97 protein-coding genes, 1 tRNA gene and 1 pseudogene (2 of these 99 running past the window's edge) are annotated in these 115343 nt (G+C 49.6%); 47 read left to right on the top strand and 52 right to left on the bottom strand.

The features are described from left to right. A protein-coding gene (locus IPF95_07515) for a M23 family metallopeptidase (GenBank protein MBK6474545.1) crosses the window boundary here: on the bottom strand, positions 1–424 show its 5' portion. The gene continues 170 nt to the left of window position 1, outside the view; 424 of the gene's 594 nt are visible here — the first part of the coding sequence; it begins with the start codon at positions 422–424; the stop codon falls past the left edge of the window. Between the two features lie 192 nt (positions 425–616). Continuing rightward, positions 617–1138 (bottom strand): hypothetical protein, encoded by a 522-nt coding sequence (locus IPF95_07510; GenBank protein ID MBK6474544.1) that lies wholly within the window; start codon positions 1136–1138, stop codon positions 617–619. A gap of 165 nt (positions 1139–1303) precedes the next feature. On the opposite strand from IPF95_07510, the gene IPF95_07505 reads away from it, so the two are divergent. Beyond that, positions 1304–2620: an IS4 family transposase gene (locus IPF95_07505; GenBank protein MBK6474543.1), complete on the top strand. Its 1317-nt coding sequence runs from the start codon at positions 1304–1306 to the stop codon at positions 2618–2620. Between the two features lie 52 nt (positions 2621–2672). Here IPF95_07505 and IPF95_07500 read toward each other — a convergent pair whose 3' ends face one another. From IPF95_07500 to IPF95_07430, 15 genes are all read right to left on the bottom strand, one after another. Continuing rightward, positions 2673–3062: a type VI secretion system needle protein Hcp gene (locus IPF95_07500; GenBank protein ID MBK6474542.1), complete on the bottom strand. Its 390-nt coding sequence runs from the start codon at positions 3060–3062 to the stop codon at positions 2673–2675. A gap of 317 nt (positions 3063–3379) precedes the next feature. Continuing rightward, entirely contained in the window at positions 3380–4042 is a 663-nt protein-coding gene (locus IPF95_07495; GenBank protein ID MBK6474541.1) for a hypothetical protein, read from the bottom strand. Between the two features lie 206 nt (positions 4043–4248). Next, a complete protein-coding gene (locus tag IPF95_07490; protein MBK6474540.1) occupies positions 4249–4638 on the bottom strand; it encodes a type VI secretion system needle protein Hcp in 390 nt (129 codons plus the stop codon). 177 nt (positions 4639–4815) lie between these two features. Next, positions 4816–5025: a hypothetical protein gene (locus IPF95_07485; protein ID MBK6474539.1), complete on the bottom strand. Its 210-nt coding sequence runs from the start codon at positions 5023–5025 to the stop codon at positions 4816–4818. A gap of 72 nt (positions 5026–5097) precedes the next feature. Then, a complete protein-coding gene (locus IPF95_07480) occupies positions 5098–5514 on the bottom strand; it encodes a hypothetical protein (protein MBK6474538.1) in 417 nt (138 codons plus the stop codon). Positions 5515–5865: 351 nt separating this feature from the next. Further along, positions 5866–7029, bottom strand: a complete 1164-nt coding sequence (locus tag IPF95_07475) for a hypothetical protein (GenBank protein MBK6474537.1) — start codon at positions 7027–7029, stop codon at positions 5866–5868. After that, positions 7026–8012 carry a hypothetical protein gene (locus IPF95_07470; GenBank protein MBK6474536.1) on the bottom strand — a complete coding sequence of 329 codons (987 nt, stop codon included), beginning with the start codon at positions 8010–8012 and terminating at the stop codon, positions 7026–7028. Before IPF95_07470 ends, IPF95_07475 begins: the two co-directional genes overlap by 4 nt. A 7-nt stretch (positions 8013–8019) precedes the next feature. Then, positions 8020–8973, bottom strand: coding sequence for a type VI secretion system baseplate subunit TssG (locus IPF95_07465; protein MBK6474535.1), 954 nt, complete (start codon positions 8971–8973; stop codon positions 8020–8022). Beyond that, positions 8973–10775 carry a type VI secretion system baseplate subunit TssF gene (locus IPF95_07460; GenBank protein ID MBK6474534.1) on the bottom strand — a complete coding sequence of 601 codons (1803 nt, stop codon included), beginning with the start codon at positions 10773–10775 and terminating at the stop codon, positions 8973–8975. The genes IPF95_07465 and IPF95_07460 overlap by 1 nt, the downstream gene beginning before the upstream one ends. Before the next feature lie 4 nt (positions 10776–10779). Continuing rightward, positions 10780–11226, bottom strand: a complete 447-nt coding sequence (locus tag IPF95_07455; GenBank protein ID MBK6474533.1) for a GPW/gp25 family protein — start codon at positions 11224–11226, stop codon at positions 10780–10782. Further along, a complete protein-coding gene (locus IPF95_07450; GenBank protein ID MBK6474532.1) occupies positions 11226–13052 on the bottom strand; it encodes a hypothetical protein in 1827 nt (608 codons plus the stop codon). The genes IPF95_07455 and IPF95_07450 overlap by 1 nt, the downstream gene beginning before the upstream one ends. A 392-nt stretch (positions 13053–13444) precedes the next feature. Further along, positions 13445–14809, bottom strand: a complete 1365-nt coding sequence (locus tag IPF95_07445; GenBank protein ID MBK6474531.1) for a DUF5458 family protein — start codon at positions 14807–14809, stop codon at positions 13445–13447. 23 nt (positions 14810–14832) lie between these two features. Continuing rightward, positions 14833–15291: a hypothetical protein gene (locus IPF95_07440; protein ID MBK6474530.1), complete on the bottom strand. Its 459-nt coding sequence runs from the start codon at positions 15289–15291 to the stop codon at positions 14833–14835. 11 nt (positions 15292–15302) lie between these two features. After that, on the bottom strand, positions 15303–17774 hold the full coding sequence (locus IPF95_07435; GenBank protein ID MBK6474529.1) for an ATP-dependent Clp protease ATP-binding subunit: 2472 nt from the start codon (positions 17772–17774) through the stop codon (positions 15303–15305). A 358-nt stretch (positions 17775–18132) separates the two neighbouring features. Next, positions 18133–18849, bottom strand: coding sequence for a LytTR family transcriptional regulator DNA-binding domain-containing protein (locus IPF95_07430; GenBank protein ID MBK6474528.1), 717 nt, complete (start codon positions 18847–18849; stop codon positions 18133–18135). A gap of 760 nt (positions 18850–19609) precedes the next feature. On the opposite strand from IPF95_07430, the gene IPF95_07425 reads away from it, so the two are divergent. From IPF95_07425 to IPF95_07400, 6 genes are all read left to right on the top strand, one after another. Next, positions 19610–21274, top strand: coding sequence for a glycosyltransferase family 39 protein (locus IPF95_07425; protein ID MBK6474527.1), 1665 nt, complete (start codon positions 19610–19612; stop codon positions 21272–21274). Positions 21275–21332: 58 nt separating this feature from the next. After that, positions 21333–23159: a T9SS type A sorting domain-containing protein gene (locus IPF95_07420; GenBank protein ID MBK6474526.1), complete on the top strand. Its 1827-nt coding sequence runs from the start codon at positions 21333–21335 to the stop codon at positions 23157–23159. A gap of 104 nt (positions 23160–23263) precedes the next feature. Next, positions 23264–23947, top strand: a complete 684-nt coding sequence (locus tag IPF95_07415; protein ID MBK6474525.1) for a VOC family protein — start codon at positions 23264–23266, stop codon at positions 23945–23947. A gap of 82 nt (positions 23948–24029) precedes the next feature. Next, on the top strand, positions 24030–25193 hold the full coding sequence (locus IPF95_07410; protein MBK6474524.1) for an aminotransferase class I/II-fold pyridoxal phosphate-dependent enzyme: 1164 nt from the start codon (positions 24030–24032) through the stop codon (positions 25191–25193). 43 nt (positions 25194–25236) lie between these two features. After that, positions 25237–25491 carry a ribbon-helix-helix protein, CopG family gene (locus tag IPF95_07405; protein ID MBK6474523.1) on the top strand — a complete coding sequence of 85 codons (255 nt, stop codon included), beginning with the start codon at positions 25237–25239 and terminating at the stop codon, positions 25489–25491. Next, the gene (locus tag IPF95_07400; protein MBK6474522.1) at positions 25488–25931 is read left to right on the top strand and encodes a PIN domain-containing protein; all 444 of its coding nucleotides are present in this window, start codon (positions 25488–25490) and stop codon (positions 25929–25931) included. Before IPF95_07405 ends, IPF95_07400 begins: the two co-directional genes overlap by 4 nt. 3 nt (positions 25932–25934) lie before the next feature. Here IPF95_07400 and IPF95_07395 read toward each other — a convergent pair whose 3' ends face one another. The 4 genes from IPF95_07395 to IPF95_07380 all read right to left on the bottom strand — a co-directional run bounded on the left by IPF95_07395 (position 25935) and on the right by IPF95_07380 (position 32336). Further along, positions 25935–27368, bottom strand: a complete 1434-nt coding sequence (locus tag IPF95_07395; GenBank protein MBK6474521.1) for an efflux transporter outer membrane subunit — start codon at positions 27366–27368, stop codon at positions 25935–25937. Positions 27369–27414: 46 nt separating this feature from the next. Continuing rightward, entirely contained in the window at positions 27415–30660 is a 3246-nt protein-coding gene (locus tag IPF95_07390) for an efflux RND transporter permease subunit (protein ID MBK6474520.1), read from the bottom strand. A 21-nt stretch (positions 30661–30681) separates the two neighbouring features. After that, positions 30682–31764: an efflux RND transporter periplasmic adaptor subunit gene (locus tag IPF95_07385; GenBank protein MBK6474519.1), complete on the bottom strand. Its 1083-nt coding sequence runs from the start codon at positions 31762–31764 to the stop codon at positions 30682–30684. Positions 31765–31925: 161 nt separating this feature from the next. Next, on the bottom strand, positions 31926–32336 hold the full coding sequence (locus IPF95_07380) for a hypothetical protein (protein MBK6474518.1): 411 nt from the start codon (positions 32334–32336) through the stop codon (positions 31926–31928). A gap of 149 nt (positions 32337–32485) precedes the next feature. On the opposite strand from IPF95_07380, the gene IPF95_07375 reads away from it, so the two are divergent. After that, a complete protein-coding gene (locus IPF95_07375) occupies positions 32486–32944 on the top strand; it encodes a DUF1801 domain-containing protein (GenBank protein MBK6474517.1) in 459 nt (152 codons plus the stop codon). Between the two features lie 47 nt (positions 32945–32991). On the opposite strand, the gene IPF95_07370 is transcribed toward IPF95_07375, so the two are convergent. The 6 genes from IPF95_07370 to era all read right to left on the bottom strand — a co-directional run bounded on the left by IPF95_07370 (position 32992) and on the right by era (position 42539). Continuing rightward, positions 32992–35448 carry a TonB-dependent receptor gene (locus tag IPF95_07370; protein ID MBK6474516.1) on the bottom strand — a complete coding sequence of 819 codons (2457 nt, stop codon included), beginning with the start codon at positions 35446–35448 and terminating at the stop codon, positions 32992–32994. 180 nt (positions 35449–35628) lie between these two features. After that, positions 35629–38691: a choice-of-anchor L domain-containing protein gene (locus IPF95_07365; protein ID MBK6474515.1), complete on the bottom strand. Its 3063-nt coding sequence runs from the start codon at positions 38689–38691 to the stop codon at positions 35629–35631. A 333-nt stretch (positions 38692–39024) separates the two neighbouring features. Next, a complete protein-coding gene (locus IPF95_07360) occupies positions 39025–39531 on the bottom strand; it encodes a hypothetical protein (protein ID MBK6474514.1) in 507 nt (168 codons plus the stop codon). A gap of 29 nt (positions 39532–39560) precedes the next feature. After that, positions 39561–40118, bottom strand: a complete 558-nt coding sequence (locus tag IPF95_07355) for a hypothetical protein (GenBank protein ID MBK6474513.1) — start codon at positions 40116–40118, stop codon at positions 39561–39563. A gap of 207 nt (positions 40119–40325) precedes the next feature. Then, positions 40326–41630 (bottom strand): ribosome biogenesis GTPase Der, encoded by a 1305-nt coding sequence (gene der / locus IPF95_07350; protein ID MBK6474512.1) that lies wholly within the window; start codon positions 41628–41630, stop codon positions 40326–40328. A gap of 33 nt (positions 41631–41663) precedes the next feature. Continuing rightward, a complete protein-coding gene (era, locus tag IPF95_07345; protein ID MBK6474511.1) occupies positions 41664–42539 on the bottom strand; it encodes a GTPase Era in 876 nt (291 codons plus the stop codon). A gap of 288 nt (positions 42540–42827) precedes the next feature. On the opposite strand from era, the gene IPF95_07340 reads away from it, so the two are divergent. Together IPF95_07340 and IPF95_07335 are read left to right on the top strand one after the other, a co-directional pair. Further along, the gene (locus IPF95_07340; protein ID MBK6474510.1) at positions 42828–43568 is read left to right on the top strand and encodes a hypothetical protein; all 741 of its coding nucleotides are present in this window, start codon (positions 42828–42830) and stop codon (positions 43566–43568) included. Positions 43569–43642: 74 nt separating this feature from the next. After that, positions 43643–45274, top strand: a complete 1632-nt coding sequence (locus IPF95_07335) for an NAD-dependent malic enzyme (protein MBK6474509.1) — start codon at positions 43643–43645, stop codon at positions 45272–45274. A gap of 160 nt (positions 45275–45434) precedes the next feature. Here IPF95_07335 and IPF95_07330 read toward each other — a convergent pair whose 3' ends face one another. Next, positions 45435–46526 (bottom strand): T9SS type A sorting domain-containing protein, encoded by a 1092-nt coding sequence (locus IPF95_07330; protein MBK6474508.1) that lies wholly within the window; start codon positions 46524–46526, stop codon positions 45435–45437. A 199-nt stretch (positions 46527–46725) separates the two neighbouring features. Next, on the bottom strand, positions 46726–46989 hold the full coding sequence (locus IPF95_07325) for an efflux RND transporter permease subunit (GenBank protein MBK6474507.1): 264 nt from the start codon (positions 46987–46989) through the stop codon (positions 46726–46728). Between the two features lie 178 nt (positions 46990–47167). Here IPF95_07325 and IPF95_07320 point away from each other — a divergent pair, with 178 nt between their 5' ends. The 17 genes and pseudogenes from IPF95_07320 to IPF95_07240 all read left to right on the top strand — a co-directional run bounded on the left by IPF95_07320 (position 47168) and on the right by IPF95_07240 (position 56023). Then, complete coding sequence (locus tag IPF95_07320) at positions 47168–47545, top strand: winged helix-turn-helix transcriptional regulator (GenBank protein ID MBK6474506.1); 378 nt, start codon at positions 47168–47170, stop codon at positions 47543–47545. Continuing rightward, on the top strand, positions 47526–48017 hold the full coding sequence (locus IPF95_07315) for an SRPBCC family protein (protein MBK6474505.1): 492 nt from the start codon (positions 47526–47528) through the stop codon (positions 48015–48017). The genes IPF95_07320 and IPF95_07315 overlap by 20 nt, the downstream gene beginning before the upstream one ends. 467 nt (positions 48018–48484) lie before the next feature. After that, complete coding sequence (locus tag IPF95_07310; GenBank protein ID MBK6474504.1) at positions 48485–48988, top strand: SRPBCC domain-containing protein; 504 nt, start codon at positions 48485–48487, stop codon at positions 48986–48988. Between the two features lie 22 nt (positions 48989–49010). Then, positions 49011–49547 carry an SRPBCC domain-containing protein gene (locus IPF95_07305; protein MBK6474503.1) on the top strand — a complete coding sequence of 179 codons (537 nt, stop codon included), beginning with the start codon at positions 49011–49013 and terminating at the stop codon, positions 49545–49547. After that, entirely contained in the window at positions 49547–50026 is a 480-nt protein-coding gene (locus tag IPF95_07300) for an SRPBCC family protein (protein ID MBK6474502.1), read from the top strand. The genes IPF95_07305 and IPF95_07300 overlap by 1 nt, the downstream gene beginning before the upstream one ends. Before the next feature lie 3 nt (positions 50027–50029). After that, entirely contained in the window at positions 50030–50422 is a 393-nt protein-coding gene (locus tag IPF95_07295; protein MBK6474501.1) for a DUF1801 domain-containing protein, read from the top strand. Positions 50423–50430: 8 nt separating this feature from the next. Then, positions 50431–50892, top strand: a complete 462-nt coding sequence (locus IPF95_07290) for a GyrI-like domain-containing protein (GenBank protein ID MBK6474500.1) — start codon at positions 50431–50433, stop codon at positions 50890–50892. Between the two features lie 6 nt (positions 50893–50898). Next, positions 50899–51660 (top strand): DNA alkylation repair protein, encoded by a 762-nt coding sequence (locus tag IPF95_07285; protein MBK6474499.1) that lies wholly within the window; start codon positions 50899–50901, stop codon positions 51658–51660. Between the two features lie 22 nt (positions 51661–51682). After that, positions 51683–52276, top strand: coding sequence for a YdeI/OmpD-associated family protein (locus tag IPF95_07280; GenBank protein ID MBK6474498.1), 594 nt, complete (start codon positions 51683–51685; stop codon positions 52274–52276). Between the two features lie 62 nt (positions 52277–52338). Beyond that, positions 52339–52692, top strand: coding sequence for a VOC family protein (locus IPF95_07275; protein ID MBK6474497.1), 354 nt, complete (start codon positions 52339–52341; stop codon positions 52690–52692). Positions 52693–52745: 53 nt separating this feature from the next. Further along, positions 52746–53186 (top strand): annotated as a pseudogene (locus tag IPF95_07270) (VOC family protein). A gap of 45 nt (positions 53187–53231) precedes the next feature. Further along, on the top strand, positions 53232–53642 hold the full coding sequence (locus tag IPF95_07265; GenBank protein ID MBK6474496.1) for a VOC family protein: 411 nt from the start codon (positions 53232–53234) through the stop codon (positions 53640–53642). Between the two features lie 12 nt (positions 53643–53654). Then, a complete protein-coding gene (locus tag IPF95_07260; protein MBK6474495.1) occupies positions 53655–54119 on the top strand; it encodes an SRPBCC domain-containing protein in 465 nt (154 codons plus the stop codon). Then, positions 54116–54532 (top strand): DUF1801 domain-containing protein, encoded by a 417-nt coding sequence (locus tag IPF95_07255; protein MBK6474494.1) that lies wholly within the window; start codon positions 54116–54118, stop codon positions 54530–54532. The genes IPF95_07260 and IPF95_07255 overlap by 4 nt, the downstream gene beginning before the upstream one ends. Before the next feature lie 26 nt (positions 54533–54558). Beyond that, positions 54559–55086: an SRPBCC family protein gene (locus tag IPF95_07250; protein ID MBK6474493.1), complete on the top strand. Its 528-nt coding sequence runs from the start codon at positions 54559–54561 to the stop codon at positions 55084–55086. A gap of 19 nt (positions 55087–55105) precedes the next feature. Next, positions 55106–55489 carry a DoxX family protein gene (locus IPF95_07245; GenBank protein ID MBK6474492.1) on the top strand — a complete coding sequence of 128 codons (384 nt, stop codon included), beginning with the start codon at positions 55106–55108 and terminating at the stop codon, positions 55487–55489. A 27-nt stretch (positions 55490–55516) separates the two neighbouring features. Beyond that, a complete protein-coding gene (locus IPF95_07240; protein ID MBK6474491.1) occupies positions 55517–56023 on the top strand; it encodes an SRPBCC domain-containing protein in 507 nt (168 codons plus the stop codon). Positions 56024–56178: 155 nt separating this feature from the next. Here the strand turns inward: IPF95_07240 and IPF95_07235 are convergent, their stop codons facing one another. The 13 genes from IPF95_07235 to topA all read right to left on the bottom strand — a co-directional run bounded on the left by IPF95_07235 (position 56179) and on the right by topA (position 71936). Next, complete coding sequence (locus IPF95_07235) at positions 56179–56424, bottom strand: GIY-YIG nuclease family protein (protein ID MBK6474490.1); 246 nt, start codon at positions 56422–56424, stop codon at positions 56179–56181. A gap of 94 nt (positions 56425–56518) precedes the next feature. After that, positions 56519–56764, bottom strand: coding sequence for a GIY-YIG nuclease family protein (locus IPF95_07230; GenBank protein ID MBK6474489.1), 246 nt, complete (start codon positions 56762–56764; stop codon positions 56519–56521). Between the two features lie 38 nt (positions 56765–56802). Beyond that, a tRNA-Met gene (locus IPF95_07225) sits at positions 56803–56875 on the bottom strand. Positions 56876–56923: 48 nt separating this feature from the next. Further along, a complete protein-coding gene (gene gldM / locus IPF95_07220; protein MBK6474488.1) occupies positions 56924–58546 on the bottom strand; it encodes a gliding motility protein GldM in 1623 nt (540 codons plus the stop codon). A 382-nt stretch (positions 58547–58928) separates the two neighbouring features. Then, complete coding sequence (locus IPF95_07215; protein ID MBK6474487.1) at positions 58929–60851, bottom strand: ABC-F family ATP-binding cassette domain-containing protein; 1923 nt, start codon at positions 60849–60851, stop codon at positions 58929–58931. 186 nt (positions 60852–61037) lie between these two features. Then, positions 61038–61826, bottom strand: coding sequence for a gliding motility protein GldN (gldN, locus tag IPF95_07210; protein MBK6474486.1), 789 nt, complete (start codon positions 61824–61826; stop codon positions 61038–61040). 138 nt (positions 61827–61964) lie between these two features. Next, a complete protein-coding gene (gldN, locus tag IPF95_07205; GenBank protein ID MBK6474485.1) occupies positions 61965–62828 on the bottom strand; it encodes a gliding motility protein GldN in 864 nt (287 codons plus the stop codon). Positions 62829–62845: 17 nt separating this feature from the next. Next, complete coding sequence (gene gldM, locus IPF95_07200; protein ID MBK6474484.1) at positions 62846–64489, bottom strand: gliding motility protein GldM; 1644 nt, start codon at positions 64487–64489, stop codon at positions 62846–62848. Positions 64490–64538: 49 nt separating this feature from the next. Continuing rightward, complete coding sequence (gldL, locus tag IPF95_07195; protein ID MBK6474483.1) at positions 64539–65327, bottom strand: gliding motility protein GldL; 789 nt, start codon at positions 65325–65327, stop codon at positions 64539–64541. Between the two features lie 92 nt (positions 65328–65419). After that, positions 65420–66775 carry an SUMF1/EgtB/PvdO family nonheme iron enzyme gene (locus IPF95_07190; GenBank protein ID MBK6474482.1) on the bottom strand — a complete coding sequence of 452 codons (1356 nt, stop codon included), beginning with the start codon at positions 66773–66775 and terminating at the stop codon, positions 65420–65422. 123 nt (positions 66776–66898) lie between these two features. Beyond that, positions 66899–67828: a type IX secretion system membrane protein PorP/SprF gene (locus IPF95_07185; protein ID MBK6474481.1), complete on the bottom strand. Its 930-nt coding sequence runs from the start codon at positions 67826–67828 to the stop codon at positions 66899–66901. A 159-nt stretch (positions 67829–67987) separates the two neighbouring features. Beyond that, on the bottom strand, positions 67988–69247 hold the full coding sequence (locus tag IPF95_07180) for a formimidoylglutamase (protein ID MBK6474480.1): 1260 nt from the start codon (positions 69245–69247) through the stop codon (positions 67988–67990). Between the two features lie 79 nt (positions 69248–69326). Beyond that, complete coding sequence (topA, locus tag IPF95_07175; protein ID MBK6474479.1) at positions 69327–71936, bottom strand: type I DNA topoisomerase; 2610 nt, start codon at positions 71934–71936, stop codon at positions 69327–69329. A 283-nt stretch (positions 71937–72219) separates the two neighbouring features. Between topA and msrB the strand changes: the two genes are divergently transcribed. From msrB to IPF95_07100, 15 genes are all read left to right on the top strand, one after another. Continuing rightward, positions 72220–72765: a peptide-methionine (R)-S-oxide reductase MsrB gene (msrB, locus tag IPF95_07170; GenBank protein MBK6474478.1), complete on the top strand. Its 546-nt coding sequence runs from the start codon at positions 72220–72222 to the stop codon at positions 72763–72765. A gap of 194 nt (positions 72766–72959) precedes the next feature. Next, positions 72960–73529 (top strand): hypothetical protein, encoded by a 570-nt coding sequence (locus IPF95_07165; protein MBK6474477.1) that lies wholly within the window; start codon positions 72960–72962, stop codon positions 73527–73529. Positions 73530–73825: 296 nt separating this feature from the next. Beyond that, a complete protein-coding gene (gene miaB, locus IPF95_07160) occupies positions 73826–75256 on the top strand; it encodes a tRNA (N6-isopentenyl adenosine(37)-C2)-methylthiotransferase MiaB (GenBank protein MBK6474476.1) in 1431 nt (476 codons plus the stop codon). Next, on the top strand, positions 75253–76479 hold the full coding sequence (locus tag IPF95_07155; protein MBK6474475.1) for a sigma-54-dependent Fis family transcriptional regulator: 1227 nt from the start codon (positions 75253–75255) through the stop codon (positions 76477–76479). The genes miaB and IPF95_07155 overlap by 4 nt, the downstream gene beginning before the upstream one ends. Continuing rightward, entirely contained in the window at positions 76476–76970 is a 495-nt protein-coding gene (locus IPF95_07150) for an LptE family protein (GenBank protein ID MBK6474474.1), read from the top strand. The genes IPF95_07155 and IPF95_07150 overlap by 4 nt, the downstream gene beginning before the upstream one ends. A 2-nt stretch (positions 76971–76972) precedes the next feature. After that, complete coding sequence (locus tag IPF95_07145; protein MBK6474473.1) at positions 76973–78091, top strand: hypothetical protein; 1119 nt, start codon at positions 76973–76975, stop codon at positions 78089–78091. A gap of 3 nt (positions 78092–78094) precedes the next feature. Next, positions 78095–78424: a preprotein translocase subunit SecG gene (gene secG, locus IPF95_07140; GenBank protein ID MBK6474472.1), complete on the top strand. Its 330-nt coding sequence runs from the start codon at positions 78095–78097 to the stop codon at positions 78422–78424. A gap of 190 nt (positions 78425–78614) precedes the next feature. Continuing rightward, on the top strand, positions 78615–78908 hold the full coding sequence (gene groES, locus IPF95_07135) for a co-chaperone GroES (protein MBK6474471.1): 294 nt from the start codon (positions 78615–78617) through the stop codon (positions 78906–78908). A gap of 87 nt (positions 78909–78995) precedes the next feature. After that, the gene (groL, locus tag IPF95_07130; protein MBK6474470.1) at positions 78996–80633 is read left to right on the top strand and encodes a chaperonin GroEL; all 1638 of its coding nucleotides are present in this window, start codon (positions 78996–78998) and stop codon (positions 80631–80633) included. Between the two features lie 191 nt (positions 80634–80824). Then, positions 80825–83185: a gliding motility-associated C-terminal domain-containing protein gene (locus IPF95_07125; GenBank protein MBK6474469.1), complete on the top strand. Its 2361-nt coding sequence runs from the start codon at positions 80825–80827 to the stop codon at positions 83183–83185. A 138-nt stretch (positions 83186–83323) separates the two neighbouring features. Beyond that, positions 83324–86401 carry a hypothetical protein gene (locus IPF95_07120; GenBank protein MBK6474468.1) on the top strand — a complete coding sequence of 1026 codons (3078 nt, stop codon included), beginning with the start codon at positions 83324–83326 and terminating at the stop codon, positions 86399–86401. 37 nt (positions 86402–86438) lie between these two features. Then, positions 86439–87092 (top strand): response regulator transcription factor, encoded by a 654-nt coding sequence (locus IPF95_07115; protein MBK6474467.1) that lies wholly within the window; start codon positions 86439–86441, stop codon positions 87090–87092. A 184-nt stretch (positions 87093–87276) separates the two neighbouring features. Beyond that, the gene (locus tag IPF95_07110; GenBank protein MBK6474466.1) at positions 87277–90432 is read left to right on the top strand and encodes a T9SS type A sorting domain-containing protein; all 3156 of its coding nucleotides are present in this window, start codon (positions 87277–87279) and stop codon (positions 90430–90432) included. A 379-nt stretch (positions 90433–90811) separates the two neighbouring features. Then, the gene (locus tag IPF95_07105; GenBank protein MBK6474465.1) at positions 90812–92425 is read left to right on the top strand and encodes a DUF4139 domain-containing protein; all 1614 of its coding nucleotides are present in this window, start codon (positions 90812–90814) and stop codon (positions 92423–92425) included. A 135-nt stretch (positions 92426–92560) separates the two neighbouring features. Beyond that, entirely contained in the window at positions 92561–94024 is a 1464-nt protein-coding gene (locus IPF95_07100; protein MBK6474464.1) for a T9SS type A sorting domain-containing protein, read from the top strand. Between the two features lie 48 nt (positions 94025–94072). Here IPF95_07100 and IPF95_07095 read toward each other — a convergent pair whose 3' ends face one another. Then, complete coding sequence (locus tag IPF95_07095; protein ID MBK6474463.1) at positions 94073–95146, bottom strand: acyl-CoA desaturase; 1074 nt, start codon at positions 95144–95146, stop codon at positions 94073–94075. A 258-nt stretch (positions 95147–95404) separates the two neighbouring features. Here IPF95_07095 and IPF95_07090 point away from each other — a divergent pair, with 258 nt between their 5' ends. Next, positions 95405–95929, top strand: a complete 525-nt coding sequence (locus tag IPF95_07090; protein ID MBK6474462.1) for an RNA-binding protein — start codon at positions 95405–95407, stop codon at positions 95927–95929. Between the two features lie 218 nt (positions 95930–96147). Then, positions 96148–98652, top strand: coding sequence for a TonB-dependent receptor (locus tag IPF95_07085; GenBank protein ID MBK6474461.1), 2505 nt, complete (start codon positions 96148–96150; stop codon positions 98650–98652). Positions 98653–98670: 18 nt separating this feature from the next. Here the strand turns inward: IPF95_07085 and IPF95_07080 are convergent, their stop codons facing one another. From IPF95_07080 to IPF95_07060, 5 genes are all read right to left on the bottom strand, one after another. Next, complete coding sequence (locus IPF95_07080) at positions 98671–99648, bottom strand: hypothetical protein (protein MBK6474460.1); 978 nt, start codon at positions 99646–99648, stop codon at positions 98671–98673. Then, positions 99645–101882 carry a TonB-dependent receptor gene (locus tag IPF95_07075; protein ID MBK6474459.1) on the bottom strand — a complete coding sequence of 746 codons (2238 nt, stop codon included), beginning with the start codon at positions 101880–101882 and terminating at the stop codon, positions 99645–99647. The genes IPF95_07080 and IPF95_07075 overlap by 4 nt, the downstream gene beginning before the upstream one ends. 228 nt (positions 101883–102110) lie before the next feature. Further along, a complete protein-coding gene (locus IPF95_07070; protein MBK6474458.1) occupies positions 102111–103358 on the bottom strand; it encodes a T9SS type A sorting domain-containing protein in 1248 nt (415 codons plus the stop codon). A gap of 225 nt (positions 103359–103583) precedes the next feature. Then, positions 103584–107264, bottom strand: a complete 3681-nt coding sequence (locus IPF95_07065) for a T9SS type A sorting domain-containing protein (GenBank protein ID MBK6474457.1) — start codon at positions 107262–107264, stop codon at positions 103584–103586. A 255-nt stretch (positions 107265–107519) separates the two neighbouring features. Further along, positions 107520–109103: a glycosyltransferase family 39 protein gene (locus IPF95_07060; GenBank protein MBK6474456.1), complete on the bottom strand. Its 1584-nt coding sequence runs from the start codon at positions 109101–109103 to the stop codon at positions 107520–107522. 118 nt (positions 109104–109221) lie between these two features. On the opposite strand from IPF95_07060, the gene IPF95_07055 reads away from it, so the two are divergent. Genes IPF95_07055 through IPF95_07045 form a run of 3 tightly spaced genes read left to right on the top strand, consistent with a single transcriptional unit; the run spans position 109222 to position 111679 of the window. Beyond that, positions 109222–110574 (top strand): HAMP domain-containing histidine kinase, encoded by a 1353-nt coding sequence (locus IPF95_07055; GenBank protein MBK6474455.1) that lies wholly within the window; start codon positions 109222–109224, stop codon positions 110572–110574. A 2-nt stretch (positions 110575–110576) separates the two neighbouring features. Further along, a complete protein-coding gene (locus tag IPF95_07050) occupies positions 110577–111278 on the top strand; it encodes a response regulator transcription factor (protein ID MBK6474454.1) in 702 nt (233 codons plus the stop codon). A gap of 53 nt (positions 111279–111331) precedes the next feature. After that, positions 111332–111679 (top strand): hypothetical protein, encoded by a 348-nt coding sequence (locus tag IPF95_07045; protein MBK6474453.1) that lies wholly within the window; start codon positions 111332–111334, stop codon positions 111677–111679. A gap of 88 nt (positions 111680–111767) precedes the next feature. Here the strand turns inward: IPF95_07045 and IPF95_07040 are convergent, their stop codons facing one another. The 4 genes from IPF95_07040 to ftsZ form a co-directional block, all read right to left on the bottom strand. Then, the gene (locus tag IPF95_07040; GenBank protein ID MBK6474452.1) at positions 111768–113141 is read right to left on the bottom strand and encodes a hypothetical protein; all 1374 of its coding nucleotides are present in this window, start codon (positions 113139–113141) and stop codon (positions 111768–111770) included. Positions 113142–113148: 7 nt separating this feature from the next. Then, on the bottom strand, positions 113149–113478 hold the full coding sequence (locus IPF95_07035) for a hypothetical protein (protein ID MBK6474451.1): 330 nt from the start codon (positions 113476–113478) through the stop codon (positions 113149–113151). A gap of 355 nt (positions 113479–113833) precedes the next feature. Then, positions 113834–114289, bottom strand: coding sequence for a GatB/YqeY domain-containing protein (locus IPF95_07030; GenBank protein MBK6474450.1), 456 nt, complete (start codon positions 114287–114289; stop codon positions 113834–113836). 30 nt (positions 114290–114319) lie between these two features. Then, positions 114320–115343: the 3' portion of a cell division protein FtsZ gene (gene ftsZ, locus IPF95_07025; protein MBK6474449.1), read on the bottom strand. The gene runs 599 nt beyond the window's last position; the window shows 1024 of its 1623 coding nt (coding positions 600–1623); its start codon lies beyond the right edge, outside the window; the stop codon is at positions 114320–114322.

Here is a 115343-nt window from a genome sequence, read left to right as displayed (position 1 = left end):
CTACCTCTAAATTACCGGTGTTTCCGGACAAGGCAATTAGATCACCTGCTTTAATTACGTCACCTACTGCTACACTAATGGAACGCAGATGAGCGTACATAATATAAATAGGCTGGCCGTGGAACTTGGTAAGATAAACAAGGCAGTTACCGTAACCTGAGCGTTTACCAGCTTCCACAACGTAACCGTCGTACATTGCGAAAAGCGATGTCCCCATATCCATTTGCAGGTCAATTCCATCATGTTGTCGGGCTCCGCCATCACGCACCTTACCAAAACGAGCACCATTCATTCCAGAACCGTTCTGCATTGCAAGAGCTGGGTTGAAGCAGGGATCACCAGAGCAGGGTTTACGCTCCACCACTGTTTTTACCTCCTTGGGCTTTTGCTCGCAGCCGGCCGTCATGAAAAGAATGGACACCATTAACAACGTCTGTAGCAGTATGTGGAGTGACCTTGCCGATGTATGCGAGCACATTGGCGCAATTTAGTGCAAGGAAAGGAGTGTGTGGAACGCTTCCCGCATGTGTCTCATGCTTTTCGAGCCGACAAACCGTGTAACTTACTTTCTTGTACATCGGAACAGAGACCATACATAGCTTGTAATTCGATCGGATCACCAACCACCATTTCGAATGACCTCCTCCAAAGGTCTGTTATAGATCAACGTAGCGAGTTCGCTCAACGGACGATCACCTTGGTCGTTGGCCTTGGCGATCGATATATGTGGAATGTAGATCTGCTCTGCATCCCCGATGTAAGCCACCTTCTTTTGTGTGTTCGCTTTGTGTTGGTACCTAGCGCCGCCTTTCCAAACAAAAGCCAGACGTTGCATTCTGATCTTGCATAAGTGGCTCATCTTCGGGTTCCATACTTCATTCACAGCTAGTTTGGCTCTTGCGGCTTCCTCGAACGTACAGCCGTTGACCTGCATAAGGCTCCGAAGTTGGGTCAATGCTTTATGGGTAAACCAATACTTACCAAAAATATGGTTGCCATTCCCAAATTGATCAAGGGGCGTGATCACACGGTACAACTCAACGCCAGGTGAAACGACCATGCGTTGCGCCAGTCCATTTCTGAATGTGCTTCGTTCATTGTCAGGCAGCCTATGATTGCGGTAGTGATAGGAACTCATTGGGCGTTGGTTTTTACTAGGTTAATATAATGCTCAGTTCAAGAATGATCATTTAGAAATCACTGCCGTCCGGAACAATAGAACGGACCGGATAATTTTGCACTGCTAAAATAGGAAAGGGACCCCTGATTGCGTCGCGGATCCCTTTCCATAATTAATGGTACCATGGGCAAAATTAAGGCAAAGGCTGGAACTCCGGTTTACGGACAGCTGTTATCGCTTATCAACCGAAAAGACTTCCATAATGCGGTAGTTGAAACCGGTGCAGACTTCGCTGTAAAGAAGCTCAATACATGGACCTTGATGGGGTCTATGATTTTTGCCGTGTTGCAAAGAACTTCAGGGCTTCGCGAACTCACCAGTGGTTTAGCGGGTTATAGCGAAGGTCTGAAACACTTGGGGTTTACTCACCTGCCCAAACGCAGCACCGTAAGCGATGCGAATAAGAAGCGGCCACCAGAGTTGTTCGCTAGGGTTTTTGCGGACATATACCGCCGATATAGACACTATTTATCGGACAGCAGTTTGCCAAAGAACGAACGTTGGCTACGTAATTTGTTCTTGGTAGACTCAACCACAATTACACTTTTCAAAGAGATCATGAAGGCTTGTGGGCGCACTCCTGCCGACGGAAAACGCAAGGGCGGGGTGAAGGTCCACATGGGTATGCACCTTACTGAAGAAGTGCCATCTCTGATTCGGATTACCAAAGCGGCCACCAACGACAAGCAGTTCATGCCTGAGTTCAAGAACATGGCCAAGGGAACCATATTGGTGTTCGACAAGGCGTACATGAACTACCCTTTGTATAGGCACTGGGGTAAGACCGGGGTGCATTTTGTTACGCGCCTAAACCTGCGAAGCACGGTGCAAATACTTCGCGATCGCACGGTAAGCGCAAGCGCCAAGAAGGCTGGAGTACTCAAAGACCAATGGGTTCTGCTGGGCCACGAAGGCGAACTCAACCCTATACTGTTGCGCTTGATAACCTACTACGACCAGACCTTCAAACGCACCTTGCAATTCATTACCAACATGGGTAAAATGGGACCGGTGAACGTAGCCCAAGCCTATAAACAGCGGTGGCAAATTGAGATACTATTCAAGCGTCTCAAGCAGAACCTGAAGTTTACCGACTTCCTAGGTGACAATGAGAACGCGATCCGGATCCAGATCTGGTGCGCCTTGATCGCGGATCTATTGGTAACGATCAAGCGCAAATTATTCTCCTTCAAGATCCAGCCAGCATATTCAACGATGGTGGGCCTAGTGCGATTGCATTTAATGCGTTATGTGGATCTAAAGGAATTGTTGCTGAGCCCTGATGATCCTACACTTTTCGGATCGCCACCAACTCAACAACTTACGTTTTTAACTTCGGACCACCCTAACTTTAGTGTCCAGCAGACCAGTTCAACAAAACCAGGTCTTCCAGAACGTCAATCTGCCGAGCTAGGATTGTTCCGGACGGCAGTGATTTAGAAATGTGAAATGCAGGCCAGTTCCAACTAGCCTGCATTTCTATCTGATCCCACTATACCGGCCACTCATTCTCCAGCGTTTCACTGCCCAATGTGAGTTGCTGTGCACTAATAGTGCAATTCAATGTCATTGGGTTGCCACTTACAGAGTCAAATTTCTCACTAAGCTCTACCACGTACGCATTCTTGAATGAAAGTTCCTTCATCTTGGCATCTTCGTCGCGTTTCTTGAACACGATCTTTCCTTCAGAACTTTTGTGTTGTGCTATCATCAGATCCCACAAGGAGGTATCCTCAGTACTTTCTATCTCGAAGTTGATGGTTCCACCTTTCACTTCCGATGATACGCGGCCGGTGGGGTCCTTGCTACGTTGCAGGGCGTAACTGCAATGCATCAGTCGGTATTCTTTTCCGTCAATGGTAAGGTCTGCTCTGAATGCCATGGTGTTTCAAGGTTTAGTGAATGTTCTAGTTTGATGATACAAGTATATTGGGGTAGTGAGCGGTTGCGATGACCCAACACATGTAGGATGGGTTTGGATGGATGAACGACATGCTTGAATGCAGGTGGTGTTGGTAGAGAGTTCGGAGTTAAGGTTGAGGTTGAAAGCTGAAGCAGTTCCGAAGTCTCAGTTTTACGCACCAAGGTTAAAAACGCTGGCATTGGCCTTTACGATCGTGGTTGAAGCAATTGGGAAACTGCATATTAAAAAACCACCCGTAAGGATGGTCTTTACTATGGAACTGTTTTGTAACATTCTTAGAAATAACTCTTGAACATATTCTTCAGATCCACCTCATTGCTATCCAGAAGGTCAACGAAGTCGACTATACGCACAGGTGGTGCCGGATAGCACATAATGGCTTGATGACCGAATTTTTGGCGAGGCGCAATATCAAATTTGGCGTGCAAGCCATCGCTGGATACATTTCCACCATGTTGGGAGCGGTTGCTCAGCTGACCACTGGAAGCAAATCGGAAGATCTCCATCCGGTCTCCACTTATCATACGGTTGCCATTGCGTGCAATTACCATTTCTGTTTCTGCCCCCACGTATCCTGGCAATTCAGCTTCACGAATGAACTTACGGCATGTACGCTGCTTTTTGTTCCGCTCACTGTTACGCAAACTTTGGCCTTTATCTGCCAGTATGGTATACGGGTTCCAGTTCCATTTATCGCTGTGCATTTGGGAGCTATCTATTACTTCATGCCAAATTCGACCCAGCTCATCTTTGAATTTGGGAGTTGCAGGGTTATATGGTGGTAGTTGGATCAGTTTGTGCGTTTGGCGATCACTGAAACGGTTGCGCCATTTGTTGAAGTATTGAAATTCCCGATCGGCCAATATCTCGGCCACCGGTGCGCTCTGCAATCGCTTAAGGCAGGAACTTAGTTTGGTTTGTTCTTCAATGTAGCTCATGATCTGTGGGGGAGTGTCAATCAAGTCAATGTCAATTCTATCACTACTCATTAAAAGAGTGCAACCTCATTGCACCAATGGTAGGGTCTTTGTCCCATAGGACCCCTCACGTTGGGCTCTTGTGGGAACACGATCATTAGTACAAAGCATAAAGGACGTGGGAAGAGCGACCCATCTGGATCGCTCTTCCCACTAACCTTATTGCTTTACACAGGCCACTCGTTCACGTGTGTTTCGCTGCCTAATGTGAGCTTGTGCGCCGAAAGGGTGAATGAGAGGGTCATTGGGTTACCACCCACTGAGTCGAAATTCTCGGAGAGGTCAACAACGTAGGCGGTCTCGAATTTCAATTCCTTCATCTTAGCATCTTCATCCCGCTTTTTGAAGGTAATGGTGCCGTCCACACTTTTGAATTGTGCGATCATCAGATCCCACAAGGAAGTGTCTTCGGTGCTTTCGATCTCGAAGCTAATGGTACCGCCTTTAACTTCTGATGATGGTCGTCCGGTAGGATCCACGCTGCGCTGCAATGAATAACTGCAATGCAACAATCTGTATTGTTTGCCGTCGATCTCAAGGTCTGCTCTGAATGCCATGGTGTTGTTGTTTTAGGTTGTTTGTTTTGTTCTACGATACAAACATATTGCTGCTCAACACCGTGCAAGGCACCGATTTAGCCAAGCCATGGCTCAGGTGGCTGAAACGTTCGTTTCACTCCATGAACGACGATCTGGCAGAATTACTTTTGGACCAGTATGGAGCGAGTTTGTATACTAGCTTACCGCGAAACTGTCCTCCCACGAGGTACTCACCGCTGGACATTGGCGTTTGAGTCGCTGTAACTTCTGTTGTTCAATTTGTATGGCGCGTTTCTCCACACAAGTAGCAGCATGCAATTGAATGTTGCGCTCGTAGCGTCGTTTTAGTGCTGCAATGTTCTGGCGGATCTCAGTGATCTCTTGTTTGATGGCATTTGGTTCCATGGTAGCGAGGATTGCATTGTTAGTTGATCTGGGATAGCAGTATTGAGTTCCACCACATGTGGCCCCTTCTCTTTACGTTGACCACTCATTTGCGAATTCGCCAGATTCGCTTGTCCCCTCCATTATCAGCCTGCGAGCGGTCAATGAGAACTTGATGGTCATAGGCGTTTTGTCCGTAGCATTATAGGTTTCGGTATGCTCCGCTACCATAGCATCCTTGAATTTCAGTGTTCTCATACGCACATCCTCTTCGACTTTCCTAAAGACCACTTCACCGTCGAAAACTTGCTCCCCAGCCACCGCTAAATGAGCGATCTTCATCCACAAAAATATATCATCAGTGCTTTCGATCTCAATGGTTACGGTACCACCCCTGGTTCGACCAGTTGGTCTTCCTGAAGGAGGATCCACTGGCGTAAGTAGCGTATGTGTGCAAGAAAGCACACGGTAGGTGCGGTCATCAATGGTAAGGTCTGCTCTGAAAGACATGGTTGTGGGAGATTAAATGATTGTTTTTATCCGTAATGTTGTTCTGACCGATCGAGATCATTAATGACATCCGCATTTACTTGGATCTCCTAAAGAGCATGCTAATGAACTAAGATCGGGTTCCATCACGCAAACCGTTAAGACCGAAACAGAAATCGTCGACGTTAAGGTCACCAGGAAGTGAGTCGGTGAGGAAGAGTTTGGTATCGTTGCCATTGAGGATACTAAGTTATAAGCTAGTCGACCTGTTCCGTCATCCACCAATACGCAGGAGGCTTTCGCCGCAACCGAAGTCGCATCTATGGACCTGGGGTATCTGATGTATGCTGAAGATAACATTTGATCAAGGTTTCAAAAATCCCACTTTCTGCGTTTCTGGGGGGCAGAAGCGGTATCCTCTTTGGTTTTGTCGGTCACGAAAATGCCGATGTCCTTCTTCTTGCCGATGTAATCCAAGCGGCTCAGTTCATTGAATAATTTCGAGGTGTGTTTGCAGAATGAACTGATGCGCGTCAAACACGCATTGATATCGTAATGTTGGTACTCCATACCGAAAAGGCCGGACAGAACATTCATGTATTCCGCCGAATTAAGATCCATTACTTCGGTGCTGAAATAATTCAACAATTCATCCTTGCCTGTATTGGTAGTAAGCTCAATTGAGTTCTTAATGCACCGGGCCAAGCGCATTGTGTGTGCCACGAAATGTACCGGGTTCTCGAAGCGATAGAAAAGCACCACATCATCGATCTCCTTCTCGATAAGATCGAACACGCGACGGGCGATCAATTCCACATTTCTGACCAACGGGGTTTTGTGCTCTGCACTGTTTGTTTTTATGATGATGTGCAAAGCATTCTGCTCCAGGTCCTTCACGAATTGAAGATACTTGAAATAGAATTCCGTGAGTTCCGCAGCGCTTTCCATGCTCATGCACGGCGGAATATAATCTTTCAAATGCTTGATCACGCCTCCGCTTAATTGCACCCTGGTCAACACCACGTAGTTCCGGTTGTACTCGTTGTATTGGATCTCTTTGCTTGGCGCCAATTCCAACGTGTATTCTGGTTGTGCGAAGGGATGTCTGGGCGGCGACTCCTTTACATCCGGTTCACCGTAAGGTGTCATGTTGAAGGAATCAACCTTCACAATAATATCGAATATATCTTGGTCCTCGGCCTTCTCCAGATCAATGACAAAGTTGGCTTTCAGCGCATTGGTAAGGCTGTTCAGGTCGCTCACGATCTCCACCCGATCACCAGCAGGACTTAGCGCACGGCATTGATACACCTCCACATCGATCCGGTTGGGATGTCCTACGGTCATAATGTATTCCAATGAACCCCTACCCTTCAACTTGCCCGCAAGCAGGCCCATATCAAACTCGCCGCTAAGTATGCTCCGGGCATCGCGAACACGGTCTTCGGTAGCACGTTGCATATCGATGAAGTGATCTTTGCTGATCTTCATTCCATCGATCCAATTGATGTAGCCGTTCTTTATGGGATCGTTCATGACTTAGCAGGAATTCGGTGAATACGGCTAAAACGGATCTCGGTATTCTCCACGATCCGGTTTTCTTGCACGCTCAGTTCGGGGTCGAGGTAGCGCTGGCCTATTTTAATACTGCCTATTTTTTTCGGTACACTGAACAACCAGCCTAATGAATTATCATCTTGCCTCAATTCTTTGATCGGAGCATCTGGACTTCGATGTTCATTGTAGTCCTCAATAAATAAATACACCCCTTGCCCAAAATTCCACTGTAACGGCAATTTGGTTTCTATTAATTTACTACTGCCTTGTTTTCGGTCAGGTATGAAGCGCATGTGCAGATGAACAAAGGGCTCTATCCAAACCGGCTCTTTCTCTTTGTGGTTCTTTGGGAAATACCACAGCGGATATTGTTTGTCCTCCACCAACATGGCGCGTTGGTAAAGATGCCTTACCAGGAAAGGCACCACGAACCAGATGGCCGTGCTGGCAAATAGTAATGCGAAGGTACTGGCCATGGGTTCGAAATAGGCATTGGGTGGCGTGGTTTTCCAAAACAGCAATAAATGACCGAAACGGTGCATCAGGAACAACCCGAGAGCGGCTACGAAAGCAAAGCCTAAAGTGAGTCCAAACTCAGGACCCAAGCGGAAGCGATCGAACCAATCCACCTTTTTCTCCGCCTTGCTTAAATGCCATATACCGATCAACAAGAAAATGATGGACAGTGAAGTAAACACCACGCGAACCATGTTAAGCTTTGGCACAGTGCCATCCGGCGCCGGTGTGGCAAAAAATCCATCGAATTGGTAATACGGCAGGAATACGGTGAGACCCAATAATGAACCCAATAATAAAAACACCAACAAATGCTTTACGATGCCACTGTTGAATTTCGCCGCTTTGGCCTGCGCTCCTTTGGCCTGTTTCACTTTGGAACCAAGCCCTTTTTGCATGGCTTTGCCTTGCGATACCGTACTTCTTATGCCACCCAGTGGATCCATGTTATACTCAGGTCAAGTAAGTTGTAACGCCTAATCTAATATATTCTGGATCCTCGTGCATGACCAGATCCCGTTCCTCCGTTTTCAATTCCACCTGTAACTGTACCTCCATATCAGCGGGCAACAACAATTCACTGAGGTACATGAACTGCTGAAAACCACGTTGCATATAAGCGAAGCTTGCGGACTTTGACTTGCTGGTCGGGCCAATGCGCACCAAAGCAACTTCATCATCATCCTGATAAACACCTCCGGTTATCATGTCCACACCCAGTTGACCACTTCCCAAGGCCACTTGAGATCCGGAGTCGATCTTCAATGGTTCTGGCGTTATTAAAGTCACTTCCACGGGCACATCGAGTACTATTTGCATGGACTGCGCGATAAGGTCCAAGTCCTTGACCAACCGATGTACCAATGGCAACAGCAATATTAGCGTGCCTTGCTGCTTTTTGCTGAAGTATTCAGGTATGCTCCAAAATTTACGCAGACCACGTTCATTGTCAAGAGAAAGCAACTCCGTGGTCATGCTGCGCTCGTTCAGCTCTATAAGGCTTCTGGTTCGCAGCAATTCATGATCCAGTGGCGAGAAGAACTTACGGGCCTTGCGTTCAACTTCATTATGGTACTTCACTTCGTCCTTGATCTCGATAATGGAACGAAAGGACTTGGGTTTACGATTCTGATGGAAAAGCACCTCCGGTAATCCGTCGTACAACCCTTTGCGATTGACTTCCACCACCGCGCGTTCTGTCTTGTGCTCAGTTGTACCGGGATCATGCAGAGCGGCAATATCTTTTGAAATGATGCGGTGGAAACCTCCATTGGGCAGCATGAAGACATCGTCCAGATCAATGGAACCGTCCAACACCAGATCCGCGATAACGACCTCGGCCCGGATGTCCTCGGCTCGTGAGCGCAATTCCGCTTGCCATTGCTTCCATGCGTGTTTCTTCGCCATCAGTTCAGGATAACCTGCAGTGGTTTGGAGAAGTTGGAAGAGGCCTTTAGTTCGGAAATGATCCGCTGGCGCAGGTGCTCCTGCTGTTCCACATCCTGCATTTGATCGTTGAACTTCAACACCACATCAATGGTGCGCTGCAAGCCATTGTTGCGTGTGGCCGCGGTGCGGAATCCATTCGTTACCACCACATGCTCCAACACTGGCCCTGCAATGGAACGGCACAATTCGGCAATGTCGCGTTTGGTCACTACCATACCTCTTGAAAGCAAAGCCGCACGGAAAACCCGCACCATCTCTTTGTCACTTTTGGAATCACTACCACCAATGGTGGTGGTTACCATGGTGGCGTAGCCGTTGCGGGCCAATCCGGGGTTCTTTACCCGAAGTTTGCTGTTCGGTGTTATGCCATTGGCCAAGGTGCCATCGCAACTCCAAAAATGCATGTGGGCGTTCTCCGCATCGGTATGCGGTTTGATAACAACATAAGGTTGCTTGCCGCCAGCTATGGCACCGCTCTTCTTCTCGATCTTTTCCAGGATCTGCTTAATGGTATTAAGGTCTGCTACCGTGCTTGTTACGTCCAACGCAGAGAATGATCGCTTTTCATCGCGCAGCAGATCCAAAAGGTAGTTCAGGTGGTCATGACCATCGCGCTCATCCAGTCTGCCAGCACCGCCGATCCTAATATTGTAGCTGCCTGCGGTCATTTCTGTCAGCTCGAAGGAAGGGCACGCTTCATACACTCGGCCCTTGTTGCTCTCTGCCCGTTCCACACCTAGAAAGTAGTTGTCGAAATCGATGCGGCGGATGTTCAGATCCCGCAACAGGCGGAAGATGACCTTGTCCAGCTTGCGGTTCAGCACCGGCGTACAGTTGTCCAATACTAGGCAATCCCGAACTTCTTCTGAAGTATTGTCCGGTGGCATTAAAACCTTCAACCATATCGTATCATCTCCATCAATGCGCTCACCCAATTCCTGCAACTGCAAATTCAATTCCTCATTGCGAACGCTTTCATTCAGGTCCACTTGCTCAATGCTCAAAAAGCGCTCATCGTAGTAGTTCACCACCTGTTCTTCAAACTTGACCACAGGCCGCAGGGAGGAGCGCAGATCAAAGTGATCCACAGAACCATGCAGGCCAGGGCGCGTGGGGATGCGACTACCTTTCATGTTCAACACAGCAACTTTTGGCACTGTGTTGAACAAGCGTTTTTTCTGTTGCACTACCGGCCAATCAAAGTATAAACGCACAGATGAACTCTCCATGTCACGCGCTCCACGGAAACCCAAGAGGATCTCATGGTCGTGCTGCTGCAATTCCACCTCGCCCAGCTCTTCCGCTCTTATCCCTTGAACAGCTTGCGCCCGCCCGGCTTGAACACGGTAACATAAATGAAGGCGGCTCAAGGGTTGCTCTCCGGCACTGCTGAAATGGATATCGGCCGAGTTTATCTTGTTCAGGTTCTGTTTGTCCTTCCACTTTTTCTCGAAGTACATCTCATCATACGCGGTGATCTCACCCTCCTCACTGGGTTCCATGCGCACTATGCCGTGCGCTGGGGTAGCCACTTGCAATTCCTCTGGAAGTAGAAGTTCCGCTAATCGATCAAAGATGCGGGCATCGGAAGAGTATAGGTCGTTACCAACTCGTTCCAACTCTTTGGCTAAAGCACCCAACAGCATTTTGGCCACTGGATCAATGGACTCCAGGTCACTTTGGTGTACGTTCCATAACTCACCCGCATTCTTGAGCAGCCTGCGGTAAACAGCTTCTTTGGTGAACTTGTTGGCTCTCATGGGCTCAGTCAGTGGCGAACGGGCTCAGCAGTATATTGTCCTGCAACTCAAATTTCTCATTGGTTGCTCGCAGCTTTGCACTGACAACTAAGTTAAGTTTCTTTTTGAGCCGTTTGCTTACTTTGAATTCTTCCTTAAGTTCGAATTCCATTTGGCTCACTTTGGCCTGAACATGAATGTCTGTGAGCCTTGTTTCATACTTCTCTAGGACTTCCTGGATGTTGCATCCCAATTGCTCCACCCAAACCCTTGTGGTCTGTTGGTGCTCAAACTCAGCTTCCCAAACCTCACAACCAAAGTTTTGATCAAATTCAAACTCACCGTGGGAAGTGAGCAATAATAGATGCACGTAGAAAGAAATGCTCTCACTTACACTGCATTGCGGAAATATTCGAGTACCGAAGAAGTGGTCAAAATCCAACGGGATCCTATAGCCTGTGACCACTTCCATCAATTGATCTGGACGATTCCACCTTTTATCGTGGTCAATGCCCCCCCCTTCAATTCAACGGTTGCATTACCCATTACGGTTGTTTGCGCAGCACTCATGCTGGCTTTTGCGGTGCCATCCAGCGTTAAGTTCTTGCTTGCGCTAATAGCATTATCCATGCCTGCGGCCAATTCCATATTCTTGCTGGCGCTCGCCTTCATGTTACCCCCGCCACTCATGGTAAGATCAGCGGCAACATCCAGTGCGTAGTTCTTACCCACGCTCATGGTGAATTCCTCACCCACGGTTATGTTCATGTTCTTGCCTGCCTCGAAATTAATGTCACCCTTGCTCGCAATGGTCAGCACACCATCATCCTTGCAACTGAGCACCATGCTGTTCTTCCCATTGCGTATGGTGAGTACGCCGTTGTCGTTGAAGATGATCTCATTGCCGCCCAGCGTTTTTATCGCCTTGATCTTGTTATCGTCATCGTAATGCTTGTCCTGCTTGTTCTTTCCATTGTACAAGGTACCTATCACGTAGGGCACTTCGGCCATGCCCATTTCAAAGCCCACCATCACTTCATCATTGATCTCGGGAACAAAGTAGAACCCGCGGCCCTTGCCCGTATGTGGCTGTACCATACGTAACCAAGGTGATATGGCTGCGCCCCATGGGAATTGCACTTTTACCCGACCCATTTTTTCGGGATCCTTGTTATCTGTGACCACCGCAACGCAATCATTCATTTTGGGGGTAAGAATGGGCACTTCCGCCGGAATGCCAGAATTGACCGGTACTGCATGAAATTGGTTCGAATAGTTGTCTCTGCCGTTGCAAGAATGAGTTACGGACATTACAATGTAGTTACCGCCATATGCAAAGCCTTCCAAAGCAATGGTAGCGCCCACCTGCATTTCTGCTAGGTCTGACGAGCCTGTTATGCTGAACACGGCATTGCTCTTGCCTTGTTTCAAATTGTCCAGCCGTTGCTTCACAGCATCCTTCCCCAAAAACAATTCTTCACCTTCTGGAATGGAGGGATGAGGCATAAAGTTGGCATCTGAAGCAGGATACAAGTTCACCGATGTATCTTCTACTAGTTGCGCATTGGCATCATCATGGCTTGGTGAGGCACCTTTTACCTCGAATTTATCGTGCTTCAAATAATCCCAACCTCGCACCTGTGCCACTGGCCCAGAAAGGTTGAAACCGAAGTGGAGTGAGCCAGTGCGATCAGGCGTGAGTTTAAGTTCCTTGCCCGTTTTAACGCCCAAGGAAATAGTTTGCCCATCGTAGTAGAACCACTCGCCACATTGATGCATGATGCGACACATGTAATTGAAATCGGTCTCGTTGTATTGTATCGAAAACGGGATCTTCTCGGCGTATGACAAGTTATCCTCGGCCTGCAGCTTGTTAACAAGGTTACTGGCAATAACGCTTTCGTACAACGGCTTCAACTTCAACTCACTGAACGAATTAGTGTTGGGCACACCATCCATCAAAATAGTTGGACTGGCACCCTGAATGCGCACGTTCATGTAATTCCCACGTTCATTGTACACTGAGACATCGGTGATGATCCCTTTGAAAGATGATGCATCGGTGCCTTGACTGTTTTCCTTGAATGTGCCTGTCTCCCAATCAATGGTAATGTCCTTTCCTACTAATTCCGCGATGATGTCGAATAGCTTTTCGTTATCTGGTTCTATGGAGGCACTAGGCACCACAAGATCAAACTTGTGGTGCGCGAATATGCTTTGCTGAACGCTCAATGAACGAATACTTATCAAAGGATCCAGGCCATCTATATTGACCTCAAGAAAAATTCTTTCTGCCATCGTTGTGTCCGTTATTTGATTCTTGGGTCAATTTAGCTGCACAAGCAGAACTACATTACGATCAATCCACAAACGGCAATCCTAGCGGTATTAAATGCGTTGTTGGATCGTTCAGTAAATTGCATGACCATCAGACCATCAACTACCTATTCACATTATAAGGCGACCCGATCTTCCCGCATCACCGATGTCGCGGGAAGCTCCAATATTATGCTGTGCGTAGTCGAAGTTTCATCGATGCTTCACCAAAACAGTATTTCCGAAACTACGAACATACAACAGCCATATTATCCCGCATCGTTGCCGTCGCGGGACGTCTCAATGCAAAACAGATCCGCATCTTCGGGCTACCTTGGTATGCGAATGGTACTACTTGACCACAGCAGGACTTCTTACTGTTGCGCGTATTCACTCTGCCATTCGGCGCTGTCGGGGTCATCACCTTTACGCCCATCCAGTTTGAACACGTAGTTCTTGGCAGGGAAGTAAGGCGTCATGTGTATGTCCAAGAAGATGCGATCCTTTTGGTTGGGATCTTGCTCAAAGCGAAGTATCTTGAATTTCTCGATGAGTTTACCTGGGCCACAAATGCCGTCCAGGAATTTCACGATCTGCGCACGGATCTCACGTTGCGTTTTAGCATTAAAATTCTCAAACGCACGACGGTTCAGGAAATCCATGAGCACTTTGCTGATGTAATCGAACACGCGCACTACCGAGTATGTCTGCAGGCCAATGTTATCGCCATTGAAAAGGGTTTTGGCACTAAAAGCCATAACCTTACCATATTCGTTCACCATGGGCACCAGGCCCATTTTTTCCATTTCGGCAATTTCGCCTTTTCGCAGGTCAAAAGTCACTCCATCCACCTCAGCAAGTGAACCGTGCTTTTTCCCAGCTGCCACTTGACTCATAAGTGTACGGTACATCTGCCCTGCAAGGGCACCTGCGGGAGGAACAAAAAGATGTTCTTCTTCCCCAAATTCCTCTGCCTTTTCGCGTCCCACGAGCCAGTTGGCACTCATGACCACATTACTTTTGTACGTATCGCCACCAGCCAAATTCGCGTTCTGGAACAATTCCATTACGTCATCAGGCGTATCCAAGTGCTGAAAATCAGTGACAAGCATAGCCTTATTCTTATGGCAGAATTTGGCCCATTTTTCTACAACTTTATTGCTTCCGAGGTAACCCGGCACCACTACCAATCCGTAGTTGTCGCGCAGGTCCAGTCGATCATAACAGTCCGCAAGTTCATTCTCCACATTATCAATAAAGGTGGTATTGTCCAGATCAGAGGCTTGCTCTAATGAGGCATTCATAATGTTCACGTTCTTGATCTTATCGCTCTCGGTGTTCTTATAGAAAAGCGCTAATCCACGGTAAGACCTCTCCATTTCGGCTGTAGCATCCAAGGCGTTCTTCAGATTTTTCTTGTACACTTTCTCTGCGCTTTCGCTTTTTGCTTCGCATTGGCCAATTATCTCGGTTATATCATCCGACCCGGTCAATGTGTCTATCCACAATTGCAGTTTACCTTTTAGGTTCGCACGTTCCACCGCATTGTGCGCCTCGGTAAGAAAGATCTGCTTTCTAGCTTTACGTTCAGGATTCAGGTTCTGTGCACCTTCTATCACACTTTCGAATAGGTCGAAGCCTCCGAATTTCACTAAGGCATCCAGATTGGCTTGTAAGCCACCCTTTACACCTTCTTTCACCTTTTCATTTGCCTCTGGGGCTTTCTCTTGGTCTGACATGATCGTGTGTTGTTAGTGTCTGGTTATTTCTTAGCACTTAGTTCCAATTCCTGTGTCATTTCCTTCAGTACCTGAACAAAGGCGGCCTTTGCTTCGGGATTCTGCATGGCACTTACCATGATCTTATTGCTCCGCAGTTGTTTAACAATGCGGTTCATCTCATTCTGTCTAAGGTTCAGATCTTGCAAGAACCTGCTTTGTTTTGTAAGTCCTTTGGCACCAAAATCGCCTAGGTTCTTGAAACTCATTTCTTCTTTTACCTCGGCACCGGATTCATCCGAGAATTCTGCCTTAATGGTAGGTTTGTAATGTTCAAACACCGCTTCCACATTGGTCAGGCCTTTAACGATCACGGGCTTCACTGCATCATCACTCGTGAGTTTACTGATCATTAGTGTTTTGTTCATGGGAAGTTCGGCCATGCCTTCACTTCCTTCTTCGGGCCTTTCGGTACCCCCTATTCCGTATTCAAACTGGCTCATGTGGGTTGGTTTTAATTATCAAATATCTTGAATTCCAGCTCATCTCCAACGAAATTCGCCTGAATAGTTTGTCCTTTTTTCACTTTCTGACCAATGATCATTCGCGATATTGGACGACGCAGCCGGTTGCGGATAACTCCCCTTAACGGCCGGGCACCGTACTTTGGAGTAAATCCTTCCATTGCCAATCTCTTGCGCGTCTCCTTATCGAGATCAAGGAGTATATGCTGCTTCTCCAGTGCTTTTTCCAATTGCCTTAGCTGTAAGCCGAAGATGAACTCTACGGTATCCTCATGGATCGGGCGGAAGGGAAGTATCTCTGTAAGTCGAGCAAGGAATTCCGGGCGGAAGTGGTTCCCCATGATCTCCATCAGGTCGCTACTCTTAGGTATATCGCCCTTTTCAAATTCAGTTATGATATGCTCACTACCAATGTTACTCGTGAATAGAATAACCGAGTTGCTAAAGTCACCTTCCTTACCCAAACGATCGTGCAATTTACCTTCGTCCAGTATTTGAAGGAAAAGATCGAATACCGACGGGTGCGCCTTCTCGATCTCGTCGAACAGCACAATGGAATAAGGCTGCTGGCGGATCTTATTCACAAGTAGCCCACCCTCCTTATATCCGACATATCCCGGAGGAGCGCCATACAATAGCGCTGCGCTGTGTTCTTCTTTGAATTCGCTCATATCGAAGCGGATCAAGCTATTCTCGTCGGAGAAAAGGAATTCCGCAAGCGCTTTTGCGAGTTCGGTCTTTCCCGTTCCAGTTGGGCCAAGAAAAAAGAAGGAGCCAATTGGAAGTTCGGCTTTAGTGAGTCCGGAACGCGACTCAAGTATAGAGTCAGCCAAGATCTTAATAGCATGATCCTGCCCGATCACACGCCCTTTCAGGGTCTCCTCCATATTCAGCAGTCGCTCCTTTTCTTGGCTTTGCACTTTACCAATGGGAATTCCGGTCTTGTAGGCTACGACCGCAGCAATATCATCCTTCTCCACAACTTCCTTCTTAGTACCAGAAAGCTGTTCCAACTTAACCAATGTTGTGGTCAAGTGTTTGCGCAGATCGCCTACGTCCTCTATTTTCAGAACATCGGTCTCATCCTCAAGCTTGCCTAATATTACAGGGCTAAGCAGGTTGTTCATTTCCAAATTGAAATACCGCAGTTTTTCCAGGCTTTTGTCGTCATCGGCAATTTCAGCCAGCTTAGCAGTGAGAGAACTGATATCCGTACCGCTGGTATCGTTCATCATTCGAATTGAAGCAAGTGTGCGATCGATCAGATCAAGAGCAGCATCCGGCAGACGTCGTTCTTTCATGTAGCGGCGAGCCAATCGGATCGCTTCAACAATACCGGCATTCTCTACTTTCAAACTATGGTGCTGCTCGTAAAATGGAACAACCGTCTCGAGCATTTTCTGGCACACATCATCAGTAGGTTCTTCCACACGCACTATTTCAAAGCGGCGCATGAATGCCTCCTCGCCTTCTAAGAACTCCCGATACTCGTCATTGGTTGTAGCACCTATAACGGTGAGTTCTCCACGTGCCAGCTCCGGTTTCAATAAGTTGGCACAACCGGAAAGCCCACGATTCTCATCCATTAAGGCATGGATCTCGTCAATAAAAAGAATAGCCTTGTCAAAAGACTTGACGGCGTTCACCACCTTTTTGATCCGGTCCTCAACTTCGCCTTTATAGCTGGCGCCGGCCACTAAGGCACCAAGATCAAGTTCAAACAGTCGAGCACCTTTAAGGTGCGTAGGTACGTTGCCTTCATTGATATTGAGTGCAAAGCCATCCACCAGTGCCGTTTTCCCTACACCCGGATCGCCGATAATAATTACGTTCGGCTTGCTACGGCGCCCAAGTATCTCGCTTACTTGGCGCACTTCACGGTCACGGCCCACAATAGGGTCAATTTTTCCCTGAGCAGCCAGTTCGGTCTTGTCCACACAATACTCGCCGAGCGATTTGGCATTTGTCGAGGCAGCGGAACCATTATTACCAGTTTGAATACCGCTTGCAGCATGTCCTTCTGTTGCCACCTTGGGAGCATCGATGTTATCGAAAAGCTCTGTGCGAGTTACTGGGAAGGATTTTAACTGTTCGTAACTGAATCCGACTCCGGGAGTGCAAAGCGCAATAAGCAAGCACATAGGGTCTGCCTCAGCTCTACCCAATTTTATTTTCACAAAATCCGCTTCGCGCAGCACTGCATCAATTTGTGCGTCGGGCATAGGTTCCGGCACTGGTCCTGTGCCTTTGGGGTACCCCTCAATGCGCACGTCGGCCCATTCGCGCATGTATCCAATATCCTTATGTATACCATCCATGAATGGTACCAAGCCGACTTCTTTGCGTAACACGGAACGAAGCATATGGCAAGAAGAGAATTGGCTGTGCGCATATTCCTTGGCAATGGTTTTGGCAAAATCAATCGTATCGATCACCTGATCAGTGACTCCTTCTGCAATCATGTTCGTTAGTATAGATGTTTGATCGGTTTGGCCCCTAAAGTATCACAAAGGAGAACAACTGCTTGAAGTACAGGAATTTTCTCATTTCCCTTCAGTGAGCTTTGGGGTTCATGCTTTCGATTTAACACAAACATGTCCAGGTCCACTTTCAACTTAGTCAGCTCTCTCAATAAAAGTTGGCGTTGGAGCCCATCTATCGTTGAAGTTCTTAAGCTCCGTTTATAGATCTCCGTATTACATATCAATCGATGCAAAACCTCTTCGGCTTTCGTAGGGCTATAGTTTGGGATCGGTTTGCCCAAATAGAACCTTAGTTCGGAGCGTACTTGCTTAATATGGGTCACAACATCCTTCATGATCATACCCCCATTAGGGCTGCGAATTCGTTTTTTCTACTTCTACCAATGTGGATCACTTTGTGATCGCTCATTATCACATGGCCACCTTCACTGCGCACATAGCTTTCCATGTGTTCCAAGTTAAGCACATAGCTTTTATGCACACGAAAGAAGCGTCTACTATCAAGCCTGGTCTCAAAATATTTCAGATTTTTGGAGATCAGGTGAGTTTCAAATACGGTGACCAAGCGGGTGTACTCTTGATCAGCTTGGCAATAGATAATATCCCTTGGGTCCAAGAAAATGTTCCCTTTTGTAGTAGGTAGAGATAGCTTATTGAATTTGTATTGGGCGACACCCGCGCTTGCCGATTGAAAGGTAGTAGGATTGGAAAACCGTTGTTCCTCCTTCAACCTTTTTAAGGTACGGCGCAATTCAGTCTGAGAAAACGGCTTTAGCAGGCAATCGAATTTCCCGCCCTTTAGGCTTTGGTGAACATAGTTGGCTTCTTTGGCTAAAAAGATAATTCTCGAGCCACGCACGGGCGCGTTACCCAAGACGTCCAGTCCGGTAAACCAAGGAAATGTAATGTTCAAGAAAATGACATCGGCACGCATCATCATTGCCCTAGCGTAGCCATTGGTTGCATCGGTCTGTATGCCAAGCAGTTCCAGATCGTCAGCAAGTCTCTTTATTTCTACCTCCAGCTGTTTGTTGGTCTGTTGATCATTATCCACGATCAAGCATGTAACCTTATTCCCGCTCCTCATAAAAATGTGTCATTTAGAGTAGTACTGAAAATTGCTCTTAGCCAATTCATCACTTAATTGCTCCATTCATAACCCGAGACCCATTCGCTTCGCTAACCCGATCGAGTGACTGACCGTTTCAACTGCGTAGCTGCACGCAACCAAGGGCAGTTCAACTAAATGCGCCACATACATCACTCTATCGATCCACTCAGTCTCCATTTGTACAACCACCCTTTATACGTCAAAATAAAAGTAAGAAACATCTACCATTGCCTCATAAGCAGATGCATTCTTATGCACCAACAGCTGCTTTGCTAAGATCCTGATCTTCATGTCAAATAAAGGAAACCGTTCCTTGCGCAGCTATTGGTATAAGACTTGGACTTCATTGACAATGCGTTACGTTGATGATCATTGATGGGACAAAGCAATGGCGACCAACACTGATGCACAATACCCAATAATGGGTATATGGCCATGTTCTTCAAAGACCCGGGAACTGACCTGATGTGAATAGCGTTACGCATCCGGCGCTGGCCGAAAATCGGATCGATCACGTGCAGAAGGGAAGCCTACAGAGTTATTAGCCTACCTTGATACCCTCATCTCAACAACGACATTTCTTACATCTTGACTTTACCGATCAACGGTCCTAAGGATGGGGTAACTTCAATTATTCCATTTTTCTGTTCGCCCTAAGCAGAACCACTAACCCTTTCTCCGGTTTTACCTTGGCCCTGTGAAAATGACCGGAACCTCTTTACGCTGGTATATCCTTATCGTATTGGGTACATTTCTATTATTTGTGCCTGGTCTTGGTGCGGTCCATTTATTCGATTGGGACGAGATCAACTTCGCGGAGATAGCTCGGGAAATGTTGGTCACCGGCGATTGGCTCCAACCCCGGATCGACTATTTGCCCTTCCACGAAAAGCCGCCGTTGTTCATTTGGTTCCAGGCGATCAGTATGTCTGTATTCGGTGTGAATGAATTTGCTGCCCGTCTACCCAATGCGATCTGCGGAATTGTAACGTTACTGGTCCTCTTCCGGATCGGCAAGCGCTTGAAGAATGAGACCTTCGGTGCGTTGTGGGCTTTGGCGTACATCGGATCCATACTCCCCCATTTGTATTTCCGCAGTGGGATCATTGATCCGTGGTTCAACCTCTTCATCTTTCTCGGGTTGGATCAGTTCATTCAACTTGTTGCAGCTGATCGAAAAAAGGGCTCGCAACACGCGATCCTGTCCGGGCTTTTCCTCGGACTGGCGGTAATGACCAAAGGACCGGTCGGTGTCCTGATCCCCGGACTGACCATCGTGATCTTCTGGGTGCTGAACAAATTCAGATCGATCGTTCATTGGCGTTCCATCATTTTAGGGTCGCTAGCGGTCCTCGCGACGATCAGCATTTGGGCGATAGTCGATTACACCAAGAACGGCCCGGACTTCATGATCGGTTTCTTCTGGCGTCAGGTGGCGATGCTCACCACCGAAGATGCCGGGCACGGTGGTTTCTTCGGATATCATTTTGTAGTACTTCTGATCGGATGTTTCCCGGCATCGTTGTTCGCCGTTCAAGAAATGATCCGGCCCTCGCACCGCGCTATTGCTGCCGCAGATACCAAAAGTGAACCATACGCAACGAGCATCATATCCTACCGCAAATGGATGCTCATTCTCTTCTGGGTTGTTCTCATACTGTTCAGTTTGGTAAAAACGAAGATCGTGCACTACAGCAGCTTGTGCTATTTCCCGCTGACGTATTTGGCGGCTTTACAACTGGAGCGCATTTGGGCAGAGCGCACTTCGTTCGGTTGGAGCCGGTGGGCGATTGGGATATTGGGTGTCTTGTTCTCCGCGATCATTTTCGCAGTGCCGATACTTGGACAGCACATAGAGCTGTTAAAACCATTGTTCGCGCAGGATCAATTCGCCCTGGCCAATATGGATGCCGATGTTCAATGGAACCTGATCGCTTGCACAGCAGGTCTCTTTCTGTTGGCAACACTTATCGTGAGCCACTTCCTGCACAAGCAGCAAAAGTTCAGAGCAAGTATCATCACCACGTTCGGCGGAACGGCGTTGTTCGTTTGGCTAACGCTGTTCTTCTTTATCAACAACATCGAAGGGTACTCACAACGCGCGGCCATTGAATTCTTCGAAGCGAGACAAGATGAAAAATGCTACGTGATCACGCGGAATTACAAAAGCTATGCGCAGTTGTTCTACACAAAAAAGCCAGTGGTTACGGACGCGCGCTCGTACTCCGACAACTGGCTCCTGACCGGCGAGGTTGATCGCCCGGTCTATGTGGTTTGCAAAGTCACCAATGCGAAAGAGGCAGCCGCCGAACCCACGTTGAAGGAGCTTTACCGGAAGAACGGTTTTGTGTTCTTTGTACGGGAATAGGAATTCTAGTCAGGACCACGGAATTGTGTTAGATTCACGTGACCAAATCAACCGGATCATGAAACACATTACAACCGTATTTCTCGCGTTCTTATTCACCGTGTTCAGTTGTGACCAGTTACGAGCACAAGGCGATACATGTACAACCGCGCTGCTGATCGGAAGTGGTATCCACCATGCCGATGGTCCGACCACAGGTTCCGGAATAGTCTTGTCCAACGGGAGCAACTGTGGCGCGACTGGTAGCAATGGCGATTGGTACAAATACATCCCAACATTCACTGGTATGATCAACATCACATCATGTAATACGCTGAACAACCAACAGGACGATGATACTTATGGTCACGTACTCACCGGTACCTGCGACTCGTTGATATGCTTGGGCTTCAACGATGATATGGGAAGCAATTCTTGTCCGAATTACAATTTTGCGACCTATTTGGACATTGCTGTAACAGCAGGAGAAACCTACTACATCGTATGGACCAACTTATTCGACAGTGATGATTTCTACTGGACCTTGACCGAATGCTTCGGAACAGTGCAGGGCACCGCGTTCAAAGACTACAACGATAACAGTGTTCGAGATAGTTCTGAAGCCACGGTGAATACCATGTTGCAAGTTGAACCCGGAGGGCAATACGTTTATGCGGGATCGGACCCGTACAGTTTCTGCACGGAACAAGGCGCGTACACCATCTCTGTACCGAACCCGCCTTTATATTATTTACCCGTGCCAGCGACCCGCACCTATTCAGTAAACACGCAAGGCGAGTTCGTTCCTGGAATGGATTTCGCGTTCCAATCCATTGTAGATGTTTACGATGGGGAGGCCAACATTTGGGGTTGGAGTCCATGGATCGGAAATGAAACCCATTACAACGTAACCTATTGCAATATAGGAACAGAGCCGTTGGATGGCGAGATCGTTGTTACGCTCGATCCTCTTACGGAATTCGTATCGAGTATCCCAACCAACGTTACCGCCGCTGGGCAGACAGTTACCTGGTCCGTTAGCAATTTACTTCCCGGTCATTGCGCGTACATCTACCTCACCTACCTCACGGATAGCACCGCAATTGTAACGGATACCGTTTCGGCCTTTGTGCAATTCAACATAACAGGTGTAGAACAAACACCAGAGAATAATTTCGATATGATCATCGATAATCCCACCACGTCATTGGATCCGAATGAAAAACTCGTGAATGTGACCAGCATTACCGAACAAGAGATCATGGATGAAAAAGCATTGGAATACGTGGTCCATTTCCAGAACACTGGAACAGCACCTGCACAACGCGTAATTGTTCGAGATGTGATCGATACTGATCTTGACCTAAGCACTTTCCAAATGATCGGAGCCACACACCCATATACGATCTGGGTGGAAGGACGCGAGATCGCGTGGACCTTCGCGAACATATACTTACCGGACAGCACCACGGAACTGGAAGGCAGCCAAGGTGGCTTCAGCTATCGCATTTTGGCAAATGCGAACAGCATGCCCGGCACCTCAATAACCAACCGTGCGGATATCTATTTCGATTACAACGAACCCGTATTGACCAATACAGTTGAAACGGTAGTTGCCACACCACAAGCCATTGATGAATTTGTTGTGTATGATGATGGCCTAGGCGTTTATCCTTCACCGAGCACTGGCATTCTTTCTATTGGCTGGCAGCGTGGTGAGCTAACGAATGGCCAGATCACCGTGTTCGATGCATTGGGCAGAAACGTAGAAACCCAAAACGTACAGCGCATTGGTGGCGGCACTTTTGTAAACATGGACTTGAGCGAATTACCGCAAGGGACTTACACCGTTTGGTTGCAGGGCGAAGGTGTGAATGCGCGGACGCGCTTTGTAATTGCACGATAAATTTGATGAACAAAAATGAGAAGGGTGCTCGCAAGGGCACCTTTTGTCATTGTTAGGAAATACGACCTTTGTCCTAACGCAACACGTTTTCACTGACAACCTTGATGACCGGACATATCCACACACCAACACCTGACCTTGCCAAGAGCATCGACTTCTACAAGCGTCTCGGGTTCACCGTGGCCTCGGAAGGAACTCCAACACTGATCACGGATGGCGACATTACCATTGAGATCAACGCTGAACGTACTGCCCGCGCGGGAGTTGCTCTTTATGATAATAATTGGGGTGATGTGATTCCGAAACTGAATACGCCAACGCACCCGTGCAAAGGCGGCCATGTATGCGCGGACCCGAACGGAATTTGGATCTACATGCTGGATGGCGATGCACCGGTTGTTCCGAAAACAGACATCAAGGGTACCATCCTTGGCAAGTGCATGGGCGTGACGATCGAGACCACGGACATGGCGCGCTCGGTGGCGCTATGGCAAGCGCTTGGCTTTGCGATCACCATGGGCACTGCGGAAAGTGGCTGGGTGGTCGTATCGGCAGAAGGATGTCCGGGTGTGAGCATCATGAAGCCGCTTATGTGCCCGCATTTGTTCTTCAATCCATCGCTTACCTACTTCAATGGAAAGGTAGGAAACCCTGTGGTGATCGAGAACGTGCGAAAGGCCGGCATACCGATCACGGAAGAAATCTCGCACTTCAATAAAGACGGTATAGTCGACAACATCATCATTCGTGATCCGGGTGGTTATGGGTTCTTTTTGTTCAATGACTAAGTTTGATCGAGTGTTTTATGTGGACAACGCGCATCTGAAACAAGACTAGGATAAGCGCAACATAGAGATACACTTTTTATAAATGCCGAACGATCTATCCCACATCCTTACCCATCTCGGCGAAGACCGTGAGCGCGGCTATGATGCCGTAGTACCGCCCATCATTCAGAGCGGGAATTTCACATACCCTACTGTTGCGGCCATGCGCGCCGTAGTGCAAAAGGAAATGGAGAAGCCGTTGTATTCGCGGGGGTTCAATCCGACCGTTGGTGTTTTGCGGGAGAAGATCGCGGCGTTGGAAAATGCGGAAGATGCGTTGGTATTCAGCAGCGGAAGTGCCGCAGTCGCATCGGCGGTGATCAGTTTCGTAAAGGCCGGGGATCATATTGTGTGTGTAGAAAAGCCCTACAGCTGGACGAAGAAATTGCTCATTGAACTGTTACCTCGCTTCGGAGTGGAACACACCTTCGTGGATGGCACGGATCCAGAGAACTACCGCAAAGCGATCAGACCGAATACGACCTTCTTCATCCTTGAATCACCGAATTCGTTGACGTTTGAATTGCAGGATATTGCTGCGGTTGCTTCAATCGCGAAAGAGAAGAACATCATCACGCTGTGCGATAACAGTTTCAATAGTCCGCTTTTCCAGAACCCATTGGATCTGGGTATGGACATGGTTGCTCACAGTGCTACCAAGTATATCAACGGCCACAGTGATGTTGTTGCGGGTGTGCTCGCCGGATCGAAAACGATGATGCGCCAGGTGATGCAAAAGGAATTCATGACCTTGGGTGCTTGCCTATCACCACACGATGCATGGTTGATCATCCGTGGCCTTCGCACGTTGGAATTGCGTGTGAACCGAAGCGCTGATAATGCGGAGAAAGTTGCTCAGTTCCTGAAAGGGCATCCGAAAGTGAAGAAGATCCATTGGCCGGGTTTGCAAAGTCATCCGCAACATGCACTTGCCAAAAAGCAAATGAAGCGTGTTGCCGGTTTGATGAGCATCGAATTGAACGCACCGGATGAAGCCGCCGTGGAGCGCTTCTGCGATAACCTAAAAACCTTTCTGATCGCGGTAAGCTGGGGCGGCTATGAAAGCTTGCAATGGCCGGTGTGTGCGTTGAAAGGTCCGAGCGGATACTATACTGATCTACCCTTTACCATGATCCGATTGTACGTAGGCTTAGAAGACCCGGACCTGTTGATCGCAGATCTGGAACAAGCGTTGGTACGGGTGTGATGCCCAAAACCCATAATTATGGGTTTTGGCTTACCTTAGTGGCATGAAAACCACGATAGAGCTTCCTGACGACCTGTTACAAGCCTTACGTATACGCGCTGCGGAAGAGGGGCGGAGCATGAAGGCATTGCTGACCGAAGCATTGCGGTCCTACTTCGGGAAACAGCCAAAAGCCAAAAAGCCGCGGATACTGAAATATCATGAGATGCCGATCATAAAAGACGGAAAACCTGCAAAGCAGGGTGAGGAGATCACACCAGAGCGGGTTGCTGAGGTCTTATGGGGAAGTAAGGAATGAGCATAACTTTTCTTCCGGATGTGAACATCTGGTTTGCTTTATCCAGAAAGGAGCATCAGTTCCATTTGTCAGCGTATGATTGGATCTCATCTGTGCCAGCCCATGACCGGATACATTTCAATCGTTCTACTCAACAAAGTCTCTTACGCTTAGTGACAACATCGGCAATAATGCACGCGTATTCCGCCAAGCCCTTGACCAACACCGATGCATGGACCAGACAAAATGCCTGGTATAAAGATGACCGCATTAGCTTCGTGGATGAACCACCACAGCTCGAGCCACAATGGCGTTCATTTGGTGCTATCGGCACTGCATCACCAAAACTATGGATGGATGCCTATCTGGCGGCATTCGCAATTGCTAGCAATGCGCAATTGGTCACCACCGACAAGGCTTTCCGACAATTCAAAGGGTTAGATCTGCTGGTGATCGCATAAGATCTACCTCCACCCACCACCCAGTGCGCGGTACACATTCACCTTCGCGTTCAACCGTAGCTTTTGTGTTTCAACCAGCTCGAAACGAGAGTCCAATGCATCGCGCTGGGTGAGTAGCACTTCCATGTAATCGGCACGCGCGGAAAGGAATAAGCTATTGGAGATCGTGATCGATTCCTGCAACGCTTGCACACGTTGCGCACGTAGCGCGTAGCTCTTGTTCAAGTTGCCGATGTTGGATACTTGATTAGCCACTTCAACATACGCATTCAGGATCGTACGTTCATAGTCATACACGGCTTGGACCTGTTTCGCATTCGCAGTGTAATAAGCCGCCTTGATCGCATTTCTGTTGATCAATGGAGCCACCAGGTCACCTGCCACATTGAAGATCAAGGACTGCGGCGTTGTGAACAAGTATTCGGGATCGAATGCACGGAAACCTACACCGGCACTGAGACCTACCGAAGGATAGAACCTAGCACGTGCGGACTTCACATCCAGTTTAGTGGCGGTAAGTTCTTGCTCGGCTTGTCTAATATCAGGACGATTCGCCAGAAGTTGGGCGGGTAGGCCGGCCAATACAGTATCGGGCTTCAGGCTACTGAATGTTTGTGCATTCCGTTGGATGGGTCCGGGAAAGCGGCCTACAAGAAAATTGAGGTGATTCTCCATCTCCGTGATCTGTTGTTGAATTTCGAACTGCATACTTCGTGTATGGAACACTTCCGCCTCGAACCTGCGCACTGCCAATTCAGTAACGCGCGTAGCTTGCTTCTGCTGCCGCACGATGCTCAATGCACCACTTTGGATCTCAATGTTCTGTTGCACGATCAGTAATTGATTATCCAATGCGAGCAGTTCGTAGTAAGAATTGGAGATCTCCGCGACAAGGTTCGTCACCATGAAATTCTTTCCTTCCACCGTGCCCAAATACCTGCAGTAAGCAGCCTTCTTTGCATTGCGCAACTTTCCCCAAACATCCACTTCCCATTTAGCATAAAGACCGATCATGTAATCCGGCAATGGCTCCGGGGTTTCAACATCGGGCATGATGTCCGTGGTGGCTTCGCTGGAACCTTTGCTTGTGTAGCGGCCCACTTTATCCACTTCTGCACTACCGAGTGCACCAATGAACGGCAGGTACTCCCCTTTTCTGGCTTTGACCTCATATTGCGCGGTGCGTATCTCTTGCAACATGATGTTCAGTTCCTGGTTGTTGCTCAACGCGGAATCGATCAACACATTCAAGTATGGGTCGTTGAAATAGGCTTTCCACTTCACACTGGACGTATTGGTGGAATCTGTGGAGCCGGAATAGCTGGCGGGAACCGTTCTGTTCTCGGTGCGTTTCACCAATGCCGTACTGCTGCACCCATAGCATACCATTGCGATCGACACCATGGTGAACAAAAGTTTGTGATCCTTCAATATCATCCTTTGTGTTGCGAATGGCTTCGTGAACCAATTAGCACGCTTTCGATCATTCATCCTTCTTGCGTTTCAACAGATTCTTTAACTGCTCATTCAATTTCTTGAACTCCTTGCGCGCTGTTCTGTCCTCCTCCCCTTTGCGCACGAACTGTTCGGATACAGGTTCATCATCTTCTTCCTGGATCAGTTTACGCCCAACGATCATGGTGGCGAATACATAGTACAGTCCAGGGATGATCAGCACTCCGAGCAGCGTTCCTACGAGCATACCACCCAATGCGGAAGAACCGATGGTGCGGTTCCCGATCGCACCCGCACCTGAAGCGGTAACCAACGGAATAAGTCCTGCAATGAATGCGAAGGAGGTCATCAGGATCGGGCGGAATCGAGCTTTTGCACCTTCAATGGAGGCTTCCAATACGCTGGCGCCAGCGCGCTGTTTCTGTACGGCAAATTCCACGATCAGTACCGCATTCTTACCCAATAGACCGATCAGCATGATCATACCGATCTGGGCGTAAACATCATTCGCCAAGCCCATTACCTTCAATAGCAGGAATGAACCGAGTACACCTACCGGCAACGAAAGAATAACGACCAATGGCAGAACAAAACTCTCGTATTGAGCGGCCAGCACGAGGTACACGAAAATGAGTACGATCAAGAAGATGAATATGGCTTCGTTCCCACGTCTTGCTTCATCGTAAGAGAGTCCTTCCCACGCAATATCATACCCTCTCGGAAGTGTTTCCTTGGCCACTTCCTGTATGGCCTTAATGGCATCACCGCTGGTATATCCGTCTACCGGTAAACCACGAATTGTGGCAGAGTTGTATAGGTTGTATCGCGTGATCTCGTTCGGTCCGAGGCGTTTTTCGAAGTGCATGAATGATGAGTAAGGGACCATCAACCCTTCTTCATTCTTAACGAACAGTGCACCAAGATCCGTTGGGTCCTTCCTGTATTCCGGCGCGGCTTGGGCGTAAACCTTGAAGAAGCGGCCGAAGCGGATGAAGCCCTGCTCGTATGTACTTCCGATCAAGATGTTCAGATTCTCCACCGCTTTACCGATGGAAACGCCCTTCTGCATTGCGAGATCGTTGTCAATGATCATTTCGTACTGTGGGAAGTTCGCTGCGTAAAATGTGAACAGACCAGTGAGTTCCTTTCGCTTCTGCAGTGCATCCATGAATTCGTTATTGATCTTCTCGAATACATGGTAATCCGTGTTGTTGGTCTTATCGACCATTCGCATGGAGAATCCTCCCGATGAACCGAAACCCGGAACAGCGGGTGGCTCGAAGTATTCGATCACGGCGCCGAGATCCTTTGTCTTCTCCTCCAGTTCCTCCATCACCTGGTTCACATTCTTGTTGCGCTCGTCCCAAGGTTTCAGGTTGATCAAACAGGTACCAGCGTTCGATCCGCGACCCTCGGTCATGATCTCATAACCGGCAAGAGAAGAAACTGATTCCACTTCCGGGATCTCCTCACAGATCTTCTGCAGCTCTTGCGCTACTTTATTGGTGGTCTCCAATGTGGATCCAGGCGGCGTTTGTACGATGGCATAAATTGTTCCTTGGTCCTCGCTTGGAATAAAGCCTGCGGGCAACACTTGGCTGGAGAGATATACCCCTACGCAGAATGCTCCGAGCATACCGAATGTGAGCACCCTCCGAACAACGATCTTGTTGAGTATCGCCACATAGCGACCAGTGATCTTCTCGAAGCCATTATTGAACCAGTTGATGAAACGGTCCATGATGGACTTCTTCTGGCCCTCGCTTTTGGGAGGTTTCATCAGCATGGCGCAGAGCACCGGCGTGAGCGTAAGTGCCACTATGGCCGAGATAATGATGGACCCGGCCATGGTAATGGAGAATTGCCGGTAGAATACACCAACAGGCCCCGTCATGAATGAAACCGGGATGAATACCGATACCATCACCAACGTGATGGCGACGATGGCGCCACCGATCTCACCCATCACCTCCTTCACCGCAACGTATGGGGTGATATTATGGTTGGCCTCCATCTTGGCATGTACCGCTTCCACCACCACGATCGCGTTATCCACCACGATACCGATCGAGAGCACCAATGCGAACAGCGTGATCAGGTTGATGGACAGATCGAATAGCTGCATCACGAAGAAGGAGCCGATCAACGAAACAGGAACCGCGATGATCGGGATCAATGTGGATCGCCAATCACCCAAGAACAGGAATACGACCAACGCTACCAGAATGAATGCATCGCGTAACGTGTGCAACACTTGTTCGATAGAGGCATCCAAGAACGTAGAAACGTCGTAGCTTACTTTGTATTCTACACCGGGAGGCATGAATTCCTTCAATTCCTCCATTTTTTCTTTCACCTGCGCTATCACATCACTCGCGTTACTGCCCAAGGTCTGTTTCAATACGATCGAGGCGGATGGCTTTCCATCCAGATTCGAGTAGATGTCGAAGAACTCGCTGCCTAATTCCACAGCCGCAACATCCCGCAGCCTGATCATTTCACCTTCCTCATTCGCTCGAATGATGATGTCCTTGTACTGTTCGGGTTCGTTGAATTGTCCTTTATAGACCAGCACGTATTCCAGAGATTGTGCCTGGATCCCTGAGCTTTGTCCCAAACGACCGGGGCGGGCGATGAGGCTCTGTTCCTCCATCGACTTCATGACCTCTTCTGCGGAAATATTGTAGGCCCGCATGCGGTCAGGCTTCATCCAAACGCGCATTGCGTACTTACGACTACCAAGTATCTGGGCTTGTGCCACACCTGTAATGCGCTGGATCTCGGGTATGATCTGTGTGAACGCATAGTTGTACAGGAAAAGTTCATCCGCATCCTCTGAATTCCCAAAGAGGTTTACGTACATGAGCATGCTCGGCTGTACCGGGGTAATGATCACACCCTCACGCTGCACCAGCAATGGGAGGTTCGGCATCACCTGGTCCACACGGGTCTTCACCCGCACAACCGCTTCATTAGGATCGGTGCCGGGCTCGAAGATGATGCGGATCGTTCCCTCACCCGCACTCGTGGCATCAGAGGCGATATAACGCATGCCTTGCACGCCATTGATCGCAGTCTCCAATTGAATGATCGTCGACTTGGTAAGTACGTCGGCGCTGGAACCGGGATAAGCGATAAAAATGTTCACCGTGGTAGGTGCGATCTCCGGGAATTGGGAGGTGGGCAACTGCTGCATTGCGAGCAGTCCGACGAATACAATGACCACCGATATTACGATGGCCAGAACGGGGCGATGGATGAAGTTCCTGAACATGGATCAGCTGTATTTGTCAGATCACTCGGCGTAAAGGTCCAAGTGCTTGATCACCGAATCGGCAGGCACTGTTCTGAAATCAATATGATCCAACTCCTTCACCTTACGCAAACCTTCCAATAGAATGTGATCAGTTTCCTTCAGCCCTTCACTTACAACGAAAAGGTGCTGTAGTTCCTGTGCTACCGTAATAGGTCTGCTCTTTACGACACTGTCCTCTCCGATCACGAACACGTACCTGTGATCCAGGATCTCGAAGGTTGCTTTCTGCGGGATCACGAGGACGTTGTCCAATTCGGAATCCATAAGGATGCTACCCGTCTCGCCATGACGCAGCAACATATCCGGATTTGAAAAAGTAGCTCTGAACGCAATGTTCCCTGTCGTGTTATCGAAATCCGATTCAATGGCCGTGATCACACCTCCCTGATCAAAAGTCTCTCCGTTCGCCATCTTCAGGCGGACCTTGGATCCATTGTCGGCCTCTGAATTGCGTTTGTATTTCAAGTACTCTGCTTCGGGCACGTTGAAATAGACCCACATGGAACGGTTATCGGATAATTCGGTCAGTAGATCTCCTTCATCCAGCAACGAACCTTTCCGCACATGGAAGCGACCTATGATCCCATCGAACGGAGCCTTGATATCGGTAAAGCCTAAGTGCGCTTGGGCCATTGACAATTCTGCACGAGCCTTGTCCAAACGTGCTTTAGCGAGTGCTAATTCATTCGGCGATACAACGTTACTGTCAGCCAGTGCCTTGGTATTCTGGTATTCGATCTGTGCGAAATCGGCTTCAGCTTCGGCACGGCTAACTTCTGCCAAATAAAGCACCGGACGGATCTTGAACAGGGACTGACCTTCTTTCACATGCTGGCCTTCATCCACGAAAATTCCTTCGAGGTAGCCGCGTTCCAATGCACGCAGTTCAATGTGTTGAATGGAGTGGATCTGGCTGACATACTCCCGTGAGATCAACGTATCAACAAGCAAAGGGCTAGTGACAGTAAATGTTGTTCCATGCTCCTCCTCTTTATGTTCGGAAGTGCAACTGGTCTGGAAGAGCAGAATGATGGATCCTGCGAAAAAGAGACTTGCTCTCATAGTTGAAACTGCTGGGAAATGGTTCAAGAACTGTGGGCGGATCGTTGGAACGCTCAGTGAGCATTCCAATTCATGGCCGTTGACCTAGCAATGGCGCATGGATTTTCATACGGTATAATACCGTAGCACGGGCAGGATCACGATGCCCGTTCAAGAAAACTTCAAATGCGAAAAACCTGAAAGCGCACGAATGCGGGAAGCGCTGCAGCCAAATACGCTGGGTTAACGGATGCGTTCAGAATAGCGGATCGTTGAGTACTCACACTCGATCTATCAGCGTGCGCATTGGTGAAATAACGTTGGTGATGATACACCGTCGAAGGTTCCAACCGGAGTTCTTCTTCTTTAGCCGTTTCAACTTCGGCAATAATTTCCATACCTACATGTACACCATGTGTTTCGCTGTCCGCGCGTAATTCCATTGCCAGAATAGCAGTATGATCCGGTGTAACCACAACCGTGTGACCTTGTGGTTCCAAACCTCCATCGCTATGAAATGCACCTGCTTGTCCCAATGCGTATAGCACGAATAGGACAGAGAGGAATAAAGCGTTAAAGACTGCTTTTAACATCGAGGGCGCAAATGTATGTCCACAAATTATCGGCGTTGTACGTTGGACCCTTCAATTTTGTTAATGACTGGTTAATGTTCTAACCTTGAGCACGACTCGCCGCCAACGGCTTGGCTCAAACTGTCCACTCACGACTGATGATCACAACAATGCAAAGCAAAGCCACCACCCCCGACGCCTACATGGATGAACTGCCTGAGGAGCGGAAAGCTGCTGTAAAGAAGTTAAGGAGCACAATTATGAAGAACCTACCGAAAGGCTTCGCTGAGGTCATGAGCTATGGCATGATCGGTTACGTGGTCCCTCACAGCAAATACCCCAGTGGGTATCACTGCGATCCCAAATTACCGTTACCGTTCATGAACATCGCATCGCAAAAGAATTTCATTGCGCTGTACCATATGGGGATCTATGCGGACAAGAAATTGTTGAATTGGTTCATGACCGAATATCCGAAATACGTTACTGGGAAACCGGATATGGGCAAGAGTTGCATCCGATTCAAGAAACCAGAACACATTCCCTATGAGCTCATAGGTGAACTCGTTAAAAAAATGAATGCGGACGACTGGATCGCTCTCTATGAGAGGGCTTTCAAGAAGAAGTGATAACCCGACTACTTCGTTATAGAAGGGACCCTACCCAACACTCCGGTTCAGAAATTTGCTCTTAAGCTCAGCGTGAAATTGCGCCCAGGTGCGCTGATATTGCTCGAGAACGTGCGGTAGTTGTTATCCATGATATTCTCCAACCCTGCTTGGATCATGATGTTCTTGCTCACGGTAAATGCCGTTCGAACATTCAGGGTATACCACGCAGGCATTCCATTGGCTGTGGCATTGCTCAAGTTGTCCTCACCGTTAACGTTGTAGTCCTTCAACCGCTTCCATCCATTATACAGAACGTAGGTCTCGATCCTGAAACGCTTCACGTTCCACTCCAAAGATGTTCGCCCATAAACAGGTGGGACATGGTCCAATGGAACATCGGTGGTATCTGTTTCAATACGACCATAGGTGTAGTTCACAGAACTGCGGAGCACGAACCCGCGATCGAATTGGATGATCATTGACCCACTACCTCCGCACAGGTGGGCTTTCCCGGCATTCAGCATCGTAACGACCTTGCTGGTAACGCCGTCATAAACAATACTATCCTGCCCGTTGAATTGTGCATTTCCGACCGTAAGTGCATCCCGGAACCAGGTAACGAATCCTGTGCCTTCGAGCGTTACGACACTGGAGATCGTCTTGCTGATCGTGGCCTCCAGATTCATCGTATGCTCAGGTTTCAAGGAGGTATTTGGCACGATCACCAGACCCGGAGCGCTATCGAACACCTTACTCAGGTCATCCACATTCGGCGCTCGGAATCCTGTGCTACCCAATACACTGAACCGCCATTCCTTTCCCGGCATGAACATGATGCCCAACCTGCCGCTGAGTGCGGAGTTGTTCTGTGACGTTCTACCAACAAGAAAAGCATAGTTGGCCGTATCCTTGAATGTGGCTTCCAAACCGGTATTCGTGAAACGCAGCCCTTCGCTGATCACCCATTTTGGTGACAATTCCATCGTATGGGAAATGTAAGCGGCGGCTGTGTTCATACTGGCGCCTCCATCCGCGTAGCGCGTTAGTGATGGCGTTACATCACCATTTACCGTATTGGTGTTGGTCGCTGTTGAGTTAACATCATTGTAGGTTCCCTCTAGGCCATACCGTATTTCATGTATGCCGGTTCGTTTTTCAAGGTCGGCATTGAGTGCAAATACATTCACCTTCTCCACTTGGGCATCGGTATCATCATCGCGATAGTTCCGTTTGTTACGGCTTTGTTCAAGGGCTTGGAACGATGGTATGATCCGAATAAGATCGAAAAGCCTACGCGACTTTTCGATATTCAATGCATAAGATGCGAGGAATCGTTTCTGCGGACCATAATACCATTCCGCATAGCGTGGAGCGCCGTTCCGCAATTGCGTGAGTCTATCATATCGAGGCACATCGGTACTTGTACTGTATTGCACGTTCAGGTCATGCGTAACACCAATACCACCCGCAAGTCTGAATTTCTGCAACAGATCCAGTTGCTTATAGCCACTGCCGACCTGCACATTACTATCATCATTCACCACGGTGTAATCGATCCCATTGATACGTTCCACATACCATTCCCGGCGACCATGGTCCTCGTAGAATGGATTGCGCGTGCTACCTTGCCGCAGGTCACCGAAGTCACTTGCGGTAATTGATGTGAAGCTTGCAAGTTTCTTTCCGCGCAGTTCGAAACCAGCGTGTGCGGTCTTTTCAGTATTTGCAGAAGAATAACGCATGAATGCGTCACCTGTAAAAGCATCTTCAGTAGTCCCCAACAACTTCGGAGTTCGTGTAGTAAAATGGATAACACCACCCAACGCATCACTACCGTATGCAACTGAAGCCGGACCGCTGATCACCTCCACCTTCTCCAATGCATTCTGATCCATGGTAACGATATCCTGCAAATGACCAGCGCGGTAGATCGCATTATTCATTCTAACGCCATCGACCACAAGAAGGATCTTGCTTGCTTCGAAACCACGGATCACCGGGCTTCCGCCGCCAAGTTGGCTTTTTTGTACGAATACGGTGCCGCTGTTCTGGAGAAGGTCCGCAGTGCTCTGCGTTTCATATTGACGGATCTCCCGTGCTTGGATCACATCGATCTTCTCCGGCACATCTCGTTTCTTTTCTTCAAAACGACTGGCACTCGTAACGAATTCTTCCAACGTATACGCTTGTCGATCCAAAAGCAATTCACCGCCCAGCGCCACAAGCTGATCATAGCTGAGCGACAACGTGCGATAGCTCACATGTTCAATAACGATCACCTCCGCACCTTTGAATGGTTCAATGTCCACCTGACCTTTCGCATTCGAAATTGAATTCAACTTAGGTAATTCACAACTGAATGAAACACCTTCAACCGGAGCGAGAGTGGACTTTTCGGCCACGGTAATGATCTGTGTTTGACCAAAGAGCGTAGCATTACATAACACAATGCTTATCAGGATCATCCACACTTTCAATGCGGAGCCCCGGGATAATAGTATACCGGTTCTGAAGAATGTCATGCGGGAAAAGTTCTACTATTCGATCCAGGCCAAGGATCATCCTACTAGCGGGTGGAATACTTGCGTGGGGCGGCGAATGTATTTAGTCTGCACGAATAATTCAAAACCACAATGTTCGGTTTAACAAGTTCAGTGTTGCGGGAATTTATTGGCTCGCGCCGATCAAGGCCGTTCCACGGATCACTTATCGGCGATGTCCTGACCGAGCAATGTAACGGACCCGATCCCTTCACGGACGCGGATACGCTCTCCTGCGGCAATGAATTTATAGATATAAACCCCGGTCGGCGCGAAGTCTCCGTTGCCGAAGCGGCCATCCCACTTCTGATCAGGTGCATTTGCAGTGAACACAGGAGCACCCCAGCGATCGAAGATCGTGTAGGTCAAGCTTTCCACCTTGTAACCAACCGGACCAAAACCATCATTGATACCATCGCCGTTCGGAGTGAATGCATTGGGAAAGAAGATCTGTGAAGCTGGTGTAATGAATACACTATCGACATCCATACAACCATTAGCTGTCGTAGCGGTCACTGTTGCCCAATATTCATCCTGATCGGCGAACGTATTCACGACCGGATTACCGAATGCCGGTCCTCCGGAGCTGAATTCCCAAGCATAAGAGGCGTTGTCCGGATCACATACTGCATGCAATTCGAATTCATCACCCTCGATATTGGTGGTATAGATAGTTACTACTGGGATCTCCACGCGAACGTGCACTAGATCGGAAACAACCGCACCACATCCATCCGTAACAACCACCGTGAAGGTAGTGTCCCCCAGTGGATAAACGATGATCGCATCCGTTGTTTCGTTACTTGGCGTCCATAGATATGTATACGTCCCGGTACCGGACCCACCCGTAGGTTCCGCGAGCAACGTGGCACTTCCCGCTTCGCATGCCCATACGGTATGCGGAAGGTTCACACCGAGTTGCTCAGGTGCGTGAACAGTAACACTTGCGTTCGCACTACCGGAACAATTATCGATCACGGCTACGGTGTAGGTCGCATCCTCGGTCACTGGCACGATCAGCGTAGACCCATTCCCGAGCACCGTTCCACTCGCATCGAACCATGTATAAGAGTATTGGCCATCGCCACCGGTGATCGATGTTGCAAAAAGCGTTGCATTACCACCGAAGCAGTTCACGGTAACATCGCTTGGAATGACCACTTCGATCGGATCAACATCCGGAGGCGACACCACAACGCTCGCATTTTCCACAGCGCTGCATGCATCATTCACGGTAACTTGGTAGGTGCCTTGATCACCGTTCGCCACGATTACGTTCACAGCGGTAGAAACCACTGAACCGTTCATGGACCAGCTGTATGTGTAAGGTTCGATGCCACCTGTGACCGACAGTACAGCTAGATCTACTTCACCTTGACAAGGCAAATAAAGATCGCCGGTCACGGTAACATCAAGTATAGCTGGCGGAGCAACTGAAACAATGACCGTTCCTTGTTGAGACCCACCGCAATCATCACTCACGGTGAGCGTATAGGTACCGGCTTGCGCAGCTTCGACCTGGATATTCTGTGTGGTACCAACGACGGTTCCGTTCAAACTCCATGAGTACGAGAACGGTGGTGTTCCACCCGAGATGCTTAGCACATCCAACTCAACGCTGCCTACACAGGTCAACTCCACATCACTCGTTAAGGTCATGTTGATCGGAGGACTCACTGGTGCCCCCACGACCACATCGCTTTGCATGGATCCACCACACCCGTCATTCACCGTCATGGTATAAGTACCGGGAGCGTTGTTCGGCACCGTATAGCTGGCTCCATTTGCGACCGCGGATCCATTGTATGACCACGTTTGTGTGAACGGAGGAGTGCCACCTGTCAGGTTCAAAACAGCGATATCCACTGTTCCGCTGCACGGCAAATTCAGATCGGGTGTAAGGTTCAAAATGATCGCTGGACTTACTGGTGACCCTACGACCACATCGCCTTGCATGGATCCTCCGCAGCCGTCATTCACTGTCATGGTATAGGTTCCAGGGGCATTGTTCGGTACCGTGTAGCTGGCTCCATTGGCAACCACGGATCCATTGTATGACCACGTTTGTGTCAACGGAGGAGTGCCACCTGCTAGGTTCAAAACAGCGATATCCACTGTTCCGCTACACGGCAAATTCAGATCGGGTGTAAGGTTCAAAACGATAGCCGGACTCACCGGCGCGCCAACGATCACCTGTTCCTGCATAGTACCTCCACAGCCATCAGTCACCGTTGCGGTATAGGTACCATTCTGCCCTGGACCCACAGTGATCGTCTGATCGGTGCTGATCGCATTTCCCCCAAAGCTCCACTCGTAGGTGTATGGAGGAATTCCACCTGTAACATTAAGAATGCTGATATCAACAGACCCGCTGCAAGGAAGGTTAAGATCCGGCGTAACTGAAACATCCATGGTTGGGCTGCTGAACGCATTGGCTTGCAGAAAAACCCCGCTATCGTAGTAGGTATCAAGTGCATCACCTACCGCCAGTTTGATGTGGTATTGTTGACCACATTGCACAGTAGCAGTTGCTGCAATGGAAGTAGTCAGTCCATCGAATTGGATGTAATAGTCATCACTATTGAACGGGAATGAAAACCCATCACCATTATCCACATAATACTGCGGATAGTCGAAATTATTCAGCGTATTGATACTTACCGGGGTAGATGTACCGGGGATCAGTGCAATGTTGACTGCGCCGTTGGAAAACGACCCGTTGATACCTGGACCGCTCAAGAAAAAGCCAAAAACATCATTGAATTGATCAACGAACTCGAGGTACTCTTCCGATGCAAAAACGAAATTGAATGAGATCTGGCTACCTGATGGAATGAAGTCAAATTCGAGCACAGCCGCATCATTGATCATTTCACCATTCGCCAAGGATTGAAGGTCCGGGTCGGTAGTGCTCCATGCTATGGGCGCTTCAGCATTATCGAAATTATTCGGGCCGATCGCTACTTGCGTTCCGCCCGAAGCCATGAACACGCCGTTATTGATCCCAACGTTCGCATTAGCACTGTTGAATGCCGAAAGTTGTTCGTACACCGCATTCCCCGAATTGCCATTGAAGGTGATATTGCTCACGGCCACACCGCCTCCGAGAAGGACGTTCTGGACCAGTGCAGTAGCCGTCTGGGAATTATCGATCACTAATTGAGCATTCCCCTGTGAAGTGAGAAGTAGCGTAAGGAATAATACCGGGAGATTGTAGTGGTTCATGATCCGTTGTCTTTGAGAGCGCAAAACAACTGCGGTGGAAGAGCGGAATCGAGCGGGATCGAGCAAGTGGCAGGCCATGATGAGCAAGTGGCGGGAGAGTACCATTGCCACACCACAAAACTCCGAAAACACGCATCCCTAAATCAATCCCCAAAATGGGGGATTGAATTCATAAGTACCTGATCATAAATAAGATACAAGGTCAACAAATGTTCATATCATCGTTTAATTTGCACCAAACGGCATTTTAGGACCGAAGTTGCAGAAACGGCATTGATCCTTAAAGGTCCGTGCGCCCCGATGGAGAAGCGCCTCATAAAAGCGTAAGACCTGCTACTCCGTATCGTAATTGTACACAGCCGGACCTACGGCACAATTAAGTTCAGTTACGGTAACGGTGACCGAAGCGTTCACGCATGGGGCTGCACTTGGAACCGTGTATACATAAGGCCCTGAAGCATCCGTTGCTGGGTCGTAAATGGCTGGATGCGGTGCACCTAAGTAGGTCCATGTTCCACCTGCTGCTGGGGTCCCTGCTAATTGGGTGAATAGGTCTTGAACACCTAAACTAGCGCAGAATGGATAATTAGAATCCACCCCGGCGTTGGGAGCTTGGTTGACGAAAAGAATAACGGTGCTGGAGGCATTCATACAAGGTGCTTGTCCGATAACGGTGTAGGTATAGACCCCTGAAGGCCCTCCACTGGGATAAGCCCAAGTTCCGCCTATATCCGGTGCTCCACCTAAGGAGTTAAACAAAATGACAGTCGTATCGGTGCTGCATATCGTGAGCGTCCCATTGGTGCCCGCATTGGGTGGCTCAGTGGCATTGTAAGACACTATTGAACTTGCGGAACACCCACCTTCGGTTACGGTGTACTCCAGGACATTGGGTCCATATTGACCCCATTATAGAGACCACTTGGTGGTGAGACCAACGTACCGGTCCCTTGAACAATGGTCCATATTCCGCCTGGATCCGGTGTCCCACCCAAAAGTGTTGCAAAATCTACTGAAGGCACAATACCACAGATCGAGACCGAAGTACCATAACCGGTATCAGGCGTAGGAAAGACCAGTGCTGTGTTGCTCGCTGCACTTTGCATGACGGGCATAGTGCTGCGAACGCGCACCAAGTATCCAGGACCGTCCGTGCCAAGAGGAGCATTACATGAGATCAACGCTGACCCTGTTCCGAATTGCGTTCCGATCGCGGACGGTGCTGCGAATGAACCAGTGGCATCCGAAAGCTCAACAATGAAATTATTCCCAGCAAGGAATGCGCCAGTGGCTTGGAACGATACATCGAACGAAACCCCGGGACAAACCTCAACAACCGCCAAAGGATCCAAGGTGATCTGCGCATGGGAGATCATTCCAACGATCAACGAGAACGAGAACAACAAGGTCCGCTTCATCTTGGTCATCAACTTAAATTCATTTCAAAGGAACACACGAAGATACATTTTGATCTATTGCACGCTCAACACGCGTTCTCCACATGTCATCCGTCAATACCGATCTCCAAGAAAGTCCGGTCAACCAAATGTAGGGTGCTGTATGTGCGCATCCGTATTGGGCACTAACTCCATGAACGGATCCCACGTCGATCAATACGATAAGGAACCAACGAACTACTTCTTACGGAAGAACAACCGGATCGGCACTCCTGTAAAACGATAGTTCTCGCGCAACCGATTCTCCAGGAATCGCTCGTAGCTGGGTTTTATGTACTGCGGTAGATTGCAATAGAATGCGAACGATGGAACCACCGTCGGCAACTGATTAACGAATTTGATGGAAACCTGCTTTCCCTTGTACATCGCCGGTGGCTGATGCTCAATGATCGGCAACATCAGATCATTCAGTTTGCGCGTGGAGATGCGCCTTTTACGATCTTCATAGACCTGCATGCCGATCTCCATGGCCTTCAAGATACGTTGTTTTTCAGTTACAGCTACGAACAGCACGGGCACGTCCGTAAAGGGTTGCATGCGGTGTTTAACTTCCGCTTCGAATTCCTTCGTGGTATTGGTGTCCTTCTTGATCAGATCCCATTTGTTCACCAACACGACCAACCCTTTACCGTTCTTTTGGATGATACCCAGAATATGAAGATCCTGCTGCTGTATGCCATCCTGAGCATCGATCATGAGCAAGCACACATCACTCTCTTCAATGGCCCGGATCGAGCGTATAACGCTATAGAATTCAATATCCTCGTCGACCTTTTGTTTCTTCCGTATTCCGGCCGTATCGAGTAACATCACATCATGCCCGAAAACGTTCCACCGTGTGTTGATGGGATCGCGTGTTGTACCTGCCACAGGTGTCACAATGTTCTGTTCGCGCCCAAGCAGCGCATTGACCAGCGAGGATTTCCCAACGTTGGGTTTTCCTACTATCGCGAATTTAGGGATGTCCACCTCTTCCTCTTCCGTAGGTTTAGTGAATCCTTTTACAACTGCATCCAAGACCTCACCGGTACCTGCGCCACTTGTTGATGCCATGGTGAATACTTCGCCAAGTCCAAGGCTATAGAAATCAGCAGCAGCGTATTGTTGGTTGTTCTCATCCACTTTGTTGGCGACCAATATCACCGGCTTCTTCACTTTACGCAACATGGTAGCGATCGCTGTATCCATGCCTGTGACGCCGTGTTTCACATCCACCATGAAAATGATGGAATCGGCCTCTTCGATCGCCAAATTCACTTGCTTGCGGATCTCTGCTTCGAAGACATCATCACTACCACTGATGTATCCACCTGTATCGATGACACTGAAGACCACTCCATTCCATTCGGCTTTACCGTAATGGCGATCGCGTGTAGTACCTGCCACGTTATCAGTAATTGCTTCCTTGCTTTCGATCAGGCGATTGAAGAACGTGCTTTTACCCACGTTCGGCCTGCCAACTATTGCGACGATATTTCCCATGTTCCAAGTCCCGCCGATACCGACGGAACGTTATCAATAACCGTATTTGTTCAATTTATCAGGGCTTTCACGCCAATCCGCGTCCACCTTCACCTTAAGATCAAGGAATACTTTTCGATCAATGTATTTGGAGATCGCGATCCGCGCTTGGGTCCCCATACGCCGTAACGCATTTCCTCCTTGACCGATAATAATGCCTTTCTGTGTTTCCCGCATTACGATGATGTCCGCTTGGATCTTCACAAGCGCTGGAAGGTCCTCATAACTATTCACCACCACTTCAGTACTGTATGGGATCTCCTGTTTGTAATTGGCAAGCACTTTTTCTCTGATCAGTTCACTGATGAAGAACCGTAGATTCCGATCACTCAGCTCATCCTTCGGAAAATACGCTGGATGTTCCGGCAGTTGCGAGATCAAATAATTCTTGAGCTCCTCTACGTTCAATGCATGCAAAGCAGACAACGGGACAGTCTTGGCCTCCGGGAATTGCGCTTGCCAAAGTTCCAAGGAAGCCAGTACCTGATCTTCATCACCCTTATCCACTTTGTTCACAAGCAGAACGGTCGGGCCCGTGTATCGTTTAGCGCGCTTCAGCAATTGTTCACTACGTTCCGGACGTTGTCCCAACTCGACCATGATCACGAGCAGGTCGGCATCATCGAGCGCTTCTTCAACCGCACCCATCATACGCTGTTGCATAGGGTATTGCGGATCCAGAATACCGGGAGTATCGCTCAATACAAGCTGATAGTCATCCCCGTTCAAGATCCCGAGGATCCTGTGTCGCGTGGTCTGCGCTTTCGGATTCACGATCACGAGCTGCTCACCCAGCAGAGCATTCAACAGGGTGCTTTTACCCGTGTTGGGTTCCCCGATTATGTTGACGTATCCTGCTTTATGTGCCATTGAGCGTGCGAAGGTCGTGAATGTTCCGTCCACCGCCCTTATCAACCATTCCCTGAGCTAAGGAAGATGGGCTTAATCTCGCAGGACTCAGTTCCGACCTTCCAGTGTGATTATTTGACAATGTACCCGACCAATGTTAGTAAGTGGAACATTACATGCCTGTTCATTGGATGCTAAGGAAGAGTCCAATTGAACATTATGACCAATATGGTGTATGTCTAATAGCAACTTCTGCTCAGGATCATGCAAATTTCTGGTAATGTGCATCGTATACCAATAAACTCCCACATGAAACTGTTCCACATATTGTTCGTTCTGGTCGTTTCTCACGAAACCGTTGAAGCGCAGAACCAGCTACAACCGTTCGAGGTGGAGCACATGACCCGTGGATACTTCTACGCATCATCCATTGGCCCTGATGCATTGAAAGGTCATGGTGGATGGGGTGGATCCGACAACCCTTCTATTCCGTTCACTCCCAGTGCACACGCGAAGGGGTTGGAGATAACTGTTGATACCTTGCACATTGTTCCATTCGATAGCATTTTTCAAGGACGAAGTGTGGAGGTGCGTAATAACGGGCCCGATACTCTGTTCTTTCCAGCGCAGGACAGCCGAGTATACCTTAAGACACAAGCAATGCATAAAGGCAAGTTCGAGGACATCGAATATTTACCGAGTTCATGGTGTGGCAATAGTTATCACACGCTATACTTGGCACCAAGTGAGAAATGGGTCTTTGTAATGCCGAAGTATGATGGCCCCAATTCAACCGAACTGCGCCTGGAATTGACATACCGTTCATCCACCATTTACAAGGATACCTTGGTACAGTTCAGCCACCTATTTCCCGGAGGAGTTCATTCGAAACAGTTCACTAAAAAGCTCGACCATGATCCTGCAGGGCTCATGGATCCATATAACGATCAGGCTCCTCTTTTGGCGATGTGTCGAGCAAGCGTCCCGGCTCATGAGGATAAGCCTAGAGTCGCTTGGTGGGGCAACTTCGATCAATGGATAAGACATTGAACCCGTGTGTCACTTACAGGATCCAAAGCTGAAGTTGCGCAAACCGTACCGCGCCTTCCTACCTTGCTCGACTTATGGAACTGAAGAAAAAAGGCGTCGACGTACTACGCGATGCAACATTGACCCGTTCTGTCGAATTCACGCATGCGGAACGCCAAGCACTTGGCTTACGCGGTCTACTTCCCTATTCCGTGGCTACGCACCAACAGCAATTGGAGCGGGTTATGGAGAGCCTAAGACGAAAGCAGAATGACATTGAACGCTACATCCTTCTCAACGCTTTACAAGACCGTAATGAGCGCCTGTTCTACTCGGTCATCATCGAGCATATCGAAGAGATCATGCCCTTGATCTACACACCGACGGTGGGTGAAGCATGTAAGGAGTTCTCTCATATTTTCAGACAGACCAAAGGATTCTACATCACACCGGACGACAAAGGCGAGATCCGTGAGTTGTTGGATAACTGGCCTGAAAAGGACATTCGTGTTATTGTCGTTACGGATGGTCAGCGCATACTTGGCTTAGGTGATCTCGGAGCGAACGGCATGGGCATACCGATCGGTAAGGTGGCGCTCTATACGGCTACCGCAGGTATCGACCCACGTCATTGTCTACCGGTCATGCTGGATGTTGGTACGGACAATGAGGACCTGTTGAACGACGTATTATATCTGGGGTATCCGAAGAAACGGATGCCACAGGGACTGTATTTTGAGCTGATCGAAGAATTCGTACAGGCCATACAGCAGAAATATCCCAATGCCCTGATCCAGTTCGAGGATTTCTCGACACCGAATGCATACGCTTTATTGGAGAAATACAGAGAAAACATACTCAGCTTCAACGATGATATTCAGGGTACGGCAGCTGTAGCGTTAGCTGGTGTGTATGCATCTACGCGGATCACCGGTTCGCAGTTCAAGGACCTGCGTGTCCTATTCCTCGGTGCCGGATCTGCCGCTACGGGGATCGCGGACCTAATGGTTTCCGCATTTCAGGAAGCCGGGCTGAGCAAAGAAGAAGCGTATCGGAGAACGTGGTTCGTGGATAGCAAAGGCCTGATCGTAAATGGTCGGAAAAACCTGAAGCCACATAACTTACGCTACGCGCACGACCACGCGGAAATGTCCTTCATGGAGGCGCTCGGGGCAATAATGCCTAATATCCTGATTGGAGCTACCGGATCGCCGGGAACCTTTGATCAACAAGTGATAGAGAAAATGACAGCGATGAACGAACGACCCGTGATCTTCGCACTATCAAACCCAACATCACGTGCCGAGTGTACCGCTGAAGAAGCCTATACGTGGAGCAAGGGCAAAGCTGTATTCACCAGTGGCAGTCCATTCGACAAAGTATACTATGAAGGAAAGGAGTTCCTTCCCGGACAAGGCAACAACGCATACATCTACCCCGGCATTGGGTTAGGCGCGATCGCGTCGAACACGCGCATCATTACCGATGCGATGTTCCTGATAGCTGCTCGAACGTTAGCGGACAACGTGCAAGAGAAAGACATAAGCCGAGGCTCCTTATTTCCACGGCTCACCGAGATCCGTAACCTATCCTTAGCAGTTGCCGTGGCCGTTGCTGAAGAAGCATACCGCACAGGTACTGCACGAACTGAAAAGCCAGCTGACGTGAAGACCTACATCCAAGGTATGATGTATGACCCAACAACCGTAGATCCACAGGCGGAATAAGGAATTGGCATTTCAGCACAAGGTCTTGTTACGGTCAATAAAACCACCGATCGAACTTCCGGTTGAAATTGTGAAGCTGTTCAAATGGCGTTTCGCGATCAGCGGATCGTTGATTCCTACTGGGATGTTTGTGATGGTTCGTTGGTGACCATGGGACACTTCATTTAACGAGCCTACTAACCCGTTTATCAAGCCCCGTTCTGTAAATGATCAAATAAACTCCTGACGATAAACCACTTAGATCCAGATGTGAGGTGCCCTTGCCAACTCGGGTTTTAAATACCTGTTTTCCAAGTGGGTCAATGATCTGGAATTCATACACGTTTTCTTTAGCCATGATCTGCAATTGATCAACGACTGGATTAGGATAGAACGAAAGCTCGTCCTCCATCGTGTAACCGTCCGTAATAGACGTCACACCACATCCGGTACTTGCCAGATTCGCCGCTGTCCAAAGCAAGTTCCTTTGTGCCACATTGCTATTCAGTGCCGTATAAACTCTTTCATTTTGTCCGGGTGTGAACATCCTATTGCAAAGCGTATAAGTCATGAAGTTCTCAGTATTCGCATTTACCCCAGGTACACAGCTAGGTGCATCCTGAAAGCAGATCGCACTAAATTCCATAGGCGGCGTATCCGCAACTTCATCATCTCCACATCCACCAACACCGGTACTATCTTGCCAAAGAAGCTTCAAATTCAAATACCGACCGACTGAAAGGCAGATCCCCCGGCTTTGGCCTTGGAGCGCGGTACCATTTGAACCGATGAAAAAATGCATCACCATAACACCATCACGTGTTGGGTCTTGATCAACTAATTCCGGGAGCAATGAAGTAATGTTGCTGGAGTCACCCGTATTGCTTGCTACGGTCCAGATATTCAAATAACGATCACGTGGCCATTGATTGATATACGCCGCATCAATACCGCCTTCATGGGTCAACGGTGTTTCAATTCGTTCAATTCCGGTTGTTGGAATGCCTTGTGGGTCCATAGAAGCCAAACAAAACTCAATGTCCATATCTGCAACCAACGTATCGAAGGGCGGCTGTATGGATTCACCGAACCCTTCATTGAAACCGGTATTCAAGATCGACATGCAATCATAGATCTGCGCATCGGAAATGTTCTCTGGACCGTTATCGTGTAGGACATGGAACACTACTGGAATCGTATAGGTCTGAGCCAATAAACGACCAGAGATCAGAATAAAGACAACAACGAACAGATGGCAATTTCGAGATATCATAGATATGGGGTTCTATGGTGGTCAAACGGCAATGTGTAACGAAGAAAGTAAAATAGTCCATGACCCAACCATGAAAACCGCCTTAGGTCATACTCAATTCAGGAACGGTTTGACACACAGGAAAAATGGCGCCATTAATGGTTGGCTCCTGATCAACAACAACAATTACACATCACCCCTTCCTGCCGACCCGCCGCAATCACGTCGGCAATTCCACAAGTAACAGTGGCAAAGCGAACACTAAACCACCGATCAGTGCAATAGCCAAGGGTTGGTGCGGTTGTGTTCCGGTGCCTATGCCCATATCGAGTGGAGCAAATGCCATGATCGCTACAAAGGCGGTCATGAGTTCAGGTCGAAGACGCGCGGCGTCGGCGTATTCGATAATACCGTTTCGAATTACAGAATAGCCCGAAGATGCGAAGCTATTTTGTACCTGAGCGATACAGAATAGTTGTTGCATAGCCTGAGCTACGGAACCACTATTTTGGAGAAGCTCAAGTGAAAAAGAGCGAGTAGATCGGGGGATACTGTAGTTCGAATTGGTATAAGATGTTTATTGGCAGCCCTTTTTATCATCTTCAAATTTTCGATAGCTTCGAATTTTTGTATTTAACCAAACGGTTATATACATTTGTCCCATGCTTGCTCCAGACCGTCTCAGTTCCACATTTCAAGCCCTTGCCGATCCTACGAGACGCGCCATCCTTGCGCGCTTGTCCGAGGGCGAGGCTTCAGTGACGCAGTTAGCGGAACCGTTCAGCATGAGCATGCCCGCCATCAGCAAACACCTCAAAGTATTGGAGCGTGCAAATCTCATTTCGCGAGGAAAGGAAGCGCAATGGCGACCCTGCAAGTTGGAAGCCGCACCGCTGGAGGCCGCTTCCGATTGGGTGGAGCAGTACCGCGCCATATGGGAGGCCCGCTTCGACCGCTTGGATGCATATCTGCAGGAAGTGCAGGCTAAAGGAAAGAAAGCCACAAAACCACGCGCGACAAATGGACGCAAGAAGAGCTGATCCCGGATCTGTCGCGGACACTAAGGACCGCGAGATCGTCACCACACGGATCATTGATGCACCACGCGAACTGGTGTGGAAGGCATTTGCCGACACCAAGGCACTCGCCCAATGGTATGGGCCCAACGGATTCACGCTGACGACAAAAGTGTTCGATTTCAAGGAAGGTGGCGACTGGATATTTATGATGCACGGCCCGGATGGTCGCAACTATCCCAACATCGTGCACTTCATCAAGATACTTGAACCGGTGCGCATTGTACACGACCACGGGGACGATGAAGGCAAGATCAGCTTTCTGGCGGAGATCACCCTGGACGCGGTTGGCAACAAGACCCGGGTCACCTTACGATCCGTATTCCAGAGCAAGGAAGCACTTGAATTTGTCGTAAGGGAACATGGTGCTGCGGAAGGAGCCCAGCAGACACTAGGTCGTTTGGACGAACTCGTAAAGCAGATGCGCGACCGATGAGAGCTATCCGCAACGATAGCGTCGAAGTGTTGGATATGATCACGGATCCTACAGCACCGGCACATGTGATCAGTCGCTTGCTGGCCGCATCGGAAGAACATGTTCGCAACGTCCTACTGGATCCAGCGCTGCGGGCCATCTGGGCCAGATCCGGTGCGCATACGACGAGTATTCATTCTGTTAAATTGGATCAGGGTGAGTTGCTGGTGAAGGAATTCGTCCAAGGCCAAGTGATCGACATCAGGATCCATTTGCAGGAGCGCACGACGGGTTGCGCTGTTGATGTGGAACTGCGGTTGGAAACGGAGTTGGATATAGCCAACGTTTACGATCTGAGCATTGATGACCTTTGGGAGGCACGACTGTATGCTATTGCTGATCTACTCGCATCCCGCAAGCTTCGCATAACCAATGCACCACGGATACCAGTGGACCAACTTCAGCTAACATCTAGACATTATTGGAACATGGGCCAGCAAGCACTCTTCAATTTCATCGTTGAGAAGAATGAGCACACCGTGACCGTAGAGCGCTCGTTCAACGCCCCGGTTGACCTGGTATGGGCCGCATGGACCGATCCAGAGATCCTTTGCAAGTGGTGGGCACCAAAACCTTACCGGTGTTTGATCAAGTCACTTGACTTCCGCGAGGGTGGCCGCTGGCTATATTGCATGGAAGGCCCGCAAGGCGATCGACATTGGTGCTTCTTCGATTATGAAGCGATCCGGCCGAAGTCGTATTTCTCCGGTAGTGATGCGTTCTGCAACGAACAGGGCGAGGCCAACAGCACTAAGCCCAAGGTGCGCTGGGAAGCGCATTTTAGCGAAAGCGATGGAAGAACGATCGTGCGCATCCAGTTGTACTTCGATACAACGGAAGACCTCGAGCAGATCGTGCAAATGGGCTTCAAGGAAGGATTCACCATGGGCCTCGATCAGTTGGATGAACTTCTAGTTGGGCCCAAGGCCTGATGTGTAACACAAACGAACGACCATGACAACCTCTTCCCAACCTTCCAAACCAACCAACTCTACCAAGCCGCACATCGTCACGCGCGAATTCGAAGCGCCGCGCGAACTGGTACGGGATGTTTGCACGCAGCCCGGACACCTCGCCGCCTGGTTCGCGCCCGGCGGTCGCAAAGGTTCGGTTAAGTCGTTCGACTTCCGCGTCGGCGGCATGATCCATTATTGCCAGACTGCACCCGATGGCAGCGACCCCGTCTGGGGCCGTGCCATATACACGGAGATCAGCCCGAAGCACCGAATCGTGTACATGCAGAGCTTCAGCGATGAGAGCGCCAACATAGGCTCGCATCCGATGGCGCCTGGCTGGCCGCGCGTGATGCATTGCATCTACCGCTTCGAAGATCTGGGCAAGAACCGAACGCGATTCACCGTCGAATGGACGCCGGCGGATGACAGCAGCGCGGAATCCATCGCCCTGTTCGACAGCGCTCGTGCTGGCATGGACGGGGGCTGGAAGGGCACATTGGACAATCTGGAGAACTACATAAAAACCATACGTTGATGAGCAACAAAGTCCAATTTTCCTCCATGGGTGATCGCGAGATCGTCATCACACGCTCCTTCAACGCGCCCCGTGCGCTCGTTTTCGATGCGATGAGCAAAGCCGAAATGATGAAGCAGTGGTTCCACGGCGCTCCGGGCTGGACACTCAGCACCTGCGAGATCGACCTACGTGTCGGTGGGCGTTATCGATGGGTCTGGACGAACGACGCCGGTGATGAAATGGGCATGGGTGGTGAATACAAGGAGGTGAAGCGCCCTGAACGCATCGTGAGCACAGAGAAGTTCGACCAGGCATGGTACCCTGGAGAAGCCGTAAGTACACTTGAACTCTCTGACCAAGGCAAGCAGACGCTGATGACGCTCACCGTGCAGTACGAGTCGAAAGCTGCGCGGGATGGAGTGCTGGCTGTCCCGATGGAGAGCGAAATGGAGTTCGGTTACCAACGCCTCGATCACTACCTCGCCCAACAGCATTGAGACATGGCTGAACCACGCTTAGACCTTGCCGTTACTGAATTACTCGATGCCAACAAGCATCCGCTCCGGAGGGAGATCGATGCCTTGCGCAAGATCATCCTTGGTGCGGACAAGTCGATCGAGGAAGGCGTGAAATGGAACGCTGCCAGTTTTCGCACCACAGAATGGTTCGCCACACTGAATGGTCCGAAGCAAGTGAAGGAGGCCACGATCATCCTACACGCCGGAGCGAAGGTGAAAGGGACAGATGTGAAGGCGAACATGACGGATCCTTCGGGCATGATCAAATGGCTCGGTGCCGATAGAGGAATGATCACATTCTTCTCGACGAATGATATTGAAGCGAAACAGAAAGAACTCACCGCGTTGATCAGAGCATGGATCGCGCTTATCTGAACAATTCCATGATTACCACACCCGAGAACATTACCACCACGGAACAGCGCACTGCCGTTATCCATCTCGTTATTCCAGGCCGCGATATGCCGAAGTATATGGATCCTGCGATACAAGAGATCTTGAAGGTCTTGAAGGATCAAAACCTCGAGCCGGACGGACCGATGTTTTCCTATCACCACAGGCGACCATCGGATACGTTCGATTTCGAATTGGGATTCCCTGTGAAGGAAACGTTCAAACCGGTCGGACGTGTGGTAAGTGGCATGTTGCCGGGAGAGAAGGTCATTCGTTCAGTCTACCAAGGCCCATATGAAAAGATGGGTGAAGCGTGGACCGAATTACAAACTTGGGTGCGCGACAGGAAACTTGCGGAGACCGGTCGTTTCTGGGAAAGCTACTTGAACAACCCGGAAGAGGTGAAGGATCCGAAGGAGTATCGTACGGAGTTGAATTGGGTGATAAGCTGATATGTAATGGCGACCAAGCGCACCTCACAAACTGAAGTGATCGACCGCAATACCGGGAAGCGAAATGACGCGACCGATGTAGACGCGGTCTTGGCCGAATTGCAGCGCTGGAGCAGCAAGAAGGTGCGCGAGGAAATGGAACCGCGCTACGGAGTGGTGACCAAGAAGGCATATGGCGTGATGATGCGCGACATTCAGAAGGTGGCCAAGAGCATTGGAAAGAATCATGAATTCGCCCTGGCTTTGTGGAAAACGGGGTGGTACGAAGCCCGCATTGTGGCCTGCATGGTCGATGATCCGGCAAAAGTGACCGCCGCACAAATGGACGCTTGGTGCAAGGATTTCGACAATTGGGGAATCGTGGATACCGTCTGCTTCTTGCTATTCGACAAGACGCCGTACACATTCCCCAAGATCAAGCAGTGGGCCAAGCGGAAGCCCGAATTCGAGAAGCGCGCTGCTTTTGCCTTGCTTGCCAGTGTGGCGTTGCACGACAAAAAGAGCGATGACAAGCCATTTCTGGCATGCTTCCCGCTGATCCGCGCCGCAGCCAACGACGAGCGCAACTTCGTGAAGAAGGGGGTGAGTTGGGCACTGCGCGGGATCGCAGGGCGGAGCACGGCCCTGCGTGATGCCTCCATGGAACTGGCCGAGGAACTCGCTGCAAGCGGGAACCCGACCGAACGCTGGGTGGGAAAGGATGTGCTTCGTGACATCAAACGACCATTGATCGCCAAACGCGCGGCCAAACAGGACAAGAAGAAGTGACCCGATCGAATTCAGACCTGCAATGAAGAAGCAAGCACCACCGATCCCCGACGACCGCCCGATCCTGCCGTTCGAGACCGCGCAAGCCTGGGATACTTGGCTTGCGAAGCATGGCGGATCCTCGCCGGGCATCTACATCAAGATAGCTAAGAAGGATAGTGGTATACGGTCGGTCACGTATCCCGAGGCCTTGGAGGTGGCTTTGTGCTATGGTTGGATCGATGCCATCAAGCGGAGTTTCGACGAAGAATGGTTCTTGCAAAAGTTCCTTCCGAGGAAAACACGCAGCATTTGGAGCGAGATCAACAAGAAAAAAGTGCAAGCCCTGATCAAAGCCAAGTTGATGCGCCCGGCCGGGCTGGCAGCGGTGGAGCAGGCCAAAGCGAACGGTGAATGGGACAAAGCTTACGCACCCGCACGAACGATCACTGTTCCGCCAGATCTGGGATCAGCTCTTAAGAAGAACAAGAAAGCAGCCGCCTTCTTCAAGACCTTGTCTGGAAGCAACCGCTACGCGATACTGCACCGCCTGCACACGGCGAAGAAGGAAGAGACACGAGCCAAACGGCTCGCACTCTTTGTCGGGATGCTTGAGCGGGGAGAGACGATACACTGAACCAGCCCACCAACAAGAACTACCAACAAGAGCATCACCTCGAATTCAAATCACCCTTCACCATGAGCACCATCCAAAAGATCAGCCCGAACCTCTGGTTCAACGGCAACGCCGAAGAGGCGGCCAACTACTACGTTTCCATTTTTCCGAACTCACGCATCGGCAGGAAACTGCTCGTCACCGAGGATGTGGCGAAGGAGAATGGGCAGGTGCTCGGTTCGCTGCTCTTTCTCGAATTCGAGTTGGACGGACAACTCTTTCAAGGTCTGAACGGTGGCCCCCAGTTCACCTTCAATGAGGCGGTATCCTTCGTTGTGAATTGCAAGGACCAGGTCAAGGTGAACCGTGCCATGGCGTCCATGATGCAGATGAAAAAGCTGGACATCGCAGAAATGCAACGCGCATTCAACGACTGAAGACGGACATTTATAGAAGCCAACGAACAACCAACCAAACAACCAAAACGCCGATGGCAAGCACCAGTACCCAACTCTACTTCGTCGGTAAGACCGAGGACGCATTTGCCTTCTACAGCGAAGTTTTTCGCTCGGATTTCACGGGCGAACCCGTGCGCTTTTCCGCCATGCCCGCGATGGAAGGACAACCCCGAATGTCGAAGGCCGAGCAGGATCTCATCATGCACATTGCGTTGCCGATCCTTGGCGGACACAAGCTGGTAGGCACCGATGTGCTGGAGGAACGATTAGGCATCAAACTGAATATTGGCAATAATGTCCAGATCCTCTTGTAGCCGGACACCCGGACAGAGACCGACAGGCTTTGCAAGGAATTGTCCGATGGAGGCGAGGTGGACATGCCGTTGCAGGAAATGCCGTGGGGCGATTACTACGGAAGTTGCATCGATCGCTTCGGTGTGATGTGGGTGTTCACTTGCGCGGCGAAACAGTAGGTGGTTCGGGCCAAACGAAGAGAAACCATTCAAACAACCAACAACATGCCAACCCAGATATTCGTCAACATGCAGGTCAATGACCTCGCCAAGTCGAAAGCTTTCTTTGAAGCGCTCGGCTATTCGTTCAATGCCCAATTCACCAACGATGATGCGGCCGCATTGGTGATCAGTGATACCATCTACGCGATGCTGCATACGCCAAAAAGCATGACGCGCTTCCTTCCAAAAGGGAAGTCTGCCGCCGATGCAACGAAACACACCGAAGTACTGCTGGCTCTTTCCTTCGAGAGCAAGGATGCCGTGAACGAGATCTACGATAAGGCTATTGCTGCAGGTGCTACCGAATGCCGCCCGATAGAGGATCACGGGTTCATGTACGGCCGCAGCTTCAATGACTTGGATGGCCACATCTGGGAGGTATTCTGGATGGATCCAACCGCTGTCAACAGTTGATATGGACCTGGTATGAGAACGATGAACGACCAAGAACAACGAACGCTGACCATACAGCGCACTTTCGATGCACCAGTTGAACTCGTCTTTGCTGCATGGACCAAGCCGAAACATCTTGTAAGGTGGTTCGGTCCGAACGATTTCACTTTGCCCACATGTGAGCAGGACTTCCGAGTGAACGGAAAGTACAACTTTTGCATGCGTGCCCCGGACGGCACTGACCATTGGGTGCGCGGCGAGTATCGCGAGATCAGAGAATTCGATCGCTTGGTCTTTACATGGACACGCGATGATGGACAGCCAGCACCTTGGGTGGACAATATGGTTACCCTTGAGTTCGAGGAGGTGAAGGGCATGACAAGGATGACTATGCGACATGCCCTGTTCTCCACTGAACATGATCGCAACGATCATCAGGGCGGCTGGGGCGAGTGCTTCGATCGTCTAGCAACCTTCCTCAATTCTGTACGCGGATGAAACCGTCAGCAAAGAACACGGACGAGTACTTGATGCAATTGCCCAATGATCAAGCGAAAGCCTTGCAGAAACTGCGCAAGCAGATCCTCGCTGCTGTACCGAAGTGCGAAGAGTATTTCGGATACGGTCTTCCTGGCTTTAAGTACAACGGCCATCCTCTGGTTTACATGGGAGCCGCGAAGAAGCATTGCGCGCTGTATGCGAGCCTACCCAAAGGATTCGATGAACAACTGAAGGATTTCGAGCGGAGCAAAGGCACCGTTAAATTCACGCCGGAGAAGCCGATCCCAGCATCGGTGGTAAAAACGATCGTGAAAGCGAAAGTCAGTGAGGTGGAAGAACGTTGGGGGACGGGGATCAAGAAGAATGTTCGTACAACAGCGTCGGGAATTAAGAGCAAGCACTCTGCATAAGAACGAAAACAAACAACCTTGCGACCATGCTCATCTATATCCTCATCGGCCTCGCCGTTCTCGTAGTCATCATCCTCATCGCAGCCAGTGCAAAGCCCGACACTGTGTGCTACGAACGCAGCGTCGTCATAAGCGCGCCGCCCGATCGCATACTTCCACATATTACGGACTTCCACAAATGGAGCGCATGGTCGCCGTGGGAGAAGAAGGACCCTGACATGAAACGCAAGTACACCGGAACTCCAAGTGGCAAGGGCGCGAAGTACGCGTGGATCGGGAATGGAAAAGTCGGAGAAGGGTCCATGGAAGTGCGTGATGTGATCTCGAACGCAGTGAACATCGACATGCGTTTCATTAAGCCATTCAAGAACGATTGTGACATGTGGTTCCGTTGCACTCCTGAAGGCCCGGGCACAAAAGTGAACTGGAGCATGGAGAGCCGCAACCTCTTTATGGGCAAGGTGATGAGCCTCTTGATCAACATGGATAAGATGATCGGTAAGGACTTCGAAAACGGGCTGGCCGATCTGAAGAAGCAAGCTGAAACGAATTGAACGACCATTATCACCGACCATGAAACGACTCGACCTCACCTACTGGATCATCACCGGCCTCTTCAGCGCCTTCATGATCTTCAGCAGCATCGGCGGCATCACGCTGGACCCGCAAGCTGTAGAAATGCTTCACGACCATTTGGGTTACCCTATTTACTTCATCCAATGGCTCTCGGTCATCAAGCTTATAGGGGCCATTGCCATTCTGTTGCCCATGGTGCCTGCTCGGGTGAAGGAGTGGACCTACTTCGGTTTCTTCATCGATCTGGTCACTGGCATGTACTCCTTCATCGCGGTGGGAGATCCGGTCTCAGGTTGGGCGCCGATGCTTTTGTTCGTTGCAGTACTTGTGGCGGCGTATGTGATACACCACAGGCGACAAGCACTGCGCGCTTCGCGGTGATCCGTACCCGGTCCGTTACTTTGGTGCATGGATACCCTCGCCGCCCAACGCAAGCGAAACGCCGTTAGCACTACAGCTCCGGACGAGATCCGCATCACGCGGGTCTTCAACGCCCCACGGCAACTGGTATGGAACACATGGACAACCCCGGCCATGCTGGTTCATTGGTTCGGCTGCGCGGCCTTCAACACCACGCATGCAGAGGCTGATGTTCACGTAGGCGGCATGTGGCGCGTGGTCATGGTAGCGCCATCCGGAGAGGAGTTTCCGACATACGGCACGTACTTGGACGTTCGCGAACCAGAGCTACTTCGCTTGTCGCACCATTGGGAGAAGACCGTTGCCGAAGTGAATCCAGCGCGCCATAGCACGGAGGTCACTGTTGAATTATTCGACGTAGATGTTGGTACGCGCATGGAGTTCAGACAGACAGGCTTGGCCAGTATCGCCTCGCGAGATTCGCACATTGGTGGCTGGTGTGATTCGTTCGATGCATTGCACCAAGGTCTCATATCTGAAGGTCAGAAAAAATGAAAAGCAACAAATGATGGCCTATTCGTTTCTGAATAAAGAGCGTAAACCCAATGAGCCCTACTAAATGCTGAAACTCCCGAATTATCTGGGGTTTCTTAGTAGCGGGGGTAGGACTCGAACCTCGTCCGCCGTACGGCGGATATGAGCCCGACGATCTATGTAAGTAGTGAACGCAAAAATCTACGACCACCACCTGATTTCAACTGCTTTTCTCGGATCAATGCTGAAGGCTTATCGTTACATTCTTCGCGGTAGATAATTCGCCAAGGTCTGTATGATAAAGTCCAACCTTTGGTCGCTTTTTCATTGTGCGAGATAAACCGGTCATCTACATCTGCGCTTTCACCGATGTACAGTTTATCATGTTTTTCAGAATATAGAGCGTAAACCCAATGTGACATAAAATGCTGAAACCCCCGAAATTTCGGGGGTTTCTTAGTAGCGGGGGTAGGACTCGAACCTCGTCCGCCGTACGGCGGATATGAGCCCGACGATCTATGTAAGTAGTGAACGCAAAAATCTACGACCACCACCTGATTTCAACTGCTTTTCTCGGATCAATGCTGAAGGCTTATCGTTACATTCTTCGCGGTAGATAATTCGCCAAGGTCTGTATGATAAAGTCCAACCTTTGGTCGCTTTTTCATTGTGCGAGATAAACCGGTCATCTACATCTGCGCTTTCACCGATGTACAGTTTATCATGTTTTTCAGAATATAGAGCGTAAACCCAATGTGACATAAAATGCTGAAACCCCCGAAATTTCGGGGGTTTCTTAGTAGCGGGGGTAGGACTCGAACCTACGGCCTTCGGGTTATGAGCCCGACGAGCTACCATCTGCTCCACCCCGCAATGGGCGGCAAAGATAACCATATTGTTGAACCCTGAGAATTATTCAGGTCACGGCAACACTTTCACCGTGATCGGATTCAGATTACGCACTGGACCTTGACCATTGGCCAGCTGTCCTTTAACGTGCTCGATCAGGATCTTGTCATTGGGTCTTAGGTCGTTGAGAATGGTTTTCATGTCACCTGTGAAAGCATTGCTGCTACTCGTTTTTAGGTTAGGGTTCTGGGCACCACGCATCAGGGTGAATTGAAAACTCTTCACGACCCAAAGGTCCCCGAACTCGGAATTGAGGGGCTTGGCAATGATCCCTTGCGAGGCCGAGAGCTTGACTTTGGACACGGCGGGATCACCAGCGGTCGTACCGCCGATATAGGCCGTTGGTGGTGGCAGATCCTTTACCCGGAAAACCACAGGGCCAATTCTCCGTGAGCTACCATCAGGCATCATCACAACGGCATTCACTTCGGCACTGTTTCCGCTCATCCCTGTTGCAACCCAACCTTGACCGGTTCGTACAATGCGCCCGGTCGAGATGGTCGCTTGAACTTTATCCGCGGCCACACCTGGAACGGATAATTCAATGGGGTTATCCACGCTGCGATAAAGCACGTTCATTTTCGTAGGCGACGCTACCAATAGCGGTGCCATTACTTGATAGGTCGTTCGGTATGGGATCTCCTCAGGTCCGTTCGGGCCTTGGAACTTGATCATTCCTTCCACGATCTGCTCCCCGATGCTCTCACCGCGAAGGCGCAACTTTGCTTTACCATCTGCACCGATCGGCAGTTCGTTTCCCCCTGTTACCGTAACGGTAGGGGTATTCTTTGGGTCGTAAGCCGCCAAGAATACATCAGCACGGAAAGAGTCACCGACCATCACGGTATTGGTCAGTGGAATAACGGCGGTGGTCAGCGTTCCAAAGCTGTACTCACCTTCTTGTGCTGAACGAATGAGCCATTTCACCATATCGTTCTCCGCAGTGCGGATATCCGCCTGCAATTTGGAAAGCGTTGCAATACCCGCTGCCAGCGGCACATCATAGAAGTTGATGCTTTCCCAGTTGTTCATGGTGCCCGATGCATCGCGTCTATCGCTTAGGTCGAACAGCATATCAAGTCCATTGCGCGCAACAAGGTCATTCGATGGCAGAAACCCTTTCAAACTATCTCGGAATGCACTCAACTGTAATTTGATGTCATATGCACTGTTCCGTGTTTGGATCGGTGTAGAAGGCTCACTCCCAACAAGTGCATGGGTCAATACATCCCGATCGTCTTTCGCATCAACCGCCATCAATGAACGTAACGTATCCTTACCATCAACATTCGGTCCAATAAGCATTGCTGGGGCAATACCATCTGCCTGAGCGATGAGGTTCGTTTTTATTCCCTCGATCCTGTCGACCAAACTATCAGCACGTGCTTTCATACGCATTGCTTTCAGATGCGGTAGGGTGAATTTGTCCGGAACACTTTCCGCAGAAGCAGCTAAGCCCTGATAATCCGATAGCGACCTTGCGTCATGGGCATGTGCAGTCCGCACAAGGTCAGCATCCAGAACGGCGAATTGGTCCAATACCTCTTTGCTCACGTTCATCGCCAACATCGCGGTGAGAACGAGGTACATCATGTTGATCATCATTTGCCTAGGCGGCAGCTTTGCATTGGCCATGGTGATGGGTTTTTAGCCGGCGCAGCGAAATGCAACGCTCAGTAAAACCAAATGCGTTCAGGTTTGGAATGTAACGTTCAATTGGAAATTGATTCCGAATTCCTGATCGCGCTTTTAGCCGTCTCTTCTCGTTCCATACCAAATGCAATACATCCGCACCCCATTGATGGGATGCTCGGGTGATCAGTGATCCAGAAATGGATCAAACTGAAGCGAAAGCCAGTACAACTCATAGAAAGGTCCATTCACAAAGACGTGGACCCCTGAATTAGAAATCAGGAATTAACCCTACCGTTACAAACAAAAGATCCGAACCCATCCAAAGCCCGAATGAGACCAACTAGTTGAACTCCGGAATCAGGAATCGACCGAAGAAAGGAATTCAATCCTCCATCTCCGCCAGCACGCCAGACGCACTCTCCCACTCACCTAAAGCCGTTGCGATCTTCTGTGCGAGTTCACCCAGCTTTACATAGCCTTCTTGCAATTCATCCGCAGGCATTGCGCCCTTCATGACCTGAGCTTGTAGCTGCTTTTCTTCCTTCTCAAGATCAGCCAACTGTTTCTCCAAACGCTCAACCTGGTTCTGCACTTTACGGCGCTCTTTGTCCCGGTCCCGTTGCTCGCGTTGATCCGAATTCTTGTTGGCCTTGTTCGATACTTTCGGTTTTGCGGCAGATGATTTTCCAATATCCGCACCTTGCAGCTCGGCCCGTTTTTCGATCAGTTCAAGAATATCCATGTGCTGATCCCGGATACGGAGATCGTCCAATTCCAGCAGACGCGTGGTCAGTCCGGTAAGGAAATCTCGATCGTGACTTACCAACAAGAATGTCCCGTCATAGTTCTTCAAGGCATTCTTCAACACATCCTTGCTTTGGATATCCAAATGGTGCGTTGGTTCGTCGAGGATCAAGAAGTTCAGCGGCTTCAGCAACATACAGCATAATGCCAATCGTGCGCGTTCACCACCGCTCAGCACTTTCACTTTCTTGTCCACGTCATCACCGCTGAACATGAATGCACCTAACATGGCGCGCACTCGGACCCGGTTGTCCTCGCTGGCAGCATCTTCCGCAGTTTCGATCACGGTGCGTAAAGGGCTCATCCGTTCAGGCATATCCTGCGCATAGTAACCGATGATCACATTGTGCCCCAGACGGATCTCACCATCATAAGGCTCCTCATTCATGATCATGCGCACGAGCGTACTTTTTCCCGTTCCATTCGCACCTACGAGGGCAAGGTGCTCGCCCTTTGCGATGGTAAGTTCGGCACCACTGAATATGTGCTTGTCACCATAGGATTTTGTAACGTCCTTGACTTCGACAACGATCTTTCCGCTGTTGGGTGCCGGCGGGAACTTCACGAGCATCTTACGTGTATCCTCGTCGTCCACCTCAATGATATCAAGCTTATCCAGCCTGTTGATCAGGTTCTGTGCAAAGGCAGCCTTGCTCGCTTTGGCCCGGAACTTATTGATCAGGTCAGTCGTCTCCTTGATGTACTGTTGTTGCTGTTTTGCAGCTGAGGCCTGTTGTTCCCGTTCAACCTTTCGTAGTTCAACATACTGGGTCCATGGCACTTTACGGTCAATGATCTTTCCACCCAACACTTCCAACGTGCGTTTGGTAAGACGATCCAGGAAGGTTTTATCGTGACTGATCAGAACAAGCGCTGAAGGATGGGTGCGCAGCAGATCCTCCAACCACTGGATGGCGGGTAGGTCCAAATGGTTGGTAGGCTCATCCAGCAATAAGAGATCCGGCTTCATAAGGAGCAAACGCGCAAGTTCTGCGCGCATGCGCCAACCACCGCTCAACTCACTCATTTTGCGGTGCATGTCCTCTTCAACAAAACCGATACCCTTCAGGATCCGCTCTACCTGCATGTCATGATCCGCTGCTCCGATGGAATTCAAACGCTCATGGGCATTTGCAAGTTCCATGGCAAGTTCCATGGCATGCTCATCGTCGGTCACATCATGCAATTCCTTTTCAATGCGTTCAATATCCGCGTTGAGCTTCAATCCTTCCTCAAATGCTTTCATGGCCACATCCCATGGTGAAAGCGTTAGGTTATGCGCCATTTCCTGCGGCAAATAGCCCATGGTAAGCTCCTTCGGCTTGCCAATAGTGCCTTTGTCATAATGCTGTTGGCCAGCCATGATCTTCAGCAAGGTGCTCTTGCCGGCTCCATTTCTTCCTACCAGCCCGATCTTATCATCGTTACCGATAAAGAATGAAATATCATCAAATATTGGGCGTTGGCCGAAGTGGAGGGTCAGCCCCTGAACAGTCATCATGGCAGAAATGCAGTACTTGTGCGGAAAAGGCCGCGAAGGTACGGATACTTAGGAGAATAGCACACGGAACAAGTTGATGACCCTAAGCGTTCTGCTCCGTACGGAGATCATGGCTCTACTTGAAGCGTTCAACGAATTTTCCCAATTAACGTCCAATACCCGGAAATGATATAATGCCCCGATCAATCAATAGTGCCAAAGGTCAAAACCCATGTTGTACAATTGATCACGAATTGCTTCGCCTTCCAGCAGCGCATCCAACCCGGAACGGTACGCATTGATCCGCCTTTCCTGCATATTCGCAACTTTAATGATCGTGCTTTTGAACCTGCGTTGAGCGAAGTACGATTCGTACGATATCGCGTTACCGTCCTTATCCTCACGATGGACCCATCGCGCGAATAATAGTCGGCATTCTGGATAATACAGCCAAAAGATCGGTTCGTATCCGCGCACTTCACCAAGCTCACCACGGACCTCGATCATTGGCGCAATACCGATGATCCTTACGATCATTTCACCGCGTTGTCGATCAAAGATCCAATCTTCTTTGATCATGATCCTCGCGATCGGCACAGGCCTCAGGGTATCGATCGTATCGAACAATCGTTCCAATTCGGGTCGCGTCATTGGTAGTGTAAAAGCATCGTCCACTTTCTCTGGTCCAGGATCGTACGCGGTTATCGAGCCTTCATCCAACAGGCCATGCCGAATGATCCCGAAAAGATCCATACATCCAGCTCGAGAGCCTTGTGGCATAGCCAATGAACTGTTCACCTTTTCGTTCAGATCGATCACACGCCAAACGCGGCGTTCCCACATGACATCGGCTTCTCGGATGGTCCGGCAGGGTTCCACTTGGGCCTTGACCCGGCATGGATGCACTCCTGGTTCCAGTGTATCCTGCGCATGAATGCAGGTTATGACCTGAAGATTCAGTAGACACACAGCCAATTGAGGAACTGAAAGGCGCATGCGATAATAACGTCAGGCCAGATGAGAACGTATTCGTTCCATTGACGGATCGTTCAATGGATAAGCGGCAAGAGAACGATACGAAAAAAAGAAGCCCCGACGATCCGTCGAGGCTTCAAATATTAGAGATGTTAGCGATCAGAAATTCCAAAGATCATGCTCGAACTCAAACAATGCCGACTTGATCTCTTCGCCTTCCAGCAATGCGTCCAATCCTTGCTTGTATTCATTGATCCCACGATCGTAAACATTGCTCCATTTCGTAATGTAGCTACTGAATTGGCGCTTCCAGAAGATGTCTTCATAAGACCTGCGTTCCGCATCATTCTCGCGATTGAACGCTTCCCAGTTCGCAAATACATAACGACACTCCGGATAGTATAGCCAGAACATGGGGGCAAAACCGCGGCTTTCACCGTCCTCACCAATATTTTCCCTCAATGGTGCAATACCGATGATCCTGATATCCATAATGGAGCGCTGCTTATCGAAGATCCAATCTTCTTTCATATCGTACAACTTGATGTCCCGGCTCTCCAGATTGATCTCCTGTACCACCATTTCCATGTCCCCTGTGGTTAGACTCTCTGTGTAGGAGGTATCCAAACGAGAGAACATTTCCTGAAGGTCGCCTGGTAATAATGCTTTCTTGAATTCATCATCATCCAAGAATGGTCCAGCATCATATGCCGTAATGGATCCATCCACCATCAATCCTTGGCGGATCACATCGAATAAGCTCTTCCGATCATTGATCGCATCCGTTGGATAATACAAGGGATGGTTCATTTTCTCACGGAGGTCGATCCGACGCCATACACGTCGCGCCCACATCACATCTGCTTCGCGGATATGCGTGTAGGGGACAACGCGCTTGGTCTTGGTGTTCTCCTTGATGTAGGCACCATCCAATACGGTCTGGGCCACGGCTTGAGGCGTAGCGCACAGACCACCAACCAATACCATGGTAATGATCAATATGTTCTTGCTTGTCCTTGTCATGGCTCTAAACGTATTGGTTATACGATCTTGAACGAAAGTGAACCGAGGTTTCGTACTGTACCGTCCGGGCCACGCGCTTTAATTCCTTCAATATAGACCTTCTGTCCTGGTTTTGATTTCTGGAAGATCTCCTTCATATCTCCACTCACTGCAGGACCTTTGGTCATTTTCTCGATCGGCGTTCCATTCACCATCATGGTTACACGGAACTCGACAACCTCGAACTTCAGGTCGAATTCGAAATCGACCATTTTGGCGATTACGCCTGCCGCAGCCGTCAATTCAGTTTTTTTAATGGTTGCGTCGTCAACGCTCTTACCACCAAAATATGGTGTAGGACTAGGTACATTCTTTACGCGGAAACTCAATCCAGGCATACTCTTTTTTGATCCATCCGGATTGGTTACTGTCGCACTCACAACAGCTTCATTGCCTTTTCCTAAGCCTTTCACGATATAACCATTAGCTGCTTTGGCAAGCGAACCATTAGTAACACTTGGAGCCACATCCTTCGCACTAAAACCAGAAACACTGATATCAACAGGATTATCAACACCGCGATAGAAAACGTTCATTTTGGTGGGACTCACGACCAAGTTCGGTGAAGCAACTTCGTATGTCGTGGAGAAAACCTCAACGGTTTCCTCACCACCTACGGGCTTGAACTTGATGATACCCTGCACGGTACGTTGACCAGCACCGGAAGCAACTTGCTCCAACTGGGCTTTCGCACCGTTCATCGGTAGCTTAATGGACTCACCGATGATTGTTTTGGAAACGGAATCGACTTTAGCACCCGGCCCTGCGATGTACACTTCAGGTGCATTCTGATCATCGTATGCACCCAAAAAGATCTCAGCCTGATATTTTCCGCCAACGGTAACCAAACTACTCAACGGTTTAACGATCGTTGTCAGCTTATTAAATTTGAAGCTCTTGCTTTCAACAGCATCCATCATCCGCTTCACGACCTCGCCTTCTGAGTTCCGTACATCCGCTTGCAACTTGCTAAGGATGGTGATACCGGCGGCCATAGGCACATGATAGAAGTTGATGCTTTCCCAGTTGTTCATTGTACCTGAAGCATCCGGGCGATCCTCGAAGTCGAACACTCGGTCCATGGACGCTGCCAGATCCGTATCCTGTGGTCGGCTGTTCTTTACAAGATCCTTGAACGCCATCAGTTTCAGCTTCAGGTCGTTCGCAGTGTACTCCCCTTCGATCGGTTTGCCCGGCTCGCCGCCCACGAGCATGGTGGTCAACTCATCGTGGCTATCCTTTTTGTTGACCTTCATCAAGTTCACCAAGCGTCCATCCGGCATGATCGTACTATCACGGCTCCATCCTTCGGATATCATGATAGCGCGAACCTTGATGGTATCGATATATGCGACCAGCTCTGCACCGGCGATCTTGATCTTCTGAGCCTCGGTCCATGCAGCCCCGTACTTTGCTTGGTTCTCACTCGCAAATGCCTGGAAACTGGCATATTGCTGCGTCATTTTATCATTCAATGACGACTTTGTATTCTCCAATCCGTTGTTCACCGTAACGAAGCTGTCCAATATTTCCTTGGAAACGTTCAGGGCCAACAAGGCCGTGAGCACCAAGTACATCATATTGATCATCGCCTGTCTGGGCGTCTGCTTACCACTTGCCATATTCTTGCGTTCGGTATTTCAGGTTGATGTTGAGCGATCAATAACCGGCTTAGCGCACGGTCATTGCGTTCAACATGTTGCCGTACACGGTGTTGAGCTTAGAGAGGTTATCACTCAATTCAGCGATGTTCTCCTTGTAACGCTTGGTATCATCCACGGAGTTGCGCAAATTGGTCATCATCTCACCCATGCCCTCGAACATTTGATTCGCAGCCTCCAGTTTTTCACGACTGCTCATCAACTGTAGCTCGTACATTTCGTTGAGCGCAGTTAGATTGGTGCTCATTTTTTGCAGACTCACACCTGCATTTCTGCCAGCATCCACATTCTCGGTCAGACCGACCAGGCTTTCACTTGCCTTCGCATAGCTATCGCTCAATGTTGATACTTTTTGAGACGCATCCTTTAAGCTTGATGCGTATTCATTGGTTGCCGAAGCTGCACCGGTGATCTCACCCATTGAGCGGGCCTGATCGCTCAAAGAGCGCATACCTTCACCCAAACTAGCGATCAATTCCGGTTCGATCTTGGCACCCTCAAGCATACCATCGAGCTGCTCGGTGATGGACCGCTGATCCTCCTTTTTGAAATCATCGCCTTCAGCAGTCTCGCCCGTTGCCAACTCAGGATAAACCAAACTCCAATCTGGATCTTCGTGTGGTGGTTCGAATGCGGAGAAGAAAAAGATGACCGCCTCCGTACTAAGACCAATGATCAAGAAAAAACTAGCCATTGGCCAGTGTTGGATCTTGAACAACGCACCGATGATCACGACTGCTGCACCGATTCCGTACAGTTTGGCCATGAAATTTTTCCACTTCTTGCTGCCGGGCTTCATAGTTCTTCCTTGCTTTTTTAGAGGTTGTTCAGGGTAATATACTACTCAATGCGCTCGTTCCGACAAGGTAACGACCGCAGTATCAATTCTTCTTAAAGATCTTCAGCATTCACTGCTTTTCCACGACCCAAATAGGTCATAACTGAGCGGAATCCGATGTAGGCCTTGGTCGTGTCCTGATATTCATATGCACGGGTTCCAGCCTGCATGTAATAACCGATATCCTTCCATGACCCACCACGAACCACCTTCCTTTTTAGTGATGGCGGATCGTTCATCAACGCATCATAACTGTATTCGGGGTTGAGGTCATGCGCAAAGTCGTATACGCTTTCGTCATAAGCTGTACTGGTCCACTCTGCAACGTTACCGGCCATTTGATACAATCCGAAATCATTCGGGGTATAACTATCAACAGGCACTGTATGGAAACCTCCGTCATCCACGTAATTACCATGCAATGGCTTGAAGTTACCCAAGAAGCAACCTTGACGATTACGAACGTAAGGCCCTCCCCATGGGAATGGGGCTTGGTCCAACCCCCCTCGTGAGGCGTACTCCCACTCAGCCTCGGTAGGCAACCTGAACCGGTTTATGAACGCCTCGTCATTGGAGGACAACCATGAATTCATCAACTGAGTGCGCCATACGTTGAAGGCATTAGCCTGCTGCCAAGTGATGCCTACCACCGGATATTCATCATAAGCAGGATGCCAGAAATAGTTCTCCGTCATCGGCTCATTGAAGGAATAGGTGAAGTCATGCACCCAGACCAAGGTATCAGGGTAAACGTTGATCACCTCCTTAATTATGAACTTACTACGATCACTATGTCCGCGTATTGCATTGTTCTGTCCCTTAACGTTCGTGTAGCTCAGGTCAAGATCGCGTGCATTGTTCGCTTTACGGGCAGCCTCCTTCAGATCGATCCAGTAATACTCGAACATCAATTTCCGGGTGTCGATCTCACGACGGCGATAGAACTGCTCACTTTCATTCAGGAAAAGATCAGCTAATGCTTCGCGTTCTTCATCACCATACCAGTTCAAACGCTCTTTCCAATTGATGATCGGTGGATCAATATCCTCCCCGTATTCATCCTCAGTGAACACATGCTCGCCAATATCCTCGTCGCCGAGAATGCGCTTTGCTATGGAATCACGCACATAGAATACGAACTGGCGATACTCATTATTGGTGATCTCGGTCTGGTCAATGTAAAAAGCTTGGACAGATACTGTCTTGCTTTTCGTAACCATTGCATAAGGCACATCCTGATCACTAGGACCCATTACGAATGCGCCCATGGGTACATAGTTCATCCCATAAGGATCAACATCGTACCAACCGGGTCTGCCTTGCGCACCTATAAGTTGCCCTTGGCCACCTTTACCACAGCTGCTAGCCAGCAGGCCTATGGCAAATAGATAAAAGATGGGACGTTCCATATTCTTCCTTTTGTGCCGCACCATTGTTTCCTTGCAGGGATGATCGTTCATATTGGTCGCTCTTGCGAACACGTTGGACGAAACAGTGATACGTCAGATCTGGTTGTTGGGTTTCGGACGAGCTTAAAGGAATCTTACGTTCCTGTATATCTGGAGGTCTGGTTTCTTGACTAGTAGTACACAGTAATTCAACATTATTTCATGACTACCGCTGCTGTAATTCTTTAGTTTAGAGGTAGTAACGTCATAACTATACCCGATCTTCAGCATGGACCGATCATTAGGTGCCATTTGATAACCGATCATCGGAGCAATTGCGTCTTCGGTACGGTAACTAACGCCAAGCCATACCATGTTATTATAGAGGAACCGGGCATTAATATCGAATATCGTGGAAGTTGCATCCGATTTAACAAGAACCGATGGTTGCAGAACATACTTCTTATTACCCTTTATGGCGTAATCGTACCCTGCTTGGATAAAATAGTGCCGCACCATTTTAATGCTCACATTGTCAAGCTTGGTTTGTGGCAAATGCGTGCTGCTGATACCTACCCAGAATTTAGGTGTCTGATAATATAGACCCGCCCCTAAGTCAAACCCGGTCTGTGATGTACTGGCAGAAGAGATAGCATCATCCTGTGCAACAGGATCACGAGCCAACCAATCATGACCAAGGGCATGGCTACCAGCACCAAGATAGATACCGATACCTAGTGTACCAGTGCCGATCTTGCGATGGAAAGAATAATGAAGTCGTGCGAATGTGCTATTCTGCTGACCAAGTTTATCCAAGTATACGGAAATGCCAACACCGCTACTGATCTTATTGATCGGCATGCTTGCATTCAAAAGTGCCGTTTTCGGTGCACCATCGAAACCGGTCCATTGCTGGCGGAGCAACAAAGTTCCACAAAGTTCACCTGAGATCCCAGCTACTGCAGGGTTCACCGAAAGACGATCGAACATGTATTGCGTGAACTGTGGATCCTGCTGAGCAATTGATGCTCCTCCGACCGCCATGCAGATCACTGCTGTAATTATCCTCCTCATGCGTACTTTTTTCGTTGTCCTTATTAGGGTATGGAGATAGTCAACCCACCTCAAACCTTCGTTGAACTTGGGGCCAATATAGCAAACATTGGATCCCGCAAATATTTTCTGCGCCTGTCTAAGGATATTTCCTTCCCTAAAATGGGGATCCTTCGAGGATCAGGCCAACTTCTGGAAAGTTCGCCACCAGCGTTCCGGCACTTCTTCGCGACACGCCATGCGGTAATCCGAGTAGGAACAAGGCACCAAATGATGCCGTTCAAAACGAGCCTCTTGTTCAGCACGGTAGGGAATATCCATCCACCACCGGTCACTCACATTGCTTTTATAAAAGACCAACTCTTGATCGTGCCCACGGATCGGAATACGAAAACGAGTGAAACGCTTACGGTCCAACCACGGTAGATCGTTGGTACGACTAATGAACCCATCCAAAAAGCACCAAACCATTTGCCCGGCCAACTGGGCCGTTACTCCTTCCATGTCACGAGAAGGGTCCATCTCGTAGATCCCTAAGGAGGTGATCTTTTCGCTGACACCGGCATAACGCATCAATTGGCATACCTCTTCACCGTGAAAGCCATTCGGACCCGGCCGAGTCGTACCCGGAGCATCACTTCTACGGATGGAGGACATGTCCACGCTTACACTATCACCATTGCGCAATACAGGCTCAGCATCGGCCATGGTCGCACGCAATTCGCCAAGACGATGTGCATCGAAATAGAGTTTCTCCATCAACGCTATACCCGGCTGATCCACGAGGTATGTCTGATATCCGAGGTTACTGTAGTTGAAAAGGTAATTCGGTTGGCGCAACACGATATGGCTCAAATAACTGCTTTCCGCCAGCGCCTGTCCCGGGTCACCGAGGTCGAACCGTGCATCAACGCATACCAGATTTGCAGTACGTTCCAGCATTTCATACGCCAGATACTGCGAATACGTATGTCCTTGACCACCGCCCAGGAGGATAGGCACAATGCCCATTCGGATCAATTCTGCTATGGTCTCTGCTACGGCATGTTGGGTATCAGCCGCGCTGGCCCCCGGATGAATGTCACCAAGGTCAACGAGACGAAGACCTTCTGATGGAAGATAAAGGCGATACAACTCTTCGCGTATAGCGTCCGGCGCCTCTACGCAAGTTCGTGGACGGGCGTGTCCGGGGTCATCAAGCACACCGAACAATGCTACTTGCTTTCTTTCCAGATCCGGAAAGCCATTGTTCGTATGGAATGTGGCGTTATCGCCAAGGGAGTTCGCGGGCCACTCCGGTCGGGAAGCTCCAAATCGCTCAGAGGGTTTGAAGTAGATCGAGATGTCCATGGCTCCGCTGTCCGGCTCATACGTTAATGTGAGGAACAGGACGATTGCGAAGGTCGGGAGTGCAAAGGCCCGATCGATACCTTCGAGCACGGTTCAGTGCACAACGGTATGTTGAATGCTGAATACCTGGACCGTCCGATCAACTAAAACGAAACGGACCATACAGTGATCAACGTTCCTTCTTGGGCGCCTTTTTTGCGGCTTTCTTTGCAGCCTTCTTGGGCGCAGCTTTTTTCGCGGCCTTCTTCTTTGGTGCGGCCTTTTTCTTCGCTGGTTCTTTCTTGGCGGCCGTTTTACCCTTTCGACCCTTTCCGTTTCTTGCCGGAGCAGCTTCCAACAAGGCGGTAGCTTCCTCCAAGGTCACATCCGTTGGCTCTTTTTCCTTTGGAACATTGGCGATCTTCTTGCCGTCCGTGATATACGGCCCGTACCGTCCGCTAAGCACTTGGATCTCCGTGTCAGGGAATTCCTTGAGGATATTCTGTCTAATACCAGCAAGCTTTGCTTCCATCAGCTCAGTACCACGCTCCAGTGTCAACGAAGCGGGATCCTCGCCTTTCGGAATATTGGCAAAGGTTTTACCGTGGCGCACGAACGGTCCAAAACGACCTCTTCCAACAACAAGTATTTCGCCTTTGAATTCACCAAGGTCCCGTGTTGCATTGGCCGCCTTTTTCAGATCGATCAACTCCACTGCCCGAGTTAGATCGATCTCCATCGGATCATCTTCCTTTGTCAGACTGGCATAAGTGGCACCTAACCGAACGTAAGGACCAAAACGACCAATACCTACAGTACAAACCTCGCCTTCCCGCTCACCAAGTGTGCGCGGCAACTTGAACAGGTCCATGGCTTGGTCGAAGGTTATCGACGCAATGCTCTGCTCTTTTTGGAGACTAGCGAATTTCGGTTTTTCTTCATCTTCCACTTCACCGATCTGCACCATGGGTCCAAAACGACCGATCCGTGCATAAACTTTCTTACCCGAAACAGGATCCACGCCAAGTTCACGCGCTCCTGTGGCCCGTTCCGCGTGCTCGCTCACTGTCCCGATCGTTTCATGGAACGGCTTGTAGAACCGCTTCAGCATTTCGCGCCAGTTCTCTTTGCCTTCGGCGATGATGTCGAACTCCTCTTCCACCTTGGCAGTAAAGTTCAGATCAACGATCGTCGGGAAATTCTCCACGAGGAAATCATTCACCACCATACCGATATCCGTAGGGAATAGCTTCTGCTTTTCAGCGCCTACGTTCTCGAATGCGGTCTTATCCGTGATCGCGCTCTCGGCAAGTGTGAGTATGCGGTATGGGCGCGTTGTTCCGTCCCGATTCTCCTTCACCACGTATCCGCGTTTTTGAACCGTACTGATCGTAGGCGCATAGGTTGAAGGTCGTCCGATCCCAAGTTCTTCCAACTTCTTTACCAAACTCGCTTCCGTGAACCGTGGGGCTGGCCTCTCAAAGCGCTGTGTTGCATTCATTTCCTGCAACTTCATTGCTTCCCCTTGGCGCATTTCAGGCAGGAGTCCTTCCTGCTCTTCGTCCTCGTCATCCTTCCCCTCCATGTAGACCTTCAAGAAACCATCAAAGAGAATGACCTCGCCTTGTGCCTTCAGGAAATCGTTCGGACGTGAACTGATGCTGATGTCAACAATGGTCTTTTCCAATTCCGCATCCGCCATTTGGCTGGCCAACGTGCGTTTCCAAATGAGGTCATATAGTCGCTCAGCATCGCGATCCGCACCTGTGTTCCGGACCAACATATCCGCAGGGCGAATGGCTTCGTGTGCCTCCTGGGCCCCTTTGGCCTTACTGGTGTATCGGCGGCTCTTGCTGTAGCGCGCACCATATTGATCGGTGATCTGTTGAGCAGCGGCAGCGATCGCTGATTCGCTCAAATTCACCGAATCGGTACGCATGTAAGTGATATGCCCCTGCTCATAAAGCCCTTGAGCGACACGCATTGTACGGTCAACGCCCATGCCGAGCTTACGGCTGGCTTCTTGCTGCAATGTACTTGTAGTGAATGGCGCTGCCGGGGTACGCTTCCCTGGTTTTGTCTCTACCGCATGAACGGAATGGGTCGCACCTATACAGCTCTGTAGAAAGGCCATGGCTTCCGATTCCGTTGCGAATCGTGCGGGCAGATCGGCTTTGACCGATGCACCACCCGGTGTTGTTAGAATTGCACTTATCCGGAATGTGCTGCTGCTGGTAAAATCCAGTATCTCGCGTTCACGTTCAACGATCAAGCGAACAGAAACACTTTGCACGCGGCCAGCACTAAGACCGGGTTTCACTTTACGCCAAAGCACAGGGCTCAATTCATATCCGACCAAACGATCCAAAACCCTACGCGCCTGTTGTGCATCCACAAGGTGGATATCGATCTGGCGTGGCTTCTCTATTGCATCGAGGATGGCCTTCTGGGTGATCTCATGGAACGTGATCCGCTTTACCTTTGAATCGGGCAGGCTGAGCGCTTCTTTCAGGTGCCAGCTGATGGCTTCACCTTCGCGATCTTCGTCAGTTGCGAGCCACACCGTCTCTGCTTTATCAGCTTCACGTTGTAGTTGTCTGAGACGATCCTTCTTGTCATCTGAAACAACGTAAGTAGGTTCAAATCCATTCTCTACATCGACATTTACTCCCCCCGAAGGCAGGTCACGAACGTGGCCATAGCTACTAAGTACGGTAAAGCCTGGTCCAAGGTATTTCTCGATCGTCTTTGCTTTTGCCGGGGACTCCACGATCACCAGATCACTGCTACTTTTTGCCATGCTTTGAAAAAAGGATTCGTTAGTCATCAACACCCCTTGTGCTGAATTTCGAGGGCGCAAAGAAAGGGGACAAGAATGGGAATTCTGCAAATCCGGGTAGCCGTAGTCTTCCTTCCCCTAAGGGGAACTTTTTTATCAGGAGTTGATGATCACATACATATAGTGACCGATCCTAACTTTTCATGATGACCCGATCAACGGTTCGCGACGTACTTTAGGATCAGGAGTGGTCAGGACCGATCGCGGTCATCGACCTTCCCTTACAAATCAGGACCAGATGAATATGACGATCTTGAATTCCGTCGCGCTAGTATTCAGCGTTCTACTTTTTGGTTGCCAGAGCAGCACAGGACAAAATGGAGCATCTAGTGCGGAACATGAAGGGCGATCTGAACAGGACATGGACCATAGCAAGAATCCATATTACAGTACAACCGAAACGAAAAAGCTGGATGTGCCTTTGAGCGAATGGAAAGAGATCCTGCCAGCGGAACTATTCCGTGTTGCGTTTGAGCAAGGGACCGAGCGGCCATTTACCGGCAAGTTCGAAGGAGAACATGTTGAGGGTGTTTTCCGATGCGCAGTTTGCGGGAATGCCTTGTTCTCGCCTGATACAAAATTTGAAAGCGGAACCGGCTGGCCCAGTTTTTACGAACCCATGAGCAAGGAGCTGGTCATTGAACACAACGATGGCAGCATAGGCATGATGCGGGCCGAAGTGGTTTGCAGCCGTTGCGACGCGCATTTAGGTCATGTGTTCGAAGATGGGCCACAACCTACTGGCCTGAGGTATTGCATCAATGCGGTGAGTTTGAATATTGGTGATTAGGGTTGAAGTACGAAACACCACCACGCTTCAAAACATACTGGTGCAACCATCGATAACGCGATTCAAGAATTGAATCAGGACATGCTTCAACCAGCAAATTCCTATTAGCGCATTTCGATCGGTAGTTTAGATTTGTTGCCAAACCGAGATATGACCAATAAAATAGCTCGGTCTTAAAAATAGATCTTCGCACCATGAACCCATTGAATTATCTCGCAGCCGCAGCGCTCTCCCTAGCGGTCATTGTACCATCACAGCTTCACGCACAATCCTTTGAAGAAGGATCAAAAGCCATCAATCTTGGGGTGGGTATTGGTGGATATAGCAGGTACGCAGTAGGCTACAATCGGGTCGGCGTTTCACCAACCTTTTTGGCTGCGATGGACATTGGGTTCAAAAAAGCCGGGCCGGGGATAATTGGTATTGGCGGTGTAGTTGGATTGAAAGCATCACGCTCCTCTAGCATTTACGGTGATTACCATTCCACCCATTTGGTGGTTGGCGTTCGCGGAACGTACCACTGGAACGAATGGCATGGTCGAGAGGATCTCGACATTTATGGTGGTGTTATGTTCGGCATGAATATTCGGCTTTCGGAACGGTATGAGTACGGGAATTCTACAACAAATACGCTTGTGAACAACTATCCGATCTACGATGTCTTCGTTGGTGCACGCTATATGTTTGCCAACATTTTGGGAGTGTATGCAGAAGTAGGTCCGGGCGTAACACTTGTGAATGGCGGCTTGACGCTGATGTTCTAAGGACGGGAAAACTGGCCGTTCGTTACCTGAAGACTTTCGCTAAGTGAATTGCTGTTAATTCGTGTGGTTCCTGCATTGGATATCCCATCTAGTACTATAGTGGGTTGAGCAACCTCTTTGTGTGAACAAAGTGCCCAGCATTCACCATAACCCTGTTTGACTGAGCAAGCGGATCCATAACATTTGTTGATCCTTGGCTGACACATTGTCACACCGTTAAAGTTCGGTACTTTTGCGCTCCCTTTCCGAACAGCAAGGTGAGCAAGAAAGTATACATAGAGAGTTACGGCTGCGCAATGAATTTCAGCGATAGCGAGATCGTTGCGAGCATTTTGTCCAAGGACGGCTATACGCCTACGGACAAAGCCGAAAATGCCGATCTGGTGCTGCTCAACACATGCAGCATTCGCGAAAAGGCGGAATACACCGTTCTGCAGCGCATCAATGAAATGAACACCATCAAGTCCCGGAACAAAGGGATGAAGGTGGGTGTGCTCGGATGCATGGCAGAACGAATGCGTGAAGACCTGCTGGAAAAAAAGAAGGTGGTGGATCTTGTTGTGGGTCCCGATGCTTACCGCACCCTACCCGATCTATTGGAGCAGGTCGGGACCGGTCAAAAAGCAGTGAACGTTCTGCTAAGTCGCGAAGAGACGTACGGTGAAATAGAACCGGTACGGTTGAACAGCAACGGTGTTACCGCATTCGTAACGATCATGCGGGGTTGCGACAATATGTGTGCGTTCTGTGTAGTTCCATTCACACGTGGAAGAGAACGAAGCCGAGAGCCGAGCACCATTGTGGATGAATGCAAAACACTAGCTGTAAAGGGCTACGGAGAAGTAACCTTGTTAGGACAGAACGTTGACTCCTTCAAATGGAAATTGACTGAAGAGGAAGCCCTGGTTGACTTTGCGGATCTTTTGGAAATGGTAGCATTGGCATGCCCTACCCTCCGCATCCGTTACAGCACCAGTCATCCGAAGGACATGACCGATAAGGTGTTAGCGGTGATGGCCAAGTATGAGAACATCGCCAAATACATCCATTTGCCTGTGCAAAGCGGTTCCAACGAGGTCCTTCACCGCATGAACCGTGGTTATACCCGAGAATGGTATCTGGACCGCATATCCAGCATCCGCAAGCACATGCCGGATTGCGCGTTAAGTACGGATGTGATCACCGGCTTTTGTGGAGAGACTGAGGAAGACCATCAACAGACATTGAGATTGATGGAAGAGGTCGGCTATGACATGGCGTTCATGTTCAAGTACAGCGAACGTCCCAAAACATTAGCGGCCAGGAAGTATCCCGATGAAGTTCCCGAGGAAGCGAAAGGGCGTCGTTTGCAGGAAGTGATCAACACGCAGCGCACATTGAGCTCTGCACGAATGGCCACCTACATGGATAGTGCCCGTGAAGTTTTGATCGAAGGCATAAGCAAGCGCAGTGAAGAACACATGTTCGGTCGCATCTCACAAGGCGCGGTCACCATTGTATCACGGACATTGAATGGGGCAGGCTTAGCGCATTTGCAGGTAAGTAATGATGTTAGTTCCGAGACGACAGGGCTCGGAGAAATTGAATTGATACCTGGTGATCTCGTTGATGTAAAGATCATCAGTTCCACAGCAGGTGCACTGAAGGGTGAAGTGGTCGGGTTAAGAACAGTGCGTAGCTTGGCACAATTGAAAGAGAAAAGAACGGAGGGGACAGCAGCAGAATGACGTTACAACAGATAAAACAACGGTACGGTATCATCGGTAATACGCCTGAATTGGACCGGGCATTGGAGATCGCCAATGTGGTGGCTCCAACGGACCTGAGCGTGATGATCACGGGCGAGAGCGGCAGTGGCAAGGAGGTCATGGGCAAGGTGATCCATGAGAACAGTGCGAGAAAACACGGGCCATACATCGCCGTGAATTGCGGTGCCATTCCTGAAGGCACCATTGACAGTGAATTGTTCGGTCACGAAAAGGGTTCTTTCACAGGTGCACATGAAGCCCGCAAAGGCTATTTTGAGGTAGCGGACAAGGGAACGATCTTTCTTGATGAAGTGGGTGAACTCCCGTTGGGAACGCAAGTCCGTTTGTTGCGCGTTCTGGAGACCGGGGAATTCATCCGGGTAGGTAGCAGTAAGAGCCAACGAACGAGTGTACGGGTTGTTTCAGCCACCAACGTGAATATGTGGCAAGCAGTGCAGCAAGGCACGTTCAGAGAAGACCTGTATTACCGGTTGAATGCGATCCCGATCATGCTTCCTCCTTTGCGTGAAAGAGGGAGCGACATTGCATTGTTATTCAAGAAATTCGCTATTGATAGTGCGGAACGTCATCGCTTGAAGGAACCTATAAATCTTACACCGGAAGCGCAGCAATTGCTCATGGGATATCGGTGGCCGGGCAACGTGCGGCAATTGCGCAATATCGTTGAGCAGATCAACGTAATTGAGACCGAGGACAGGGAGATCGACGGGCAAAAGTTGAGGCTTTATCTGCCTACGGTGGATGCCAGTTTATTACCGGCCGTTCGAACTGCCCAAGGAGGGTCCACGGAAAATGGTCAGGGCCCGAACGAACGCGAAATGCTTTACGCCGTGATCGCAAAATTGCAGCAGGATGTGAATGTGCTGAAGGAGCACTTCGCTATGATCCAGGACGACCCGAAAGACCTGCACAAGATCGCGGCGGCATACAGGGAAGGCAGTCTCTTGCCGCTCCCAAGTTCCGAGCGCGGGTATACCATTGAACGTGCACCTGTGGATCGCGATCCAGAGGACGTGGACCATACGGAAGTGGAAGAGACGTTGAGCCTAGAGGAAAAAGAGAAAGAACTGATCCGCAAAGCGTTGATCAAACACCGCAACAAACGCAAGTCGGCGGCACAGGAATTGGGGATCAGTGAGCGCACGCTCTACCGTAAGATCAAAGAGTACGATATCCCGTGATCCGATTCTGGCCCATAGTTTTTATTGCGCTCTTTGCTGGGTGTCGCGTCAATTATTCATTCACCGGTGGTGACACCGGCGATGCACGCACCATGTCGGTGGAACTGCTACAGGCCAGAGCGCCGTTATCGACTCCACAAAGTGCGCAAACGCTAACGGAAACGATCCGTGATCTACTCTTGGCACAAACGCCTCTGAAACTTGCCAGCAGGGATGGCGACGTACAATACAGCGGTGCAATAACGGGCTATGATGTGCAGCCCGTAAGCATACAGGCCAATGAGACCGCCGCGCTGAACAGGCTCACCATAACGGTCACCATCTCCTACGTGAATACACTGGACCCGAAGAAAAACCTCGAGACCACCATCTCCCGGTTCGAGGATTACAGCAGTTCGCAGGACCTTGCGACCGTAGAGGAGCAATTGGTGCAGAACATTGGGAAACAACTTTCGCAGGATATCTTCGACCGCACGCTTGGGAATTGGTGAACATGGAACGCGAACGACTCACACGGATCTTGGAAGAGCCGGGCAACATAGCCCGGGAAGACCTTGTTGGGCTAAAGGCCATGACCGAGCGATACCCTTGGTTCAGTGGTGCGCAACTGCTTTTGGCCGTTGGTGAACATGAAGCTGGCGATGTCCTGTTCGACGGTACTCTTGAGACCAGCAGCACACATATCCCGAACCGGGAAGTGCTTTTCGATCTGCTGGAAGCCGATGGACCCAGCAGTTTCAGCGTTGGGCTGTCCGATGAACATGAGAACGTTGTCCCTGGTGCGGCTGATAGTGTTCCGCAAGCCAAGTTCGAGGAACCGGAAACACCGGATCTAGTTCAAGAAGCATCAGTGATCTCGACCGATCCATTGGAACTACAACCCATAGCAAGAGAAGAAGACCTTCTGGATCGGCAAATAAATGAAGCCTCTATCGCCAGTGGGTATGACCTTACCTGGAGTAAAAAAGCGGTTCCGACCGAGACCAAGGAGCACAAGGAAGCAGTTGACCCACCTCAACCTGTAACCGATCACGTTGCTCTAGAGATCTCCACGGAAATTACGGAAGTACGCCCACAAGAGATATTAGCTACAACTGATGTAAGTCCGGTCATTCCAGAGCTACAGGTCGAGAGCAGACCCCAGGTGCTTTCAAAGCGAAGTTTTACGGATTGGTTAGGGGAAAGTGATTCCGGAACGAACGAAGATCAGGCTGTGATCACCATATTACCGGCCTCTGCTGCACATTTGCCTGAAACTTCGATCCAGATCAAATCACCGCTAACCGCTGAAAAGGTTAGTGATAAGAAGAGCAATGATCTGGCCAAGAATGCAGGACAACCCGACCAGAAAGTGTTATTGGAACGGTTCATTCAGCAGGACAACCCGCTGCCACCAAAGAAAACCGAGTTCTTCACCCCACAACAAGCGGCTAAACGAAGTTTGGACGATAGTGCTGGGCTGGTGAGCGAAACCCTCGCCAGGATCTACGTAGCGCAGGGCAATATTACCAAGGGCATTGACGCATATCGCAGATTGGGTTTGAAACACCCGGAGAAAAGCGCTTACTTTGCGGCCCTTCAAAAAGAATTGGAGGAACAATTGAATAAGTAAGTCATGGTTGCGATCTCCATTATCATTCTGATCATTTGCGTATTGCTCGCCCTTGTAGTACTAGCCCAGAACCCTAAAGGCGGCGGACTTGCCAGCGGTTTTACCGGTGCTCAACAGATCGGTGGCGTACAACGCACCGCAGACTTTTTGGAGAAGGGCACATGGACACTTGCTGGCGCGTTGATGGTATTGTGCTTGGTATCCGCAGGCCTTCAGGATAGTGGAAGTGCGGTTGAATTCAACGAATTGGATACGCCTATCGAGCAGATCGATGAAGCGGCCGCCCCAGTTGACGCTCCTACAGAAGCTCCTCAGGAGGTACCAGCCCCGTAAGATTTGGTCCGAACTTCGGTTCATTCTAAGCTTGTCAGGTTGTCAGTTGTACTGACACCAATGTGCTTGTGAAAGCACGTTCTGCCATTTTTTTCCGACCGAACTGCCATTTTCTCGCATTTGCGATAGTGGCACATACATTGACAAGCGAGGTCACATCTCCTTCAGAGAAAATACACTAGAACCAACCATGGCAAGCAAAGTAAAACCACTAGCGGACCGCGTACTCGTAGAAGCAGCCGCCGCAGAAGAGACCACCAAGGGTGGCATTATCATTCCGGATACCGCAAAGGAGAAACCTCAGCGCGGTAAGATCATCGCAGTAGGCACGGGCCGTGTTGCTGATGATGGTAAAGTGACCCCATTGAGCGTAAAAGTTGGGGATAGCATCCTTTACGGAAAGTACAGTGGAACCGAACTCACACTTGAGGGCAAGGACTATATGATCATGCGCGAGAGTGACATTTACGCAGTGCTCAACTAATAACTGATCGGCGGTGATCACATCGCCTTTTTTTCATTTCTGAACTAACGTGGTCCTGATCATTCAGGACCAAACCCAAAAGAAAAAATGCCAGCAAAGAACATCCAATTCGATATTGATGCTCGGGACCGCTTGAAACGTGGTGTCGATCATCTTGCCAATGCAGTAAAAGTGACCCTCGGACCAAAAGGCCGTAACGTCATCATCGACAAAAAATTCGGTGCACCACAGGTCACCAAGGACGGTGTTACCGTTGCAAAAGAAATTGAGCTGAAGGATCCCGTTGAGAACATGGGCGCCCAAATGCTTAAAGAAGTTGCTAGCAAGACCGCAGACATTGCAGGTGATGGAACAACCACCGCAACCGTTCTCGCTCAAGCCATTGTAACCGCCGGACTGAAGAACGTTGCAGCAGGTGCCAATCCAATGGACCTGAAGCGCGGTATCGATAAGGCCGTTACCGCAGTTGTTGCTGATCTGAAGAAGATGAGCAAGTCTGTTGGTGATGACAATGCGAAGATCAAGCAAGTGGCTTCGATCAGCGCGAACAACGACGACACCATCGGCTCTTTGATCGCTGAGGCAATGGCCAAAGTGAAGAAGGAAGGTGTGATCACCGTTGAAGAAGCGAAAGGCACCGATACCACTGTTGAAGTGGTGGAAGGAATGCAGTTCGACCGCGGCTACCTAAGTCCGTACTTCGTGACCAACGCGGAGAAAATGACCGTTGAACTGGAAGGCGCACATGTATTGATCTACGACAAGAAGATAAGCACCATGAAGGAGCTGCTTCCTATCCTGGAAAAGAGCGCACAGACCGGTAAGCCGTTGTTGATCATCAGCGAGGACCTGGACGGTGAAGCGTTGGCCACGTTGGTAGTGAACAAGATCCGTGGATCCTTGAAAGTATGTGCAGTGAAGGCACCGGGCTTCGGCGATCGTCGTAAGGCAATGTTGGAAGATCTCGCGATCCTCACTGGCGGACAAGTGATCAGCGAAGAGCGTGGCTTCAAATTGGAGAACACGGAGTTGAACATGCTCGGAAAGGCTGAAAAGATCAGCATCGATAAGGACAACACCACCATCGTGAACGGTGCTGGTAAGAAAGCCGACATCGCTGGTCGTGTAAACCAGATCAAAGCACAGATCGAGTCAACTACCAGCGATTACGACAAAGAGAAATTGCAAGAGCGTTTGGCCAAATTGGCCGGTGGTGTTGCTGTTCTTTACATCGGTGCCGCTACTGAAGTTGAGATGAAAGAGAAGAAGGACCGTGTTGATGATGCCTTGCACGCTACCCGCGCTGCTGTTGAAGAAGGTATTGTTGCTGGCGGTGGAGTTGCCTACATCCGTGCCCAAAAGGTATTGGACAAAATGGAAGGCATCAACGCTGATGAAACCACCGGTATGGCGATCGTTCGTCGTGCATTGGAAGAGCCATTGCGCCAGATCGTAGCGAATGCTGGGTTGGAAGGAAGCATCGTGGTACAAAAAGTACGCGATGGAAAAGCCGACTTCGGATTCAATGCACGCACTGAGGTATACGAGAACCTGCTTGCAGCAGGTGTTATCGACCCTACCAAAGTAACCCGTGTTGCTTTGGAGAATGCAGCCAGTATCGCTTCCATGTTGCTTACCACCGAGTGTGTGATCAGCGACGAGAAAGAAGAAAGGTCAGGCCACAGCCATGCACCTGACATGGGTGGCATGGGTGGAATGATGTAAGATCAACCATCAATAATTAAGAGCAAGCCCTGGTCCGCCGTATGGTGGATCGGGGCTTGTTGCGTTGCGTAAGTGGTTGTGAACATCACTTAAGATCGCTAAAGCACGAACCAGTTTCCTCATTAGTGGGTATTGCAGAGGTTTTGCCGAGGTCATCTCTTTGTTGCGTCGAATAACGAACACCAGAGACCATGAACCGCACCACCCTCTTCCCTCTCCTATTCTGTGCACCATTACTAACAGTGAACGCACAGCTTGTAGTGACCAACACGCAAACCCCGGTACAGCTTGTACAGAATGTTCTAATGGGTGGTGGTGTAAATGCGACCAATATTGCACTCAACGGATCGGCAGGCAATAGCGTTGATCAACAGATCGGAGCGTTCAACAGCGCAGCATCCAATGCCGGTATTCCGAACGGATTGATCCTCTCAACCGGGATCGCAGCACAGGCTGTAGGTCCGAATGATGGCGTTCGTGCCGACTCACAGGTACCAGGAACAAGGTCCGATCCCGATCTCGTCATACTATCTGGTGGTCTGAACATTGATGATGCATCGATCCTGGAGTTCGATTTCGTTCCGAGTGGGGGTGATGTAAGTTTCAATTTCGTATTCGCCTCAGAGGAGTATCCTGGATATGTCTGCGGTACAGTGAACGATGCATTCGGTTTCTTCATTAGTGGACCTGGCATAACCGGTCCATTCTCTAATGGTGCGGCAAACATTGCTTTGATCCCTGGCACTACTGTGCCAGTGACCATCAACTCTGTCAATTCCGGAGTGGTAGGGCCTCAAGGTGGTATTGCAGCAAATTGTGCGGCGATCGACCCCAATTGGCTAGCGAACAGTATATACTATGTGGACAATGGAAATGCGAATAATCCAGATCCAACTGCGATCCGCTACAACGGCCGCACAGTAATGATGACAGCCTCATCGCAAGTACAGTGCGGTCAACAATATCACATTAAGATCGCGATCGGCGATGGGGGTGATAGTGTATATGACTCAGCAATATTCCTTGAGGCCGGTACGTTCGCCAGCCCCACAATATCGGTGGATGCAACAACCGCATTGACAGCGCCATTGTGCATGGACAACACCACTGTTCAAGCACTGGTCAGTGCTGGTGCAACTGCGCCGTATACCTATTCATGGACGAACGATGGTGCGTTCATAGGCAATACCCAACAAGTGGCAGTTACGGCAGACGGTTCCAGCATGTACCAAGTTGCAATAACCGATGCTTGCGGCGCCACAGCAATTGATTCAGTGCAGATCACTCCACAGCCAATGACATTGATCCCACAGCCGGACATGATCGTTCCGTGTACGTATTCAGGTGAGTTGGTCTACGGTGTCACGAATGCCGGTCCAGGGCAGTACACTTACAATTGGACCGCCAATGGATCATCAGCAGCCAACACGAGTTCATTGAATATTACAGCCTCCACAACACCTATTACTTACACGCTTACCATACAGGATCAGTGCGGCGCAACCGACTCCGAAAGCGTAGTCGTATCCATCCAGGCCTACGCCCCCATGGCACTCAGCACCACACCGGATACGACGGTTTTTTGTCCGAACGATAGTGCAATGGTCGGTGTTCTGAGTGCTGCCGGTGGAAGTGGCCCTTACAGCTACTTATGGACCAATAGCAACGGTGATATGATCACGACCAACAATAGCTTTATGGTTTCCGTTTCTGCGAATGCTACGTACGCCGTTACTGTTACTGATCAATGCGGCACGGAGTCACAAGCGAGCGTTACAACACTCGTTCCTGTTCATGATCTTCTGACTGTAGACCTTGGACCCTCATTCGTTATCTGTGCAGGTAATACAGCTGATCTTGTCGCAACCGTTTCCGGTGGCAGTGGCTCGTACACGACAGAATGGCTTTCGGCTTCGAGCACGAATGATATGATCACGATCCAGCCTATTACGGACAGCACATTCAATGTGCATGTTACTGATCGATGCGGTTACGAGGCCAATGCTTCAATTCATGTGAATCTCGAAACACCGGTAACGAATATAATTGCAACGAACCTTCAGCAGGACGATTGGCAGTTCAATGAGGTCAGCGAGCCAAGCGCAGCTAGGCACGATTGGGATCTCGGTGACGGCGATTGGTCAACCGCTCAGGCACCGGACCACAGTTACATCGATCTGGAAGCACATGTAGTGGAGCTCATGATCACTACTGCAAATGGTTGCATCGCCACGGACACGATCCACTTAGCTCCTGCTGCCCACGTGTACTTTCCCAATGCTTTCACGCCGAACGGTGATGGTATCAACGATGTTTTCCAAGCCGTAGGTCACGAGTTGACCGAAGCGGAATTCACGGTGTTCGACCGTTGGGGAGCTGCACTATTCAACTCCATGAACTTGAATGACGCTTGGGATGGATCCTTGATGGACGGCAACGCTGCGCCGACGGGTGTATACGTGATCAAATACAGCGTAAAGGGTGTTCGCCTACCTAAGACCGTTGGCCTCACCCACGTAACATTGCTGGGACAAGAAACTGCAGATCGCTAAGATCAGCCTCTGAAAATCTGGGTCCTGAAATTCTTGGTGCACGGATCAGGAGACCGTTAAATACCATTTCGCTCCCCAAGTTGAAGGGCAGCGAAATGGTATTACTGCGTGAATGCCTTAATTTTCCGGCACTCTCGTATGCGCATTTCGCTCCATAAGACCGTATGTATGACATTGGTGATCAACGGATCATGGTGCTTGGCACAACCGTTGGTTTCCAGAGATGACGACCATCTCCAATTCCAGCACGTTACTGCTGCTGATGGTCTTTCCGATAACGGTGTAACGTGCATATTCGAGGATGCCGAGGGATACATCTGGATCGGAACGGAACGCGGCTTGAACAGGTACGATGGACAGCAGGTGCAACAGTTCTCTGGCCCCGGAAGGGCTCCTTGTGGCTCGCATATAACATCGATAGCGCAGGATAGTGCGGGCGTGATCTGGATTGCTAGTTCAGATAAGGGACTATCAAGATTCCACAGTGATACAGGAGGGTTCACTTGTTATCCGGGTGATACATTACAAAGTACCGGTACACTTAGTGTACGCCTCAATCATATTACAGCGTTGAACGATAGTATGCTTGTGATTTGCTCTCAGGACGGCGGCTTGATATGGTACAATACCAGATCGAACACCAGCATTTCGCGCAAATACCCGATCACATCCAGCTTGAGTTCACTTTTAGGCTGGTATCATTCTACGCTGATCATCGATACAGGCCGAATGTGGGTAGGCAATTTACCGGGCGGCGACTCATTCATTCTCGATCCACTTACAGGGGATGAACGGTTTCGTATTCGGTGTAATGGGCCCGATAGTTTATTCACCAAAACGAATGCACTCTATTGTGACCAGCGCCTATATACCGGCGGTTGGGGACCCGGGATCACAAGCTTCCAAGCAGACGTTCAGCGCACGGAACACTATGCACCATTGAAGGATGAAGTGACCAGCATGGTACAATGGAAGAATGGTACCATTCTGACCGGAACCAAGATCAATGGCATTGTCCAGTTGGACAAGGACCTGAAACCCGTTCAGCGTTATGCCCATCAACGCCGCTCGCCCAACACCCTGATCAACGATCGTGTCCGTTGTATGATGACCGACCGATCAGGAACGCTATGGGTGGGTACAGCAGGTGGGGTAAGTCTTTACAACCCGCATGTCTGGCAAATGCACCTGATAGATCTCTATGGAGGCAATAACTCGGACAATTCCGATCTCACGTTCCATGCACTCCAACAGGACCACGATGGAACGATCAGGATCTCCACTTCGCATGGATTCTTTCTCGTGGATCCGACCGCAGACAGCGTTCGACAAATTCAGCTCAGTTACGACGAACAACCATTGGAGCTCACCGGTCTGTTCGAACCTTTCCCGGACAAATTCATGTTGGGCACGGAGACAGGCTTCTTCCGATACGACAAACAGAATGAAAAGATCATCCCCAGTGCCAAAAGGTCGATCTCATCGAACCTTATGTTCCAGGTGCGATCGATCTTCTCGGACACATTTCCGAACGGACCAAAACTGATAATAGGAGCATTAGGTTGGTCGAACACCAAGGTGGACCCCTTGACCTTTGAAGCGAAAGAGTGGCGAGGTCGCCTAGAGGGAGCAATACCGCCTATTGGAATGTTGAATTGTACGAAGAAGAGTACGAATGGAAGATATTGGTCCAGTTATACCAATGGCGTTATAAATTGGTCCAAGTCTAAATTATCCGCCTCAGATAGTACGGTATCATATACAAGCACAGCTCGTTCTGAACATAGAAGATTGCCAAGTTCTGATGTTAGTGACCTGCTCATTCATCGGGACACAGTTTGGGTCGCGATGCGCGATGCTGGCTTGGCGTCCATCGCAAATGACACCGTAAAGTTTTTTCCGCCACCAGCCCATACATCCAACGATCTCTTGGGGCTTGCAATGGATGGAAGGGGCAGAGTGTGGTGTACGACCAATAATGGCCTGTCCTGCTTCGATCCAGCAACGCTAGAATGGATACACGTTCCGATCAACGATGGCGGCACTTTCACGCAGCTCACAAAGTGCATAGCGGAACTACAAGATGGTACCATGGCGTTCTGTGTGGACAACAGCCTGATCACATTCGACCCAAATGCGTTCAATGCATTTCCTGACTTGCCTCTACCCTATTTGACCGGAGTGAACAACACGTGGGGAGCGGTTCTACCAAACCCCGATGGTATTGTCGAGATCGCATACCGAGCCAGTTCGTTCGATGCTACGGTGAGTGCCCTTTGGCCTATGGGCCCAACCCCGTTGGAGTTCGTGTATCGATTGGAAGGTGTTGAAAAAGAGTCTCATGTGGTAGATGCTCGCACCCCGATACGGTACGCGGGTGTACCAGTCGGCGAACACGCCTTGTTGGTGCGTGTGCGAGATGCCTATGGACGCGTTGGACCGGAGGTGACTTTGTTCACCGTGAAGGTCCCAGCACCGTTTTGGCAAAGTTGGTGGTTCTACGTTGCATTGATCATACTAGGTGCCATAGTCATGTGGCTTATCAGTCGTTTCAGACAGCAACAGACCATGCGATTACAATCCATGCGGGATCACATAGCGCGTGATCTCCATGATGACGTTGGAAGCACCTTGGGGAGCATCAATTTCTATAGCGAAGCACTGAAACGAAAACTGGATGAGATCGATGATCCCATGGCGAAGGTCGTAGCTACTCGTATTGGAAACAGCTCGCGGGAAATGATCGATAGAATGGCGGATATTGTTTGGAGCGTAGACCCCAAGAACGACGATGCAGGATCATTGATCGAACGGATGAAGGGCTATGCGAGCGATCTTGTCGCCACCCGTGGGATTGAACTGAAGTGGAACACGCCAAGCTCTTTGGAACACGTCAAATTGGGTACGGATCATCGACGGAATCTATTCATGATCTTCAAAGAAGCCATGTACAATTCAGTGAAATATGCAGCATGCACACAGATCCATGTTTCTTTGAATATCATAGATCGAAAGATCGAGCTTACGATCTCAGACAACGGCAAAGGCTTCGACCCCGAGAATGTTGATAGTTACAACGGTAATGGATTACCGGGCATGCAAACACGTGCAAAAGCAATGGGAGGTCAGGTCCACATAGAAAGCTCGCCGGGGAACGGAACTGCTGTAATTGCCATTGTGCCGATCAACGCCACGCTCCCCCGTTCTGGGGATTGACGATCGTGCACGATCAGGTAGATTTGTTGTTCATACCATGGGTACCATCCACGTAGCACTCTTCGACGATAGCAAAGCGATCCGCGATTCGATGGGTTTCTTGTTGAGCACCACCCAAGGTATTGGCCTTTGTGGGTGTTTCCCCAACGCGGAGCACGTTATTGACAGTATCGCATCATGTAAGCCTGATGTGGTGCTGATGGATATCGACATGCCGGTGGTCAATGGGATCGAAGCGGTCCGAATGATCCGTGCAAAGTACCCCTCCCTTCCGGTGATCATGCTTACGGTATTCGCTGATGAGGATCGCGTATACGAGTCGTTGCGTGCCGGAGCAATGGGATATCTATTGAAGAACGATGAACCCGATGCACTACTTTCCGCGATCACAGAAGTGTATAGCGGTGGCGCACCCATGACGCCGAGCATTGCGCGCAAGGTGATGATGCATTTTCAGCGGTTACCTACAGCACCATCCACTAATGACGAGGTGGATCCTGGGCTGAGCCGGCGGGAAAAGGACGTCCTTCAGTGCATGGTCGATGGTCTTAGCTATAAGATGATCGCCGAACAACTCGGCATTAGTTTCGAAACCGTTCGCAGTCATATCAAGCATATCTATGAAAAACTGCATGTACATAACAACACTGAAGCGGTAGCGAAGACCATTCGTGGTGGGTTGTTGAGATAACACGTGCCTTTCGCCTTCTGTTCCCGGAGACTTGCTCAGGTTCTCCCTTCTACCAATGACCTATCCATCATTTGGGGTTGAACCGTTATCGGCCTAATTCCTTTGAGCATTTGCCCCCCCGATTGTGGGATTGATAACCGACGAATATCTCAGGAACTTTGGGGCATTCATTCGATCTGACCACATGAAAAAGCAACTACTCCTCATGGCCTGTGCGCTAACCTTACCATTCTTGGGTTTGGCCCAACTCATGGAAGCCGAGCCGAACGATGGCTGGAACCAGAACAACCCGGTACCGCTGGGCAGCACCATGAGTGGTTCAATCGGCACGTGTGGTCCAACGAATTCTTCCGTGGACGTATTCGAGCTTACGCTAACGAATGTTGGTCGCTTACAGATCAACACTACCATGAGCAACAGCGGTACAACACCGACCGTAACTATGTCATTGCACAACAATAGCGTAGGTCTTATTCAAACATTCACGGTCAACAACGGTGTGAACGGCGCCTCAGTACAAGACAACATTAGTATTTCGTGTCGCGGAACAGGTGTATACTATTTGTACATCAATGCTCCGGCAGCAGGTTGTTTGAACTATACGTTCGACTACGCGCTAGCGCAACCCCTATTCGGTGCGGACATGGAGTCGAATTCGGCATGGAACTCAGCCAATACGGATACGGTACCTGTTTCAACCAATGCTGATGGTCGTATCAATTTCAGCCAGAATGATGACAACAGCGACTACTTCATTCTTGAACTCGATGACGACGGGGTGCTGAATATCAATGTGGAAGCTGAACAAGTAAGTAACACATCAAATGACAGTCTTACTGTAAGACTTTACAGTACCAGCGTGGCGCTCCAGCGGACATGGAGAGTTAAGATCGGAGCCAATTCCACACCGGTCAGTTCGGATATCAGTATGAACTGTCGGGGGATTGAAGAACGTTATTTCCTGCAGTTCGCGAGCGATGCTTGCGGAACATCATACCGTTTCAGTTACGACGTTTCTCCACCCGTATTCGCCGATGATCTGGAAGAGAATGATGCATGGAATTACGCTAACACGGATACGGTAGCTGTTAACACGGATGCAGAAGGGCGGATCAATTTCAACTATGATGACAACAGCGACTACTTCATACTTGAACTGGATGACGACGGTGTGCTGAACATACATGTGGAAGCTGAACAAGTAAGTAACTCACCAAATGACAGCCTTACTGTAAGACTTTACAATACCAGCATGGCGCTCCAGCGGACATGGAGAGTTAGGATCGGAGCCAATTCCACACCCTTCAGTTCGGATATCAGTATGAACTGTCGGGGGAATGAAGAACGTTACTTCCTGCAGTTCGCGAGCGATGCTTGCGGAACATCATACCGTTTCAGTTACGACGTTTCTCCACCCGTATTCGCCGATGATCTGGAAGAGAATGATGCATGGAATTACGCTAACACGGATACGGTAGCTGTTAACACGGATGCAGAAGGGCGGCTGAATTTCAACTATGATGACAACAGTGACTACTTCATTCTTGAACTGAATGACGATGGTGTACTGAACGTGTACGTGGATGCTGAACAGGTCGGTTCTTCAACAAATGATAGCCTGACCATAAGACTTTATAGTTCCAGCGTTGCGCTTCAGGAAACATGGCGCGTTAAGGTCGGTGCCAACTCTACACCTTCCAATACATCCACAAGTATAAACTGCAGAGGGAATGAACAACGTTACTTCCTACAATTCGCTAGCGATGCATGTGGAACATCCTACCGTTTCAGCTATGATGTTACCCTACCGGTTTTCGCGGACGATCTGGAAGAAAACGATGGTTGGAATTCGGTTAATACCGATACCGTTGCGGTTAACACGGAGATGGATGGGCGACTGAAGTTCAACTATGATGACAACAGTGACTACTTCATCCTTGATCTCGATGATGACGGGATTCTGAACATTCATGTGGAAGCAGAACAGGTAAGCGCTTCACAAAATGATAGCCTTACGATAAGACTCTACAGTTCCAGCGTGGCCCTCCAGAAGACCTGGCGCGTTAAGGTCGGTGCCAACTCAACGCCATTCAGTTCGGACATCAACATGACCTGCCGCGGGAACGAAGAACGCTACTTCCTACAATTCGCCAGCGATGCTTGTGAAACATCCTACCGCTTCAGCTACGATGTCACTCCACCGGTCTTTGAGGATGATACGGAAGAGAATGATGCTTGGAATTCCGCTAATACGGATACGATTGCTGTGAACACGGTTCAAAATGGGCGACTTAATTTCAACTATGATGACAACAGCGACTACTTCATCCTTGATCTCGATGATGACGGGATTCTGAACATACATGTGGAAGCAGAACACGTAAGCGCTACACCGGATGATAGCCTTACCATGAGACTGTACAACTCCAGCGTAGCGCTCCAGAAAACATGGCGCGTAAAGATCGGTGCAATCTCCGCACCGTTCAGCACGGATATCAGTATGACGTGCCGGGGGAATGAACAACGCTATTTCCTACAGTTCACCAGCGATGCTTGCGGAACATCCTACCGCTATAGCTATGATGTCTCCCCACCGGTATTCGCTGATGATATGGAGGATAACGATGCTTGGAATTCCGCCAATACGAGTGTGATCGACCTGAACATGGGCGCTGTGGAAGGCCGCTTGAATTTCAATTACGACGACAACACGGATTACTATAAAGTGATCCTCAACGCCGTCACAACCATTACCATCAATAGCCGTGCAGAGAACGCTAATGCCAGCGGCACCTACGACGTGAGGTTATTCAGTGGTAGCGTTGCCTTACTGAATACGCACGAATTTGCGGTGGGTAATGGGTCAGTACCGGCCAGTGACACGTGGACCTCGGCTTCCTTGGCCGCGGGAACCTATTACCTGCAAGCTCTCAATGCACCTTGTGGCACAAGCTATACATTCGATTGCTTTGACGACGACAGCGACGGCACATGCAACGGTGCGGATGTGTGTGCAGGTGGCCCGGAACCCGGAACTCCGTGCGATGATGGTAACCCGGATACGGAGAATGATGAGATAGGTACTAATTGCCTGTGTTCTGGTATAATTTTAGGAATTGCCGAAGCGAACGAGTCCAGTACACTACGGGTGTGGCCGAACCCCGCGCATGGAAACACGCTTTTCCTGAGCGAGAATACCTCTGGCCAGATCATGGACGCCACAGGCAAGCAGGTCAACTCGTTCCAACGCACAATGGTGGTAAACATCCATGACCTCGCACCTGGCATGTACGTGATACGCACCAACGAGGGAGCCATTGTTCGGTTCATTCGAGAATAAATGTTCATCTATAGTAGAACCCAACGAACAGATCCAGGAATGGTCACCAACAGAATTTCAAACGATTGCAGAAATACCCACTTATGGGTATTGTGAGCGGAAAATGATCACCGTTGATTTGTACGCATGGAAGGTAAGAACACCAACTACGTAGCCGATAACAGCTACTGAACATTTCTAAAAGAAAAAGCGGTTGAAGGAAAGGTTACTGGTCCATTCTCTCCCGCCACGAACGCCCCATATAGCTTGGGGCGTTCGACTTTTGTGATCGTGGCCTGTACTTTGCACTTCGCAGTTTATTCCACTTACCGATGAACCTTTTTGCTTCAGATGGGTACTGGAATAAGTAGAATCATAAGCTTACGAAATGACCCCTCGAATGACCCGTTCCTTCATTGCGCTTATTGCGCTGACCCTTTTACCATCACTTTACGCGGTAGACGAAACACCAGTAACCAGCAAGGTCTCTGAAGCAAAAGTTTTCCTGAGCGGAGCTCAGGTTTCACGCAAAGCCAGTGCGAAGGTGCCATCCGGAACAAGCACATTTGTATTTACCGGGTTGGCACAAGGCATCGATCCGCAGAGCATACAAGTAACAGGCAAAGGTGGATACAGCATATTGAGTGTGAACCACCGCATCAATTACTTGACGGAAAGTCCAAAGAAGCCGGAAATAGAGGACTTGCAGACTCGTATCAAAAAACTGGAGCACGACTTCAACATCGAAAAAGGACTACAACAAGTTTGGGAGAACGAAGAGAAACTACTGCAGCAGAATTGGGCCGTAGGTGGCCAAACGAACGGTATATCCGCTGCGCAATTGCAAGGTGTGGTGGACTATCAACGGGAACGCATGAAAGCGATGAAAGCCGGTTGGCTTGAGCAGCAGGAAAAGCTTACGAAAATTGAAGAAGAAGCGAATAAATTGCGACAGCAAGTACAACAATTACAAAGCCAAGCGCCGCGTCCTACAAGTGAAGTCGTAGTTGAGATCAGCAGCACCGCTGAAGTGAATGCGAGTTTCGTTCTGAGCTATTTCGTGGGCAGCGCAGCCTGGACACCAGCATATGATCTGCGTGCAATCGGTGTTGGCCAGCCCATAGAACTGCTGATGAAAGCGCAAGTGACGAACAATACCGGTGAGGATTGGGATAAGGTGGATCTGAGCTTGAGTAGCGGAAACCCAACTCTGGGAGGCATCATGCCTACACTTACTCCATGGACCTTGTACTTGCCGCAGATCATGCGCACCGAGACGATCAGCAAAGCTCCTAGACAGCAACCGATGATGGATGCCGCCAGCACCCTAGCCTCCGGTAGTGAGTACAAACTGATGGAGGACCAGGACGCTTCCGTGGTGAACTGGAACACGGTCGAAAGCCGAACCACAACGATCGAGTTCGTGATCCAAACACCATTCAGTGTCCCAAGCGATGGCGCTCCGCATATGATCGGCGTAAGCAGCCAAACAATTCCTGCAACCTACAAGCACTACACCACACCAAAGCGCGACAAGGATGCTTTCCTCTATGCACGCACCACCGGTTGGGAAGACCTGAACCTCTTGCCCGGCGAAGCGAATGTGTTCTTCGAAGGCACGTTCGTAGGCCAGAGTTATTTGGAACTCGACATACCAAAGGACACGTTGGAGATCTCGTTGGGCCGTGATAAGGGTGTATCAGTTGAGCGCGTTCGGCGCAAGACCACCAATGAAAAAGCGGTGATCGGTGGAAAGCGAACAGTAAGTATCGGCTGGGATATTTCTGTGCGCAACACCAAGAACACCCCGGTGGATCTCGAAGTTCATGATCAATACCCGTTAAGTCCTCAAAGCGAGATCGAAGTAAAATTGGAAGACGAAGGCGGTGCTACCGTGAACAAGAACACGGGCAAGCTTACTTGGAACATTACGGTCGCTCCAAAGGAAACGAAGAAGCTCGGGTTCGTTTATACGGTGAAGCACCCGAAGGACATGCCGGTGGTATTGGAGTGAGGTTGTTGTAGGTTGGATGTTGTTCGCGCCCAGACTGCCAGCGACGAACAAACCACTCATCGATCAGGACCCGGTTGGGGATCACTTCTTGATAGCGTTATGAACGATCATTAACTTGCCGGGAAAGCCGATCACATGCAAAAGATCCAACAGCTTGCACTTCTTGTCTTGATCATTCCCTCGATCTCAACGGCCCAATCCATCGATTCGGTTACGCTGACGGAGGTCGGAAGATACCAGCATGGCTACGTTTCCTTCCCGGATAGTTTTTCTGCGCCAACGTTGAGCAGTCGGATCGATCGGCTCGGCAGACCGTACATCTACATGGCATGTAGCGATTCCGGATTGATGGTTCTTGACATCTCAGAACCGGGATCACCTCAAGTCGCGAGCAGAATGTATCCAAGTGTGTTCGGTGGTCTCAAGGTGATGAACTTGGAACAGTATGGTAATCTCCTCTATTTGGCAGTTGGGGACCTCGCGGGTAATGGACAGAACCCCGGTTTAGCGATCTTGGATATAAGCGATCCGGCAGATCCGTTGCTGCTTGACACCTACACACATGCACCATTTACGCACGGAAGCGCAATAGTGAAGGTCCATGAGGGATTCGCTTATCTCGGTGCCATGGAAGAAGGCATCGTGGTCCTCGACGTGATCGACCCCGAGAACATCGCTTTCCGCTCTTCTTTTCTTCCGCCGGACCCTACGTGGCCGGACATTGTGAATTACCCCGCAAATGCACGCGGCATGGCCATAACCGGCGATATGCTCTATTTGGCATTTGATGCGGGAGCTCTGCGGGCCATAGACATTTCGGATCCTGGAGCGCTAACAGAGGTCGGTCGTTACGTGAATCCTTCGCACCCGATCTTTACTAATCCGGCGTACAACAATGTGCTGGTTCTTAACGATCGTCTCTATGCAACGATCGATTATTGCGGATTGGAGATCGTGGACATCAGCGACCCGGGGAACATGACCCAGGTGAATTGGTTGAACCCATGGAATTGCTCCGGCTTCAACTGGTTCGGTAGCGATGGCCACGACAATGAGATGCTCACAGCTCTGGGAGACAGCCTCCTATTCGTAAGCGGTGCAGATAGCGAGATCATGGTCTATGACATCACAGATCCTGATGAGCCGGTCCTGAAAGGCGGGCACATCCTACCCAATGATAGTGCAGCAACCTGGGGTGTCGATCTGTTCGGTGATCTTGTAGTGGGAAATTTCATCAATAATCATGGACTACCCTTACAGCCGTACGATTCGAAATATGGTGGCGTGGTTCTTTTCAATTGGGAAGTGGACATCAGCACCGGCCTGCACGAAGATCCCATCGGGAACGAACTATTGACGGTGTTCCCGAACCCGACTGATGGCATCTTCACAATAAGGATGCCTCAGGGTTTGCCTTGGATCCAAGACCTAGTGATAACGGACATTATCGGTCGTCCGGTCCAAAAGGCGGGCATTCTGAATGGTGGACCTGAGAATACAGTTACGGTGGATCTATCCGGCCACGATGTCGGGCTGTACCTGATTGTTTGCACTCTAGGAGATCAGCGTTTGGTGAGCAGATTGGTATTGGAGCGTTGAATCTCCCGGTGGTCCGATAAAGCAGACCACTGTTCCAACAACACCCTCTTACGCCACCCCGACCTGCCGCAAATGCCTTAAGTGCGAAAGCAATGCACTGCGCAGCGAAGGGAATTCCCTATACGTGATATTGAACTCCGCGCATACCTCTATCAAACGCTTGTTCAGCGCAGGGTAATGCACGTGGCTGATGCGTGGGAACAAGTGATGTTCCACCTGAAAATTCAATCCACCAAAAAGCCAGTTCCACACCTTGTTGTGCGTAGCGAAGTTGACGGTTGTAGCTACCTGATGCACAGCCCATTCAGACTCCACATGCTGCGGGTCCGTCGACCCTGGAACGAAATCGGTATCCTCTACCACATGCGCCAATTGGAATACGACCGAGATCACTATTCCGGTCACGAACACCATAACACCGTAACCGATCAACGTTGGAACCACCCCTGCGAAGAACATAGGAAGCACCACGAAGACCGTAAAGTAACCCACTTTCGATCCCCAGAAAATGAAATGCTCCTTCAAGCTTAGCGGCTTCAATTTGGTCTTCTCACCGATCTTGCCTGTAAAGTATTTCTGCATATCGTTCACTGTGATCCACAGCAGATACGTCAAGCCATAGAGCAGCAGACCGTAGATGTGTTGGAACCGATGGAACCAATGCTTTGGCTGTCCTTTGTGAACACGCATGAAGAATTTGATGTCGATGTCCTCATCCATTCCTTCGATGTTGGTGAAGGTGTGGTGGTTCACATTGTGTTTCGCTTTCCAATAATGCACACTGCCCCCTAGCATGTTCAGCGAATGCCCCATCATTTCGTTCACCCAATTCCGGCGGCTATAACTGCCATGTGCACCGTCGTGCATCACGTTGAACCCGATACTTGCCATTACTAGACCCAGCAAAGTGCAAAGGCCAAGTGAGAGCCATCCGTTCTCAGGTGTGAAGAACACCAGAACGGTATAAAGGCCCACCAGTGCCGTCATCAGTATGGCGGTCTTCCAATAGAGCCGTCCATCGCCAGTTTTACGCAGGTTGTTCTCCGTGAAATAAGCTTCCGTGACCTCACGGAGACGTTGGAAAAAGACGGGTGGCGTTTTAGCAAAAGTGGTTTTGGACATGGTGTAATAATAACGCTGAGGGCATACAAAGGTAACGCATCCACATTGGGCCTTCAGGTGCAGAATGCGACGGAATTATGAACCCTATCTCTAAGAATATCAGTAACGGACCAATGGATTAGTTCCCAAAATTTCCGTCGTCCTCACTTGACCGATCCAAAAACGTCCTACTTTCGCTCCGTCCAAAGGCCCCATTGTGCTTTGGCGAGACCAACGGGGTACAGGCAAGATCAATTTAAAAAACCGTCAGTAGAACTCATGAACATTTACGTCGCCAACGTGCCATACACAGTGAAGGATCAAGACCTTCAGGAGCTTTTCACCGAATATGGTGAAGTCACCTCAGCCAAGGTCATTATGGATAAAGTCACTAACCGTAGTCGCGGTTTTGGGTTTGTTGAAATGGCAGACGATGATGCCGGTCGCAAAGCGATCGAAGGCACCAACGGAAAGAACTTCCATGGTCGTGACCTGGTAGTGAATGAAGCTCGTCCACGTACTGAAGGTGATCGCGGCGGAGACCGTGGTGGTGACCGTGGTGGATATCGCGGTGGCGGCGGTGGTGGCGGTTATCGCGGAGGCGGTGGTGGCGGCGACCGTGGTGGATACGGTGGCGGAGGCGGTGGTGATCGCGGAGGATATGGAGGCGGTGGAGACCGTGGTGGAGATAGAGGCGGTGATCGTGGTGGTGATCGCGGCGGATACCGTGGTGGTGACCGTGACCGTGGTGGTCGTGGTGGAGATCGCGACGGTGGCCGTGACGGCGGTCGTGACGATTATTGAACTGCAATTCAGATCTAGTGTATAAAGCCCCTCGGTGATCCGGGGGGCTTTTCATTTTGGGGTTGGTTCACTAGCGCGTATGTGAACGATCGTTAACATCAAGGGAAGGTCGGGCACATCATCGTCCTATACCACACAAGGGCCTGCCAATAGCAGGTACCTTTGCCATCGTTCACAAAAGGCCATTCAACCGATAAATTACCCTCGATTTTGCACCCATGTTCAATTCCCGGGTACTTACACTCATCTTACTGGTTTCGTGGATCAGTATTGAAGCACTGGCCCAGGAAGGTTCTACCGGAAGAGGACGTGGCACTATGCCTGCGATCGGCAAGCTATTCGGTAAGGTTTTAGACTCTGAAACCAAGAAGCCGGTCGAATTCGCAACGGTCACTGTGTTCAGCGTGCGCAAGGACAGCGTGGTAGGGGGTTCCTTGGTTCAGGGGAACGGTGATTTCTTAGTGGAGAAATTACCACTGGGTCCATTGCGCATCAAAGTGGGATTCATGGGTTATAGGACATTGGAACAAACTGTTCAATTGACCCGGGATACCATCGAAATAGATCTTGGAGATCTATCGTTGGAGACCGACCCGGAATTGCTAAAGGAAGCAGAGATCGTAAGTGAAAAGAGCACCATGACGATGCAGGTAGATCGTCGCGTGTTCAATGTGGACAAGGACTTGAGCACCCAAGGTGGTACCGGTGTTGAAGTCATGAAGAATGTTCCAGGCCTTACCGTGGATGTGGATGGTAATGTTCAAATGCGAGGTGCCAACCCCCAGATCTTGATCGATGGGCGACCGAGTTCCATAACATTGGAGCAGATCCCTGCGGAAGAGATCGAACGCGTTGAAGTGATCACGAACCCCTCAGTAGCATTTGATGCAAACACCACCGGTGGCATCATTAACGTGGTTCTTAAAAAGAGTATGAAACCCGGTTACAGCGGTCAATTGCAAGGTGGTATTGGCAGCAACGATCGGTACCAGGCCGGAGGGAACATCAATGCGAAGGACGGCAAATGGGCCTTCAACCTGAGCTATAACTACAATACCGGTCGCAACCTCACCAATGGCGATACCCGACGTACGGACCTGAATAACGGAGAGACCTTGGGTTATTTCGATCAAGTAACTACGAGCAACTCCATGCGCGGAGGTCATGGCGGGCGTTTCGGAGTGGATTGGCAAGCGACGAATCGAAGTCTGTTCAGTTTGTCTCAAGGTTTGCGTTTTATGGGTCGCGGCGGCTCGGATAAACAAGCATTCACTTCCCGGAATGGTTCGGGTACCGTAATTGAAACCGGTGACCAGATCAATACGACGGACAACGATATGCAGAGCTACAGTACACAATTCATGTACAAGCACACATCACCGAAGCCCGGTAAGGAATGGACCATGGATGTGAACTACAACCGTTGGCAACGTGATACCAGATCGGATTTCGATCGCTACACTTATGGTCAAGATGGTACGCAACAGGCTTTCAGCCCTTGGTTACAAACAAACCTCGGTGGCAGTACGTCCAACAGTTACACCTTCCAGACCGATTGGAAGGAGCCCATAGGCGAGCGCACCAAACTGGAATGGGGAGCGAAGGTGGCCTACTCTCAGGATAACACCTACTTGAACGTATTCGAAACGTCGCCGATCGTTGGTGAAGCTGTAAAGGATACTTCATTGACAAACGATTATTTCATCACTGATAACACCAATGCGATCTATCTCAATTGGATGCGCAAATTGAATGATCGCTGGAGTGCGCAAGCAGGCCTTCGCTTTGAGCAGACGGCGTTCATTGTTGAACTGCTCGGCAAGGATGTTGAGTACCGATACGAATATCCGAATGGCTCATCGAATTTTGGGAAGGCACTTTTTCCTGCGATCTATCTGGTACGGAATTGGGAAGGAAGTGATCGCGAATTACAATTCAACTTTTCACGCAAGATCGACCGGCCGAGATTCTGGCAGATCATGCCTGTGATCTGGAGCGCGGACAGTCGGAACATTCGCATTGGAAATCCCGCTTTGGCTCCTCAGTTCAGCAACATTGCCGAAGTGAACCATTTGACCCCGTTCATGGATGGAAAAGCCACATGGCTAACTTCAGTGTACGGTCGGTTCACGGAGAACGTTATCACCAGCTACAGTTCTCCCCTATCCTCTGACAGCACGATCCTGCGGAACACTTTCGTTAACGGCGCGAACAGCACACGGGCTGGATGGGAGAACATCTTCAAATTCCGTTTTTTTCAAGACCTTCAAGTTACGCTTAGTGGCACGTTGCAATACACGGATCTGACATTGGGTAGTGATCAGGGTGGTTTACGCAATCAAGGGACGAACTGGGAGGCAAAAGCACTGGTGCAATACAGATTCAAGAAAGCGTGGAACATTCAGTTGAATGGCGAATACGAAAGTCCGGAAGTTCAGGCTCAGGGTCGGTCGCTTTCACAATACAGCATGGATGCATCATTGGGTTACGACTTCAACAAACGCTTGACCGGTGTTGTCTCGGTGAATGATGTCTTCTATACGAACCGGCACGGGAGTACGATCAACACACCCTATCTCTATCAGGAAAGTTTCGGTCGTCGTGAGCAACGCTATGTGCGTTTCACATTAACATGGAAATTCGGTGAGAGCGACGCCTCGTTGTTCCGCAAGAAAGGTCAACGCCCTGCAGGCGAAAGCGGTGGCGGGGAAATGGATTTTTAGGGTGATCCTTTATCGGAACTACAACCCCACCACTTCGAACCGTGGGTTACCACGCTGGCCAGCGGCATTGTACCAATCGGTAAAATGCAATTTGTAGAAATATCCTTCGACATCCTGAACGATGAATACGTGATCCGGGAAGATCGCATAGATACCGGTATCGAAATCGTATTCTTTCCAATCGTATCCGATCACATCCTCGTTCGTGTTGAAGGGGTTCGCCATTGTATCTGCCAATGAGACCGAAGCAAAATCATTCGTAAAGAACTCGCTCACTCTACAACCGCTGAAACCGCTGACCGCGCCAGTCACCAAATAGGCCAAATAAGGGTCGTAGAATTGGTAGGTGTATTGCGAGAAAACGAGATCATACGCGCCATGCGGGGGAGCGATCAGAACTTGCTGCCCATTCAGAATGCTGAAATGAACGTACGTTCGTGATGGGTCTTTCTGTACGGTGAATTGTTGCACGTTGCTGCCGTTCATCGCTGCTACTTCGAAGGTGTATTGCGTAGTTGTTGACTCCAACACCCTCACTCTTCGGATACCGAGCAAAGTGCCCTCGGCATCAAGACCAAGGTCAAGTACGTACACTTCATCATTCATTCGCCAGTCACCGAACGCAAGGCTATCCACCATGCCTTCGCTATGATCGTATTCCCATTGTACTCCGAACCCGTTCGTATCGGTCGCCAAGGTGATGTCGGTCGTACTGGTCCTGTTGGCCCGCATGAAACGCGCTGGGTTCACACGTACCTGCCAGCCCGCAGCACCACACTCAAAGGCGAGATCCCAAGCCGTTTTACTGTTCTGCGCAACAACGGAATTGGTTCCGAGGTCGAACCACAATTGCTCATTGTAGCCATTGCCCATGGTCAACTGAACTTCGACCACATCACCACGTTCCACTGGGATCACCGGTAATTCATCCTTCAAACATGAGGAAAGCAACGCACTGCTCGCCACGGCGAAAATGACCATACCAAGGATCCTCATTTTCTAAGAGCTGATAATTCAAGGTTCAAGCGCATAAAGAAAAGGCGACCGTTCATCATGGGTACGCTGGAACCACCGTTACCGTGCACTCCTCCAACACCGGAGCTGGTGGCATTCAGATTCTGCACGTCGAACAGGTTCTTGCACCCCACTGTAAGTCCAATTCGCTTTTTCAATAGCTCTTTCGTCAGAGATACATCGGCCATGCCATATGCTTCGATCATCGAGCGTTGCACCGTATTGTCATCGGCCAAGGCGTAGTTGGAGACCAACCCTTGGTATTTGAAAAATGCTTGTGCTGATAAACCGTGCTTTGCCCAAGTGTGTGATATGGAACCACGCGCTTCATGTGACCACAGGTAATCGTTCGCTCCGTCATTTGCGAGATCATCCTTACGACCTGTGACATTACCACCTGCACTGATCACCCAATTCCCATTCTCCCAAGACAGGCCAAGATTTCCTCCGGCGGTACTGTACTGGCCAATATTGACATACGTGTAAAGCGTGGCATCCACCTGCGCCAAGGTGATCATATCGTTGATGGTATTGTAAAATCCACTGAGTTCAGCGCGCCATGCACCGCGTTCGCGTGGTTCATTCCAAGTAAGCGATGCACTGAAGTTGTTGGAATGCTCTGCATCGAGCTCCTTGTTACCACGTATATCATGATTCACATCCACGAAATAGAAATAGAGTTCCTTCAGCGAAGGGGTACGGAACCCTCGGGCATAACTAGCTCTGAACGTGAAAGCCGTATCCAACTGCCAACGGACGTTGAGCGATGGCACCAACGGGGCGTCGTAGATGGTGTTGTACGAATAACGGACCGCAGGTCTAACTACGACCTGCTTCCATGGCTTGTACTCGATACTTGAATAGATCGCGTAGTCACCGATCGAGGCGCCATCGTCTTGTACAATGCGTTGGCCGGAACCGGTCTCGTAATTCAGGTCCGTCCCGAATTCATAACGCAATTGAGCATCTTCCTCCGCAGAAAAGTAGACCAGTCTCGCATTGGTCAATGTGAATAGCGAGGTGTCCTGTACATCTTCACCGACCACGAGTTGTTCTCCAAGGTTCGTAAGATCACGGACCCATGTATTGCGTGTACGCTTGTACCGATCGTGCGCTATGATCAGGTTCAGTTTGCGTCCATTGCTCCAATAGTGATCGGCAAATAAAGCGTTATCGAAGCGTTGTGTTCTGTACTCCTCATCGAATGCTGAAACGTAGTAAGGTGCTCTTGGTCTACCGCGCGCGGTGATCAGGTCATTGCTGACCTCGGCCTTATATCCAAGGTGCCAGGAATTGCTATTCCATCGGTAGTTGAGACGCCCTGTATACTGCTCGCGTGGCTTCCATTGTTGGTAGCGTGTAGTATCCGCCAGTGCGGGCTTAAAGTTGGGAATATCTGTCTGGCCGGGGTTCCAGCCGTTGAAATAATCGCGACCAAGATTAATGTTCACGTTATGCTTTCCCCACCGTTTGGAGGCGGTTCCCCAGAGGTTGAGCCGACCAATATGTTCAGTGTACGAACTGAATTTGAAGGTAGGTGCTTCACTAGCGTTCTTCTTCGTGATCAAGTTGATGGTTCCGGCCAATGCATTGGTTCCATAGCTCACGCTCAATGGCCCTTCCACGATCTCCACACGCGCTATGCCGTTCAGATCCATCTGGGCTAGATCGATGTTCCCATTCTGCCTTCCGATCACAGGCACACCATCGATCAGGATCTTCACGTTCTGTCCGCTCAGCCCTTGCATGGAAATGGAAGTACCAAGGATATTGTCCTGTGAAAGCTGAATATTCAGCTCATTCTGTAAGGCATCGGCAAGCGTGTTCGAAGCGCGTGCTTGCAACTGAGCTTCATCGATCACACGTACTTTGTGTATGGCATTAACCGCAGAAGTAAGCCCATACTGACCGGTAACCACAGCGTCCTTCAGTTGTTGCGGGTCCCGCTTCAAGCCAAACTTGATCAGCGTTAGTGCCGGTATGTCCGCCACCATGTATCCAAGCGCTTCAATTCGCACGAAAGCAGCTTTCTTGCCTAAAAGTTCACCATCAACAAAAACAGCTTTGCCGTTCAGATCGGTGCTCTTCGATGCAATACCCGTGTGATCTTCGGCCTCTAGCCGTACCACTGCGAACGGAACAGGCTTACCGTCAATACAATCGAATACCTCAACCGACGTCTGTGCGGAAAGGGCTCCCGAAAGCAGGAGAAGCATGATCCATAATGATCGCAAATGCAGTATGTACGGATTGACGCTCACGCGAGGCGAAGTCGCTTAGTTCCTTTCGCTGCGCGAAGGTCGGCCAGCTATTGTCGGATACTGTCACAGTTCGGTAGATCCGGAGGATCCATTCTCCGGTCACAAGAGTGAACGATCACCCCTACAACATTGAACGCCCCATGCCAACCAAGGCATAGAGCGTTCTACGCAACGAGGGGCTCTTTATTCAATGACCAATTTGGTATTGGTCACGCCACTCACATGAGCGATACGGACCATGTACACACCTTGTGTCAATGATGAAACGTCCAATGTTCTTATTGCTAGCGGGTTGATCCCTGTCAGCTTTTGACTTTGCACCAGTTTGCCATTCACAGCGGAGATCGTGAGCTGTGCTTCATTCGCGGGAATATCCAACAACACGTTCACGCTGCTTCCATTCGTGGGGTTCGGGAATATGATCGCCGATCCGTTCGTTCCATATTCATTCACACTCGTTGCGCTGACGAGCTCTTGGGTGAAGGTGATGGTACCCGTAGCACCACCTCCATATTCGGTAAAGATCAGTTTCCAGATATTGCCATCGCGGTCCTGAACAAAATAGGTGCGGTCCGGTGTGTATTCCCACACGAAGGTGGTCATGTTGAAGTTCTTCCAATCAAAACCGATCACATTCATATCATCACTGAATGTTCCGCCGCTCCACGATGCGGATTCGGAGGGTACACCATCCACCTGCAATGCTTGTACTTCACGGTTCTGAAAGCATCCTACAACCGGATAAAAACCTTCCGCCGGTTGTGTAACGAAACCCAGGTATTTCGTGAAGACCAGATCCCATGTGGAAGCATCCGGTTCTTGGGCCAATGGGCTATTCGTCTCCAGCGAGTAATATCCGAAGTTCATTGAAGAATAATCACCTCGAACAATGCTCCCTACCTGTTCTGCGCCGCCATCAAGGTCGGCCCATGTGAACGTGAACGCGTTGGTCGTTGAAGCGTAACCATCAATGCGCAACTTCTTCCACGAACCATCGGCGAGCTTCAGTACGAACAAACTATCTCCGGTAATGTTATGAGATACCATGTTGTAGATGCCCCATCCCAGATCGAAGGGGTTGCTTGTAAGGCCTTGATTGAGTGCACCCGAACTCCAGTTCGTTTCACTGTTCTGTTGCGGGGTCCAGGATACAGCGAGTCCGGATGTATCGAGCATTGTCCACTCAGTAATCGTGTAAGGTGCTTTAAAGACCTGAATGCCTTTGGCCGTATTGACCAGTATACTCCCCGTTATCCCGGAAGTTTCGAAGGCCAGATCCCACTGCGCCAGAGCTGGGTTACTGATGGTCCCGTTCTGTAAGCTGTAGAATTCCTGAGCGGTATTCCCGGCATTCGTGTTAACAACGACCGTTGTCTGAGCAAAAGTCGCGATTGAAAGAAGTGAGGCTGCGCACAGCGTAAAAAGCTTCATGAAATGTGTTGCTGTTTTTCCGGGTACAAAGCAACTACCGGAACGTTGAGCACACAACCCATGAATGGCCTTCTAAGGCCGTTTCGGTCATGGAATTGTCAAGAGAATGGATCATGATCCGGAATACCATTCAATGATCCGATCCAAAACAAAAAAGACCCGCACCTGCCTCCACGCATTTACTGAGGGACGGCAGACTGCGGGTCTTATAAAATAACTGTTGGACTACTTCAGACCGATCTTAACGAAACGCTGTGATTCAACACCATGCACACTTTGAACGCGCAGCGTATACGTACCATTGGTAAGTGCGTGCACATTCACGATCAACGGAACGGTTGCGTTGCCGTTCACTTTTTCACTTAGGACCTGATGACCCATAGCGTCAAGAATGGTCAATTCGACCTCGGCGTTATTACCCGTTATCTTCTCACTTACCTGCACATGCAATTGGTCCACAGCAGGTACAGGCCAGATCGCTGTAGAAGGTTGTGTGATAATATTTCCGCAATCGGTCACAGTGAAAGGCACTCCAGGAATATCTATACCTGCGCAGAATGGTTCATCACTCTGTGTGAGCAGGATATGAACGGCATCCATGGTGGACATTCCCGGTGTGATCAGTGAAAGATCCAAAGTCAGTGGATCGTAGACCAACCCGTGGATCGAGTATGCACCCGGTGTGGTAACAGAAAAGCTCGCCGTTGGACTGATCTCCTCGATCACTGCATTCTCACCACTTGCAAGGATATATGCCACGGTGTAACCAGGAGGAACCAACATACTCGCATTCGGTGTAGCGGAAAGTGTGATCTCTCCATTCACCAAACAACCACCGCTCCCGTTCGCGGTGAGGTGGACCTTCGCTAAACACGGCTCCAAGCAATTACCAATGGCATATTGGGCACCGGTCTGGTCCAACCCTGCACAAATGTTCCCTCCGTTCAACAGGATGTATGCAACTACATCGGCTGCTGTCGAAACACCCAACTGGATGATCGATAGATCAAGCGTTGCGGGGTTGTACACAATGGAATGCATGGAATAGACACCCGGCGTAGTGATCACGAATGATGGAACAGGACCGACCTGCATGATCACTAGATCCGGGCCGTATGCCAATACATAATTCTGTACGAAACCAGAAGGTACGATGGCATCTCCATTCGGCGTAGCCATCAACGTGGAAGCGCCATCCGACAAACAACCCAAGCTGTTGACCCCGGTTATGGTACCAGCAGAAATGATGCATTCCGTGGAACAAGGTTCGATCGTGAATGATGCACCGTCCACATCCAACGCAGCACAGATATCACCATCACCTTGGATCAACAAGGCATTCACCTCAGGTGCCGTGGTCACCCCGAATTCAATGATGGTCAGGTCGAGGGTATTCGGATCATAGACCAAGGTGTGGATGGTGTAAACTCCTATCACATCCACGGCAAAAGATGGGTCGGCACTAACTGCTTCGATCACCAGACCGCCGCCACTGGTCAGCACATAGAGGGTAGAATAACCTACTGGCTCTACCGCATCACCATTCGCATTCGCGGAAATAAGAACAGGGCTACCTTCAATGCATGGTGCAGCGTTTCCTGTAAGCGTTCCAGCATCAGCCAAGCAATCGGTCGTGCATTCCTCAATACTGAATGATGCACCGGTAATATCCAAACTACCACAGATATCTCCACCTCCTTGTAACAACAAACCGTGGATCGCACTCGCAGGTGTAGTTCCGAACACCACAACGCCTAGATCCAACGTACCGGCATCATACACCAGCGTATGAATTGCGTACAGACCAGTATTGGATATGGCAAAACTTGGAGTTATAGAAGTTTGTTGGATGATCTGTCCTGTACCGTTCGTGAGCACATAGATCGTTGCGTAACCTGACGGCTCCACTGCATCACCATTCGGTGTGGCGGAGATCGTTGCCATTCCATCCAATAGGCACGGAGTCTTATTACCGGTCAACGACCCGGCTTGGGTAAAGCACTCAACGCTGCAATCAATGACAAGCGTTGATGCACCAACCAGGTCAAGAGACGCACATATGTTTCCGCCGCCTTGGATAAGAAGAGCATTGACATCTGCGGCAGTAGTAACACCGTAGTTCACGACGGACAGATCCAACGTAGTAGGGTCATATACCAACGTATGCACGGTGAACGTACCATCAAATGAAACGTAGAAATCAGGGTCATTGGACACCTGTTGAAGGATGTGATCAGTACCCGAAGTAAGTACGTAGATCACTTCATAACCAGCAGGTACTGTTGGCGCATCCTCAACGAACGCCGTGACCGTGGCCTGTCCATCCACTAAACAGGTCTCGAACGAACCAATGCTCAATGAACCGGCATCCGTGAGACAAGGAACATTGCATTCGATCACTTCGATCGGCGCACCAGCAACGTCAAGTACGGCACATATCCCGCCGCCGCCTTGTAGGAGCATACCGTTCACATCCAAAACCGTTGTGGTTCCAAAAACAATCCCACCCAAAGGCAATGTCGCTGGATCATAGACAAGCGTATGGATCGTGAAGTCTCCCAGTTCCGTGACCATGAACATCGGCTCACTACTAGTTTCCAGGATGATCAGTTCGGGACCTTGCGAAAGAACATACAATACGGTGTACCCATTGGGCACATAAAGCCCACCGCTCGGAGTGGCGCTAATAGTTGCGGAACCAGTAACAATGCAAACCTGTGCTTCAACTGCTGTGAGGCCGCCCGATTCCGGATTCTCGACTTGGATCGTTGTACCTACCAGATCCAACGAAGCACAAATGGAGCCGCCGCCTTCGATCAACAGTCCGCTGATATCCACTGCACTGGTAACTCCGAATTGTACTGAACCAAGATCAAGCGTAGCCGGGTCATACACCAATGTATGCACGGTGTACACAGCCTCTTCCAATACATCGAAGATCGGAACGTTCCGGATCTGCTCAATGATCGCTCCGGGGGCGCTGGTCAGCACGTAGACCACTTCATATCCCGCGGGAACCACCTTATCACCATTTGAAATTCCACCGATCGCCGTACCTCCTTCCTGCAAGCAATCCGTTGGTTTGAAACCCGAAAGTGTTCCGGCATAAGCAGAGCATTCCGTACTGCACTCCACAACGTTCACCAGAGCGCCAGCAACATCGAGGACACCACAAATTGCACCTCCGCCTTGGAATAAAAGGCCATTGACGTCATTCAGTATGGAGCTTCCAAATACAATGAGATCAAGATCCAATGTTGCAGGATCATGGACCAACGTATGTATGGTATAGGTTCCAACAACATTCACCTCGAAAGACGGAGTAGCGGAAGCATCTTCAATAACAAGAGCTGCTCCGTTAGTAAGAACATACAACACGCTGTATCCTTCAGGAACGATGGTGCCATTTGCTGGCGATGCGGCTACGGTTGCCGACCCATCAGCCATACACACTTCGTCCATGACCGCAGAAATGCTACCGGTACTTGGATTAGCCACAATGATCTGCGTACCGACAAGATCCAGACCTGCGCAGATCGAACCACCACCTTGTACCAACACACCATTTATCGCACTCACCGACGTAACGCCTTGAACTATGCTAGTGAGATCGAGCGTAGCAGGATCATGGACCAACGTATGTATGGTATAGGTCGCTTCATCGGTGACATCAAAGATCGGTACCGTACGCACCTGTTGAATGATCGCTCCAGGACTAGTGGTGAGCAGATAGACCTTGGAAAAACCACTCGGCACCACTGCATCGCCATTCGGAATTCCGCCGATCGCGGTTCCACCATCCAACAAACAATCTGAAGGTTTAAACCCCGTCAAAGTACCGGCGAATGCATTGCATTCCGAACCGGTTTGAGCAAATACCACACTGCTCAAAAGGATAGTTCCCAATAGGAGAAAATTCCTCAATTTTCGTGAAAGGAATTCCCTTGAACAGTGCTTGATGAGTCCAGCGTGATCCATAGTTCTATGCTTTAGATGTGAAGTTCGATCGAGTGCCCCAATTTAGGAATTTGTCGTCAAACTACGGTTTTTGATCGATTCAATAATAAAAATGTTCGACGAATGCCTCCGTTCAGTATCATAGATCGATCCAGCTATGACAAGGCTGGAACGCGCCGATACCCATTCAAATAGGCCAAATGATCAATAGATCAGGATAAACCGAGCCTCAACGGCCTTATACCGCTTTATAGGATCGATCATATCGAATCCCATGAGCTGCACCTCATAATTCTGGAGGACCACTTCGCTCTTCGGTCTGAACCCTGCTTGTATCAATTGTTCGCGATGAATTACATCCGTATACACTGCAACACCGGGCCCAATAACATCATTTGCCTCCCCAACATTACTGATCCATTTCACTGGAAACCCAGCATAAAGGTCCAATGCGGTCCCGCTCAGATGCATCCCAAAAAAATGGTTTCGATCATAGCCGTTCTCTGCGGCCCACTTACCAGCTTGTGCATTTGCTTGGTAGTGTAGTATTTGTGGATAAACATGACCATTGACGGTGATACCGATACCCATCATGATCCAGAATGTGGCAAGGAACAGACCGGATCGATCCGCCATTCTGTGCAGGATCAGGACTGCCACTACCACTAGGATGAGCATCAACGCAATGAACGGAACCGACCCATTTGGAAACGACCATGCGGCCAGAACGACGGTCAAGCTCCAGACCAGGATCACCACTATTCCATGTGTTCGAAAGAGCCAAGCAGATCGGGCCGAATGCCAAGCCCTAGCACCAAGTACCGCCAGCAACGGTAGTATTACGTACAAATAATGCGGTAGTTTGAAATGAGACAAAGAGATCGCCACGAAAACAAGTACAATACCCGAAATAGTGAAGTATTCGCGCGCAGTCCGTTCAACCACTTCCTTGACCGAGGCCAGGATCCCGACGAGAATAAAGATCGTCCAAGGCAACATTTGCCATAGTACTTCATGTGTAAAGTAGAAGTAACTGGAATCATCTTTCCAACGATTCTCGCCGGTGATCCTTCCGAAGCTTTGTTCCCAGAAATAGAACCGCAGTCCTTGTATTCCGTGCTGTTCATATAACCCGATACACATTGGGATAAGCAGAATTCCGATCACGAGAATACCGATCAACCATCGGGCATCACGGAATACATCCCATCTTTTGGCGAATGCGATATGTCCGATCAACGCCAACAACGGCGCCATTATGCCCATTGGTCCTTTGACCAACATACCTGCACCAATAGCCATGGCGCACAACCCCAATTGCCACCATCGGCGTTGTTCGATCCACGCTGCACCAGCCCAGATCGCGGTCATTACGGAACCGGTCAATATGGTATCGCAACGCACATCGTTCGTCATTAAGAGAAATGCCGCACTACCACCGAACATGAGTGAAGCACTTCGAGCGACCTCTCGGGACGAATAAAGCAACGTGAAGCGGTAAGTCGCGACCAGACCCAGAAAAGCAAAAAGAATGCTCGGCAATTTGTAGCTCCAATTGCTTATTCCAAATAACTTGAAGGACAGTGCCGAAAGCCAGAACAACAAAGGTGGTTTGTCCAGATAATCATGCCCTCTGAAATACAATTTCGTCCAATTATCACTTGCAAGCATGTCGCGGGACATACCAGCGTATTGGGCAGCATCCACCTCCATAACATCCAATCCGGCCCCCGCTATGGTGACCAGCACTATACCGGCAATTGCGAAATGGAAGGAGCGTTGTGTCACGGAAATGCGGTTGCGGGATGGCAGGTGTAACCAGGTGCGAAAGTAAAACCGATGTTAATACCGACCGGAACGTATTATCGTCTGTGTAACATTGCACTAACGGAAGTAGCATAGGAGCATGGGTCGAAAAGCCATAGGAACGTTGATGTTATTGGCTACGTTGAGCGTGATCGGCGTTATCGTGACACAGCTCCTTTGGCTACAGGTCGCAGCATTGAACCAACAGGAACAGGCGGCATTGAACCAGGAACAAGCGTCGCAATTGGAAAAACAGTTCAATGATCGGGTAGTGATGGCGCTTACCGATGTTACGGAACAGATCCTATCCATTACACAGGACCCGACCGATCTATACGATGCGGTAAAACAAGTGCGACCTAATTATTTCGCCGTTACCATCAACGACACCGTACATCCATACCTCTTAGAAGCCATGTTGCGGAAAGAGTTCAGCCGTCGTAACATCCAGGAGGATTTCGAATATGGCGTTTACGATTGTTTTACGGACAGCATTGTATATGGCAACTATGTTTCCGTGGATAGCGTCAATACGGATACAGTGCCGCATTCTGAGTTATTGAAGCTGGACAAGGACGGTCATTATTTCGGTGTGTTCTTTCCGAACCGCGAGGTCAGTTATTGGAAAGAGGACACCAGCCGTTGGACCTGGATCTTTCCAGCGATCGTAACGTTGATCGTATTCAGTTTTTTCGCGTATAGCGTCTGGGTGATCTTGAAACAACGCAAGTTGAGTGAGATGAAGAATGACTTCATCGGTAACATGACGCATGAACTAAAGACGCCTATTAGTACGATCGCATTGAGCAGTGAAGTGATCAGCGACCCGAATATCATCAATGAACCGGATCGCTTACGGGAATATGCGCGGATCATTGGCAGTGAAAATGAACGTCTTCGCATTCAAGTGGAACGGGTCCTTCAGCTTTCAACATTGGAAAAGGGTAATCTGAAGATCAAACACGAGCGTGTGGATCTGGACATGATCGGCAACGACCTACTGGATCTGTTCCGGCTCCCAGCCAAAGAACGCAACGTGCATGTTGAGCTGATAGCGAATGATGGTCCTCACATTGTCATTGGTGACAAAATACACTTGACCAATGCCGTTGCGAACCTGCTTGACAATGCGTTGAAGTACGGACCGGATAATGCTACGATAGAGATCCGGTTGAACAGCGCGAACGGCAACGTAAGTGTGAGCATACATGACCAAGGCATTGGCATAGCAAAGGCTGAACTGGATACCATTTTTGAACGATTCTATCGTGTGCATACCGGCAATGTGCACAACGTAAAAGGATTCGGGCTTGGCCTGCACTACGTGAAACAGATCGCTAAGGAACATTGTGGCAAGGTCACTGTCCAAAGTGAATTGGGACGTGGCAGCGTATTTACATTGACGCTTCCGCTCGCCAAGCAGGAGCAACTAGAACGCACTCCAACAGCATGAACATGACCGATAGAAAAGAGACCATTTTACTAGTAGAGGATGATCAGAACCTTGGCTTCGTGATCCAGGACTCATTGAAACGTAAGGGCTATACCGTCCATCTCAGCAGAGACGGGAAGGATGGTCTTAAACATTTCAATGAGCACGTTTATGACCTTTGTGTTCTGGATGTGATGCTGCCCCATAAGGATGGATTCAGTCTTGCGGAGGACATACGTTTGATAAATGCCGAAGTACCGATCGTATTTCTCTCGGCGAAGAGCCAGACCGAGGATCGCATAGCAGGATTCAAAGCAGGCGGCGATGATTATCTAACGAAACCATTCAGTCATGAAGAACTGGTACTTCGTATTGAAGCCATACTGCGTAGAACATCCGGCACCGGATCGGAAACGCGCGATCGCGAACATTTCGAACTCGGTGAATACACCTTCGACTTTCGGAATCTGACGCTGACCCACCCGACCGAGGAACGGAAACTGACAAAGAAAGAAGCCGATGTTCTTCGGTTGTTGTGCATGCATCAGGAACAAGTACTTCCGCGTGAACTCGTGTTGAATATGGTATGGGGTGATGACACCTATTTTCTTGGACGTTCACTTGATGTTTTCATCAGTCGATTAAGAAAGTACCTGAAAACGGATGAGAAAGTAAACATCGTTAATGTGCATGGTGTTGGATTCAAGCTTGTAATAGAACACTAGGAACAGCAAGGGTTTTCTTCAATCGCAAATGAATCCAACGAATCAATTCGATCATGTTGATGGGCGATATCAACATTGCAGCGTTGGAATATGGATGCATTGATTTGCTCACTGATAACTTCACTGCCATACGTTTGGGGAAACACTCCAAAACAATGGCTAAGAAAGCAAAGAAAGCAGCGACGAAAGCAGCCCCTAAAAAGGCAGCAAAGAAGGCAGCGAAAAAAGCAGCCCCAAAAAAGGCAGCTAAAAAAGCAGCTAAAAAAGCAGCCCCAAAAAAGGCAGCTAAAAAGGCAGCTAAGAAAGCGGCTAAGAAAGCAGCCCCTAAAAAGGCAGCTAAGCCAGCAGCTCGCAAAGCTCCTAGAAAGGCAGCGAAAAGAAAAGCGGCCAAGAAGAAGTAAGCGCGTTTTGGTAACGCACGTTAGGCCCGCGAAAGCGGGCCTTTCGCTTTTATAGTGGTTCCGGAACTACCTGTGGTTCATGAACGGATCAGAACACAACGAACCGGGTCGAATTCGTTCGACCATTTTTGCCAACCCTTGAAGCGATATATGAACCACCCACCAGAGGAGGCGTTACATAGTGCTCATTCTCCATCATGCTCAATGATAGTACCTGGCGGCCAAGTGCATCATGAATGTAAAGCACATCGCCTTTCTTGAATCCGCTGATCTGTAAGGTGCCAGCGCCACCTCCTTGCCAAATGACCAGTTGTTCTTGTACTGTAAACTCCGTGGGCACACCCACGGGTAGGCTGCATGTATCGGCGTACGTACTACCCAAGTAACGAGCCATATGGTTGGTAAAAACCCCATCCACGTTGGGGTTGCTTTGCGAACCATAGAAAAGTGTGTCATGGTAGAATGCAATGGTCTCTACGCGACCTTCGATCTCGCCGCCTAGCCCGCACCATTTATTTCCATCCCAAGTCGCCATGCGCCATGCGGGCACATTGCCTGCATGCCAAAACACCCCACCAACGAAAAGTTTTCCATCATGTACCTCCATATCCTCTGCAACTACATACAGCGCTTGCCCGTTGTCCATATCCTGTAGTCCGGTGCCTACGGGTTGCAAACTCCCTACCCCATCATACTTCAAAACACCTTCGCCTATGTTACCCTCGCTAATGTGTATACCACCTGCTATATAAAGCTCATTCTGGTACACCTCCAAGGCATTGCCCACCGCAAACGAACCGTACAATCCAGTACTCGCTGCAGGTACCCATGCATCGCCTTCGAGTTTGAAAAAATCACTTGAAGTTGTAGTGGAGCTAATATTTCCACAGATATAGATCTCATCATTGAAGATGGCAATATCCATAACCATCGGGCTATTGTTTGGTAGTACGTCTTGCAACCTACCCACGGCTTCCCAATGGTTACCAACACGCTTCGCCACTCCCTTAGCGGTGTCACCATCATTGATATAAATGAATCCGCCAACCAAGTAGAGATCATCTTCTAATATCTTTAGGTGAAACGGCGAACCAACGAACGCACCGTAGTCATACCATTCCCCATCATACAAATACACGCAGGACTCATGTGGCTGACCATTGATCGTGCTAAAACCCCCACTGACGATGATCGTGTCATGGTAATTCACTATAGATCGAATAGACTGGTCAAAGATCCCAATAGTTGACCAAGCACCATCTTGGTATTTATACAACGCATTGTCATTGTTCGTTCCGTTGAATGTACATTCCCCGCCTGCATAAAGCGCATCATTCGCCGTGTCGGCATACAACCTCTGAATGTATGCACAACTACCTGGATGCCCAGCTGGTGCCCATAGATCCTGAGACTTAGCAGCAACTACTATCACCAAAGCAAAAAACAAGAGAATAATTCTCATGGCTTGATCAATGCAACACGAGTGCTTTTGCACCAAATGCGCCGTTGAAGGTGATCACATACGCCCCATCAGACAATGCATCAAGGTCAACTATGAAACCTTCTTTGGTTCTTGACATTGAACTCGTCAATATCTGTCTTCCTGTACTATCGAAAACCAACGGAGCCTGAGCAAGTTGCTCAGAGCCGATGATCTGTCCATTGTTTCTCCAGAACGTTGTATGCTTACTATCTTCTTCACCATATTTATCCGATGGTATAAGCGGATCCTGTGGTGCAACATTCACACTAATGGAGGCACATATCACAAAGAACCAAGCGTAGGTCATGCTATTCATGAGGAAGAAAATTATGCTGTTTGCTTGGTGAATGTAGTCGAAATGATCAAGTTGGTTTCGTCTTGTCCTATGGCTAATTGAGTCTTCCATTGTATAGCGGAATTGTGTCAACCTATTCTAGGACGGGACACATAATACCATTTCGTCATACAGTCTCGACCAATTTGCTCGCTCTTTTCCGACCATGCTTCTCAATAAAATAGTTCCATAGCTTTGGATATGAAAAGATTTTCTTGATCGCCTGATCAAAAAATTGCTACACAACTTTAGTCGATTCATAAGACGAAATGGTATAAAGCGAAAAGGCGCGCCCGGTTTGGACACGCCTTTTCATTCAACCCTAACCTAACCCTGCTCAGCCCCCGCTGAGCAGTTCTTTTACGAGCGCCGCAATAGCGCTTCCATCAGCCTTACCGGCCAATCTTTTATTCGTTTCACCCATTACTCGGCCCATATCCGCCATACTTTTCGCACCTGTCGAAGCAATCACTTCACGCACAACATCAGCCACTTCCTCCTGGCTCATCTGTTGCGGCAAATAGGCTTCTATCACCTTCGCTTGCACTTCCTCTTCGGCGGCAAGATCCTTTCGATCCTGTTCGATATAGATCGCCGCACTCTCCAACCGTTGCTTATGAAGTTTCTGTAGGATCTTCATACCGACCGCTTCATCCAGTTCCTCACTACTCCCTCCTTTTGTAAGTTCGAGCAGTATCGCACTTTTTATTGCGCGCAAAGCATTCAACTTGTCCCTTTCACGGGCAAGCATGGCTGCTTTGATGTCAGCATCGATCCTTTCCTTCAGTCCCATTTTTAGTTTGCGCGTTCTTGCCACGATCGATCAATCGACGTTGTCGTGCAAGTAGTTGTTGTTCTTCTTCAGTTCTACACGACGTTCGCCATTTTCATCGATCTCCTCGTTAAGCGTGTACCTGCTCACATTGGAATCGGTGCTCGGCTTGGCATCGTTCAACTGAATGTTCTTGCGCTTATAGGCCGGCTCACGCTCCAGATCGGTCAACCCGTTCGGCGTGCGCAAGCGCATGTTCAATTCGCGAACATGTGCAACACGTTGTTCTACGCGGTTCTGATGTTCATCGTGGGACAGACGCGCCTCCTGCACTTCGGTTCGTGGCACCGGCGTTTCCGTTACGGATCCGTTCTTCACGGTATCGCCGTATAAGTTGTGCATCTTTTTTTCCGTATCGGGTGCTGGCTCCTTTTTCGCTTCAACAGGTTTGTTGGTGTGCACAGGTGGTTGATCGATGATGAATTCGATCTTGCTCTGTGCAATTGGCGTTGGCTCCGATACCGGTTCTACTTGCTTGAGGTAAGGCTCCTCCGTTACCTTGGTACTAGGTGAACGATCCAACTTTTCTTCCGGGACCACGGTTGCATTTGATTGCACAGGATTGACGATCGGTTGCGTGATCATGGTCGGGCGATCCGCATCCAATGGGATCACGGTACGGGTGTTCTGTTCAGTAGCAATGGCTCCTGTAATTGGATGTGTTGGAAAGCCGGTTGCAATAATGGTGATGCGCACTTTCTCACCAAGGCTTTCATCCTTGCAATATCCCCAGATCACATCGGCACTACTACCAGCGGCTTCTTGAATGTGCTCAGTGATCTCACTGATCTCATCCATCTGCACCGGGTTCGTACCGTGCGTAATGTTCAGCAATACGAATTTGGCTCCTTCGATATTGTTATCGTTCAATAGTGGTGATGCCAATGCTTCATGGGCTGCGCGCACAGCACGGTCCTCACCTTCGGCTTCGGCCATACCCATGATGGCTACACCGCTTCGGGTCATCACGGTCCGTACGTCCTCGAAGTCAACGTTGACCTTACCTGTCATGGTA

Source organism: Flavobacteriales bacterium, from assembly GCA_016704485.1.
GTDB lineage: Bacteria > Bacteroidota > Bacteroidia > Flavobacteriales_F > PHOS-HE28 > PHOS-HE28.
This window is presented reverse-complemented; position numbering and strand designations above follow the sequence as displayed.

What these genes read in the sequence shown, in the direction of transcription:
- IPF95_07510 (MBK6474544.1), bottom strand. Translation starts at nt 1,138, where the DNA reads ATGAGTTCCTATCACTACCGCAATCATAGGCTGCCTGACAATGAACGA.
- IPF95_07505 (MBK6474543.1), top strand. Translation starts at nt 1,304, where the DNA reads ATGGGCAAAATTAAGGCAAAGGCTGGAACTCCGGTTTACGGACAGCTG.
- IPF95_07500 (MBK6474542.1), bottom strand. Translation starts at nt 3,062, where the DNA reads ATGGCATTCAGAGCAGACCTTACCATTGACGGAAAAGAATACCGACTG.
- IPF95_07495 (MBK6474541.1), bottom strand. Translation starts at nt 4,042, where the DNA reads ATGAGCTACATTGAAGAACAAACCAAACTAAGTTCCTGCCTTAAGCGA.
- IPF95_07490 (MBK6474540.1), bottom strand. Translation starts at nt 4,638, where the DNA reads ATGGCATTCAGAGCAGACCTTGAGATCGACGGCAAACAATACAGATTG.
- IPF95_07485 (MBK6474539.1), bottom strand. Translation starts at nt 5,025, where the DNA reads ATGGAACCAAATGCCATCAAACAAGAGATCACTGAGATCCGCCAGAAC.
- IPF95_07480 (MBK6474538.1), bottom strand. Translation starts at nt 5,514, where the DNA reads ATGTCTTTCAGAGCAGACCTTACCATTGATGACCGCACCTACCGTGTG.
- IPF95_07475 (MBK6474537.1), bottom strand. Translation starts at nt 7,029, where the DNA reads ATGAACGATCCCATAAAGAACGGCTACATCAATTGGATCGATGGAATG.
- IPF95_07470 (MBK6474536.1), bottom strand. Translation starts at nt 8,012, where the DNA reads ATGGATCCACTGGGTGGCATAAGAAGTACGGTATCGCAAGGCAAAGCC.
- IPF95_07465 (MBK6474535.1), bottom strand. Translation starts at nt 8,973, where the DNA reads ATGGCGAAGAAACACGCATGGAAGCAATGGCAAGCGGAATTGCGCTCA.
- IPF95_07460 (MBK6474534.1), bottom strand. Translation starts at nt 10,775, where the DNA reads ATGAGAGCCAACAAGTTCACCAAAGAAGCTGTTTACCGCAGGCTGCTC.
- IPF95_07455 (MBK6474533.1), bottom strand. Translation starts at nt 11,226, where the DNA reads ATGGAAGTGGTCACAGGCTATAGGATCCCGTTGGATTTTGACCACTTC.
- IPF95_07450 (MBK6474532.1), bottom strand. Translation starts at nt 13,052, where the DNA reads ATGGCAGAAAGAATTTTTCTTGAGGTCAATATAGATGGCCTGGATCCT.
- IPF95_07445 (MBK6474531.1), bottom strand. Translation starts at nt 14,809, where the DNA reads ATGTCAGACCAAGAGAAAGCCCCAGAGGCAAATGAAAAGGTGAAAGAA.
- IPF95_07440 (MBK6474530.1), bottom strand. Translation starts at nt 15,291, where the DNA reads ATGAGCCAGTTTGAATACGGAATAGGGGGTACCGAAAGGCCCGAAGAA.
- IPF95_07435 (MBK6474529.1), bottom strand. Translation starts at nt 17,774, where the DNA reads ATGATTGCAGAAGGAGTCACTGATCAGGTGATCGATACGATTGATTTT.
- IPF95_07425 (MBK6474527.1), top strand. Translation starts at nt 19,610, where the DNA reads ATGACCGGAACCTCTTTACGCTGGTATATCCTTATCGTATTGGGTACA.
- IPF95_07420 (MBK6474526.1), top strand. Translation starts at nt 21,333, where the DNA reads ATGAAACACATTACAACCGTATTTCTCGCGTTCTTATTCACCGTGTTC.
- IPF95_07415 (MBK6474525.1), top strand. Translation starts at nt 23,264, where the DNA reads ATGACCGGACATATCCACACACCAACACCTGACCTTGCCAAGAGCATC.
- IPF95_07410 (MBK6474524.1), top strand. Translation starts at nt 24,030, where the DNA reads ATGCCGAACGATCTATCCCACATCCTTACCCATCTCGGCGAAGACCGT.
- IPF95_07405 (MBK6474523.1), top strand. Translation starts at nt 25,237, where the DNA reads ATGAAAACCACGATAGAGCTTCCTGACGACCTGTTACAAGCCTTACGT.
- IPF95_07400 (MBK6474522.1), top strand. Translation starts at nt 25,488, where the DNA reads ATGAGCATAACTTTTCTTCCGGATGTGAACATCTGGTTTGCTTTATCC.
- IPF95_07395 (MBK6474521.1), bottom strand. Translation starts at nt 27,368, where the DNA reads ATGATATTGAAGGATCACAAACTTTTGTTCACCATGGTGTCGATCGCA.
- IPF95_07390 (MBK6474520.1), bottom strand. Translation starts at nt 30,660, where the DNA reads ATGTTCAGGAACTTCATCCATCGCCCCGTTCTGGCCATCGTAATATCG.
- IPF95_07385 (MBK6474519.1), bottom strand. Translation starts at nt 31,764, where the DNA reads ATGAGAGCAAGTCTCTTTTTCGCAGGATCCATCATTCTGCTCTTCCAG.
- IPF95_07380 (MBK6474518.1), bottom strand. Translation starts at nt 32,336, where the DNA reads ATGTTAAAAGCAGTCTTTAACGCTTTATTCCTCTCTGTCCTATTCGTG.
- IPF95_07375 (MBK6474517.1), top strand. Translation starts at nt 32,486, where the DNA reads ATGCAAAGCAAAGCCACCACCCCCGACGCCTACATGGATGAACTGCCT.
- IPF95_07370 (MBK6474516.1), bottom strand. Translation starts at nt 35,448, where the DNA reads ATGACATTCTTCAGAACCGGTATACTATTATCCCGGGGCTCCGCATTG.
- IPF95_07365 (MBK6474515.1), bottom strand. Translation starts at nt 38,691, where the DNA reads ATGAACCACTACAATCTCCCGGTATTATTCCTTACGCTACTTCTCACT.
- IPF95_07355 (MBK6474513.1), bottom strand. Translation starts at nt 40,118, where the DNA reads ATGACCAAGATGAAGCGGACCTTGTTGTTCTCGTTCTCGTTGATCGTT.
- der (MBK6474512.1), bottom strand. Translation starts at nt 41,630, where the DNA reads ATGGGAAATATCGTCGCAATAGTTGGCAGGCCGAACGTGGGTAAAAGC.
- era (MBK6474511.1), bottom strand. Translation starts at nt 42,539, where the DNA reads ATGGCACATAAAGCAGGATACGTCAACATAATCGGGGAACCCAACACG.
- IPF95_07340 (MBK6474510.1), top strand. Translation starts at nt 42,828, where the DNA reads ATGAAACTGTTCCACATATTGTTCGTTCTGGTCGTTTCTCACGAAACC.
- IPF95_07335 (MBK6474509.1), top strand. Translation starts at nt 43,643, where the DNA reads ATGGAACTGAAGAAAAAAGGCGTCGACGTACTACGCGATGCAACATTG.
- IPF95_07330 (MBK6474508.1), bottom strand. Translation starts at nt 46,526, where the DNA reads ATGATATCTCGAAATTGCCATCTGTTCGTTGTTGTCTTTATTCTGATC.
- IPF95_07325 (MBK6474507.1), bottom strand. Translation starts at nt 46,989, where the DNA reads ATGCAACAACTATTCTGTATCGCTCAGGTACAAAATAGCTTCGCATCT.
- IPF95_07320 (MBK6474506.1), top strand. Translation starts at nt 47,168, where the DNA reads ATGCTTGCTCCAGACCGTCTCAGTTCCACATTTCAAGCCCTTGCCGAT.
- IPF95_07315 (MBK6474505.1), top strand. Translation starts at nt 47,526, where the DNA reads ATGGACGCAAGAAGAGCTGATCCCGGATCTGTCGCGGACACTAAGGAC.
- IPF95_07310 (MBK6474504.1), top strand. Translation starts at nt 48,485, where the DNA reads ATGGGCCAGCAAGCACTCTTCAATTTCATCGTTGAGAAGAATGAGCAC.
- IPF95_07305 (MBK6474503.1), top strand. Translation starts at nt 49,011, where the DNA reads ATGACAACCTCTTCCCAACCTTCCAAACCAACCAACTCTACCAAGCCG.
- IPF95_07300 (MBK6474502.1), top strand. Translation starts at nt 49,547, where the DNA reads ATGAGCAACAAAGTCCAATTTTCCTCCATGGGTGATCGCGAGATCGTC.
- IPF95_07295 (MBK6474501.1), top strand. Translation starts at nt 50,030, where the DNA reads ATGGCTGAACCACGCTTAGACCTTGCCGTTACTGAATTACTCGATGCC.
- IPF95_07290 (MBK6474500.1), top strand. Translation starts at nt 50,431, where the DNA reads ATGATTACCACACCCGAGAACATTACCACCACGGAACAGCGCACTGCC.
- IPF95_07285 (MBK6474499.1), top strand. Translation starts at nt 50,899, where the DNA reads ATGGCGACCAAGCGCACCTCACAAACTGAAGTGATCGACCGCAATACC.
- IPF95_07280 (MBK6474498.1), top strand. Translation starts at nt 51,683, where the DNA reads ATGAAGAAGCAAGCACCACCGATCCCCGACGACCGCCCGATCCTGCCG.
- IPF95_07275 (MBK6474497.1), top strand. Translation starts at nt 52,339, where the DNA reads ATGAGCACCATCCAAAAGATCAGCCCGAACCTCTGGTTCAACGGCAAC.
- IPF95_07265 (MBK6474496.1), top strand. Translation starts at nt 53,232, where the DNA reads ATGCCAACCCAGATATTCGTCAACATGCAGGTCAATGACCTCGCCAAG.
- IPF95_07260 (MBK6474495.1), top strand. Translation starts at nt 53,655, where the DNA reads ATGAGAACGATGAACGACCAAGAACAACGAACGCTGACCATACAGCGC.
- IPF95_07255 (MBK6474494.1), top strand. Translation starts at nt 54,116, where the DNA reads ATGAAACCGTCAGCAAAGAACACGGACGAGTACTTGATGCAATTGCCC.
- IPF95_07250 (MBK6474493.1), top strand. Translation starts at nt 54,559, where the DNA reads ATGCTCATCTATATCCTCATCGGCCTCGCCGTTCTCGTAGTCATCATC.
- IPF95_07245 (MBK6474492.1), top strand. Translation starts at nt 55,106, where the DNA reads ATGAAACGACTCGACCTCACCTACTGGATCATCACCGGCCTCTTCAGC.
- IPF95_07240 (MBK6474491.1), top strand. Translation starts at nt 55,517, where the DNA reads ATGGATACCCTCGCCGCCCAACGCAAGCGAAACGCCGTTAGCACTACA.
- IPF95_07235 (MBK6474490.1), bottom strand. Translation starts at nt 56,424, where the DNA reads ATGTCACATTGGGTTTACGCTCTATATTCTGAAAAACATGATAAACTG.
- IPF95_07230 (MBK6474489.1), bottom strand. Translation starts at nt 56,764, where the DNA reads ATGTCACATTGGGTTTACGCTCTATATTCTGAAAAACATGATAAACTG.
- gldM (MBK6474488.1), bottom strand. Translation starts at nt 58,546, where the DNA reads ATGGCCAATGCAAAGCTGCCGCCTAGGCAAATGATGATCAACATGATG.
- IPF95_07215 (MBK6474487.1), bottom strand. Translation starts at nt 60,851, where the DNA reads ATGATGACTGTTCAGGGGCTGACCCTCCACTTCGGCCAACGCCCAATA.
- gldN (MBK6474486.1), bottom strand. Translation starts at nt 61,826, where the DNA reads ATGCGCCTTTCAGTTCCTCAATTGGCTGTGTGTCTACTGAATCTTCAG.
- gldN (MBK6474485.1), bottom strand. Translation starts at nt 62,828, where the DNA reads ATGACAAGGACAAGCAAGAACATATTGATCATTACCATGGTATTGGTT.
- gldM (MBK6474484.1), bottom strand. Translation starts at nt 64,489, where the DNA reads ATGGCAAGTGGTAAGCAGACGCCCAGACAGGCGATGATCAATATGATG.
- gldL (MBK6474483.1), bottom strand. Translation starts at nt 65,327, where the DNA reads ATGAAGCCCGGCAGCAAGAAGTGGAAAAATTTCATGGCCAAACTGTAC.
- IPF95_07190 (MBK6474482.1), bottom strand. Translation starts at nt 66,775, where the DNA reads ATGGAACGTCCCATCTTTTATCTATTTGCCATAGGCCTGCTGGCTAGC.
- IPF95_07185 (MBK6474481.1), bottom strand. Translation starts at nt 67,828, where the DNA reads ATGAGGAGGATAATTACAGCAGTGATCTGCATGGCGGTCGGAGGAGCA.
- topA (MBK6474479.1), bottom strand. Translation starts at nt 71,936, where the DNA reads ATGGCAAAAAGTAGCAGTGATCTGGTGATCGTGGAGTCCCCGGCAAAA.
- msrB (MBK6474478.1), top strand. Translation starts at nt 72,220, where the DNA reads ATGACGATCTTGAATTCCGTCGCGCTAGTATTCAGCGTTCTACTTTTT.
- IPF95_07165 (MBK6474477.1), top strand. Translation starts at nt 72,960, where the DNA reads ATGAACCCATTGAATTATCTCGCAGCCGCAGCGCTCTCCCTAGCGGTC.
- miaB (MBK6474476.1), top strand. Translation starts at nt 73,826, where the DNA reads ATGAATTTCAGCGATAGCGAGATCGTTGCGAGCATTTTGTCCAAGGAC.
- IPF95_07155 (MBK6474475.1), top strand. Translation starts at nt 75,253, where the DNA reads ATGACGTTACAACAGATAAAACAACGGTACGGTATCATCGGTAATACG.
- IPF95_07145 (MBK6474473.1), top strand. Translation starts at nt 76,973, where the DNA reads ATGGAACGCGAACGACTCACACGGATCTTGGAAGAGCCGGGCAACATA.
- secG (MBK6474472.1), top strand. Translation starts at nt 78,095, where the DNA reads ATGGTTGCGATCTCCATTATCATTCTGATCATTTGCGTATTGCTCGCC.
- groES (MBK6474471.1), top strand. Translation starts at nt 78,615, where the DNA reads ATGGCAAGCAAAGTAAAACCACTAGCGGACCGCGTACTCGTAGAAGCA.
- groL (MBK6474470.1), top strand. Translation starts at nt 78,996, where the DNA reads ATGCCAGCAAAGAACATCCAATTCGATATTGATGCTCGGGACCGCTTG.
- IPF95_07125 (MBK6474469.1), top strand. Translation starts at nt 80,825, where the DNA reads ATGAACCGCACCACCCTCTTCCCTCTCCTATTCTGTGCACCATTACTA.
- IPF95_07120 (MBK6474468.1), top strand. Translation starts at nt 83,324, where the DNA reads ATGCGCATTTCGCTCCATAAGACCGTATGTATGACATTGGTGATCAAC.
- IPF95_07115 (MBK6474467.1), top strand. Translation starts at nt 86,439, where the DNA reads ATGGGTACCATCCACGTAGCACTCTTCGACGATAGCAAAGCGATCCGC.
- IPF95_07110 (MBK6474466.1), top strand. Translation starts at nt 87,277, where the DNA reads ATGAAAAAGCAACTACTCCTCATGGCCTGTGCGCTAACCTTACCATTC.
- IPF95_07105 (MBK6474465.1), top strand. Translation starts at nt 90,812, where the DNA reads ATGACCCGTTCCTTCATTGCGCTTATTGCGCTGACCCTTTTACCATCA.
- IPF95_07100 (MBK6474464.1), top strand. Translation starts at nt 92,561, where the DNA reads ATGCAAAAGATCCAACAGCTTGCACTTCTTGTCTTGATCATTCCCTCG.
- IPF95_07095 (MBK6474463.1), bottom strand. Translation starts at nt 95,146, where the DNA reads ATGTCCAAAACCACTTTTGCTAAAACGCCACCCGTCTTTTTCCAACGT.
- IPF95_07090 (MBK6474462.1), top strand. Translation starts at nt 95,405, where the DNA reads ATGAACATTTACGTCGCCAACGTGCCATACACAGTGAAGGATCAAGAC.
- IPF95_07085 (MBK6474461.1), top strand. Translation starts at nt 96,148, where the DNA reads ATGTTCAATTCCCGGGTACTTACACTCATCTTACTGGTTTCGTGGATC.
- IPF95_07080 (MBK6474460.1), bottom strand. Translation starts at nt 99,648, where the DNA reads ATGAGGATCCTTGGTATGGTCATTTTCGCCGTGGCGAGCAGTGCGTTG.
- IPF95_07075 (MBK6474459.1), bottom strand. Translation starts at nt 101,882, where the DNA reads ATGCTTCTCCTGCTTTCGGGAGCCCTTTCCGCACAGACGTCGGTTGAG.
- IPF95_07070 (MBK6474458.1), bottom strand. Translation starts at nt 103,358, where the DNA reads ATGAAGCTTTTTACGCTGTGCGCAGCCTCACTTCTTTCAATCGCGACT.
- IPF95_07055 (MBK6474455.1), top strand. Translation starts at nt 109,222, where the DNA reads ATGGGTCGAAAAGCCATAGGAACGTTGATGTTATTGGCTACGTTGAGC.
- IPF95_07050 (MBK6474454.1), top strand. Translation starts at nt 110,577, where the DNA reads ATGACCGATAGAAAAGAGACCATTTTACTAGTAGAGGATGATCAGAAC.
- IPF95_07045 (MBK6474453.1), top strand. Translation starts at nt 111,332, where the DNA reads ATGTTGATGGGCGATATCAACATTGCAGCGTTGGAATATGGATGCATT.
- IPF95_07040 (MBK6474452.1), bottom strand. Translation starts at nt 113,141, where the DNA reads ATGAGAATTATTCTCTTGTTTTTTGCTTTGGTGATAGTAGTTGCTGCT.
- IPF95_07035 (MBK6474451.1), bottom strand. Translation starts at nt 113,478, where the DNA reads ATGAATAGCATGACCTACGCTTGGTTCTTTGTGATATGTGCCTCCATT.
- IPF95_07030 (MBK6474450.1), bottom strand. Translation starts at nt 114,289, where the DNA reads ATGGGACTGAAGGAAAGGATCGATGCTGACATCAAAGCAGCCATGCTT.